This is a genomic window from Brachyspira pulli (assembly GCF_036997785.1).
GTDB lineage: Bacteria > Spirochaetota > Brachyspiria > Brachyspirales > Brachyspiraceae > Brachyspira > Brachyspira pulli.
On sequence record NZ_JAWLQI010000002.1, the window covers coordinates 1 to 115,343 of the forward strand.

At 27.8% G+C, this 115,343-nt stretch carries 91 protein-coding genes, 2 tRNA genes and 2 pseudogenes (1 of these 95 running past the window's edge); 45 read left to right on the forward strand and 50 right to left on the reverse strand.

Annotation, left to right across the window (positions count from 1 at the left end; all coding sequences use genetic code 11):
- Nucleotides 1-106 precede the first annotated feature (106 nt).
- Entirely contained in the window at nucleotides 107-1,939 is a 1,833-nt protein-coding gene (locus tag R4K56_RS00630) for a methyl-accepting chemotaxis protein (protein ID WP_335773172.1), read from the forward strand.
- Nucleotides 1,940-2,084: 145 nt separating this feature from the next.
- Here the strand turns inward: R4K56_RS00630 and R4K56_RS00635 are convergent, their stop codons facing one another.
- The 6 genes from R4K56_RS00635 to R4K56_RS00660 form a co-directional block, all read right to left on the reverse strand.
- Complete coding sequence (locus R4K56_RS00635; protein ID WP_335761096.1) at nucleotides 2,085-3,458, reverse strand: MATE family efflux transporter; 1,374 nt, start codon at nucleotides 3,456-3,458, stop codon at nucleotides 2,085-2,087.
- Between the two features lie 36 nt (nucleotides 3,459-3,494).
- A complete protein-coding gene (locus tag R4K56_RS00640; protein ID WP_335773171.1) occupies nucleotides 3,495-4,034 on the reverse strand; it encodes a flavodoxin family protein in 540 nt (179 codons plus the stop codon).
- Between the two features lie 557 nt (nucleotides 4,035-4,591).
- Nucleotides 4,592-5,050 carry a cyclic pyranopterin monophosphate synthase MoaC gene (gene moaC, locus R4K56_RS00645; RefSeq protein ID WP_335758815.1) on the reverse strand — a complete coding sequence of 153 codons (459 nt, stop codon included), beginning with the start codon at nucleotides 5,048-5,050 and terminating at the stop codon, nucleotides 4,592-4,594.
- 34 nt (nucleotides 5,051-5,084) lie between these two features.
- Nucleotides 5,085-5,882, reverse strand: coding sequence for a GTP 3',8-cyclase MoaA (locus tag R4K56_RS00650; protein ID WP_335772960.1), 798 nt, complete (start codon nucleotides 5,880-5,882; stop codon nucleotides 5,085-5,087).
- Entirely contained in the window at nucleotides 5,866-7,077 is a 1,212-nt protein-coding gene (locus tag R4K56_RS00655; protein WP_335772959.1) for a molybdopterin molybdotransferase MoeA, read from the reverse strand. The genes R4K56_RS00650 and R4K56_RS00655 overlap by 17 nt, the downstream gene beginning before the upstream one ends.
- A 1,037-nt stretch (nucleotides 7,078-8,114) precedes the next feature.
- Entirely contained in the window at nucleotides 8,115-8,975 is an 861-nt protein-coding gene (locus tag R4K56_RS00660; RefSeq protein ID WP_335772958.1) for an XdhC family protein, read from the reverse strand.
- 175 nt (nucleotides 8,976-9,150) lie between these two features.
- On the opposite strand from R4K56_RS00660, the gene R4K56_RS00665 reads away from it, so the two are divergent.
- The 5 genes from R4K56_RS00665 to R4K56_RS00685 are packed head-to-tail and all read left to right on the forward strand — an operon-like array spanning nucleotide 9,151 to nucleotide 12,594.
- Nucleotides 9,151-9,600, forward strand: a complete 450-nt coding sequence (locus tag R4K56_RS00665) for an MOSC domain-containing protein (protein WP_335758581.1) — start codon at nucleotides 9,151-9,153, stop codon at nucleotides 9,598-9,600.
- The gene (locus tag R4K56_RS00670; protein WP_335761002.1) at nucleotides 9,572-10,048 is read left to right on the forward strand and encodes a MogA/MoaB family molybdenum cofactor biosynthesis protein; all 477 of its coding nucleotides are present in this window, start codon (nucleotides 9,572-9,574) and stop codon (nucleotides 10,046-10,048) included. Before R4K56_RS00665 ends, R4K56_RS00670 begins: the two co-directional genes overlap by 29 nt.
- Nucleotides 10,049-10,092: 44 nt before the next feature.
- On the forward strand, nucleotides 10,093-10,860 hold the full coding sequence (modA, locus tag R4K56_RS00675) for a molybdate ABC transporter substrate-binding protein (protein WP_335758583.1): 768 nt from the start codon (nucleotides 10,093-10,095) through the stop codon (nucleotides 10,858-10,860).
- 4 nt (nucleotides 10,861-10,864) lie between these two features.
- On the forward strand, nucleotides 10,865-11,533 hold the full coding sequence (modB, locus tag R4K56_RS00680) for a molybdate ABC transporter permease subunit (RefSeq protein WP_335772957.1): 669 nt from the start codon (nucleotides 10,865-10,867) through the stop codon (nucleotides 11,531-11,533).
- A gap of 11 nt (nucleotides 11,534-11,544) precedes the next feature.
- A complete protein-coding gene (locus R4K56_RS00685) occupies nucleotides 11,545-12,594 on the forward strand; it encodes a sulfate/molybdate ABC transporter ATP-binding protein (RefSeq protein ID WP_335772956.1) in 1,050 nt (349 codons plus the stop codon).
- A gap of 50 nt (nucleotides 12,595-12,644) precedes the next feature.
- Here the strand turns inward: R4K56_RS00685 and hydA are convergent, their stop codons facing one another.
- The gene (gene hydA / locus R4K56_RS00690; RefSeq protein WP_335772955.1) at nucleotides 12,645-14,081 is read right to left on the reverse strand and encodes a dihydropyrimidinase; all 1,437 of its coding nucleotides are present in this window, start codon (nucleotides 14,079-14,081) and stop codon (nucleotides 12,645-12,647) included.
- A 205-nt stretch (nucleotides 14,082-14,286) separates the two neighbouring features.
- Here hydA and R4K56_RS00695 point away from each other — a divergent pair, with 205 nt between their 5' ends.
- The 4 genes and pseudogenes from R4K56_RS00695 (at nucleotide 14,287) to R4K56_RS00710 (ending at nucleotide 20,835) form a co-directional block, all read left to right on the forward strand.
- Complete coding sequence (locus R4K56_RS00695) at nucleotides 14,287-16,407, forward strand: ankyrin repeat domain-containing protein (protein ID WP_335786877.1); 2,121 nt, start codon at nucleotides 14,287-14,289, stop codon at nucleotides 16,405-16,407.
- 57 nt (nucleotides 16,408-16,464) lie between these two features.
- On the forward strand, nucleotides 16,465-17,394 hold the full coding sequence (locus R4K56_RS00700; protein WP_335785639.1) for an Rpn family recombination-promoting nuclease/putative transposase: 930 nt from the start codon (nucleotides 16,465-16,467) through the stop codon (nucleotides 17,392-17,394).
- 343 nt (nucleotides 17,395-17,737) lie between these two features.
- Nucleotides 17,738-19,893: pseudogene (locus R4K56_RS00705) on the forward strand (ankyrin repeat domain-containing protein).
- 57 nt (nucleotides 19,894-19,950) lie between these two features.
- A complete protein-coding gene (locus R4K56_RS00710) occupies nucleotides 19,951-20,835 on the forward strand; it encodes an Rpn family recombination-promoting nuclease/putative transposase (protein ID WP_335786878.1) in 885 nt (294 codons plus the stop codon).
- 471 nt (nucleotides 20,836-21,306) lie between these two features.
- On the opposite strand, the gene yqeB is transcribed toward R4K56_RS00710, so the two are convergent.
- The 4 genes from yqeB to ssnA form a co-directional block, all read right to left on the reverse strand.
- Nucleotides 21,307-22,134 carry a selenium-dependent molybdenum cofactor biosynthesis protein YqeB gene (gene yqeB / locus R4K56_RS00715; protein ID WP_335757906.1) on the reverse strand — a complete coding sequence of 276 codons (828 nt, stop codon included), beginning with the start codon at nucleotides 22,132-22,134 and terminating at the stop codon, nucleotides 21,307-21,309.
- Nucleotides 22,135-22,140: 6 nt separating this feature from the next.
- Nucleotides 22,141-24,714 (reverse strand): selenium-dependent xanthine dehydrogenase, encoded by a 2,574-nt coding sequence (xdh, locus tag R4K56_RS00720; RefSeq protein WP_335757905.1) that lies wholly within the window; start codon nucleotides 24,712-24,714, stop codon nucleotides 22,141-22,143.
- 95 nt (nucleotides 24,715-24,809) lie between these two features.
- A complete protein-coding gene (gene ygfK, locus R4K56_RS00725; RefSeq protein WP_335771580.1) occupies nucleotides 24,810-27,785 on the reverse strand; it encodes a putative selenate reductase subunit YgfK in 2,976 nt (991 codons plus the stop codon).
- 188 nt (nucleotides 27,786-27,973) lie between these two features.
- On the reverse strand, nucleotides 27,974-29,305 hold the full coding sequence (gene ssnA / locus R4K56_RS00730) for a putative aminohydrolase SsnA (protein ID WP_335771579.1): 1,332 nt from the start codon (nucleotides 29,303-29,305) through the stop codon (nucleotides 27,974-27,976).
- A 199-nt stretch (nucleotides 29,306-29,504) separates the two neighbouring features.
- On the opposite strand from ssnA, the gene R4K56_RS00735 reads away from it, so the two are divergent.
- The 12 genes from R4K56_RS00735 to R4K56_RS00790 all read left to right on the forward strand — a co-directional run bounded on the left by R4K56_RS00735 (nucleotide 29,505) and on the right by R4K56_RS00790 (nucleotide 43,707).
- A complete protein-coding gene (locus tag R4K56_RS00735; RefSeq protein ID WP_335757902.1) occupies nucleotides 29,505-30,158 on the forward strand; it encodes a helix-turn-helix transcriptional regulator in 654 nt (217 codons plus the stop codon).
- A complete protein-coding gene (gene dpaL / locus R4K56_RS00740; RefSeq protein ID WP_297299064.1) occupies nucleotides 30,151-31,344 on the forward strand; it encodes a diaminopropionate ammonia-lyase in 1,194 nt (397 codons plus the stop codon). Before R4K56_RS00735 ends, dpaL begins: the two co-directional genes overlap by 8 nt.
- 39 nt (nucleotides 31,345-31,383) lie before the next feature.
- Entirely contained in the window at nucleotides 31,384-32,715 is a 1,332-nt protein-coding gene (locus tag R4K56_RS00745) for a YgeY family selenium metabolism-linked hydrolase (protein WP_335757900.1), read from the forward strand.
- Nucleotides 32,716-32,766: 51 nt separating this feature from the next.
- Nucleotides 32,767-33,960, forward strand: a complete 1,194-nt coding sequence (ygeW, locus tag R4K56_RS00750; protein ID WP_297299068.1) for a knotted carbamoyltransferase YgeW — start codon at nucleotides 32,767-32,769, stop codon at nucleotides 33,958-33,960.
- A 130-nt stretch (nucleotides 33,961-34,090) separates the two neighbouring features.
- Nucleotides 34,091-35,032 (forward strand): carbamate kinase, encoded by a 942-nt coding sequence (gene arcC, locus R4K56_RS00755; protein ID WP_297299070.1) that lies wholly within the window; start codon nucleotides 34,091-34,093, stop codon nucleotides 35,030-35,032.
- 67 nt (nucleotides 35,033-35,099) lie between these two features.
- Nucleotides 35,100-36,446 (forward strand): uracil-xanthine permease family protein, encoded by a 1,347-nt coding sequence (locus tag R4K56_RS00760; protein ID WP_335757898.1) that lies wholly within the window; start codon nucleotides 35,100-35,102, stop codon nucleotides 36,444-36,446.
- Between the two features lie 38 nt (nucleotides 36,447-36,484).
- Nucleotides 36,485-38,620, forward strand: coding sequence for a xanthine dehydrogenase family protein molybdopterin-binding subunit (locus R4K56_RS00765; RefSeq protein ID WP_335771578.1), 2,136 nt, complete (start codon nucleotides 36,485-36,487; stop codon nucleotides 38,618-38,620).
- Nucleotides 38,620-39,105, forward strand: coding sequence for a (2Fe-2S)-binding protein (locus tag R4K56_RS00770; RefSeq protein ID WP_297299076.1), 486 nt, complete (start codon nucleotides 38,620-38,622; stop codon nucleotides 39,103-39,105). The genes R4K56_RS00765 and R4K56_RS00770 overlap by 1 nt, the downstream gene beginning before the upstream one ends.
- Nucleotides 39,099-39,944: an FAD binding domain-containing protein gene (locus R4K56_RS00775; protein ID WP_335771577.1), complete on the forward strand. Its 846-nt coding sequence runs from the start codon at nucleotides 39,099-39,101 to the stop codon at nucleotides 39,942-39,944. The genes R4K56_RS00770 and R4K56_RS00775 overlap by 7 nt, the downstream gene beginning before the upstream one ends.
- 45 nt (nucleotides 39,945-39,989) lie before the next feature.
- Nucleotides 39,990-41,375, forward strand: coding sequence for a uracil-xanthine permease family protein (locus R4K56_RS00780; RefSeq protein ID WP_335770201.1), 1,386 nt, complete (start codon nucleotides 39,990-39,992; stop codon nucleotides 41,373-41,375).
- 230 nt (nucleotides 41,376-41,605) lie between these two features.
- Entirely contained in the window at nucleotides 41,606-42,445 is an 840-nt protein-coding gene (locus R4K56_RS00785) for a glycosyltransferase family 2 protein (RefSeq protein ID WP_335771576.1), read from the forward strand.
- A complete protein-coding gene (locus tag R4K56_RS00790; protein WP_335771575.1) occupies nucleotides 42,439-43,707 on the forward strand; it encodes a hypothetical protein in 1,269 nt (422 codons plus the stop codon). Before R4K56_RS00785 ends, R4K56_RS00790 begins: the two co-directional genes overlap by 7 nt.
- On the opposite strand, the gene R4K56_RS00795 is transcribed toward R4K56_RS00790, so the two are convergent.
- Together R4K56_RS00795 and R4K56_RS00800 are read right to left on the reverse strand one after the other, a co-directional pair.
- A complete protein-coding gene (locus R4K56_RS00795; RefSeq protein ID WP_335771574.1) occupies nucleotides 43,708-44,283 on the reverse strand; it encodes a phosphoglycerate mutase family protein in 576 nt (191 codons plus the stop codon). It lies immediately after the preceding gene.
- A gap of 104 nt (nucleotides 44,284-44,387) precedes the next feature.
- Entirely contained in the window at nucleotides 44,388-45,143 is a 756-nt protein-coding gene (locus tag R4K56_RS00800; protein WP_335771573.1) for a hypothetical protein, read from the reverse strand.
- 411 nt (nucleotides 45,144-45,554) lie between these two features.
- Here R4K56_RS00800 and R4K56_RS00805 point away from each other — a divergent pair, with 411 nt between their 5' ends.
- The 4 genes and pseudogenes from R4K56_RS00805 (at nucleotide 45,555) to R4K56_RS00820 (ending at nucleotide 49,098) form a co-directional block, all read left to right on the forward strand.
- Entirely contained in the window at nucleotides 45,555-46,388 is an 834-nt protein-coding gene (locus tag R4K56_RS00805; protein WP_335771572.1) for a class I SAM-dependent methyltransferase, read from the forward strand.
- Nucleotides 46,389-46,940: 552 nt separating this feature from the next.
- Nucleotides 46,941-48,283 (forward strand): annotated as a pseudogene (locus tag R4K56_RS00810) (MATE family efflux transporter).
- 169 nt (nucleotides 48,284-48,452) lie between these two features.
- On the forward strand, nucleotides 48,453-48,800 hold the full coding sequence (locus R4K56_RS00815; RefSeq protein WP_335770431.1) for a type II toxin-antitoxin system RelE/ParE family toxin: 348 nt from the start codon (nucleotides 48,453-48,455) through the stop codon (nucleotides 48,798-48,800).
- Nucleotides 48,784-49,098 (forward strand): helix-turn-helix domain-containing protein, encoded by a 315-nt coding sequence (locus R4K56_RS00820; protein WP_300742667.1) that lies wholly within the window; start codon nucleotides 48,784-48,786, stop codon nucleotides 49,096-49,098. Before R4K56_RS00815 ends, R4K56_RS00820 begins: the two co-directional genes overlap by 17 nt.
- A 489-nt stretch (nucleotides 49,099-49,587) precedes the next feature.
- Here the strand turns inward: R4K56_RS00820 and R4K56_RS00825 are convergent, their stop codons facing one another.
- The 5 genes from R4K56_RS00825 to R4K56_RS00845 form a co-directional block, all read right to left on the reverse strand.
- On the reverse strand, nucleotides 49,588-52,242 hold the full coding sequence (locus tag R4K56_RS00825) for a valine--tRNA ligase (protein ID WP_335771571.1): 2,655 nt from the start codon (nucleotides 52,240-52,242) through the stop codon (nucleotides 49,588-49,590).
- Between the two features lie 27 nt (nucleotides 52,243-52,269).
- Complete coding sequence (locus tag R4K56_RS00830; protein WP_297277736.1) at nucleotides 52,270-53,142, reverse strand: CfrBI family restriction endonuclease; 873 nt, start codon at nucleotides 53,140-53,142, stop codon at nucleotides 52,270-52,272.
- Nucleotides 53,129-54,301 (reverse strand): DNA-methyltransferase, encoded by a 1,173-nt coding sequence (locus tag R4K56_RS00835; protein WP_297277735.1) that lies wholly within the window; start codon nucleotides 54,299-54,301, stop codon nucleotides 53,129-53,131. The genes R4K56_RS00830 and R4K56_RS00835 overlap by 14 nt, the downstream gene beginning before the upstream one ends.
- Before the next feature lie 150 nt (nucleotides 54,302-54,451).
- Nucleotides 54,452-56,398 carry a heavy metal translocating P-type ATPase gene (locus R4K56_RS00840; RefSeq protein WP_335771570.1) on the reverse strand — a complete coding sequence of 649 codons (1,947 nt, stop codon included), beginning with the start codon at nucleotides 56,396-56,398 and terminating at the stop codon, nucleotides 54,452-54,454.
- Nucleotides 56,385-56,786 (reverse strand): ArsR/SmtB family transcription factor, encoded by a 402-nt coding sequence (locus tag R4K56_RS00845; RefSeq protein WP_335757821.1) that lies wholly within the window; start codon nucleotides 56,784-56,786, stop codon nucleotides 56,385-56,387. Before R4K56_RS00845 ends, R4K56_RS00840 begins: the two co-directional genes overlap by 14 nt.
- A 605-nt stretch (nucleotides 56,787-57,391) precedes the next feature.
- Here R4K56_RS00845 and R4K56_RS00850 point away from each other — a divergent pair.
- From R4K56_RS00850 to R4K56_RS00870, 5 genes are all read left to right on the forward strand, one after another.
- Nucleotides 57,392-57,652, forward strand: coding sequence for a hypothetical protein (locus tag R4K56_RS00850; protein WP_335757820.1), 261 nt, complete (start codon nucleotides 57,392-57,394; stop codon nucleotides 57,650-57,652).
- 727 nt (nucleotides 57,653-58,379) lie between these two features.
- The gene (locus R4K56_RS00855; RefSeq protein WP_335771569.1) at nucleotides 58,380-60,362 is read left to right on the forward strand and encodes a DUF4954 family protein; all 1,983 of its coding nucleotides are present in this window, start codon (nucleotides 58,380-58,382) and stop codon (nucleotides 60,360-60,362) included.
- Between the two features lie 28 nt (nucleotides 60,363-60,390).
- The gene (locus R4K56_RS00860; RefSeq protein ID WP_335771568.1) at nucleotides 60,391-61,263 is read left to right on the forward strand and encodes a 50S ribosomal protein L11 methyltransferase; all 873 of its coding nucleotides are present in this window, start codon (nucleotides 60,391-60,393) and stop codon (nucleotides 61,261-61,263) included.
- Nucleotides 61,264-61,283: 20 nt separating this feature from the next.
- Entirely contained in the window at nucleotides 61,284-62,582 is a 1,299-nt protein-coding gene (locus R4K56_RS00865) for a glutamate-5-semialdehyde dehydrogenase (RefSeq protein ID WP_335757817.1), read from the forward strand.
- Between the two features lie 125 nt (nucleotides 62,583-62,707).
- A complete protein-coding gene (locus R4K56_RS00870) occupies nucleotides 62,708-63,616 on the forward strand; it encodes an Rpn family recombination-promoting nuclease/putative transposase (protein WP_335771567.1) in 909 nt (302 codons plus the stop codon).
- Between the two features lie 68 nt (nucleotides 63,617-63,684).
- Here R4K56_RS00870 and R4K56_RS00875 read toward each other — a convergent pair whose 3' ends face one another.
- The 3 genes from R4K56_RS00875 to R4K56_RS00885 form a co-directional block, all read right to left on the reverse strand.
- Complete coding sequence (locus R4K56_RS00875) at nucleotides 63,685-65,325, reverse strand: tetratricopeptide repeat protein (RefSeq protein ID WP_335771566.1); 1,641 nt, start codon at nucleotides 65,323-65,325, stop codon at nucleotides 63,685-63,687.
- A 366-nt stretch (nucleotides 65,326-65,691) separates the two neighbouring features.
- The gene (locus tag R4K56_RS00880) at nucleotides 65,692-66,030 is read right to left on the reverse strand and encodes a YkvA family protein (protein ID WP_335758210.1); all 339 of its coding nucleotides are present in this window, start codon (nucleotides 66,028-66,030) and stop codon (nucleotides 65,692-65,694) included.
- A gap of 264 nt (nucleotides 66,031-66,294) precedes the next feature.
- The gene (locus tag R4K56_RS00885) at nucleotides 66,295-66,696 is read right to left on the reverse strand and encodes a hypothetical protein (RefSeq protein WP_335758209.1); all 402 of its coding nucleotides are present in this window, start codon (nucleotides 66,694-66,696) and stop codon (nucleotides 66,295-66,297) included.
- Nucleotides 66,697-66,941: 245 nt separating this feature from the next.
- On the opposite strand from R4K56_RS00885, the gene R4K56_RS00890 reads away from it, so the two are divergent.
- The 3 genes from R4K56_RS00890 (at nucleotide 66,942) to R4K56_RS00900 (ending at nucleotide 70,028) form a co-directional block, all read left to right on the forward strand.
- Nucleotides 66,942-67,706 carry a ParA family protein gene (locus tag R4K56_RS00890; RefSeq protein ID WP_335758208.1) on the forward strand — a complete coding sequence of 255 codons (765 nt, stop codon included), beginning with the start codon at nucleotides 66,942-66,944 and terminating at the stop codon, nucleotides 67,704-67,706.
- Nucleotides 67,707-67,845: 139 nt separating this feature from the next.
- Nucleotides 67,846-68,799: a ParB/RepB/Spo0J family partition protein gene (locus R4K56_RS00895; protein WP_335758207.1), complete on the forward strand. Its 954-nt coding sequence runs from the start codon at nucleotides 67,846-67,848 to the stop codon at nucleotides 68,797-68,799.
- A 77-nt stretch (nucleotides 68,800-68,876) separates the two neighbouring features.
- Complete coding sequence (locus R4K56_RS00900; RefSeq protein WP_418232767.1) at nucleotides 68,877-70,028, forward strand: DUF4384 domain-containing protein; 1,152 nt, start codon at nucleotides 68,877-68,879, stop codon at nucleotides 70,026-70,028.
- Nucleotides 70,029-70,190: 162 nt separating this feature from the next.
- On the opposite strand, the gene R4K56_RS00905 is transcribed toward R4K56_RS00900, so the two are convergent.
- The 5 genes from R4K56_RS00905 to R4K56_RS00925 all read right to left on the reverse strand — a co-directional run bounded on the left by R4K56_RS00905 (nucleotide 70,191) and on the right by R4K56_RS00925 (nucleotide 75,193).
- Nucleotides 70,191-70,883: a hypothetical protein gene (locus R4K56_RS00905; protein WP_335771564.1), complete on the reverse strand. Its 693-nt coding sequence runs from the start codon at nucleotides 70,881-70,883 to the stop codon at nucleotides 70,191-70,193.
- A gap of 220 nt (nucleotides 70,884-71,103) precedes the next feature.
- Nucleotides 71,104-72,129 carry a hypothetical protein gene (locus R4K56_RS00910; RefSeq protein WP_335758204.1) on the reverse strand — a complete coding sequence of 342 codons (1,026 nt, stop codon included), beginning with the start codon at nucleotides 72,127-72,129 and terminating at the stop codon, nucleotides 71,104-71,106.
- Between the two features lie 22 nt (nucleotides 72,130-72,151).
- A complete protein-coding gene (locus R4K56_RS00915; RefSeq protein WP_335758203.1) occupies nucleotides 72,152-72,967 on the reverse strand; it encodes a TIGR00282 family metallophosphoesterase in 816 nt (271 codons plus the stop codon).
- A 24-nt stretch (nucleotides 72,968-72,991) separates the two neighbouring features.
- On the reverse strand, nucleotides 72,992-74,524 hold the full coding sequence (gene rny, locus R4K56_RS00920; RefSeq protein WP_335760272.1) for a ribonuclease Y: 1,533 nt from the start codon (nucleotides 74,522-74,524) through the stop codon (nucleotides 72,992-72,994).
- A gap of 126 nt (nucleotides 74,525-74,650) precedes the next feature.
- Entirely contained in the window at nucleotides 74,651-75,193 is a 543-nt protein-coding gene (locus R4K56_RS00925; protein WP_335758201.1) for a rubrerythrin family protein, read from the reverse strand.
- Between the two features lie 203 nt (nucleotides 75,194-75,396).
- Between R4K56_RS00925 and R4K56_RS00930 the strand changes: the two genes are divergently transcribed.
- From R4K56_RS00930 to R4K56_RS00940, 3 genes are all read left to right on the forward strand, one after another.
- Nucleotides 75,397-76,014, forward strand: a complete 618-nt coding sequence (locus R4K56_RS00930) for a cytidylate kinase-like family protein (RefSeq protein WP_335758200.1) — start codon at nucleotides 75,397-75,399, stop codon at nucleotides 76,012-76,014.
- Between the two features lie 86 nt (nucleotides 76,015-76,100).
- On the forward strand, nucleotides 76,101-76,601 hold the full coding sequence (locus R4K56_RS00935; protein ID WP_297300220.1) for a DUF2262 domain-containing protein: 501 nt from the start codon (nucleotides 76,101-76,103) through the stop codon (nucleotides 76,599-76,601).
- Nucleotides 76,602-76,845: 244 nt separating this feature from the next.
- Complete coding sequence (locus R4K56_RS00940; protein WP_335771563.1) at nucleotides 76,846-77,304, forward strand: VOC family protein; 459 nt, start codon at nucleotides 76,846-76,848, stop codon at nucleotides 77,302-77,304.
- 429 nt (nucleotides 77,305-77,733) lie between these two features.
- Here R4K56_RS00940 and R4K56_RS00945 read toward each other — a convergent pair whose 3' ends face one another.
- The 3 genes from R4K56_RS00945 to ychF are packed head-to-tail and all read right to left on the reverse strand — an operon-like array spanning nucleotide 77,734 to nucleotide 81,238.
- The gene (locus R4K56_RS00945) at nucleotides 77,734-78,810 is read right to left on the reverse strand and encodes a hypothetical protein (RefSeq protein WP_335771562.1); all 1,077 of its coding nucleotides are present in this window, start codon (nucleotides 78,808-78,810) and stop codon (nucleotides 77,734-77,736) included.
- A 20-nt stretch (nucleotides 78,811-78,830) separates the two neighbouring features.
- Complete coding sequence (locus tag R4K56_RS00950) at nucleotides 78,831-80,078, reverse strand: chloride channel protein (protein WP_335758377.1); 1,248 nt, start codon at nucleotides 80,076-80,078, stop codon at nucleotides 78,831-78,833.
- Nucleotides 80,079-80,137: 59 nt separating this feature from the next.
- On the reverse strand, nucleotides 80,138-81,238 hold the full coding sequence (gene ychF / locus R4K56_RS00955) for a redox-regulated ATPase YchF (protein WP_335771561.1): 1,101 nt from the start codon (nucleotides 81,236-81,238) through the stop codon (nucleotides 80,138-80,140).
- A 370-nt stretch (nucleotides 81,239-81,608) separates the two neighbouring features.
- On the opposite strand from ychF, the gene R4K56_RS00960 reads away from it, so the two are divergent.
- The 7 genes from R4K56_RS00960 to R4K56_RS00990 all read left to right on the forward strand — a co-directional run bounded on the left by R4K56_RS00960 (nucleotide 81,609) and on the right by R4K56_RS00990 (nucleotide 89,193).
- Entirely contained in the window at nucleotides 81,609-82,589 is a 981-nt protein-coding gene (locus R4K56_RS00960) for an aromatic ring-hydroxylating dioxygenase subunit alpha (RefSeq protein ID WP_335771560.1), read from the forward strand.
- 62 nt (nucleotides 82,590-82,651) lie between these two features.
- Nucleotides 82,652-83,029, forward strand: a complete 378-nt coding sequence (locus tag R4K56_RS00965) for an STAS domain-containing protein (RefSeq protein WP_297296424.1) — start codon at nucleotides 82,652-82,654, stop codon at nucleotides 83,027-83,029.
- Nucleotides 83,030-83,071: 42 nt separating this feature from the next.
- Nucleotides 83,072-84,076, forward strand: coding sequence for a hypothetical protein (locus tag R4K56_RS00970; RefSeq protein ID WP_335771559.1), 1,005 nt, complete (start codon nucleotides 83,072-83,074; stop codon nucleotides 84,074-84,076).
- A 28-nt stretch (nucleotides 84,077-84,104) separates the two neighbouring features.
- Nucleotides 84,105-85,040 carry a bifunctional riboflavin kinase/FAD synthetase gene (locus tag R4K56_RS00975; protein WP_335771558.1) on the forward strand — a complete coding sequence of 312 codons (936 nt, stop codon included), beginning with the start codon at nucleotides 84,105-84,107 and terminating at the stop codon, nucleotides 85,038-85,040.
- Nucleotides 85,007-85,276, forward strand: a complete 270-nt coding sequence (gene rpsO, locus R4K56_RS00980) for a 30S ribosomal protein S15 (RefSeq protein ID WP_335760278.1) — start codon at nucleotides 85,007-85,009, stop codon at nucleotides 85,274-85,276. Before R4K56_RS00975 ends, rpsO begins: the two co-directional genes overlap by 34 nt.
- Before the next feature lie 78 nt (nucleotides 85,277-85,354).
- Nucleotides 85,355-87,496, forward strand: a complete 2,142-nt coding sequence (gene pnp, locus R4K56_RS00985; protein ID WP_335758382.1) for a polyribonucleotide nucleotidyltransferase — start codon at nucleotides 85,355-85,357, stop codon at nucleotides 87,494-87,496.
- A gap of 263 nt (nucleotides 87,497-87,759) precedes the next feature.
- The gene (locus R4K56_RS00990; protein ID WP_335771557.1) at nucleotides 87,760-89,193 is read left to right on the forward strand and encodes an SMI1/KNR4 family protein; all 1,434 of its coding nucleotides are present in this window, start codon (nucleotides 87,760-87,762) and stop codon (nucleotides 89,191-89,193) included.
- Between the two features lie 321 nt (nucleotides 89,194-89,514).
- Here the strand turns inward: R4K56_RS00990 and R4K56_RS00995 are convergent, their stop codons facing one another.
- The 3 genes from R4K56_RS00995 to R4K56_RS01005 form a co-directional block, all read right to left on the reverse strand.
- Nucleotides 89,515-89,700 carry a hypothetical protein gene (locus R4K56_RS00995; protein WP_335771556.1) on the reverse strand — a complete coding sequence of 62 codons (186 nt, stop codon included), beginning with the start codon at nucleotides 89,698-89,700 and terminating at the stop codon, nucleotides 89,515-89,517.
- A gap of 14 nt (nucleotides 89,701-89,714) precedes the next feature.
- Nucleotides 89,715-91,328, reverse strand: a complete 1,614-nt coding sequence (locus R4K56_RS01000) for a peptide ABC transporter substrate-binding protein (RefSeq protein ID WP_335771555.1) — start codon at nucleotides 91,326-91,328, stop codon at nucleotides 89,715-89,717.
- A gap of 301 nt (nucleotides 91,329-91,629) precedes the next feature.
- Entirely contained in the window at nucleotides 91,630-92,190 is a 561-nt protein-coding gene (locus R4K56_RS01005; RefSeq protein WP_335771554.1) for an RNA 2'-phosphotransferase, read from the reverse strand.
- A gap of 177 nt (nucleotides 92,191-92,367) precedes the next feature.
- Between R4K56_RS01005 and R4K56_RS01010 the strand changes: the two genes are divergently transcribed.
- Entirely contained in the window at nucleotides 92,368-93,084 is a 717-nt protein-coding gene (locus R4K56_RS01010; RefSeq protein WP_335771553.1) for a gamma-glutamyl-gamma-aminobutyrate hydrolase family protein, read from the forward strand.
- A gap of 150 nt (nucleotides 93,085-93,234) precedes the next feature.
- On the opposite strand, the gene R4K56_RS01015 is transcribed toward R4K56_RS01010, so the two are convergent.
- The 18 genes from R4K56_RS01015 to R4K56_RS01100 all read right to left on the reverse strand — a co-directional run.
- Nucleotides 93,235-96,330: a DEAD/DEAH box helicase gene (locus R4K56_RS01015; protein ID WP_335771552.1), complete on the reverse strand. Its 3,096-nt coding sequence runs from the start codon at nucleotides 96,328-96,330 to the stop codon at nucleotides 93,235-93,237.
- 227 nt (nucleotides 96,331-96,557) lie between these two features.
- Nucleotides 96,558-97,277, reverse strand: coding sequence for a patatin-like phospholipase family protein (locus R4K56_RS01020; RefSeq protein WP_335771551.1), 720 nt, complete (start codon nucleotides 97,275-97,277; stop codon nucleotides 96,558-96,560).
- Nucleotides 97,278-97,304: 27 nt separating this feature from the next.
- The gene (gene fliD, locus R4K56_RS01025) at nucleotides 97,305-99,506 is read right to left on the reverse strand and encodes a flagellar filament capping protein FliD (RefSeq protein ID WP_335771550.1); all 2,202 of its coding nucleotides are present in this window, start codon (nucleotides 99,504-99,506) and stop codon (nucleotides 97,305-97,307) included.
- A 227-nt stretch (nucleotides 99,507-99,733) separates the two neighbouring features.
- Nucleotides 99,734-100,156 carry a helix-turn-helix domain-containing protein gene (locus tag R4K56_RS01030; RefSeq protein WP_335771549.1) on the reverse strand — a complete coding sequence of 141 codons (423 nt, stop codon included), beginning with the start codon at nucleotides 100,154-100,156 and terminating at the stop codon, nucleotides 99,734-99,736.
- A gap of 2 nt (nucleotides 100,157-100,158) precedes the next feature.
- Complete coding sequence (locus tag R4K56_RS01035; protein ID WP_335757097.1) at nucleotides 100,159-100,842, reverse strand: JAB domain-containing protein; 684 nt, start codon at nucleotides 100,840-100,842, stop codon at nucleotides 100,159-100,161.
- A 149-nt stretch (nucleotides 100,843-100,991) separates the two neighbouring features.
- Nucleotides 100,992-102,509: a hypothetical protein gene (locus R4K56_RS01040; RefSeq protein ID WP_335771548.1), complete on the reverse strand. Its 1,518-nt coding sequence runs from the start codon at nucleotides 102,507-102,509 to the stop codon at nucleotides 100,992-100,994.
- Nucleotides 102,510-102,643: 134 nt separating this feature from the next.
- Nucleotides 102,644-106,045: a hypothetical protein gene (locus tag R4K56_RS01045; protein ID WP_335771547.1), complete on the reverse strand. Its 3,402-nt coding sequence runs from the start codon at nucleotides 106,043-106,045 to the stop codon at nucleotides 102,644-102,646.
- A gap of 85 nt (nucleotides 106,046-106,130) precedes the next feature.
- The gene (locus R4K56_RS01050; protein ID WP_335771546.1) at nucleotides 106,131-107,708 is read right to left on the reverse strand and encodes a hypothetical protein; all 1,578 of its coding nucleotides are present in this window, start codon (nucleotides 107,706-107,708) and stop codon (nucleotides 106,131-106,133) included.
- A 76-nt stretch (nucleotides 107,709-107,784) separates the two neighbouring features.
- Nucleotides 107,785-109,329, reverse strand: coding sequence for a hypothetical protein (locus tag R4K56_RS01055; RefSeq protein WP_335771545.1), 1,545 nt, complete (start codon nucleotides 109,327-109,329; stop codon nucleotides 107,785-107,787).
- A gap of 2 nt (nucleotides 109,330-109,331) precedes the next feature.
- A complete protein-coding gene (locus R4K56_RS01060; RefSeq protein WP_335757101.1) occupies nucleotides 109,332-110,159 on the reverse strand; it encodes a hypothetical protein in 828 nt (275 codons plus the stop codon).
- 263 nt (nucleotides 110,160-110,422) lie between these two features.
- Nucleotides 110,423-111,388, reverse strand: coding sequence for a hypothetical protein (locus R4K56_RS01065; RefSeq protein ID WP_335771544.1), 966 nt, complete (start codon nucleotides 111,386-111,388; stop codon nucleotides 110,423-110,425).
- Nucleotides 111,372-112,715, reverse strand: a complete 1,344-nt coding sequence (locus R4K56_RS01070) for an LptA/OstA family protein (protein WP_335771543.1) — start codon at nucleotides 112,713-112,715, stop codon at nucleotides 111,372-111,374. Before R4K56_RS01070 ends, R4K56_RS01065 begins: the two co-directional genes overlap by 17 nt.
- Nucleotides 112,699-113,277 carry an LPS export ABC transporter periplasmic protein LptC gene (lptC, locus tag R4K56_RS01075; protein WP_335757120.1) on the reverse strand — a complete coding sequence of 193 codons (579 nt, stop codon included), beginning with the start codon at nucleotides 113,275-113,277 and terminating at the stop codon, nucleotides 112,699-112,701. Before lptC ends, R4K56_RS01070 begins: the two co-directional genes overlap by 17 nt.
- Nucleotides 113,255-113,806, reverse strand: a complete 552-nt coding sequence (locus tag R4K56_RS01080) for a KdsC family phosphatase (protein WP_335771542.1) — start codon at nucleotides 113,804-113,806, stop codon at nucleotides 113,255-113,257. Before R4K56_RS01080 ends, lptC begins: the two co-directional genes overlap by 23 nt.
- Nucleotides 113,807-113,835: 29 nt before the next feature.
- Nucleotides 113,836-113,908: transfer RNA gene (locus tag R4K56_RS01085), tRNA-Arg, on the reverse strand.
- Nucleotides 113,909-113,933: 25 nt separating this feature from the next.
- Nucleotides 113,934-114,016, reverse strand: a tRNA-Ser gene (locus R4K56_RS01090).
- A 61-nt stretch (nucleotides 114,017-114,077) separates the two neighbouring features.
- Nucleotides 114,078-114,827: a tRNA pseudouridine(38-40) synthase TruA gene (gene truA, locus R4K56_RS01095; protein WP_335757105.1), complete on the reverse strand. Its 750-nt coding sequence runs from the start codon at nucleotides 114,825-114,827 to the stop codon at nucleotides 114,078-114,080.
- 70 nt (nucleotides 114,828-114,897) lie between these two features.
- Nucleotides 114,898-115,343 carry the 3' portion of an ABC transporter substrate-binding protein gene (locus R4K56_RS01100; protein WP_335757106.1) on the reverse strand. It continues 535 nt past the right edge of the window, so only the last 446 of its 981 coding nucleotides appear in the window; its start codon lies off the right edge, out of view; it ends in the stop codon at nucleotides 114,898-114,900.

Sequence of the window (115,343 nt, forward strand, 5' to 3'; positions counted from 1 at the left end):
AATTATTTTAGATAATACTATTTACTATTTTTTATAATAGTTTATAGTATTTGCATTATTTTATTAAAAAAGAATTGATAGTAGATTAAATGAAGGGGTTGAAGTAATGTTAAAAGAAAGATTAAAAAAATCGAAAGGAAATGCTTTAATATTAAAATTCTTGATACCGTATACAATATCTCTTGGTATTATTTGTATTGCAGTATATATGGCGTATTTCCCACAATATAAAATAAGATTTTTAAATTCAAACAAATATAATGCCGCTAATATATCAAATGAATTAGAGAATAATATATCTTCATTATACGGCAGAATAAATATATTTTGTTCTTATGTAGAAAAAGAAACAGACCTAAATAAATTAGCATCAGTATTTGCTAATGTTTTAGATAAAGAAAAAGATTTAATGAATATATATTATGCTGATGATGTTCCATTTAAAAATGGAGGAACTGTATTAAATATTGTTGGGCAATTACCTAGCGACTATGACCAAACAGTTAAAGAATGGTATAAAAAAGCATTGGCAGAAAATAAAATAGTTATATCTGAACCTTATATTGATACTATTACAAAAAAGGTAGTAATAACTTTTTCAAAAGCAATATATATAGATGGACAATTATATGGTGTAGTTGGAATAGATGTTGATTTCTTCAAATTAATATCAAACACTTTAGAAGAATCTAAAAAATATAATTATGATATAAGTATTGTAAATGAAAATGGTCTATACATATTCAGCAATAATGAAAATTACATACTAAAAGAAAATATATTTAATAATAGTATAGTAGCTCCTCATAAAAATGATATGTTAAATAACAGTGGTTATGAATGGATAGGACAAAAAAATTCTTATATATCAATGAACATAAAAAACAGTACTTGGTATTTATTTGCTATTGTTGCAAATACTGATTTAAATAGTTCACTCTTTAAATTAGGTTTACTTGTTGTATTTGTATTTATATTACTATCTTCTATTGAAACAATATTGGTTATTATGATAGCAAAACCAATATCAAATACATTAGATAATACAATATCAATAATACAGTCAATGTCAAAAGGTAATTTCAACACTTCTTTCAATGAAAGAGAATTACATAAGAAGGATCAAACTGGAGATGTTATAAGAGCATTAAATGAAATGCAAAAACAGCTTGGAAATATAATTCATGGTATGAAAGATGAAATTAATGGAATAAATAATTCGGTAAATATAATTACAAATGGAAATATAAATTTATCTGACAGAGCAACATCTCAGGCAAGTTCATTGGAAGAATTGACTAGGTCTATAGAATTTGTATTTTCATCTCTTAGAGAAACAGCAGAAAATGCAGGAAATGCAAAAAGCATGAGTGAAAAAGTATCTAATGCCACAAGAAACGGAGTTAATGCTATAAATGCTACTTCTCATAATATGGAAGAAATATCTGAATACAGTAAAAAGATATCTGATATAACTAAAATAATAGAATCTATTGCTTTTCAAACAAATATACTAGCATTAAACGCATCTGTAGAAGCTGCCCGTGCCGGTGATCAGGGAAAAGGATTCGCTGTTGTAGCAAGTGAAGTAAGAAACTTAGCAATCAATGTTGGAAATGCCGCTAAAGATATAACAAATATAGCAAATGAAACTATAGATAAAATACAAGCTGGAAGCACCTCTGTTCAGGCTTCATCATATATATTGAATCAAATAGAGTCATCTGTTAATGAAGTACTTACATTATTAACAGAAATATCAAGTGCGATAATAAAAGAAGAAAACAGTGTATCTGAAATAAATACTGCTGTTATAGAAATAAACAAAATAACTCAGGATACATCTAAAATTGCTCATGAAGGTGCTGATGCCAGCAGAGATGTATTAGAAAAATCAAATAATATAGTTGATCAGGTTTCATATTTCCGTTTTAATTAAAAATGAAATTTGTATAATAAATTAATTATGTTTTGTCAAAATAAACAAAGAAATAAATTTTGACAAAACATAAAATATATATAACTTTATAAGACTTTAATAAAAACTTAATGATATAAATTATTAAATACTTATTCTATAAAAACTAATTATTTACAAACTTTATCCATTTATTACTAAAATATCTATAAGTAAATATAATAGCTTTTAATATCCAATCCACAAACATAGCTATCCAAGTTCCAATCATACCCATTTTGAAATATAGTGCAAATACATAAGCCAAAACTATTCTGCATAATACCATTGAAACGGAAGCAACTATCATAGGAAATTTTGCATCTCCGGAAGCTCTAAACACTACAGGCAGAGAATAACCCAAAGGCCATATAATCATCATAATAGCATGATACCATGATAATTTATAAGTATATGAAGTAGCTTCTGCTGATAAATGATAAATATTGAGTATCAAAGGCAAAAGAGCTAATATTATAATACTTGTTATAGTTTGAGATACATAAATAATAGCTATAATTTTTTTAGCATAATATTTAGTTTGATTATAGTCATTAGCACCTACACATTGTGATATAACAGTAGTAAGTCCCAAACCTATTGCCATTCCGGGTAAAACTTCAAAACTAGCTATTAATGTAGAAACAGAATTAGCAGCTATTGAAGCGGTTCCAAATGTAGATATTAAACTCAATATAAGAAGTCTTCCCAAATAAAACATTCCATTTTCTATACCATAAGGAACACCAACTGATAATATTCTTTTTATTGTGTTTAAATCCATCTTATACATTATTTTATTTTTTATATATATAAGATTTTTTTTATTTAGCCCTAATATTATAATTATTAATGCCGAACCTACCCTGCTTAGTAATGTAGATATTGCTGCTCCTGCTATACCCATTTTAAATACATAAATTAAAACAGCATTTCCTATAACATTAAGAATATTCATAGATATCATAATTTTCATTGATATTTTTGAATTTCCTATAGTTCTAAACATAGAAGCTCCGCCGTTATAAATAGCCAGAAATGGTATTGAAGCTGCCACTATTAGCATATAAATATTTGCATCGTTTCTAACTTCATCTGTAATGCTTCCAAATAATGTACTTAATATAGCATCTCTAAACAAATATATAAACACTGTGATAACAACAGAAAATAATATTAAAAATCTTATTAACTGATTAATAGAATCATCTGCTTTTTCTATATTTTTAGCTCCTATATATTGACCGCTTGCAACAGCTCCTCCTGTGGCAATAGCAGCAAATATGCTTATAAGAAATGCTATAACAAAATCCACCAAAAACACTGCAGATACAGCTGATTCTCCAACATTAGCAACCATTATAGAATCTATTAATCCTACTAAATATTCCAAAAAAACTTCTATAATAAGAGGAATGAATAATTTAATAAGATATTTATTAGAAAACATATAATTAGTTTTTATGTTATTATTTAAATCCGAGTAACTTATGTCGCTCACTTTCCACCCCATCAATACAATTTATTAAACATTTTATTAAACATTCAATCCCAAATTATAAGCATCCTGCATATATTTTTTATCTTTAACTTCTTCCTTATTCCAAACACTATGTGCTAATATAACATCTTTTTCTCTAACATCTTCTAAACAATCTAAGAAGCCTCTAAAACCATCAATAGTTCTAACCATTTCTTTTTCATCTTCTGTAGCAGCTGTTGCAATGAAATAAAAATCTTTATTTTTAATTTCTAAATATTTTGTAACGCATCTATCTATAAAAGTTTTCATTTGAGCATTCATAGTATAGAAGTACACAGGTGTAGCCATTACTATTACATCAGCCTCAAGCATTTTATCTAATATTTCTTTCATATCATCTTTTTGTACGCAAGGTTTATTATTTTTATAGCAAGTACCGCAGTCTTCACAATAATTTATTTTTTTATCTTTAAGGAATATTTTTTCTGCATCATGTCCTGCTTCTTTTGCTCCTTTTAAAAACTCATCACATAGTAAATCTGAATTACCGCCTCTCCTAGGACTAGATGATATTATTAATACTTTCTTACTCATTTTAAAACCTCTTTTAATTTGTATTTTTTAATTGAGGGTATTATAGCATTGGAGTGCACTCTAATGTCAAATGATTTTTAAGATTTTTTTATTAGTTTTTGATTTAATTTTTATTATATATCTAAACAACTATACTTTGTCAAAAATAAATTTATATTTTTGTTTTTATATATGGGGCTTTGCCCCATACCCCAGTTCTTTTATTGGTATAAAAGAACCAAAAGAACTGCATTTTATAGGTTATATCCTATATTTAATAGGCATGTTTTTAATATAAAGTTATAGAGATTACGTTTTCGCGAAGCGTATCCGAGCCTGTCGAGGATATAGCTACTTTTTTGTGCGGCAAAAAAGTAGATAAAATTTATATAAAGTGTCTCAGTTGACAAAATTAAAAATTTTCAGTATATATTAAAATATAGGAAGTTGATTAATTATTATAATTATGGAATTGATTTTTTATTATTTTTTATTTACTCAACAATTATAAAATACTGCTATAAAAAATATATTTCTATAGCAGTATTATTTTGTAATTTTAATAATATTCAAAAAAGTTATATAATTTCTTCTTTAGTTTTTGATAAAAGAGTTATATCAGATATTTTCATATTTTTATCAACTGCCTTACACATATCCCATATAGTAAGTGCCGCAACACTAACTGCTGTTAATGCTTCCATTTCTATACCTGTTTTATAACTGCATCTGCAATAAGATTTTATTCTTATTCCATCTTCTTCCAAAGTAAAATCCAAACTAACCTTTTCTATATTAATATTATGACATAGAGGAATTAAATCGGAAGTATGTTTAGCACCCATTATTCCTGCAATTCTAGCAACAGATATAACATCGCCTTTTTTTATATTATTTTCTTCTATTAATTTAAGTGTTTCTTTTGATAAATATATTTTTCCTGAAGCCTCTGCGGTTCTTTTTACAATATCTTTATTACCAACATCAACCATATTAGCATTTCCGCTTTCATCTATATGTGTTAATTTATCACTCATATTTTATAACTCCAATTTATTATATAAAAAATTATTATCCGCCTATCATACTAACAGACTCTACATCACTATAGGCACCATTCTCCGGTTTTCCTTCAATACATTTTATAATAGAACCTCTTATATCATTAAAATCTACTTTAAATTTTATATTACTATGCAAACAGCTTAATAAATAACCATCTGATAATAATCTTATTCTATTACAACATTTGCATTTTGCTGGTCTGTCATATTCTATTGCATCTTGTTTTTGTTTATTAATATTATAATACTGTATTGTCTGAAGTTTAGCATTCACACTATCAGCATATTTTTGAATAATAGGAAGTTCCTCTTTAGATTTTTCATCATATATAACAACATTGATTTTTAATTGAAAACCTAATTCTGATGCTTTTTTTATTCCTTCCATAGCATCATAAAGATTTCCGCCTCTTGTAATATATTTATATCTTTCACTATCTAAAGTATCAAGAGATATATTTATTGAATCAAGCCCTGCTATTTTTAATTTTTCGGCAATTTTAGAAAGTAAAATAGCATTTGTGGTCATAGCAATAGTTTCTATTTTTTTTATTGTTCTAATCATAGAAACAAGCTCATCAATATTTTTTCTAACTAAAGGCTCCCCTCCCGTTATTCTAACCTTTTTAATTCCTAATTCAGAAGCTTCTTTTACTATATTATATATATTTTCATAACTTATAATATCATTATGTTCTTTTTTAATTACTCCGTCTTTCGGCATACAATAAATACATCTTAAATTGCATCTATCCGTTACAGAAACACGCATATAATTAATTTCTCTATTAAAGGAATCTAACATCAACTATGCTCCCTTTTGCAATATCTGATACTCCAATATCTATTTTAAGTATTCCGTTAGCCTCAGAAAAAGATGATATCATAGAAGAATTATTATATTTTATAAGTTTAACTGATAATCTAGTTTCATCAAAGAATAAATTAACAGGAACAAATTCAAGTCTTTCAGTATCTTTTCTCTTAAAATCATCTGCAAGTACAGCTTTAATATAATTATTTTCAGGTTTTAAACCTAAACAATTTAATATATAAGATTTAACCATTATTTCAAAAGTCATAAAAGAAGAAACAGTATTTCCAGGTAAAGCAAACACAGCCTTTTTACCTAATTTACCAAAAAATAAAGGTTTTCCGGGCTTCATAGCAATACCATGAAATATTTGATTAACACCAAGTTCCAATAACTCTTTATGAACATAATCAAAATCTCCCATAGAAACTCCGCCGCTTATTAAAACAACATCATTTTCTTCTATTGCTTTTGATAGCATATCTTTTATTTCTTTTTCATCATCATTTACTTTACCATAAAATTTACTATTACATGATAATGCTGATGTTCTTGAAACAAGCATAGGAGCATTAGCATCGTATATTTGTCCTTCTTTTAAACTATCTCCTATATTTGCTATTTCATTTCCTGTAGATATCACAGCAACATTAATTTTCTTTTTTACTTCAACATCGTTATATCCAAAACCAGCAAGTATAGCTATATCTTTTGGAAGAAGAAATTTCTTATCTAATATTTTATCACCGGATTTCTTATTATTTCCTTTTTTTATAACATTGTTAGTCATTTCTTTTTTTGTGAAGTTAATAATAGTTTTGCCGTTTTCTTTTTTTTCTTCTGTCCATTCTACTCTTTGAACGAAATCGCAATTATCCGGAAGCATAGCACCAGTCATTATTTTTACACATTCACCGCTTTTTACTTCAATCTTATCAAAAAGACCAGCATATATAATTTTATCCTCAATCAAAACATAACTATTTTTATTTTCATCTTCTTTTTTATAAGCATAACCGTCCATAGAAGATTTACTGAAAGGAGGATCATCATTAAGAGCATAAATATCATCAACTAAAACTCTGTCGTAGCAATTTAGTACAGATATTTTTTCATTGCCGTAATCTTCAGAATTTTTTAATACTAATTCCAATGCTTCATCAGGATGTAAAAAAGTTCTAGCCATAACAACTCCTATTATTGCTAATAAAATTATTTATTTATCAAATAAAAATTGTTCGCTAATATGTTCTAGCAACTAAAGTTACTAGAAGCTCACAATTTTTATACTCAAAAGTATCTGGCAAATAAATTTGCCAGATGCTCGTAATTTTATAAATTATTGCTAATAAAATTATTTATTTATAAATAAAAATTGTTCGCTAATATGTTCTAGCAACTAAAGTTACTAGAAGCTCACAATTTTTATACTCGAAAGTATCTGGCAAATAAATTTACCAGATGCTAGTAATTTTATAAATTATTGCTAATAAAATTATTTATTTATCAAATAAAAATTGTTCGCTAATATGTTCTAGCAACTAAAGTTACTAGAAGCTCACAATTTTTATACTAAAAAGTATCTGGCAAATAAATTTACCAGATACTAGTAATTTTATAAGTTATTGCTAATAAAATTATTTATTTATCAAATAAAAATTGTACTATACTGAAAATTTTAGAGTTTGTCAAAAAATACAATTTTAAATTTTGGTTATTTGTGGGGACTAGCCCCCGCTCTGCGTACTTCGTAACACCCCCACTTCTTTTGCCGATTAGGCACCTACTCGGTGGTGCCCCAAAGAAGCAGGCACAGCCCGCCTACGGCGAAGGGCTATATTTGACGAAGTCCACCTTTAGGTGTGCTTAAATTAATAATATATCTTATATGTAAAACAATTGTAGTATGATTTAGTACTAATTTTATACTTGCACTTTTTGCAACTTTGACGCTGTCCGCCCTTGGCGTGCGGCGGGAAAAAGTTGAATAAAAAAATGACAAAGTTAAAAATTTTAAGTATATACTATAATTTCATAAAGTTATAGTCAAAATATTGTAATAAAAAAATACTAAATATAGTTTATCAAAAATTATATTTAAAGTTTATTTATTTGTATTGAAATTTACACTATAACATTTATACATTAACAAAAATATAAATTATTAAATCCTCCAATTTTATAGTTTATATTTTCCGAATAATATTGTAATTTATAATAAAATTATTTCTTTATCTTTCTTCTATTCTCAATAGTAGCTCTTGTTAATATAAGTTCTGCTGCTATGCTAACTGCTATTTCTTCTGTACTTTCTGCTCCTATAGCTAATCCTATTGGGGCATGTACTCTTGAAATAATTTCATCAGTATAATTTTCTTCTGATTTTAATTTATCATGTAATGTTTTTATTTTATTCTTGCTTCCTATCATTCCAATATAAATAGCATCTGTTTTTAAAGCATATTTCTCTACTATATAATCATGAGCATGTCCTCTAGTTACTATAATTATATAATCTTTATTTGTAATATTTAATTTCTCAAATATATCTTCATAATTTCCTACTATTATATTGCTTGCATTAGGAAATCTTTCTTTATTGGCAAATTCCTCTCTATCATCAATAACAATACAATTAAATCCCACTTTATACAAAATATCTGCTAAATCAAAAGATACATGTCCTGCCCCAAATATATAAACATTATATTCTTTATCTTCAATTTCTTTTTTTAAATCAGTTATAATATTTTTACTGCCATTTAAATATATAAAAGACACCTCAACACTTCCGCCGCATACCATACCAATTCCGCCTACATCTTGGGGTCTTAAACTATATTCTTTACTAGATGTTTCTTTTCTATTTAAATATTCATAAGCGTCTTTTAAAGCTTCAAATTCTAATACTCCGCCTCCAATGGTACCAAGATTTTTTTGATTTCCATTTTCATTATATACTATCATAAAGGCATCTAATGTTCTTGGAGCTGAACCAGATGTTTTTAGTATTTTTATTAATTCTACTTCTATATTATTATTAATTAGTTCTGATGCTTTGTCTAAAATTTGCTTATTATTCATTGAAACCTCTAATTAAAGTATAGTATTTGAATAATATTATAATAAATTTTTTGTAATTTTTAAATAAAAACCTAAAAAAAATTTATATTTATATTGAATATTTTGTTTTTTTGTATAGAATTCTATTAATAATAGGTATATAAAAAATAAAAAAATTATTCGGTTAATTAGTATTATGGAAAAGAAAGAATTCAAATTAATATCATTAAATATATCTAAAAATACAGGAACAGTAAAAACTCCGGTTGATTCTATAACTTTAGTAGAAGAAAAAGGTGTTTTGAATGACGCTCACTTTAATAAATTAAGCGACAGACAAGTATCAATTTTATCTATAGAAGATATAGAATATACAAATAATAATATGAATACAAATCTAAAGCCAGGAGATTTCGCTGAAAATATCACAACAAAAGGCGTAGAACTCTTTACTTTGCCTATAGGAACAAAATTATATATAGGAGATACTATATTAGAGGTATCAAAAATAGGAAAAGAATGCCATAAAGGATGTGATATACAAAAATTGGTTGGCAACTGTATTATGCCTAAAAAAGGTATATTTGCAAGAGTAATTAAAGGGGGAGAAATTAAACTTGAAGATACTTGTTATTACTGTATCTGACAGAGCTTATAAAGGTGTCTATGAAGATAAATCAGGTGCCATTATAATAAAAACTCTTGAAGAAAAATTACAAAATAAAATTTCAAATATAGAAAAAATCATAGTACCAGATGAATATGATATAATATTAAATACTTTAAATGAAAATAAAGAAAAATTTGATATTATAATTACTACTGGCGGAACTGGATTATCAAAGAGAGATGTAACTCCTGAAGCTACAGAAGATTTTTGTAAAAAAGAAGTTCGAGGAGTATCAGATTATTTAAGACAGGAATCAATAAAAGATACAATCTTTGCTTCTCTTTCAAGAGGATATGCTGGAATAAATGATAATGTATTCGTAGTAAATTTTCCAGGAAGTGTAAAAGGTGCTGAATATTGTACGAATTTAATAATTCCTTTATTAGAACATATTATAAGTATGATAAAAGGTGAAGGTCATTAATATTTTTATAAAAATATAAAAAATAAATAACAAAGGTATGAACTATGAAAAAAATAATATTAGTAACTCTATTGATATCATATTTATTTATTTCATGCGGTTCTTCAAAGACTGCTGAAAATAAAGAAATATTAGTATTAGCTGCAGCAAGTTTAACAGATGTTCTTACAGAATTAGCAAATAATTATAAAACAGAAACTGGAACAACTGTAACATTCTCTTTTGCTTCATCAGGTGCATTGCAGACACAAATAGAAGCAGGTTCTCCAGCTGATATATTCTTCTCAGCAGCACAAAAACAAATGGACGCATTACAAGATAAAGATTTAATTGATGTTGATACAAGAAAAGATTTATTAGAAAATAAAGTAGTATTAATATCCCCTACAAATTCTAATTTAAATATAAAATCTTTTACAGATATAACTAATTCTAATGTTACAAAATTAGGATTAGGAGAGCCAAAAAGTGTTCCTGTAGGACAGTATTCTGAAGAAATATTAAGTAATTTATCTATACTTGATATTGCTAAAGAAAAGGCAGTTTATGGTTCTGATGTAAGGAATGTACTTTCTTGGGTTGAAACAGGAGAAGTAGACTGCGGTATAGTTTATGCTACAGACGCTCAAATATCTAAGAATGTTAATATAATAGCAGAAGCTCCAGAAGGAACACATAAAAAAGTAATTTATCCTATAGCTATAGTAAAATCTTCAGTAAATAAAGAAGAAGCTCAAAAGTTTATAGACTATATTTCTACAGATAAAGCTGCAGAAGCATTTAAAAATTATGGATTTACTGTAATTAAATAGGATTATGGAATATACTCCATTAATATTATCTATAAAAACGGCATTTTATTCCACAATTATTACATTTTTTGTCGGAATATATGCCGCTATTATAATAGTCAAAATAAAAAAATTATCATCTCTATTTGATATAATATTCACTCTGCCTCTTGTACTTCCGCCAACAGTTGTGGGGTTCTTTCTATTATTATTCTTTGGTAGAAATTCTTTTATAGGTTCAATAGTTGATAAATTAGGTTTTCCTTTCGTATTTACTTTAAGAGGTGCAATACTAGCCTCTTTTATAGTATCATTTCCTTTAATGTACAGAACAAGTAAAGGAGCTTTTGAACAAATAGATAAAAATATAATAAATGCTGCAAGAACTTTAGGAAAATCAGAAAATTGGATATTTTGGAGAGTTATACTTCCAAACAGCTGGCATTCCATACTTGGAGGAACTATACTTTCTTTTACAAGAGCATTAGGAGAATTTGGTGCTACTATAATGATAGCAGGAAATATACCTAATAAAACTCAAACTATGTCTTTAGCCGTTTATACTGCCGTTCAGGCTGGTGATAGAGAACTTGCATTTAAATGGGTTATAATAATAGTAGCTATATCTTTTGTAAGTATAATGATAATGAATATAATACTGCCTGTTTCTTCTGCAATTAAAAAAAGATTATAAGGGGGTTTATATTGAGTTTAATAGTTGATATCAAAAAGAAATTATCTAATTTTGATTTAGATTTACAATTTGAAGTAAAAAGCGGAGTATTTTCTATTTTAGGAGCATCTGGAAGCGGTAAAAGTATGGCTTTAAAATGTATTGCTGGAATAGAAAAGCCTGACAGCGGACATATAGAATTTAACGGAAATGTATTTTTTGATTCTAAAAAGAAAATCAATATAAAAACTCAAAAAAGAAATGTAGGTTTTTTATTTCAAAATTATGCCCTATTTCCAAATATGACTGTTGAAGAAAATATTAAATGCGGAATAAGAGAGAAAAAAAGTAATATCAATATTGAAGATATAATGAAAAAATTTTTTATATACGATATAAGAAATAAAAAGCCAAGAGAAATATCAGGAGGCGAACAGCAAAGAACGGCATTAGCAAGAATATTTGTATCATCACCTAATATACTTATGTTAGATGAACCTTTAAGTGCTTTGGATTATCATATAAAATGGGAATTAGAAAAATTTATTTCATCAAGCATAAAAGAATTTAATGGAACTACCTTATTTGTATCTCATAACAGAGATGAAGTATACAGACTATCAGATAATATTGGTATAATTAATAAAGGTAAATTTGATATAATAGATACAAAATATAATCTTTTTGAAAATCCTAAAACTTATTTCTCAGCATTATTAACCGGATATAAAAATTTCTCAAGAATAAAAATATTAGAAAATAAAAAAATAGAATGCTTAGACTGGAATATAATTTTAAATTTAAAAGAGCCTAAAGAAGACATTCAAAATTATAATTACATAGGAATCAGAGCATATTCTTTTTTTGATTGTACACAAAATAATAGTAACGATGTATATATAAAAAGCAAAATAACAAATATAACAGAAGATATGTTTTCTTATATTATAACATCTGTTCCAATAAACAGCGACAGTCAAATAACATGGAGATTAGACAAACAAAATTATAAAGACACATACAAAATTGGAATGGAATTAAATTTAGGAATACATGATAATGATATTATATTTTTAAAATAAAAGACAGCCATTAAAAAAAACAGCTGCCTTTTATAAAAAATTATAATTTATTAATTACAATCAATATCTATATAATCTCCTAATTTGAAATGCTTATTAAAATCGGCATAATGATCTAAAGTCTTTCTCTTTATAAATTTACCGTCGCCTTTATTTCCTAAGAACTTATTATCCTTACATACAATTTTACCTCTTGATATAACTGTATCAATAGAGCATAAAAGTTTCATTCCTTCATAAGCAGTATAATCACAAGCACCATGCATATTTGATTTTGTGATTACTGATTTCTTATTAGGATCTATTATAGTAATATCAGCATCAGCATTTGGAATAATAGCACCTTTCTCTGGATAAAGTCCGTATATTAAAGCTGGATTATAGCATAAAGTTTCAACGAATTTATTTATGCTTATTCTTCCTTTCATAACACCTTCAGAGAACATCAAAGGATATCTTTCTTCAACTCCGCCTGCACCATTAGGACATTTAGTGAAATTATCTTTTCCTTTTACTTTATCAGTTTCATAATTGAAAGGACAATGATCTGTAGCTATTACTTGAATATGTCCGTCTGCAATAGCCTTCCATAATCTGTCGCAGTCTTCTTGTTTTCTTAAAGGAGGAGACATTACAAATTTAAGTCCGTCTTCTCTGTCATACTCTTTATCAGTTAATACTAAATATTGAGGACAAGTTTCAGAGAAAATATTCTTATGTCCTAAAGCTCTGGCATTAACTATTTCATCAACACTTTTTGAAGCGGAAGTATGAACTATATAAACAGGAGCATTTCCGGCTACAACAGATAAATGTATAATTCTATTAACTGCCTCAGCTTCAGCCTCTGCAGGTCTGCTTATAGGGTGATAATGTGCAGAAGTTTTACCTTCTTCAACGAATTTCTTCTTTAAATATTCCACTACATAATGGTTTTCAGCATGAAAAGCAGAAACTCCATTAATCTCTTTCATCTTTTTTAATACTCTTACAACATTATCATCTTCTATTTTATAGTTATAAGTTAAATATAATTTTGTACTTTGCAAGCCTTCTTCTTTTGCTAATACTTCAAGTCCTTTAAGCACATCTTCATCAACATGCTGTAAAACTCCGTGAAAGCTATAATCAATAACAGCTTTATTATCAGCAAGAGTATGATAATATTTTAATTGATGAAATACATCGCAGTCTTTAGGGCCGAATCCCATATGATCAACTATAGTAGTAGTACCGCCGCAAGCAGCAGCAATAGTACCAGTATAGAAATCATCAACAGCCCTTCCAATACCAACATCTATATCCATATGGGTATGTACATCAATTCCTCCCGGCATTACATATTTGCCTGAAGCATCAATTACTTCTGCATCATCGCATTTGAAATTGATTCCTATTTTAGAAATTTTTTCATCTTCTATTAATACATCAGCTTTATAAATTTCTGAAGCATTAACTATAGTACCATTTTTTATAATAATTTTCATAGCACTTTCCTATATTAATAAAATAACAATTTAATTATACTAAAAAATTTTATTAATATCAATTTATATTTATATAATTTTCATTATAACAAACTAATACATAAAATTATCATATATCTTTAATTAAGTATATTATATAAATTATTGCTAAATTGACATAAAATAACTTTAAATATATAATCCAGCATATACTTAGGGGGTATATATGAAAAAAGTATTTATTTTATTATTCTTGTTTAATATTCTTTTATATTCTAAAACTTTAGATGAATTGTTATTTTCCGCTGTAGAAAATAATAATATAAAAAAAGTTCAATCATATTTAGAGCAAGGTGCAAACTGTAATGCATTAGATTCTTATGATAGAACAGCTTTAATAAATGCTTCTGTAAGCGGATATGATGATATAGCAAAATTGCTTATAGAAGAAGGTACTGATGTCAATATTCGAGATAAAGCAGGTGCTACAGCATTAATGTATACTGCTAGAGATACAAATTATGAAATGGTTGAATTTTTATTAAAAAATGGTGCTGATGTAAACATTAGAGATACAGAAGGAGATACTGCATTATATTATAGTATTGAGCATAATAGTCGCGGACAAAAAAATGAAACAGAAAATGCTATAAAAATACTTAATTTATTAATAAAATACGGTGCTGATGTAAATACTAAAAACGATAAAGGAACATCTCTTCTTGATGTATCCTATAGAATTTCAGAATCTTTTGATAAAAATAAAGAAATGTTTAAACTATTAGTAGAAAATGGTTTTGATTTAGAGTCAAGAATAAAGGCGGATAGATCTGATTATGATTATACTCCTTTAATGATTGCTGTTTATAAAAAAGATTATGATATGGTTAAATATTTGCTTGATAAAGGTGCCAATCCTAATACAGCAAATAATGAAAACAAAACAGCTTTAATGATTGCTAATGATAATTTTGATATTTCAAAATTACTTATACAACAAGGCGCCAATATAAACACAAAAGATGAATATGGTTATACAGCATTAATGAGAGCTGCTATGATAGGAGACTATGAAATGGTTAAATTTTTATTAGAAAATGGTGCTGATGCAAATACTAAAGACAATTATGGAAACACTGTATTATATCATAATATTAGCTATTGTCATTACGAAGAAGAAGGACTAGAAGATGCTAAAAAAATATTTAATTTATTAATAAAATACGGTGCTGATGTAAATACTAAAAACAATTATGGAGCATCACTTCTTAATATGGCTTATAGTTTAGAAGGATTGACAAATAGAGAAATGTTTAAACTATTAGTAGAAAATGGTTTTGACTTAGAATCAAGAATAAAGGGTGGGGAGGATTATCCTGATGATTATGATTATACTCCTTTAATGATAGCAGCTGCAATAAATGACTATGATATGGTTAAATTTTTAGTTGAAAAAGGTGCTGATGTAAATGCCAAAACACATTTTGAATATAGCTCAGTAGAAACTCCTCTATTACTCTCATTAGATAATGAAAATTCATCTGTTGCAGAATATTTAATAAATAATGGTGCTGATATAAATGTAACAAATGAGGATGGAGAGACGCCTTTAATGTATGCTTCCAAAGTTCATAATATAAAAGTGATAGAACTTCTAATACAAAAAGGTGCTGATATAAATGTTTTCGATAATTATGGAAATACAGCCTTAATATATGGTGTAAATAATTTAGAAACAGTAAAATTATTAGTTGAAAACGGTGCTGATGTAAACTTTTATAAAGGAGGAAGTACTGCTTTAATATCAGCATGTGAGTATAGTCATGAAAGAAATATAGATGTAATAAAATATTTAGTTTCAAAAAATGCCAATATAAATGCACAAGATAATGAAGGAGACACAGCTTTAAATAAAACTCTTGATACTTCAGATGAAGGAAGTATTGATATACTAGACTTTGAAATAGCTAATTTTTTAATAGAGCAAGGTGCTGATGTAAACATAAAGAATAAACGAGAATATACTCCTTTGATATATCTTGGTATGGGTGAAGGTAATTTTAATAATAAAAGTTTTCAGGAATATCGTATAAAATTAGCTGAAGTTTTATTAGAAAAAGGTGCAGATATTAATGCTCAAGATTATGAAGGATACACTTCTTTAATGTGGGCTTGTGCATCATCAGGATCAAGGTTTGCTGAACCATTTGTTAAATTTCTAGTAGAAAAAGGAGCTGATGTAAATATAGAAGATAACCATGGAGATACTGCTTTAGATATAGCAAAAGATCTTAAACTTAGAAAAATTGCAGGTATTCTAAAAAAAGCTCAAAGAAATAGAAAGTAAATTTTGATGATTAAACTTGTAACTTTACATTTATAGTTAATTTAGTATAATAAAGTTATGAAAGATTTAGAAAAATTAAAGCAAATACTAAACGAAACAGTTACAATAGATAATTTAAATAGAATTAATGACTATTTTATACGCTATTTATTTTCACATGAAGGCAATGAAAATATAGCTTTAAATTTCATTAATGCAGTATTTAAAGATTTAGGCTTTGAAACTTTTAAGAAAATAGAAATATTAAATCCATTTAACATAGCAGAAAATTATGATGAAAAAGAATCTATAGTGGATATCAAGGCTATCACAGAAAGTGGAATAACGGTATTAATAGAGATTCAGGCTAGAGGTAATGAAGATTTTATAAAAAGAGCTTTATATTATTGGGCTTATAATTACAGCAGCAGTTTAAACAGAGGTTCTTTTTATGATGAATTAAAAGCAACTGTTAGTATAAATATTACAAACTTTATTCTTACAGATGAAGATAAAGTTCATAGCTGCTATGTTTTAAAAGAATTAAATAATAATAAGATTCTTACAGATCATTGTCAATTACATTTTCTAGAATTACCTAAATTCAATTTAAAAAATATTTCTGAAATAGAAAGTTTAGATAATATACATAAAGAATTTATTTCTTGGATAAAATTCTTTAAAGGAGAGAACATGTCTATACTTATGAAAGAAAATACTATATTTGAAGAAGTTGAAAAGAAATGCCGTACTTTTGTAAATAATACTCCTGTAATGGATAAATATAAAAAACGCGAAGTAGATACATATTTCTTTGATAAAAGTCTGGAATTAGATTTAAAGAAAGCTAAAGAAGAGGGAATAATTGAAGGTGTAGAACGAGGTATAGAACAAGGCGAAAAAAATAAAGCAATATCTATAGCTAAAAACTTAAAAAATGCAGGAATAGATATAAAAATTATAAGCGAAAACACAGGATTGAGTGTAGAAGAAATAGAAAAACTATAACAAAAAAAATTATGAGTATATGACAAATTCGCCGAAGGCGGACAGAGTCATTTGATATATACTTTCAGCGAATAATTTTTTTATGAATATAGATAAAGAAATAAAAAACTTGTGAGTGCCTGACATTCTTTAGAATGGCAGGAGCTCATTAACGAACAAGTTTTTTATGAATATAAATAAGAAATAGAAAACCTATAATAAAAATTTCTTATTATAATAAACATCATTAAAAATCATAAAACCAATTCATTAATTTCATTTTTCATAAAACCTATTTTAATTGACATAAAACAATTATAATTATATAATCCGATTATATGCAGTAAGCATTAGAGGGGTATATATGAAAAAAGTATTTATTTTATTATTCTTGTTTAATATTCTTTTATATTCTAAAACTTTAGATGAATCGTTATTTTCCGCTGTAGAAAATAATAATATAAAAAAAGTTAAATCGTATTTAGAGCAAGGTGCAAACTGTAATGCATTAGATTCTTATGATAGAACGGCTTTAATAAATGCTTCTGTAAGCGGATATGATGATATAGCAAAATTACTTATAGAAGAAGGTACTGATGTCAATATTAAAGATAATGCAGGTGCTACAGCATTAATGTATGCTGCTAGAGATACAAATTATGAAATGGTTGAATTTTTATTAAAAAATGGTGCTGATGTAAACATTAGAGATACAGCAGGAGAAACTGCATTATATTATAGTATTAAGCATGATAGTTTCGGGCAAGAAAATGCTATAAAAATACTTAATTTATTAATAAAATACGGTGCTGATGTAAATACTAAAAACGATGAAGGAACATCTCTCCTTGATGTATCCTATAGAATTTCAGAATCTTTTGATAAAAATAAAGAAATGTTTAAAATATTAGTTGAAAATGGTTTTGATTTAGAGTCAAGAATAAAGACGGGTAGATCTGATTATGATTATACTCCTTTAATGATAGCAGCTTTAAGAAATGATTATGATATGGTTAAATATTTGCTTGATAAAGGTGCCAATCCTAATACAGCAAATAATGAAAACAAAACAGCTTTAACGATTGCTAATGATTATGGAAAATTTGATATTTCAAAATTACTTATACAACAAGGTGCAAATATAAACACAAAAGATGAAGACGGTCTTACAGCATTAATGAACGCTGCTATGATAGGAGACTATGAAATGGTTAAATTTTTATTAGAAAATGGTGCCAATATAAATACTAAAGATAATGATGGAAACACTGTATTATATTATAATATTCGCTATGATCATTACGAAAAAGAAGAAAAACTAGAAAATGCTAAAAAAATATTTAATTTATTAATAAAATATGGTGCTGATGTAAATACTAAAGACAATGATGGAGCATCACTTCTTGATACAGCTTATACAACAGAATTGGCACTAAATAGAGAAATGTTTAAAGTATTAGTAGAAAATGGTTTTGACTTAGAATCAAGAATAAAGGGTGGGGAGTATTATTCTCCTGCTGATTATGATTATACTCCTTTAATGATAGCAGCTTTAAGAAATGACTATGATATGGTTAAATTTTTAGTTGAAAAAGGTGCCGATGTAAATGCAAAACACATTCTGAACATAGCTCAGTAGAAACTCCCCTATTACTCTCATTAGATAATGAACATCCTGACTATAGATATTATTATTATAAAAATGAAAATTCATCTGCTGCAGAATTTTTAATAAATAATGGTGCAGATATAAATGTAACAAATGAGGATGGAAAGACACCTTTAATGTATGCTTCCAAACTTCATAATATAAAAGTGGCAGAACTTCTAATACAAAAAGGTGCAGATATAAATGCTTTCGATGATTATGGAAATACAGCCTTAATGTATGGTGTAAATAATTTAGAAACAGTAAAATTATTAGTTGAAAACGGTGCTGATGTAAACTTTTATAAAGGAGGAAGTACTGCTTTAATATCAGCATGTGAGTATAGTCATGAAAGAAATATAGATGTAATAAAATATTTAGTTTCAAAAAATGCCAATATAAATGCACAAGATAATGAAGGAGACACAGCTTTAAATAAAACTCTTGATACTTCAGATGAAGGAAGTATTGATATACTAGACTTTGAAATAGCTAATTTTTTAATAGAGCAAGGTGCTGATGTAAACATAAAGAATAAACGAGAATATACTCCTTTGATATATCTTGGTATGGGTGAAGGTAATTTTAATAATAAAAGTTTTCAGGAATATCGTATAAAATTAGCTGAAGTTTTATTAGAAAAAGGTGCAGATATTAATGCTCAAGATTATGAAGGATACACTTCTTTAATGTGGGCTTGTGCATCATCAGGATCAAGGTTTGCTGAACCATTTGTTAAATTTCTAGTAGAAAAAGGAGCTGATGTAAATATAGAAGATAACCATGGAGATACTGCTTTAGATATAGCAAAAGATCTTAAACTTAGAAAAATTGCAGGTATTCTAAAAAAAGCTCAAAGAAATAGAAAGTAAATTTTGATGATTAAACTTGTAACTTTACATTTATAGTTAATTTAGTATAATAAAGTTATGAGAAATATTAATGTTTTAAATGATTACTTCATGCGTTATATGTTTGCCAAAGAAGGACATGAACATATTTTATTAAATTTAATTAATGCTGTAAGAGTTGATTATAATCAAGAGCCTTTTGAGGAAGTGAAAGTACTTAATACTTTTAATCTGAAGGAAACAATTAGTGATAAGCAGTCAATAGTTGATGTAAGGGCAGTTACCAAAAGCGGTGAAACTGTATTAATAGAAATACAAAGAGTTGGAAATCAATCTTTTGTTTATAGAAGTTTATATTATTGGGCTAAAGGATATATATCTAATTTAAGAAATAATGAAAAATATAATGATTTGAAACAGGTAATAGTAATTAATATTTTAGACTTTAATTTGTTAAAAGATATAAACAAAGAGCATAGCTGTTATGTAATTAAAGAACTTGAGACAAATCATATACTAACTAATCATCTTGAAATGCATTTTCTAGAACTTCCTAAATATTTATCTTCAAGTTCTAGATTAACGGATGAATTATATGCTTGGTTTTATTTTTTAACAATTAAAGAAAAAAGAGAAAAAATGGAGGAAATTATGGAAATGTTAGTTAAAAAAAATCCTATCATGAAAGAAGTTTATGATGAATATAATAAATTTGTAAATACAAAAGATTTATTTGAAAATTATGCGGAATATGAGAAGAATTATTTTGATATATTGGCATTAAATGAAGAAAGAATAAAAGGGAGAGAAGAAGGTCTTAAAGAAGGTCTTGAAAAAGGCATAGAACAAGGCGAAAAAAATAAAGCAATATCTATGGCAAAAAATATGAAAGCTAGAGATATGGATTTAAATCTTATCAGTGAATTAACAGGCTTGAGTATACAAGAAATAGAAAGCCTATAATCAAAAACTTGTGAGTTTCTAATAGGAAATAATCATTTGCTAGACAAAAAAACTAACAAGTTTTTTATATAAATATATAAACTTATAATAAAATATATAAAAAGTCTTTTACCCTATCTATAAAGGAATGAATATAATTAAATACGAAGTCTAATATAGAAATTCATAAAATTATTAAAAATAGAAAATCTTTAGTATATACCTAAACAATTATATTTTGTCAATTTTATTTTTTATATTTTTATTATTTTCGGGGACTAGCCCCCGCCCCCCACTTCTTTTGCCGATTAGGCACCTACTCGGTGGTGCCCCAAAGAAGCAAAAGGACTGCATTTTTTACACAAATCTTGGTTTTACTTCACATTTCAAACAAAACTTAATAATATTTTATACTATTAATAAATCAAAATTACATTTATAAACAACTCAAAATTAACAAAATATAATTGTTTAGGTATAATCTAAAATTAATTATCTATTATATAAATACATCATAGCAGTAAGCACAGAACCGCCTAAATTTCTAGCCTTATCAGAAATAGTAAAGCAATTATCATATTCAGATTTTCTAGGATCAATATCAGCTATTTTCAAACCCTTATGAACTTTAAAACCATCTTTTATAATGCCTCTTAAAAGCCCATCAAAAGTAGCAAGCACTTCTATTTTTTCATTGTTGTTGTTTATATATGCTATAACTTCTTTTTCTTTGACAAAATCACCTATATTTTTTACGTTTTCAATAATGCCGTCAGAACTTGCATGAATTACTCTTTCAGCTTCTTTACCGCCTATATTACCGGGAATTCCTGTATTAGGTATAGCTTCCCCTTCTAAATACATTCTTCCGAGATTATGTCCACGCATAGTTTCTATAACAATATCACAGTCTTTACCAGCAGTAAAACCGGGTCCTAATGCTATAGTATATTTAGCCATAGATTTATTAGTACCAAGATTTTTTTTAGCAATTATAGCATCAATTAAAAATGTTGGTTTTATATTTTTTAGTATATCACAATTAGGATCTATAAGAATAGGAATCTTTGTATAATTTTTATTTGCAATTATATTAAGAGCTTCTTCATAGCTTTTTACTAAAACAGCTTCAATATCCTCAACTTTGCTTTCACCATCATAAACGGCTTCAGATAATGAAACCTTTCTTCTAATAGAAGAGGGGTATTGTGTTTCCAATATAATGATCTTTAAATAAGCTTTATATAAGGAATACACAACACCTGTAGCTAAATCACCAGCTCCTCTTACAATTACAAGTTCATCGTTAAACAAACTCATAATAAATTATTTTGAATAAGGAGTATTTTTAAGTGGTAGTTCTGTTTGGAACTCACCGTTTAACTTATAATAAGCAGCAGCAACAGCAGGAGCAGTAGGTATACTTGAAATTTCTCCTATACCTGTAGCACCATAACCATAAGGTATACCAGGTTTCTCTATAATAATAGATTCAACATCTGGAGTTTTATCAGCTCTGAATAAACCTAAAGTACCGAATTTAACTTTAGGAACACAATTTTCAAGCGGGAATTTCTCTGTCAAAGCATAACCTAAAGACATAACAACACCGCCTTCAATTTGACCTTCCAAAGCTATAGGGTTGATTGCCTTACCTATATCATGTGCAGCAACAACTTTATTTATAGTACCGTCTTCATTAAGTACGCATACTTGAGTAGCATAACTATAAGCAACGTGAGAAACAGGGTGAGGTTTATCAACTCCCATTTTATCTGTTATAGTTAGCCATTCACCATGGAATTCTTTTCCTTCTAAATCGTTTAATGATTTTCCAGCATCAATTTCTTTTTTAAGTTCTTCACAAGCTCTCTTACAAGCTTCACCTGTAATAAGTGTTTGTCTTGAACCAGAAGTAGTACCAGAATCTGGAGAAGTTGCAGTATTAGGATTATGAACAATTATTTTGTCATCATCTAAATCAAGAGTTTCTCCAACTATTTGATAAAGTACAGTAGCAACACCTTGTCCTATACAAGAAGCAGCAGAATATACATGTACTTTTCCATTTTCTACAACTAAACGTACTCTGCCTGTATCAGGAAGTCCAACACCTACACCAGAGTTTTTCAAAGAACAAGCTATACCTACATATTTATTATTATAGAATACATCTTTAACAGCTTCTAATGTTTCAACAAGTCCAGTAGCTTCATCAGCTATTTGATAGTTAGGAAGTACTTGACCTGGACGTATAGCATTTCTATATCTTATTTCCCAAGGATCCAAACCGCACATTTCAGCTAATAAGTTTATATTCATTTCTGTAGCAAAACATGATTGAGGAACACCAAATCCTCTGAATGGTCCAGTAGGAGGGTTATTAGTATAAATTGATTTTCCGTCTATATCTATAACTTGATAATTATAAGGGCCAGCAGCATGAGTACAAGCTCTTTGAAGTACTGGACCAGATAATGAAGCATAAGCACCAGCATCAGTTACTAAAGTAGCTTTCATAGCTGTAAGTATACCATTTTCATCACAAGCTGTAGTCATATCTATGCTCATAGGGTGACGTTTTGGGTGCCAGTAAATACTTTCTTGTCTTGTAAGTTTGAATTTAACTGGTCTTTTTGTTCTGTATGCCATTATAGCAGCATAATGCTGAACACTCATATCCTCTTTACCGCCGAATCCGCCGCCTACATATTTATTTTCTACTACAACTTTATCAGCATCTATACCTAAAGCCATAGCAACTTCTCTTTTTGTATCATAAACGCTTTGATCGCTTGAATATACAAATATACCATCTTCATTGAAAGGCATAGCAACAGCAACTTCAGCTTCTAAGAAAGCATGCTCTGTCCAAGGAAGTTCATAATGTCTAGTAACTTTATATTTAGATTTAGCTATTACTTCATCAGCATTTCCTTTAACTAATCTTTCATGAGTAAGTAAATTGCTTTCTCTATCTTCATGAACTAAAGGAGATCCTTCTTTCATAGCTTCTTCAGGATTTCTTACCAATGGTAATTCTTCATATTCTATTTTTACTAAATCTCTAGCTTTTTTAGCAGTAGCTTCATCTTCAGCAACGATTAAAGCTAAACCGTCAGCTATAAATCTTGTAGTTTCGCCTTCTCCGATTAATACGTCCCAGTCATGGAATATATGACCGATTTTTTTAGCGCCAGGCAAATCTTTAGCAGTTATTACATCAACAACACCTTTTAAAGCTTTTGCCTCGCTTATATCTATTTTCAATATTTTAGCTCTAGGGTATTTAGTTCTTACAGCAACACCATAAAGCATACCATCTATTTCAACATCATCACAATATTCGCCAATACCAAGTGCTTTTTCTTTAGCATCAACTCTTACAATATTTCTATCGCCTAATTTTACTTTACCTTTGTATTCTTTTACATCAATATTTTCTCTAATCATTTTAGCTGCTAATTCTATAGCATCAATGATTTTTTTATAACCTGTACATCTGCAGATATTATTTCTTATAGCAGCAACAATTTCAAGTCTTGTAGGATTATTATTTTTATCAATTAAACCTTTAGCACAAACAACCATACCAGGTATACAGAATCCGCATTGAACGGCACCGCAAACAGCAAAAGCATAAGAATAAACATCTTTTTCTCTTTGAGTGAAACCTTCTATAGTTTGAACACTTTTACCTTGAAGTTTTCCTATAGTTTGTACGCATGCTTTAGTAGGTTTACCATCTATTAAAACAGTACAAGTTCCGCAAGCTCCTTCTGAACAGCCGTCTTTTACTGACTTACACTTACAGTCATTTCTAAGAACGTCCATTAGCTTTCTATCAGAATCAAAGCTCATTTCCTTGCCATTAATAACAATATTAACGCTCTCTCCCATATAAACTCCTCCTATGAATATATAAATAATAAAAACAAACATAACAATGAATTATAAAATTCATTGTTATGTCATATAATATAATAATGATGGAATTATTTTAATATTAAATATTTATAATTATTAAATACAGTATCAACTATACTATAAACACCATTAAAGTTTTTAGAAGTACCAGCTTTATAAGATTCTTCTTTACCATCGATTCTTAATTTAGCATTTCCTTCTTTATCTAAGAATAAGAAACCATCATTTTTAGAATTTTTCATATCTTCTTCAGTAGCAAATAATGTAAACTTATCTTTGTAAGGTGCTGAATCATAAGGACAGAAAGTAGCACAGTTACCGCATTCATTACACATATAATCAACGTGTATAATTTGTGATATTTTAGCTCCTCCATCAACTTTAATAGATACATTAGCTCTGTTAGGACAAACTTCTGTACAGCTTTCACAAATATAATCACAGCTTAAACATCTAGTAGCTTCTGGATCTTTTGATACTTCTTTCAAATTACCTTTTTTACCATAAACTATTTCTTCAGTTGAAACAGAAGGCAAATTAGGAGCAATAGCTTTTCCTAATATAGCTTCAGCAACAACTTTAGCATCTCTTATAGCTTCAACTATAGTAGCAGCACCATATAAACCATCACCAGCAACATAAACATTTTTGATAGATGATTCATTATTAGCATTGCATTTTGGCTTACCTTTATCATCAACATCTATACCATTAGATTTATAGAAGTCAGATTCAATTTGTTCACCTATAGAAGCTATAACAGTATTAGCAGGAACTTCTACTGTTTCATTAGTTTCAACAACGTTTCTTCTGCCTTTTTCATCGAAGTCAGATAATTCCATTTTTTTGCATAGAAGTTTACCATTTTCTACTTTAACAGGTGCAAGTAATTCCATAAACTCAACACCATCTTCTAAAGCTTCTTTTAATTCTTCTTCTAATGCAGGCATATATCTCTTAGTTCTTCTATAAACTAATCTAACATTTTTAACGCCTTTATTTTTCTTAGCAGCACGAGCAGCATCCATAGCAGTGTTACCGCCTCCGATTACTACTACATTTTCGCCTAATTCAACATTACCATTAGTTTTATTGAATTCTTCTAAGAATTTAAGAGCATTCATAGATTCGCCAGCTTCAAGTTTTAAAGGCATATTTTTATGAGCACCTATACAAACAACTGTATAGTCATAATTTTTAGCAAATTCTTTTATATCTTTAATTTCTTTGCCTAATTCAAATTTAACACCCATTTGTTTGCATAAATTAACATCATTTCCTATTTCTTCAGCAGTTATTCTGAAATTAGGTATAATATTAGCAACTACACCGCCAGCTTTTTCTCTTTTATCGAATACTGTAACTTCTACTCCAGCACGAGCCAAGAAGAAAGCAGCAGAAAGACCAGCAGGACCAGCACCTATAACACCAGCTTTTTTACCTATAGAAGCAGCAGGTTTTAAAGTATTTATAACTTTATCATAACCAGCTCTAGCAGCTTCTAATTTGCAAGCTCTTATGCTTACTGGTTCTTCATAGAATTGTCTAGTACATTTATCCATACAAGTATGAGGACATAATATACCAGTAGCAAATGGAAGTGCGTTTTTCTCTATAATAACTTTGAAAGCCTCATCATATTTGCCCTGATAATTAAGTCTTATATAAGTAGTAAGGTCTTGATGTATAGGACAAGTTTCCATACAAGGAGCTATAAAACAGTCAACTAAAGGTACTTTTTTATTAACTTTTCTGCTTGCAAGAGGCTTGATTGGTTTTACATGATGTTTGCTTTTCTTCCCCCATTCAACGATTTGTTCAGCTTTAGCTACATCTACTTTAGTAAATGCTTTAGGAGCAGGAAGATTTTTAGCTATTTGCTCTCCTCTCTGATAACCGCCGTTTTTTAAGAAAGTAGTAGCCATAGTTACAGGCCAAATTCCAGCATCTATAACATCATTAATATTGAAATAATCACATCCGCCTGAATATGATATTCTTAAACCGCCATCAAAATCTTTACTTAGTCTTGAAGCTACTGTCATAGAAAGTGGGAATAAAGATTTACCAGACATATACATCTCTTCAGATGGCAATTCTTTTTGTTTAACATCTACAGGGAATGTATTAGTGATTTTTACACCAAATGATAATGAATTGTCAGCAGCTAATTTTTGAAGTCTTTGAAGCATTGGAACAGCATCGCTATACTGCAAGTCATCATTAAAGTGGAAATCAGTAAATGATATATAATCATAACCCATTTCATTTAAAGTTTTTCTAGCATATTCATAACCTAATAAAGTTGGGTTACATTTAACAAAAGTATTTAATTTTTTTTCAGTGATTAAATAAGAAGCAATTTTTTCTATTTCTGTAGGAGGACAACCATGAAGTGTTGATAAAGTAGCAGAATTACAAATATCAGCATTAATTTTATCAATATCTTCTTTTTTGAAATTAGTAAATCTATCAATATTATCAGATAACCATTGTTTACATTCTTTGAAAATAGGAGTATTAGAAGCATCTTTCATGCCTTCGATGAAATTATCTATTTTTTCAGTTTTAATGCCTTCATAATCATAACCAACAGACATATTGAACTGAAAACCGTCCATATCTCCTAAATCCCATTCTTTAGCAATTACTTTTAAAGCAACCCAAGCCTTAACATATTCATCAAAAGCTTGTGGAACATAAAGTTCTGTAGACCATTCACAGTTATAACATTCATCATTAGCTGTAATACAAGGTTTAGCAACGCATTTGCTTAATTCTTCACCGTCCATTTTCTGAACTGTTTTAAGTTCAAAGAATCTGCTTCCTGTATAGTAAGCAGCTATTATATTTTGAGCCAACTGAGTATGAGGTCCTGCAGCTGGTCCTATAGGAGTTTCTAATTTTCTGCCGAAAATTTCATAATATTTAGATTTGTCAGCTTTAAATGCTCTAGAAACACCAAACACCTTACCAGATTTTTTTTCTTCTAAAATCCAGTTCATAATATTTCCAAAAGGAATGGGTGTCATTACATCACTCATATATAATCCTCCAAATTAATTTTACTGTATTTATTTTTATTAATCAAAAATTCTATAAATTTAATTTATTCTATAATATAGAACAAAAACTTTAATTTTCTTCTTTTAATAATTAAACAATGGGCTATACAAACCCATTGTTTAATATATATTCATAAAGAGTTTATTATCATTTGTATAATTATCTATTATTTATTAATCTGTTTCCAAAGTTTAGCAGATTCTTCTCTTATTTTAGCATAAGCAGCTTCTTCATCAATTTTAGTAAGTTTTCTGTCTCTCATTAATACTTCACCATTACAAATAGTAGTATTAACATGTCCGCCGTTCATACCAAATAATATATGTCCATTGATATTTTTATCGCTTAATTCTGTATAATTTTTGTAATCCATAATTATAACATCAGCAGCAGCTCCCTCTTTAAGTACGCCAAGAGGAGTTTCAAAATAACGGTTAGCTATTTTAGCATTGTTTTCAAATAACATTGTAGGTAATTCACCCCAAGCAGCATTAGGATCACAAAGACTATGTTTATGAAGAACATTAGCAACTTTGTATGATTCTGTCATATCATGAGTATATCCGTCAGTACCTAAGCCTGTTAATATACCTTTTTTCATTAATTCCATTGTAGGAGGACATCCGCAAGCATTACCCATATTTGATTCTGGGTTATGAGAAGTCATAGTATCTGTATCTTTAATTAAATCCATTTCATGAGGATTAATATATATACAGTGTACTAATATAGTTTGAGGTCCTAAAACTTTGAAATCATAAAGTCTGTCAACTATTCTTTTGCCATGTTCTTTCAAACAAGCATGTAAATCTTCTATACCTTCAGCAACGTGAATATGGCAGCCTATACCTTCTGGTAAATCTTTCATACAAGCTTCCATAGTTTTATCTGAAATTGTGAAAGAAGCATGCATTCCCATCATACCTTTAATCATATCAGTTTTATCAGCCATAGCATGTTTAATAAAATCAAGGTTTTCTTTAACTGAAGCTTTAGATTTAGCCTCTCCGTCTCTGTCAGAAACTTCATAACATAAACAAGAACGAACACCCATAGTTTTAGCAGCTTCTTCTATAGCAAATAAAGAACCTTCGATATGACCGAAACTAGCATGGTGGTCAAATACTGTAGTAACACCGCTTTTAATTGATTCTATATAAGTAGCCATAGCACTTTGTTTAGTTTGTTCTAAAGTAAGATTTCTATCTATAGTCCACCACATACCATCTAATATTTCTAAAAAGCCTTTAGGATTATAACCATTAATACTAAAGCCTCTAGCCATAGCAGAATAAATATGTTCATGAACATTGATGAATGCAGGCATGATAATACCGCCTTTAGCATCAATATATTCAGCGTCTTTATATTTTGCCTTCAAATCTGAAGTTGTACCTATTTCTTTAATTAATCTGCCATCACAAAGAACTGCACCGTCTTCTATAAATGGTTTACTAGCATCTCTAGTGATTAATTTTCCTCCCCCTATTAATAGCATAAGCTGCCTCCTAAAATTATATATTTTTAATAAGATTATATTTTTTATACATTTTAATAGGATATTAAAAAAAGTTCATTTGTCAACGAATTTTCAAAAAAAATTTAGATTATTTCTTGAAAATCTAAAAAAAAATTAGTATACTATAGGCATATCATTAAACGGATATAATTCATATTACAATATTTTCAGGACGGTTATGAGTTCTAATATAATACTAGAAACATTAGTTAGTGTAGCACATGGAATAGCAAGACAATTTGGTAATAATTGCGAAGTTTGTATTCATGAGTTAAAAGAAGATGATTTAGATCATACCATTATTTTTATAATTAATGGTGGTATTACAGGAAGAAAAGCAGGAGAAGGTTCTTCAAATATTGTAATAAAAACTATAGAAAAAATAAAAAAAGGAGAACCTATAGTTGATCACTTGTCTTATCTTACTAAAGCATCAAATGGTAAGATATTGAAATCTTCTACTGTTTTTATAAAAGATATTAATGGTAAGTATAAATATATACTATCTATAAATTTTGATATAACAAATTTTATACCATTTAAAAGCGATTTAGAAACTCTATTACAAACAGAGAATAAATCAAAATTTGAAGAAATACCAAATAGTGCACAAGAACTTATGGAAAAATTAATAATAAGAAGCGAAGAATTAATTGGAAAACCAGCAAGTATAATGAATAAAGATGAGAAAATAAGAGCAATTAATTTTTTAAATGATTCTGGAGTATTTTTAATAACAAAATCAGGAGATAAAGTTTCTAATCATTTTGGAATAAGTAAATTCACTCTATATAATTATATAGATTCAAAAAAGGAGGATATAAATGAGTGAGCTTAAATGGGCTGAAAATAAGATGCCTAAAACAGATGATAAAAATTTACCAATTATGTCTATTGAGGAAGTAAAAAAAGCGAAAGCTTTCCACCAAAGTTTCCCTCAATATACACAAACACCATTATCTGAATTAAAAGAAATGGCAAAATATTTAGGTTTAGGAACTATAAAAGTAAAAGATGAATCATACAGATTTGGTCTTAATGCTTTTAAAGTTTTAGGTGGTTCTTACTCTATGGCTAGATATATAGCACAGAAAATGGGTAAAGATGTAAGCGAATTCCCTTACGATGTATTAACTTCACAAAAATTAAAAGATGAATTCGGTCAAGCTACATTCTTCTCTGCTACAGATGGTAACCATGGTAGAGGTGTTGCTTGGGCTGCTAATAAATTAGGACAAAAATCAGTAATTTTTATGCCTAAAGGTTCAACAGAAACTAGATTAAAAAATATTCAAGCTGAAGGTGCTACAGCTACAATAGAAGAATACAACTATGATGAATGTGTTAGAAAAGCTGCTGCAGAAGCTGCAAAAGTACCTAACGGAGTAGTTGTACAAGATACTGCTTGGGAAGGTTACGAAGAAATACCTGCTTGGATTATGCAAGGTTATGGTACTATGGCTTTAGAAGCTGATGAACAATTCGGAGAAAGACCTACACATGTATTCGTACAAGCTGGTGTTGGTTCTTTAGCTGGTGCTATGGTTGGATATTTCTCTAACAAATATAAAGATAATCCTCCTATAATGGTTGTAGTAGAAGCTGATGCTGCTGCTTGTTTATACAAAGGTGCTGTTGCTGGAGATGGTAAAATAAGAATAGTAGAAGGTGATTTAAACACTATAATGGCAGGACTTGCTTGCGGTGAGCCAAATATCACTTCTTGGGATATACTTAAAAACCATGCTAATTGTTTTATAGCTGCTGAAGATTCAGTTGCTGCTAGAGGTATGAGAATGTTATCCGCTCCTTTAAAAGGCGATCCTCAAGTAGTATCTGGAGAATCTGGAGCTGCTCCTTTCGGTGCATTAGCTACTATTATGCTTAATGATGAATATGCTGAATTAAGAAAACAATTAAAATTAGACTCTAATTCTAAAGTATTATTATTCAGCACAGAAGGTGATACTGATCCTATAAGATGGAAAAATATCATTTGGGAAGCAAAAGAAAGATAATAAAAAATATATATATAAATTTTTTAGGGAGAATAAAAAATGAGTGCTATTTCAAAAGAACAATTTGAACAAATAAAAGCAAAAGCAGAAGGCTATAGAGCTGATATGACTAAATTCTTAAGAGATTTAATTAGAATTCCTAGTGAATCTTGTGAAGAAGAAGGCGTAATCAAAAGAATAGCTGAAGAAATGAACAAAGTAGGATTTGATAAAGTAGATATCGATCCTATGGGTAACGTTTTAGGTTATATGGGTACTGGTAAAACTTTAATAGGTATCGATGCTCATATAGACACAGTTGGTATAGGTAACAAAGACAACTGGAAATTTGACCCTTATGAAGGTTATGAAAACGACATCGAAATCGGTGGTAGAGGTACTTCTGACCAAGAAGGAGGTATAGTTTCTGGTGTTTATGGTGCTAAAATAATGAAAGATTTAGGTCTTTTAAGCGACAAATACCAAGTTGTTGTTGTTGGTACTGTACAAGAAGAAGACTGCGATGGTTTATGCTGGGAATACATTTGTAAAGAAAGCAAAATTAAACCTGAATTCGTAATTTCTACTGAACCTACTGATGGTGGTATCTATAGAGGTCAAAGAGGTAGAATGGAAATAAGAGTAGATGTTAAAGGTATTTCTTGTCACGGTTCTGCTCCAGAAAGAGGTGACAACGCTATTTACAAAATGGCTGACATACTTCAAGATATCAGAAGCCTTAACGAAAACGATGCTAAAGATTCTACAGAAATCAAAGGCTTAGTAAAAATGTTAGAAGAAAAATACAATCCTCAATACAAAGAAGCTAACTTCTTAGGCAGAGGTACTGTAACAGTTTCTCAAATTTTCTACACTTCTCCAAGCAGATGTGCTGTAGCTGACTCTTGTTCTATTTCATTAGACAGAAGAATGACAGCTGGCGAAACTTGGGAAAGCTGCTTAGAAGAAATCAGAAACCTTCCTAACGTTAAAAAATATGGTGCTGAAGTATCTATGTACAATTATGAAAGACCATCTTGGAAAGGTTTAGTTTATCCAATAGAATGTTACTTCCCTACTTGGGTAATTCCTGAAGACCATGCTGTAACTAAAGCTTTAGAAGAAGCTTACAAAGGCTTATATGGTACTGAAAGAATAGGTGCTACTCCAGAAATAGATAAAGCTAGAAAAGCTCGTCCTCTTACTGATAAATGGACATTCTCTACTAACGGTGTATCTATAATGGGAAGAAACGGAATACCTTGTATAGGTTTCGGACCTGGTGCTGAAGCTCAAGCTCATGCTCCTAACGAAATTACTTGGAAACAAGATTTAGTTGTATGTGCTGCTTTATATGCTGCTGTACCTACTATTTATTGTGCTAATAAATAATCAATACTATAAAAAAACTATAAATACTAAAAAATTTAAGGAGTTTAAAATATGGGTATACAAAAATACATTTCAAAACTTGATAGTCTTGAATTTGGCAAAATGTATAAAAATGACTTTTTCCTAACTTGGGACAAAACTTTTGATGAATTACAAGCAGTTTGGACAGTTGCAGACGCTTTAAGATTCTTAAGAGAAAGCAATATTTCTACTAAAGTTTTTGATTCTGGTTTAGGTATTTCTTTATTCAGAGATAACTCTACTAGAACTCGTTTCTCTTTCGCTTCAGCTTGTAACCTTTTAGGTTTAGAAGTACAAGACTTAGATGAAGGTAAAAGCCAAATAGCTCATGGTGAAACAGTTAGAGAAACTGCTAACATGGTATCTTTCATGGCTGATGTTATTGGTATTAGAGATGACATGTACATTGGTAAAGGTCACGAATACATGAAAGAAGTTTCTGAGTCTGTAAGACAAGGTTATAATGACGGTATATTAGAGCAAATCCCTACTCTAGTTAACTTACAGTGTGACAGAGACCATCCAACTCAAATGATGGCTGACTCTTTACACTTCATCCACGAATTAGGCGGATTAGAAAACTTAAAAGGTAAAAAAGTTGCTATGACTTGGGCTTATTCACCTTCTTACGGTAAACCTCTTTCTGTACCTCAAGGTGCTGCTGGTTTATTCACTAGATTAGGTATGGATGTTGCTTTAGCTTATCCAAAAGGTTATGAACTTATGCCTGAAGTTGAAGCTATTGCTAAGAAAAATGCTGAAGCTGCTGGCGTTAAATTAACTATCACTAATGATATGGACGAAGCTTTTGAAAATGCTGACGTTGTTTATCCTAAATCTTGGGCTCCATTTGCTGCTATGCAAGAGAGAACAGAACTTTATGGTAAAGGCGACACTAACGGCATAAAAGAACTTGAACAAAGATTATTAGCTCAAAACGCTAACCACAAAGACTGGTGCTGTACTGAAGAAAAAATGAAGAAAACTAAAGACGGTAAAGCATTATACTTACACTGCTTACCTGCTGATATTAATGATGTTAGCTGTAAAGATGGTGAAGTTGCTGCTTCTGTATTTGACAGATATAGAGTACCTCTTTACAAACAAGCTAGCTACAAACCTTATGTTATAGCTGCTATGATCTTCTTATCTAAATTCAGAGATCCTCAAGCTATATTAAGCAAATTAGCTTCAGAAGGAAAACCAAGAGTATTTGGTTGCTAATAAATTAAAATAATTTAGTGGTAAGTATCTATTTTATAAATAGTGCTTACCATTTTATATCTTTAATATTGTGAAAAAAAGAACTTATTATATATAATAATGAAATATAATTTTATCTAAGGATATAAAAATGGAAAATAAAAAAAGAATTGTAATTGCTTTAGGCGGTAATGCTTTAGGTGATACTCTTGCTGAGCAAATGAAAGCAGTAAAAATAACTGCTAAAAATATAGTAGATTTAGTAGAAAGCGGATGTGAAGTAATAGTAGCTCATGGTAATGGACCTCAAGTAGGTTTCATCAACAATGCTATGAATGAATATACTAATAATCATAATACTGGAAACCCTATACCTTTATCAGTATGTGTTGCTATGAGTCAGGCTTATATTGGTTATGACTTACAGAATGCTATTATGGAAGAATTCTCTAATAGAAATATTACTGTTCCGCCAATAGCTACATTAATTACACAAGTAGTGGTTGATGAAAATGACCCAGCTTTCAAAAATCCTACAAAACCTATAGGTCAGTTTATGACTAAAGAAGAAGGCGAAGCAAAAGCTAAAGAATTAGGCTGGAATGTAAAAGAAGATGCAGGAAGAGGATACAGAAGAGTTGTTGCTTCTCCTAAACCTGTTGCTATAGCTGAAAGTACTGCAATCAATGCTATGCTTAATGAAAAAGCATTAGTAATTTGCTGCGGCGGCGGCGGAATACCGGTAATAAGAATAGGTAATCACTTAAAAGGTATGCCTGCTGTTATAGATAAAGACTTTGCTGCTTCAGTACTTGCTAAAGAGCTTAATGCTGATATGCTTATAATTTTAACTGCTGTAGAAAAAGTTGCTATTAACTTTGGAAAACCTGATGTTAAATGGCTTGATTCTATGACTTTAGAAGAAGCTAAAAAACATTGTGATGATGGTCAATTCGCTCCTGGTTCTATGCTTCCAAAAGTACAAGCTTGTATGCAATTTGTTGAAGCTACTGGAAAAGAAGCTATGATTACTTTACTTGAAAAAGCTAAAGATGCTATAAATGGAAAAACTGGTACTAAAGTAGTGAAATAAAAAATTATATTTACTATAATATATATAATAGTAAAAAATATAATTTAAATAAAAAAGGAGGATCATAATGGAAGGGAATAAATCTAATTCACAATTAGTTTATCAACTTGAAGGCCGTCCTAGCATAGCTGTTGCACTTCCTCTAGGCATGCAGCATGTAATGGCAATGTTCACTTCAAACTTAGCTCCTATATTGATTATTGCTGGTGTATGCGGTTTGTCTGGTGCTGACACTGTTGTAATGGTACAATGTGCTATGTTTGTATCAGGACTTACAACTTTTATTCAGCTTTATCCTATAAAATTAGGTAAAAACAGACAAATCGGTGCTAACCTTCCAATAGTTATGGGTACTTCTTTTGCTTTCGTACCAACTGCTCAAACCGTTGCTTCTATGGGTGGAATAGGAATGGTTTTAGGCGGTGCTATGGTAGGAAGCTTAACAGAAGTTATAATGGGTTTTTTCTATAAATACATACGTAAATTCTTCCCGCCTTTGGTTGTAGGATGTACGCTTGTAACTATAGGAGTAAGTTTGCTTAATGTAGGAGTTGGTTACTTCGCTGGCGGGGTCGGTTCTCCTGATTATGGTTCTCCTAAAAATTTAGCAATGGGTTTTTTATCTTTATTCATTATTATTATACTTCAGAAATTCGGTAAAGGAATAATTAAAAATTCAGCTATATTGATAGGTCTTATTATAGGATATATAGTTTCTGCATGTTTAGGTATGGTTAATACTCAGCCTATATCTGAAGCATCTTGGTTTAGATTGCCTCTACCAATGCATTTCAAAATAGAATTTTCTTTCTCTGCTATATTAAGTTTCGCTGTTCTTTATATAACTTCCGGTTTGGAAACTATAGGTAATACTTCTGGTATAACTATAGCAGGTTTCGACAGAGAAGCTACAGAAAAAGAAACTTCTGGTGCTATATTGGCAGATGCTTTAGGTTCTACAACTGCAGCATTTTTTAATTGTCTTCCAAATACTGCTTTCGGTCAAAATGCAGGTATAGTATCTATGACTAAAGTTGTTAATAAATTCTGTATAGCAACTGGTGCTTTTGTTTTAATGTTATGCGGTTTCTTCCCTAAATTAGGTGCCATATTCTCAGCTATACCTAGTTCCGTGTTAGGAGGTTCTATAATAACAGTATTCGCTATGATTTTAATTAATGGTATAAAAATGATAGCTAAAGCTGGTTTTAGTGAACGCAACATAGTAGTAATGGGAATTACTTTTGCTTTGGGTCTTGGAATAGCAAATCATCAAGATGCAATTGCTAGTCTTCCAAGTTATATAAAATTCATATTTCATGACACTGTTTCTGCAACTTGTATTATATCTATTGTAGCAAATCTTATATTTCCTGCTGATAAAGAAAGTAAGCCGGAAGATTATAATGCATAAATGGTGTTTTGAGTATTTAGTTTATAAGGATTGTATACATGGAAACTTTTATTAAAGAATTAAAAAACTCAGTTCCAAGAGTAGATGCTTTAGGTAAATTAACAGGAAAAACAAAGTATTTAAACGATATAGACTTTGGAAAAGATGTTCTATATGCAAAAATAGTTTATTCTACCAAAGCCAGAGCTAAAATATTAAAGATTAATATTCCTGAATTGCCTGAAGGTTATTTTACTGTTGATCACAAAGATGTACCTGGTAAAAATATGACTACCATGGTAGTATCTGATTGGCCTCCATTTGCTGAAGATACTGTAAGGTATATTGGAGAGACAATATTATTAGTTGTAGGCCCTGATAAAAATATAGTTTATGACATTGCTGAAAAAATAACTATAGAATACGAAGATTTGCCTGTAGTGTTAAATATTGAAGATTCTAAAAAATTATTAGGCGGCCCTATAGTTAATAATGACAACATATTCGTATCATTCAAAGCTGGATATGGTGATGTAGATGAAGCATTCAAAAAAGCAAAAACTGTAATAGAAGAAACTTATCATACACCATATCAAGAACATTTATATATGGAAGTTAATGGTGCTGTAGGTGTATGGGAAAATGATAAAGTATCAATTTATTCATCTACACAATGTCCATATTATGTACGTAAAGCAACTGCTCCTGTTCTTGGTGTAGAAGATGACAATTTAAGAATAGTAGCTCCGCCTATAGGAGGAGGTTTCGGCGGTAAGGAACATTATCCTGATATTGTTTCTGCTGTAGTAGCCGTTGCAACACATAAAGCTAAAAAAACTGTAAAACTTATATTAGACAGACAATTTGACATGGCTTACAGTGTAAAAAGACAGCCTGCTCAAATAACTACTAAAGTTGCTCTTGATGAAAATAATAATATCATTGCTCTTGATGTAGTATCTGATATGGACGCTGGTGCTTATGAAGCTAGCTCAAGAGTTATAATGCAAAGATGTACATATACTGCTGCTAATGTATATAATTTCCCTAATGTAAGAGTATTAGGAAGATTATATGCTACAAACAATGTACCTAGCTGTGCTTTCAGAGGATTTGGCGGACCTCAGGCAATATTTGCTATAGAAAGAACTATGGATAATATTGCAAATAAAATAGGTGTTGATCCTATAGAATTAAAAAGAAAATATTTCATAAAACAAAATGACCCTACAGTAACAGGCGGTATATTCCATGATAATATAATACTTCCTAAAATGTTGGATTGGGCATTAAAAGAATCTGACTATGAAAGAAAATCTAAAGAATACAAGAATTCTATGTATAAAGGAATAGGAATATCTTGTTTCTTGCATGGTTGTGCTTTTACTGGAAGCGGTGAAAGAGATATAATAAAAGCTAAATTAAAATTAAAGAAAAAGGGTAAAAAAGTAACTATACTAACTTCAAATACAGAAATTGGTCAAGGTTTACATACTACTTTCAGAAAAATAGCATCATACAATTTAAATATTCCATTAGAAGATGTTGAAATAGCAGAATACGATACAGATGTAGTTCCTAATACTGGCCCTACTGTAGCTTCACGTTCTGTTATGATAGTAGGATATTTAATACAGGAAGCTTCTAAAAAATTAAAAGAAAGATGGAATGAAGCTGATGAAATAGAAATCACAGAAGATTATAAACACCCTACTCATTTAATTGATTGGGATACTACTACTTTAAGAGGAGATGCTTATCCTAGTTACGGACTTGGAATCAATGTTGTTGAAGTAGAAGTAGACAAGGTTACATTAGAAGTAAAAATTGTAGGAGTATGGGCTGTATTTGACTGCGGATATCCTATAGATGAAAAGATAGTAGAAGGTCAAATAAAAGGTGGAGTTGCTCAGGCACTTGGTTGGGGAGCTTTAGAAAAATTAGTAAATAAAGACGGAAAATTCCTTCAAGTAAAAATGTCTGATTATATGATTCCTACTTCTTTGGATTTGCCTGAAATAAAAACTTGTATAATGGGTGAACCATATCAATATGGTCCATTAGGTGCTAAAGGTATAGGTGAAATAACTTTTGATGGTGCTGCTAGTGCTTATGCTTCTGCTATGGAAAGTGCTTTAAAACACCATTTCACAAGCATACCTATTTTACCTGAAAATATAGTGGAGGTATTATAATGGCTATAAATTTTACTGTTAATGGAAAAAAAGTTACTACAGAATTAAATCCTTTAACTAGATTAATAGATTTTATAAGAGATGAATTAAAACTTACAGGCACTAAAGAAGGATGCGGAGAAGGTGAATGTGGTGCTTGTGCAGTATTTTTAGATGGAAAAGTAGTTAACTCTTGTTTAGTTCCTATAGCTTTATGCGAAGGAAAAGAAGTTATGACTATAGAAGGATATACAGAAACTGAAAGAGGAAAAGTTGTAGTTCAGTCTTTTTTAGATGAAGGTGCTGTTCAATGCGGTTTTTGTATACCTGGTATGGTAATGTCATCTGAGGTTATACTAAGAGATACTAATGGTAAACCTACAGAAGAAGAAGTTAGAAAGGGATTATCTGGAAATCTATGCAGATGTACAGGATATGACCATATAGTTAATGCTGTATTAAGAGCTTCTGATATAGCTTCTAAGGAGGGCAAAAAATTATGGTAGAAACTTTTATAGCTAAAAATATAGATGAAGCTTTGGATTTAAAATCAAAGCATGATGCAATAGTTTTTGCTGGCGGTACAGATTTAATGGTTGAATACTTAAGGGGAAGTAATTTAATAGCTAAATTTGAAAAACCTGTAGTATTCATCAATTCTATCAATGAATTAAAAGGAATTAAAGAAGATGAAAATAATATCATCATTGGAGCAGCAACAACATTTGATGAGATAATAAAATCTGATTTAACTCCTCAAGTATTAAAAGAAAGTGCATCTGGAATAGCAGGTCCTCCAATAAGAAATATAGCCACTATAGGCGGAAATATATGCAATGCCTCCCCTTCTGCTGACAGCTTACCTTCTTTATATGCTATGGATACTGTTTTAAGATTAAAAAGTAAAGATTCTCAAAGAGACATAAAAATAAAAGATTTTATTACTGGTGTAAGTAAAACTACAATAAAAAATGATGAAATACTTACTCATGTAATAATACCTAAGAAAAATTATGAATATTCTTTCTATAGAAAAATAGGTACAAGAAAAGCTAATGCTCTTTCTAAATTAGCTATGTGTGCCTTAGCTCTTAAAGAAAATGACAAATATAGATTTAAAATAAGTTTCTGTACATTAGGTGTTACAGTTACAAGAGATGAATCTATAGAAGAAAAATTTGCATCTTCAAATATTGATGATTGGAAAAATAACATTAATTCTATACAAGAAGTATACGCTGCTATTATGAAGCCTAGAAATAGTGCTAGATCAACTGCATTGTATAGAAAACAATGTGCTTTAAATTTAATAAAGTATTTTATAGAGGATATCTGTAAAAAATAATTTATTAATTTAAATAAAAAACATTTTAATTTAATGGGGAAGTATATGAGTACAAATGAAAAAAAATCAGATGATTTACTGTTTAGCTATGAAGGCGTGCCTAAAATGTCTCAGGCATTCCCTCTAGCTATTCAGCACGTAGTAGCTATGATTGTTGGTTGTGTAACTCCTGCCCTTATAGTATCATCTGCAGCAGGTTTAAAGAGCGGTAGTCCTGAACAAATATTGTTAGTTCAATCATCTTTAGTATTTTCTGCTATATCTACAATTATAATGATTTTTCCAATACCTATTACTAAAGGATATCATATAGGTGCAAGACTTCCTATGATTATTGGTGTTAGTTTTGCTTATGTATCTACTATGCAGTCTATAGCTAGAGGTCCTGAAGGTGCTGGTCTTGGAACTCAAGGTATTGCTATTATTTTGGGTGCTCAAGTAATAGGCGGTATAGTTGCTTTTATATTTGGTTTGGCTGTAGAAAAAATCAGAAAATTATTTCCGCCTTTGATTGCTGGTACTGTAGTATTTACCGTAGGTCTTTCTTTATATCCAACTGCTGTTAGATATATGGCTGGCGGAAGCACTTTATACAAAATAAATGGTGAAGTTGTTCCTTTCGGTTCTTGGCAGTATTGGGCTGTTGCATTTATAACTCTTATTGCTGTTATAATATTCAATCAGTTCACTAAAGGTTTCTTAAAATTGGCTTCTATACTTATGGGATTAATAGTTGGTTATATAGCAGCATTTTTCTTCGGTATGATTAATTTTACAAGTGTTGCTAATGCTGGTATTTTCCAAGCTCCTAAATTATTACCTTTCGGTATAATATTTGATCCTTCTGCTTGTATAGCTATTGCTCTTTTATTTGCTGTTAACTCTGTTCAAGCTATAGGAGACTTTTCTGCTACTACTTCAGGCGGTATGGGAAGAATGCCTAGCGATAAAGAATTAAAATGCGGTATTACTGCTTATGGTATAACTAATATATTAGCATCTGTATTTGGTTGTTTGCCTACTGCTACTTACAGTCAGAACGTTGGTATAGTTGCTACTACTAAAGTTATAAACAGAATAGTATTCTTAATTGCTGCTATTATAATATTAATAGCTGGTTTATTCCCTAAATTCTCTGCTTTACTTACTACTATACCTTCTTGTGTATTAGGCGGTGCTACTATAATGGTATTCGCATCTATAGCTATGACTGGTATTAAATTAGTATTCACTGAAAATATGGGCCCTAGAAATACTTTAATAGTTGGTCTTGCTGTTGCTTTAGGTATGGGTACTGTTCAAGTTGCTGGTGCTTTAGATACTTTTCCTACTTGGGTTAAAACAGTATTTGGAAGTAGCCCTGTTGTTATAGCTACTTGTACTGCTATTATATTGAATGTTATTCTTCCTAAAGAAGAACCTAAAAAATAAATAATAATTAAATAAAAACAATAGAAGCATAAGTTATATTAATTTATAGCTTATGCTTTTTATTTATTATAAATGTTATTTTTTTATATAATGAATCTACCCTATTTTAAATTATATTACTTAGATTAAAACAATCAATATATAAGTATTTAAGTTTTTTTATATCATTCTATTGTTATTTTTTTTATTATAAGTTAGTATTTAAAAATCATATAAAAAATGGTAAATAAATGGTAAGTATAATAATCACAACTAAAAACTCAGAGAATTTTATTGCTGATTGTATAAATGCAGTAAAAAACTCAAATTATAAATATACAGAAATAATATTGGTAGATAATAATTCAACTGACAAAACAGTAGAAATAGCAAAAGAATTAGGGGCTAAAACTTTTATAAAAGGTCCTGAACGTTCTGCTCAAAGAAATTATGGTGCTGAAATGTCAAGCGGAGAAATAATAGGATTCTTAGATGTTGATATGACTTTATCAGAAAATGTTATTACAGAATGTTTAGAAATTTTTGAAAACAATAAAGATGTACAAGCTATATATATACCAGAAAAAATTTACGGAAATAGTTTTTTTAATAAGGTAAGAAGTTTTGAACGTTCTTTTTATGATGCAACTGTAATAGATGCGGTACGTTTTTTTAGAAGAGAAGCATTCATAAAAATAGGCTGTTTTGACTTAAATTTAAATGGTACAGAAGATTGGGACATAGACAGACGTATTAAAGAAATAGGAAAAGTTGACATAATAAAATCTCCTCTATATCATCATGAAAATCACACATTAAAACAATATATAATAAAGAAAAGTTATTATGCCTCAAACTTTGATAACTACTTCAAAAAATGGGGATATGATGAGACCACAAAAAAGCAATTTGGAATGTTTTATCGATACATTGGTGTATATATAGAAAAAGGAAAATGGAAAAAACTATTATTACACCCTATTTATTCTTTATCAATGTATTTCTTACGATTTTTAATAGGTATTGTTTATATACTTTCAAAATTTAATATTTCAAAAAAGGAAAATGTTTACAAGGATAAAAAATGTTAAATATAAATAATAAAAAGTTATTAATAATATTTTCAATAGCTGCTATTATCATTGCAATATTTTTAAGGTTTCATATATATAATAAAACAATTATTGGCGAGCCTCCAAGATTAGATGAACAATATCAATTTTATCAAACAGAAAAACATATAAAAGAAAAAAGATTTCCTATTGAAGGTGCATTTTTAAATACTCCTGAAACTTATGATAGTGAAGAAGATTCAAGGGTACCAGGAGGATATTTTTATTTAACATATATGATTAAATATTTAATTGGAGGACAAACTTATGAAGGAGCAAGACTTGTTAATTTAATAACTTCTATATTAATAAGTATTATATTTTTTATTTGGCTTTATAAAAGATTTTCTCTTACAACATTTAGTATCATGTTAATGCTTATGTCAGTTAATGTATATTTTCTAAAAGCTGGAAATAATATATATAATCCTCATAATCCTTTTATATTATCATTTATATTTCTGCCTATACTTTATGAATATTTGTATAATGAAAAAAAATTTATATATGCTGTTTTGTTATTTCCTATATTAGCATTATCAGCACAATGTCATTTTTCTAATTTCTTTTCTATAATACCTTCTTTAATAGTTTTCTTAATAATAAGATGGAAAAAAGACACTAAAAAAAATATAATACCATTATCTATTGGTGTATTTATATCATTTCTTACATATTTACCTTATTTAATATATCAATTCCAAAATAATTTTGAAAGCTTATCAAAAATATTGGGAAGAAAATCAGAATTAGGAAGCCATTATGTAATACAGCCCCCTCAAATTTATTCTATACTTCTATTTACCACTAATGAAGCTGGAAATAAATACGCAAATGGAATAAAAGATATAATAAATGCATACTTTGGAAATAATCCTTTATATATTTTTACTTTTATATTCTATATATTATCATTTGTATTTGCATTGACTGCATTAATTTATACTTATAAACATTTCTTTACAAAAAAAATGATAACAGATGATGATAAAAAAACAAATGCATTAAAAGATTTATTATTTTTCTATATGGTATATATAGTCTCTACTATAGTGTTTTATATGATAGGCGGTATTGCAGGCGGAGGAAGACCTCATTATTTTTATTCTTCATTTACTTTAGGATTTGTACCTATAATATACTTTATAGAAAATATAAAATATATAAAATCAAAGTATATTGACTATGTTTTCTTATATGCTTTTTTAAATATGATTACAGCCTTTATTTTTAGAATATAATTAAAATTCTATTATGCCATTAAATATTTGTTTATCTCTCCATTTGATAAACTCATCGAATGTTTGAATATTATCTTTTAGAACTGCTTTATAATACTCTATTCCCATTATTTTCATGTCATCAGGAGTTTCATATTTAAGTTTTAATATTATATTACGTCTTTCCTCTGTTAGAGAGTTCATTATATTATCAGCTACTTTTTCAAAATACCCATCATAATATGAATCTTCTAATATATGTATAATATCTATTTGCCAAGTATCAGTATCTTTATAGTATAAATGCCATTCTATACAATGCTCATCTGTTTCTATTAAATTAGTATAAGTTACATTATTTATTTTTTTATTAGATGATATTTTTGATATTGCATAAAAACTTTTTTCTATATCAAGTTCAGAAGTATATACATGAAAATCTATATCTTTATTTTTCATTAAAAGTCCCATTTTTAATGAACCTACTAAATTAACTCTTGCATTAATAGACTTAAAAGCATTTTCAATATCAAGTTCTTTTATAATATCAAATGCTTTTTTCTGATTATCATTAGAAAGTTTTATAATATTATCCATAAATACCTCATTAATTAATAAAATTATTTTTTATAAAAAACAAAAAAGAAATGACCCAAAATTAAATGAGACATTTCTTTATTATTTAATTAAATTATAATATATTATTTTGTACTAGGTCCGAATTTAAATCCTAATTGTAAACCAACATCAAAACTAGAATATGCAATTTCATCAATAACTAATCTATTACCATCTACAGCACCATTAAAACCATACAAATTAGGTTCTAATCCGAAATCATAACCTAAATATAAACCTATATTAAATGCTGTTTTTTCTGTAAAGAATATAGAATAATCAAATGTAAATTTTAAATATGGTATAACAGCTTTTTCAAAAGTTCTTTTCATATAATCAGAATCAATCTTTGTATCAACACTGCCTAAACTTGTTTTGTAACGGTAATTACCAGCTAAAGGAATTTTGATACCTCCACCTATACCAATAGCAAAGTTTTTAATATTAAATTTAGGAAGAAGACCCAATTGTATACTTTCAAAAGAATAAATTTCAGAAATATTTTTATCAAGTTTACTTATATAAGAATAAGTATCATGACTATAACCTACTTCACCAAGTATACTTAAACCCATACTATCAGTAAATTTAATCATATAACCAAGCTGAGCTGTAACTCCTATATCAAAACCGATTCCGCTATTTCTTCCAAATTTATTACGTAATGCTCCTCCTTGTATTATATCTTGATTTTCAGCCCAATCTGTTAAATCATAATCATAAATACCAACACTCATTCCAACAGGAACATTCAATATAAACTCAAAACCGCCTCCGATTGCAAATGATGTTGAAGCAATAGATACTAACATCAAAATAGAAAGTATTATCTTTTTCATAAGTCATTAACTCCAATAAAATAGTATTTTAATATAATATAAAAACTTTAACATGTAAAAAATAATTTACAATATCAAAACATAATAATTCATAATATTTTTAGCTAAAATCATAAAAATTTATAAAAAAATAGCACTTTAACTGAACATTGTTCATTTTATACAAAATTTTTTAATTTTTTTAATTCAAAATTTAAGCAATTATTTAATACAATCTTTGAAAAATATACAGATAAACAACTATATTTAGTAATCAAAAAAATTATATCTACGCACAAACAAATAATAAATATAAAAATATTTTCAATATACTAAAATTTTAAATACATACAATAAAATATAATCCTTGACAATTTGCTATTTTGTTGTATAAACTTATCTTGCTTTATAAAAAATAATCAAGGAATAGAAATGAAAAAAGGTAAAAAATCTGAAATAAAAAAATTAAGAGTAAAAACACATAAAAACCTATTATTAGTAAAAAGCGACAGTCAAGAAGATCAAAAAAAATTAGAAATAATAAGAGATATACTTATAAACTCTGATAATAAAGATAAAGCAGATTTGCATAACTATTTTTTAAATAATAAAGGAGAAGCAATTTTCAAACATTTACCTTTTTTTGATATATATGAAAGACATTTCTCAAAATACAGAGGAAAAGATATTAATATGATGGAAATAGGAGTTGGAAGCGGCGGAGCTGTAAAGATGTGGAGAGAATATTTCAGAAATAATAATCCAGAAGCTAATGTTAATATATACGCTATAGATAAAAATCCTAAATGTAAGCAATTTGAACAGGAAAATATAAAAATATTTATAGGTTCTCAAGATGACAGAGAATTCTTAAAAGAAGTAAAAAGCCAAATTCCTAAATTAGATATTTTAATAGATGACGGCGGACATAGAATGAATCAGCAAATTACAACATTTGAAGAAATGTATGAACATGTAACAGAAGATGGTATTTATTTATGCGAAGATGTTTATACTTCATATTGGCCTAACTTTGGAGGCGGATATAAAAATCCTAATTCGTTTATAGAATATACAAAAAATTTAATAGATTCACTTAATGCATATTGGGCTACAGAAGAAGATGATTTATATCCAAATAATTTTACTGACTCAGCCTACTCTATTCATTACTATGACGGAATCGTTGTTATAGAAAAAAGAAAAAGAGATACAAGATACAATGATATATGTCAGCAGGCTATCATAGGAAAAACAAAAGAATAAAAAAGAGGCTTGACATAATAAAAAAATAGCCTATACTAAATAGTACAAAATCGGACTATAATTTATTAATGGGGTTAAATAAATGTTAGGCTATTTAAAAATATTCACAGTTTTAAAACTTAATATATTATTCTTTATATATAAATCACTTACAAAAGTGTTCTAATTATTTTTTAATAAATTCTATCAATTAAATCTATAAAAAACATTTTAAAAAATATATATACTGAAACGATTTCATTTTGATGACTACTGCACATTATGTAATATTATCAACTTTTTTGTCACACAAAAAAATTGCAAAAAACGCAATTGCTAAAACTTTATATTAAAAAATGCCTATTAAATATAGGACATATACTATAAAAATGCAGTTGTTCGCGAAGCGTATCCGAGCCTGTCGAGGATATAAGTTCTTTTATACCAATACCGAAAGGCCATTCCTACGGTACGCAGAGCGGTGGGCAAAGTCACAGATATAAAAAAGAAAATATAAATTTATTTTTGACAAAATATAGTTGTTTAGGTATATACCAATCTATGAGGTGTATTATGCAGCTTAATAATAAAGTTTTAAAAGAAAACTCTAGTAAAAAATATTTATAAATTATACAGTTCCAAGTATGCTTGGAATGCTTACAGAAAGTTCAGCAGTATTTATAGACGGTTTATTCGTAGCCAATTTTATATCATCAGAAGCATTTTCTGCAATAGGTATTGTTTGGCCAATAACAGCTTTATCATTTGCCTTATATGTTATGCTCACATTAGGTTCCATTGCTATAGCAGGAAAATGTATAGGTGAAAATAATATGAGGCGTGCTAGTTTAATATTTACTCAAACTTTAATAACTGTTTTAACTTTAACTACTCCAGTACTTATATTAATTTATATATTTAGAGAAACATTGCTTCCATTATTCGGAGCACATGGAAATATATATAATTTCTCATTAGAATATATTAATGGTGTTATTATAGCAGTATTCTTCTGGGGAATGGCTTATGTATTCAGTCAATTTATAAGGCTAAATGGTTCTCCAAAGTTTGCATCATTAATGTTTATAACTTCATCTTTATTTAATATAATATTAGATGCTATATTCATAGTAGTATTAAAATTAGGTATTTCAGGTGCTGCTTGGGCTACAGCCTTTTCATATATTATTTCATTTATTATAGGGGTATCATATTTTTTAAATCCTAAATGCAAAATAAAAATCATAAAAGTATATGGAGGCTGGAATTATATATTCAAAGCTATATTAAATGGTTTTTCAGAGTTTTTAAGTAATATTTCTTCTGGTATAATACCTTGGCTATTTAATATAACAGCATACAAAATATTAGGAAACAATGGAATACTTATTTATTCTGCCGCAAATTATATAATTACATTTTTCATAATGATTGCAAGCGATATAGGAGAAATTTTATCATCTTTAATCAGTGTTTCTTACGGGGCTAAAAATAAAAACAAGATGAAAGATTTTCTAAAAATGGGAATGATATTTGTTTCATCATTATCAATATCAGCTTCTATAATATTACTTATCAATCCAAGTATATTAGTTAATGCTTTATTAAAAAATATTGATTCAAAAACTGCTGAAGATGCTATGTTTTTTGTAAGGGCATCTATACCAATATTTATATGCGTTGGTATAAATATAATAATGAGTGCCTATTATACTTCTATTCAAAAGGCTGGAGCATCTGCTTTGATTGCCGCTTTAAGAACATTAATTTTACCTATTTTATTAGTATTAACATTACCAAATATATTCGGATTTTTAGGTCTTGTTTTGGTTCTTCCTATAAGCGAGATTATAACATTGATTGTATCAGTAGCTTTATACAAAAACAGAAGCATTGATGTTTTAATTAGAAATTAATTATTTTTTGAGTATGATAGTGTAATATAAAAATTTAATATTAATTTTTATATTACACTTGTAATTTGTATCAAAAATGATACAATACATACTATAATCATTAAGGAGATTTCTATGGGTATAATAAAAATTTTTAAGATAGGTATTTTATACCTAAAGGATTTTAATAATGACAGTTATATTTTACAAAAACTCCAAAAAGAAAGAACCTGTCAAGGAGTTTCTTAATAGTTTAGAAAACGATAGCAAAAAGAAAGTAGGTACTAAAATAATAGTAGTATCTGAAATGTTGAAAAATCATCAGAAAATATCTAAAGAGTTATTTAAAAAGATTGATGATGATATATGGGAAATAAGAGTTAATAATATTAGAATATTTGTTCTTTTATATGATAGTAATATGTATCTATTACATGCTATTATAAAAAAGAGAAACGATATACCAAAAAAGGATTTATCTTTGGCAAATGAAAGAGCTAAAGAAATAAAGAGTTACATAGATGAAAACAAAAAATAATAATAAAGATACCAAAGAAATAAATAATCCTATAGGAGGAGATTTCTTTGATTATCTTCAAGAAGAAAATATTTTAGATGAATGTTTATCCTTATCATCTAAAGAATTAATAGTGTATCAATTAAAAGCTATAATGGAAGAAGAACATATTTCAAAGTCTGATTTAGCAACTAAAATGAATACAAGCAGAGCAGCAGTATACAGACTTTTAGATGAAAACAACAACTCTGTAACATTAGACACTTTAGAAAAAGCTGCGAAATTTCTTAATAAAAAACTCATTATAAAATTTGTATAATTATTATTTGACTTTTTTGTCAATAGTAAATTACTTAAAATAAAAAACTTTACTTGCATTAACTTTATATTTAAATAATTATATTAGTAATATTTTTTATTGTTCTTTTTCACGCCGCATACGCTCTGCGGACTTCGTCAAAGAACCTATATCCTCGATAAACTCGAATACGTTTCGCAAAAGTGCAAGTATAAAATTAGTGCTAAATCATACTAAAATCGTCTTACATATATATAATTTATTAAATTTAATATAAAATATAGCCTTTTTGCTTCTCGCCGTAGGCGGACTTCGCCTGTGACAATACTTACAGTACTTCCTTCGGTCGCAAAAGAAGTGGGGGCTAGTGCAAAGCCCCAGATATCAAAACAAAAATATAAATTTATTTTGACAAAATATAGTTGTTTAGATTTATTTTAGTTAAAATAAAAAACTTGACTTATATCAATAAATTAAGCCAAGTTTTTAATTATTAAATATTATTAAAAATTATAGAGATGATAAAACTTCCTCTATACCTTTTAATTTATCTTCAAACTCTTTTTTCTTTCTGTTTTCTGTGTCAATAGCTTCCTGTTTAGCTTTCTTCATGAAGTTTTCATTAGAAAGTTTTTTGTTTACAGCTTCTAAATCTTTTTTGTATCCTGCTGCTTCTTTTTCTAATCTTTTCTTCTCTGCTTCTAAATCTATTATGCCGACAAGATTAACATTTATCTCACCGCCTTCAAATACTTTAACGAATGAACCTTTGTTTCTTTCACTATCTGATGAAGAAACTATATTCAATGATTCTGTAAGTGAAAGTGCTGATATAATATCCTTATAGCTCTCTACAGTATTTTTGAAATAATCTGAAGTATAGCGAATTATTACATCAAGTTTTTTGTTTGGTGGCAAATTAAATGATGAACGTGAGTTTCTTATTCCTGATACTATATCCTGAATCAAGTTGAAATCTTTTTCTATATCTTCAAATATATATTTAGTATTAGCTTTTGGATATTCTCTGATAATCAATGCTTTTGAATCAATATTATGTTTTGGTAAATTAGAATAAATTTCTTCTGTTATGAATGGCATAAATGGGTGAATCATAGCCATTGATTCTTCAAGTACATATAAAAGAACAGCAATAGTTTTTTCTTTTTTATTTTCATCTTTCAAATCGAATTTACTTATTTCTATATACCAATCACAGAATTCATTCCAATAGAATTTATAAATTGTTTGAGAAGCCTCATCGAATCTATACTCTTTTAATTTCTGAGTAGTTGATTCAATAGCTTTCTGAAGTCTTGATAATATCCATTTATCTTTATTTTCAAGAGTATAGCTGTCTAAATCTTTTATATTTAAATTATCATCAATGTTTCCAAAAATATATTTAGCACTGTTGTATATTTTATTAGCAAACTTTCCGCCCATTTTGAAAAGTTCTCTGTCAAGCCAAATATCCTGACCGCCTAATGAAGTTATGAATGATAAAGTAAATCTGAATGCATCAGCACCATGTTCATCAATTATTTCTATAGGGTCAATACCATTTCCTAAACTCTTAGACATTTTTCTTCCGATTTTATCTCTTATAAGTCCGTTAAGATAAACATCTTTGAAAGGCACATCATTCATAAAATGAGTTCCTGCCATAATCATTCTAGCAACCCAGAAGAATAATATATCATAACCTGTAACAAGTGCTGTAGTAGGATAGAAATATTCTAATTCTTCATTTTTTTCTGGCCAGCCGAAAGTAGAGAAAGGCCATAACCAAGAAGAAAACCAAGTATCAAGTACATCTTCATCTTGATGAATATTTTTAGATTTACATTTACTACACTCTGTAACATCAGTTTTTGATACCATCATCTCACCGCAGTCATCACAGTACCAAACGGGAATTCTATGTCCCCACCATAATTGTCTGCTTATACACCAATCTCTAATATCAGTCATCCAGTGATTATAAGTATTAATCCATCTTTCTGGATAAATTTTTGTATTGCCGTCATTAACTGCTTTGTATGCTTTTTCTGCTAAAGGCTTCATTTTTACAAACCATTGATCGCTGTAATATGGCTCTACAACATTATGACATCTGTAACAGTGTCCTACTTGGTGTTTAATATTATCCTTTCCAACGAATGCACCAATCTCCTCAAGTTCTTTTAAAATTAAAGCCCTAGCCTCTTTAACTGTTTTACCTTGATAATTAGCAGGTGTATTTTCATTGAAAGTACCGTCTGCATTAAGTATATTTATTATTTCTAAATTATGTCTTTGAGCTATAGCAAAGTCATTAGGGTCATGTGCAGGAGTGATTTTTAAAGCTCCTGTACCAAACTCTTTATCAACATAAGTATCTTTTACTAATCTTAATTTTCTGCCTACTATAGGAAGTATTAAAACATCTTGTTCTGTAAGATGAGCATATCTTTCATCTTCTGGGTGAACAGCTATAGCAACGTCAGCTAAAATAGTTTCAGGTCTTGTAGTAGCTATTTCAATATATTCATCTTTTCCTTCTATTTGGTATTTAACATGATATAAAGCACCTGCTACTTCTTCGTGTTCTACTTCATCATTGGCTAAAGCAGTTCCGCAGCTAGGACAATAGTTAATAAGATATTTTCCTCTATATATTAAACCTTGATTGTAAAGTTCAACAAATACTTCTCTTACAGCATTGCTTAAACCTTCATCAAGTGTAAATCTTTCTCTATCCCAATCGCATGAACAGCCTATTTTCTCTAATTGTTTTATTATAGTAGAATGGTGATCATTAGCTACTTCCCAAGTTTTTTTAACAAATTCTTCTCTTCCTAAATCGTATTTATTTTTGCCTTCTGCTTTTAATCTTCTTTCAACAACGTTTTGAGTAGCAATACCAGCATGGTCAGTACCAGGCATCCATAAAGTACATTTTCCAAGCATTCTATGGAATCTTATTAATATATCCTGAAGTGTATTATTAAGACCATGTCCCATATGAAGAACGCCTGTAACATTTGGAGGAGGTATGACTATAGAATATGGTTCTTTATTTTTATCCATAACAGCATGGAAAAAACCGCTTTCCTTCCAGAATTTATATAATTTGTCTTCAATATTTTTAGGGGTATATGACCCTTCTAAAGTATGTTTCATACTCTTTTTCCTCCAATATTTTATATATTATTTTTTTACATCTAATTTTTTTAATATTTCATTAAATTTATTTATTATATCATTTTTAGAATGATTTTTTAATTCCAAATATTCTATATCTAATTTTGATAATTGCTTTTTATTTTGCTCACTTAAAGTATCGGCAACAAAAATATCAGAGTTACGAGCTATAACTGCATCAGCTGATTCTGGATTTCCTTTACCCATCAATTTTACTTCACATCTTAACCATTTATTATCTTTTGCCAAGATTTTAAAATCAACTTCTCTATCAAAATCCAAATTACCATCTTTTTTAAAAACTTCAGAATTAATACTACTCTTTTTTACATCGCATAATTCACATAATTTTAACATCAATGGTTTTTCTACTTTTTTACCAATTGAAGACCAAGCACCACCGCGTATAGCAATTTTTTTTGTAGCCAAAGCATTTATTACTAATAAACTTTCAGTTAATGATAATTCTACGGATACATTATTATATGTGATTTTTATCTGTACATATAATTTATCGTTATTATCTATACTTAATTCATCTATTAAAGATGTAAGATAATCAAAATTTGATTTTGATACATCTAACACAATTTCTTTTGTTGCACTTCCATGTATATTATTTATAGTTTTTTTATTCATACCAGCGTAAATAGCTATATCTTCAGTTTTCAAATCATCTCTAACTATAAAATATTTTTTATACCATTCTAAATCAATTGAATTACTATTCAATTTTGCTTCAACTATATCTTTAAAGAACTTTACAGAAAAATCAAAAAATTGAGCATTTATAGCATTTATTATTTCACTACGATAATCATCTCCATTAATAAGTTTTTCTACAGTATCATTTATTATCTTATCTTCAAATTTCATCATAAAAACCTCCATCTAATATGATATCATAATATTTTTTATTTATTTCACATAGTATTGGTAATCTTTCCATTTCTAAAGCAACTTTACCAAAGGTACCTATACCAGCAAATGGATCTAATACTGTATCATATTTAAAAGAATAATATGTTAAAATTTTTCTGCATAATTCTTCTGGAAAAACTGCAGGATGTGCTCTACTTGATTTTGGAGATATATACCAACAATTTGATGTATCAATAGGAATATTTTTATCATTTGCTAATGATTTACTATATTTTTTTATATTTTTATCTAATAAAAAATTAGAATTTTTGCGATATACCATAATGCTTTCATTTATACAATTGGGCTTATAAGATAAAGGCATTCTAGTTTGTTGATATCCTCCATTTCTATTCTTTACTGTAACTTCTGGTTTTATCCATTGTATTTCATCAACAAAATAAAAATTTGATTTTAATAATAAATTATGAAAATCAAAATGTATAGGATATCTAATACTTTCAAATTCTCTACCAACCCTTTTTGTTATAACAGGAGAAATATTAATTATTATGAATCTTCCGTCTTCTAAAACTCTATTACACTCATTTAATGTTAAAAACATTTTATTTAAATATTCTTTATATGATTTATAATTTGAATATTCTCTAGCATTATAATATGGTGGAGATGTAAATATAAGCTGTACTTCAGCATCTGGAATTTTTTTTATAGTATTTATATTATCTCCACATAACAAAGTAGGCTTGGTTATTTTTTTAATTCTATTTGTATTAGATGATAAAGATTTACTTTTATATTCATAATATTCTTTCATTTTTATTAAAACTTCATTATCAAAATAATTATAAATATCATCTCCTAATTTATAGAAGTCATAATTATTTTTTTGTTTATATAAACAAGTACGATACATCTGATATACCAATTCCATAATATTACAGGAATATACATTATTTTTTATAAAATTTAAAATTTTTTCATCGTTTTTCTGTCTACCTATAGAAGATACTATTTCTCTTTTTAATTCTATATTAAAATTATTAGAATTAAACATTGATATTAATAGATCTAAATTTTCATCTGATTTTTTTAAACCTAATTCTTTAATATCTGACAGTGTATATTTATTTTTTACTATAATACTATTAACCATAATTACCTTTAATTTTTTTATGGTAGTATTTTATACTATATAGAATATTTTTCAATTATTAATTTTTATATATTTAAATTATAAAATATAAAAAAGAGATGTGTATAATTCAAATTATACACATCTCTTAAATTAATTTACAAAAATTATTTAGTGATCACATCCGCAATTACAGCTTCCTACTTTTATATCGCAATTTTTTGTATCTATATTATTAACCGCTTCTTCTTTTTCGCCTAAAGGATATAGAAGTCTTAAAGCATTCAATACCACTATCATAGTAACACCAGTATCAGCAAAAATAGCTAACCACATAGAAGCAAGTCCTAAAGCTCCTAAAATAATAGCTGCAAATTTTATTAATAATGCTAAAAGTATATTCTGTAATACTACAGTATGATTCTTTTTAGCTAGTTTTATGGCAGTAGCAACTTTTGAAGGTTTATCGTCCATAATAACAACATCAGCATTTTCTATAGCAGCATCAGAACCAAGTCCGCCCATAGCTATACCTACATCAGCACGTGCCAAAGAAGGAGCATCATTTATACCATCGCCTACAAATATTGAAGCCTTAGAATCCTTCATCATTTCTTCTAATACATTTACTTTATCCTCAGGCAAACATCCTCCTTTGAATGATTGTATACCCATTTCTTTTGCAAATGCTTCTACTCTACCAACATTATCACCGCTAATCAATGCAGTTTTTATATTCATTGAATTCAATAAATCAATAGCTTCTTTTGTATCATCTTTCACACTGTCATCAATGAAAAATCCTCCAACATATTTTGAATCTATAGCAATATGAACATTTATATTTTCTTTGATTTCTGATATTTCAATATTATTTTGTTTTAATAAATCAATTCCGCCTATCAATATATTTTTACTTTCAACTATTGATGAAGCACCTTTTCCGCTTATATCTTTATGGTTTGAAATTAAACTATCATTTATAATGCCTTTATGATGATTTTTATAATGCTCAACTATTGATACTGCAATTGGGTGAGAAGAACCAGTTTCAGCATAAGCAGCATATTTTAATAAACTTTCATCATCGTATACACCTGTATTGTATATATCTCTTATAGAAAATTCTCCTTTTGTAAGAGTACCTGTTTTATCAAAAATAACTTTATCAACTTTAGCAAGCAAATCTAAAAATACTCCGCCTTTAACCATTATTCCAAATTTAGAAGCCCTTCCTATAGAAGCAAAATATGTTAAAGGAATACCAACCATAAAGGCACAAGGACAAGATACAACTAATAGAGTCAAAGAACGCTGAAACCAGTTACCAAACACTTCTTTTCCATATATTAATGTAGGTATTACAGTAAGAAAAATTGCCCCAAATACCACTATAGGGGTATATACACCTGCAAATTTACTTATAAATTGCTCAATATTAGCTTTTCTATTTTGTGAATCCTGAACTAATTTCAATATTTTAGCTATAGATGATTCTCCATAAGCTCTTATAACTTTAGCTTTTATAGTATTATCTCCATTTATAGTACCTGCTAAAATTTCATCATTAACTTTAACACTTCTAGGCATACTTTCACCAGTTAAAGCTTTAGTATCAATCCAGCTTTCACCTTCATATATAACAGAATCAAGAGGTACTTTTTCAAATGGATTTATTATTATACTATCATTAATATGTACTTCAGATATATCAACTTTTTCAACATTTCCATTCTCTCTTATAATATTTGCTGAATCAGGTCTTATTGCCATTAGTGCAGCTATTGTGCGTTTTGATTTATCAACTGCCATATCTTCAAAGTACTCGCCTACCCTATAAAACATAAGTACTGCTAATGCCTCAGGAAGTTCATGAAGTATAATAGCTCCGACTGTGGCAATACTCATAAGAAAACTTTCACGCATGAACTTTCCTTTAATAAAGTCCATAGCAGCATTTTTAAATACATCTCTTCCTAAAATTAAATATGGTATAAAGAAAATAATATATTCTACAACACCATGTATATTATTATGTAAACTATATAGTAATACTAATACTATAAGTCCTAAAAAAATTTCTGATAAAAATAAAAGTCTTTCTTTATTCTTTAACATGTTCATACCCCCAAGTATAAATTTTTTCTATATGCTCATCATCTAATCTATAGAAAACATGAAGCCCGACTTTTCTTTTCTTTACCACCCTAGCCTGCCACAGCATCTTCAAATGCTGAGATACAGATGGCTGCTTCATATCAAGCAATGATGATAATTCATGCACACATAATTCTTTTTCACTTAATGCTGATATTATTTTTAATCTTGTTGGATCAGAAAATACAGAGAAAAAATCAGCTAAAAGTGAAAATTCCTCATCATTTGGAAGTTTTGGAATAAGTGATGATATATTTGCATCTGTAACATTAACTTCGCAATCATCATAATTGTTGGATTTATCAATTATATCTTCTTCAGAAATATTGATTTTATTATTTTTATTCATTTTAGCCGCCTTATATAAGTATATTAGAATATTATAATATACTTATATAAGAATTAAGTCAATGATAAAATATAATTTTTTTTAATTTTAGAAAAATTTTTAAAAATACTATGTAAAGTAAAAAGTAAACATTATTTAACAATAGATAATATTTTGTATTCTTTTACAAATAAATATTACATATAATAATTTTTTTAATATTTGAATTTTACAAATTAAAAATACTAATTTTTTAATTTGTTCTTCAAAAAAGATATAAAAAATTATTTACTTTTTCTTGTAACAAAAAGAAATCATTCATTTTGATAAAAAAAATAATAAAAACAAATAAAAAATAATATTTTTATACAAAAAATATTTTCCAAGTATTGACATAAAATTTAAAGACCTCTAGCATTTAAGTATAACAAAGTTAGAAACATTGATAAAAAATAAAGACAATACAGTTGTAAAGTTAGATTACATAAACTAAAAATCAATCTTTACAAAAAATCAAATAATTCTTAATGAATATCATATCAAAAAAATCAATGTTTCTAAAATAATTTTTCAAATAAGCATTAGAAATAATGTTTATTATAAATTTCAATAAAGGAGTTCGTTATATGAACAAAAAAATTTTTACACTATTTTTAGTAGCTGCACTTTCAGCTGTATTAGCAGTAAGCTGTAACAACAAAACAACAAGTCCTGTTAAAGAACCAACTACAGAAGGAACAACAGAAACTACTCCAACTAAACCTTCTAATCCATCAAGCGGCGGTACTGAAGAAGTACAAAAAACAAAAGTAGAATTATCAAAACTAGAAGAATCTATAAAAGCTCTTGCTACTGTAACTTCTGCAACTAAAGAAGATACTATATAATTCAAAGATGCCACAATTGCAGGAGGAAAAATTGCTTTAACAGCTAAAGATAAAACTTCTGGCGGTGATAATAAAGTAACATTTGCTAACTTAAAAACTGCTCTAAATGAAAAATTAACTTCTTTAAAATTAGACGGAGTAACTATTTCAAACAATTTAGATAGTCAATCAAAACCTAGTGCAAAAACTGCATTAAAAATTACTTTAACAGTAAAACCTGCAGATGCTAAACATGAATTAGATAAAACTACTTTTGAAAAAGCAGGTTTAACTATAAAAGGAGATGGTTCTTCTGATATATCTTTAGAAATAACTCCAAATCAAGACTGGGAATAATTAAAAAGTATTTCTGTTATTTTAACGGTTAATGCTTGTCATACAAAAAATTGAATTAAAAAAGGTGCAGTTATATAATTTATATATCTGCACCTAATATATAAATTATAGAAATAAAGATATTATAAAAAATATATTTATAAAAAAAGGCAGAGACAAAATATCCCTGCCATACAAAAAATTGAATTGAACATATAATACAAATCATATTAAAAAAAGTCAATATATAAAACTCATTTTTATTCAACAAACAATAGAAAATTATTCATTTTTAATATATAATCTGTAATATTTTTCATTTTTTAACGAATTTGTAAATTTTACAAAAAAATTAAATATTTTTAAAAGTTAACATAATGATTAATAAATAATAATTGAAGGATTCTTAGTTATGTATATTTTTAAAAAACAGGATAAAGATTTCAGAAATCTCACTAATGAAGAAATAAATTTTTTAAAATCTCAAGGCTGTTCTTCTCAATCTTGGGAAAAAATACTTATTAAAAATGTAGACTTAAGCAGAATAAAAGATGTTCAGTTCCATGGAAAAATAAAAATAAATGCACTTAATGGTATGGTAAGATATCATAATAAAGTTAAATTATTAGCTTCTATAAATAGAGCAACTTTAATAGATGTATATATTAATGGAAATGTTTATATCAATAATGTTGGAAGATTTATAGCCAATTATAAAATAGAAAGAGGAGTTATCATAGAAAATGCTGGTTCTATATATATGGAAGGAAAAAGCAGTTTTGGAAATGGAGTTGAAACTTCCCCTATTATGGAAGGTAATGGCAGAAGCGTAAAAATATTTAATAGACTTAATTCTCATATAGCTTATTTAGTTGCAATATACAGACATGAAAAATTAATGCGTGAAAAAATTAATTCTATGATAGATGAATACACAAAACAGAAAACTAGAAAATTTGGAAAAATAAAAGAATATGCAAAAATAATAAATGCAAGACTAATAAAAAATTCTCTAATAGACCCTTATGCTACAATAGAAAATACTGATGAAATAAATAATACAACTGTAATAAGTACAAAAGAATGTCCTTCATATATAGGAACTTCTGTTATATTAACGGATTCTATAGTACTTAAAGGAGCACATATTGTTGATGGAACAGTTATTAAAAAAGCTTTTATAGGTGAAGGTGTTAAACTTGGAAGACAATTCTCATGTGAAGATTCGCTTCTTTTTGCAAACTGTGAAGGAGAACATGGAGAAATGTTTTCTATATTTGCAGGTCCTTATACAGTTACGCATCATAAAGCTACATTATTAATAGCAAGTCATTTTTCTTTCTTCAATGCTGGAAGCGGAACAAATCAAAGCAATCACATGTATAAATTAGGGCCATACCATCATGGTTTTATGGAAAGAGGATGTAAAACTGGAAGTAATTCTTATATATTATGGCCTTCTCATATAGGGGCTTTTTCTACTGTTATAGGTGCTCATTATGATAATGTTGATACTTCTGATTTTCCTTTCTCATATATTACAGAGCATGGATACCATCAAACAAGACTTATACCTGCTTTAAATTTATTCGGTGTAGGACTTTCAAGAGATGAAAACAAATGGAAAGATAGAGACAGAAGAAAGGGAGATAAAAAAGATTTAATTATATTTGATGTATTCAGTCCATATACTGTTTCAAAAATGCTAAAATCAGAAAGTATATTAAAAGAAATAAAAAAAGAAAATAATGATAACAATGAAAAATTTTTAACATATAAAAATATGATTATAAAAAAATCTTCATTAGATAAATATTCTAAAAGATATTCCATAGCAATAGATTTATATTTACACAATAAAATACTTTCATATATTAGCAACTCCAATAACATAGAAGAAATAATATCAAATCTACAATATGAAGAAAATAATATATTTGAAAATTGGGTTGATATTGGAGGTCTTATATGTGCCAAACAAAGAATAGATAATATTATTAAAGATTTAGAAAATAATAAAATAAATGATATTAAAACATTAACAGCAGAATTTGAAAAATTATATAATTTATATACAGAAGATGAAAAATCTTGGGTTCTTAATATGGCAAAATCAAGATACAATATAAAATCAATTGATAAAAATACTATAAGCAATTTATTAGAAAAACATAAATCATTATTAGATGAAGCATATAATATATTTTATAAAGATGTTCAGAAAGAATATGATATATCAAAAATGGTTAGTTCTGGAATAGATGATAAAACTATTATGGAAAAAGATTTTGAGGCTGTAAGAGGAACTGTTAATGATAATGCTTTCGTTATAAAATATAAAAAAGATATGGAAAACAAAATAAATGATATTAATAAAATCATTTCTATATTATAATACTTAAATAATAAATTTTGGAGTTGTTATGTTAATATATTCATTATCAATAAAATTAGAAAAAGGATTTGAAGATATAATAGAAGCTGTTATAGAAAACGGTACATTAAATATATTAGGGTTTAATATAGAATTTCCTATAAATGAACCTGAATATACTATAGTTAATATATATAATGAAAATGAAAATATATTAAAAGATAATTTAAATATAATAGAAGAAAGCATAAAAAATATAGTACATTATAGTTATACTACAAAACAATTAAGATCTGAAGAATATTTAACTTCCTACATAGAATTTTTAAAACCATTCAATGTAGGAAATATAACTATTGTTCCAAACCTTAAAGACAATAATAATGATGAAAAAATAGAAAATCCTCTTTATATAGCAAAACAATATGCATTTGGTACAGGAACGCATGAAACTACATATCTAGCACTTGAAATGATTAATGAATATGCCAATAATAATGATATAGTTTCTAAAAATATAGTTGATATAGGATGCGGAAGCGGAATATTATCATTATTTGCACATAAACTTGGAGGAAAAAATATCACTTCTGTAGATATTGATAATGATGCTGTTAATTGTACTCTTGATAATGCTTCTTATAATGACATAAAATTGGATAATGTTATGCTTGGAAGTGCTAAAGATTTGATAAATATGAAATTAAAATTTGATTTAGTTATTGCCAATATAGAAACTGATATTTTAATAGAAATACTTCCGGATTTAAAAGCACTTTTAAAACCTGATTCTACATTAATATTATCTGGTATTTTATTAGAAAAAGAATCATTCATGAAAAATGCTATAAGAGAAAATAATCTTAATATAGTTTTAAGAAAATCAAAAAATGATTGGGTATCTTTGATGCTTAATGATTAATAATACAAAAGGAGATAATTATGCAGTTAATAGATTTAGTACAAAATGCCAAAGAAGCTACATACACATTACAATCACTTAGTACTGAAATAAAAAATAATGCTTTACTTGAAATAGCAAAAAAAATAGAAGAAAATAAAGATAAAATATTTGAAGCTAATAAAAAAGATTTAGAATATGCTCAAAAACTTCTTGATGAAAACAAAATTTCAAAATCTATGTTTAACAGATTAAAACTAGATGAAAATAAATTAATAGACGTTGTTTCTGGAATTAGAGATGTAGTAAAACTTGAAGACCCTATTAATAAAGTATTATTAGAAACAGAACTTGATGATAATTTAGTATTAAAAAAAATCTCCTGCCCTATTGGTTTGATTGCTGTAATATTTGAGGCGCGTCCTGATGTAATATCACAAATATCTTCTTTATGTATAAAATCATCTAATGCCGTTATACTTAAAGGCGGAAGCGAAGGAGAAAATACTAACAAAGCAATATTTAGTATAATAGAAGAAACACTAAACAATATAAAAGAATTTCCAAAGAATTCTGTTAATTTGGTATTCACTAGAGAGGATATAAAAGAATTATTATCAATGGATAAATATATTGATTTAATAATACCAAGGGGAGGAAACAGTTTAGTACAGTATATAAAATCAAATACTAATATACCAGTATTAGGACATGCTGACGGTATATGTCATTTATATATAGATGAATCTGCCGATCAGGAAAAAGCATTAAAAATATGTTTGGACTCAAAAGCTCAATATCCAAGTGCATGCAATGCTGTTGAAACTATACTCATAAACAAAAATATAGCTTCAGAATACTTGCCAAAACTTTATAACTTATTCAAAGAAAATGAAATAAAAATGAATGGTGACACTGAAGTAAAAAAAATATTAACTTCATCTGATATAGGAGAAGTGAAAGAATGGCATTTTGAATACGGCGACAAAGAAGTATCATTAAAAATAGTATCAGACACAGAAGAAGCATACAATCATATTAACAAATACGGATCTCATCATACAGATTCAATAATATCAGAAAATAAAGACAATATAGAAAAGTTTATGACATTCGTTGATTCTGCTAATGTATACTGTAATGCTTCAACAAGATTTTCAGACGGATTCAGATATGGTTTCGGTGCTGAGGTAGGAATTTCAACAAACAAAACTCATGCAAGAGGCCCTGTAGGTTTGGAAGGTTTAACAATATACAAGTACAAAATTTTTGGCAACTATCAAATAGTTAATGACTATGTTACTCATAAAGCAAGTTTTAAACATAAAAGAATAAAATAAAAAATAATATAAATAACAACAATAAAGCTGATAGCCGAAAATTCGGTTGTCAGCTTTTCTATTAATAACATATCCAATAATAATAAAAAACTTTACATTTATAATTAATTTAGTATAATAAAATTATGAGGAATATTAATGTTTTAAATGATTACTTTATGCGTTATATGTTTGCTAAAGAAGGACATGAGCATATTTTATTGAATTTAATTAATGCAGTAAGAACTGACTACAATCAAGAGCCTTTTGAAGAAGTGAAGGTACTTAATACTTTTAATCTAAAAGAAACAATTAATGATAAGCAGTCTATTGTTGATGTAAGAGCAGTTACAAAAAGCGGTGAAACTGTGTTAATAGAAATACAAAGAGTTGGAAATCAATCTTTTGTTTATAGAAGTTTATACTATTGGGCTAAAGGCTATATATCCAATTTAAGAAACAATGAAAAATATAATGATTTGAAACAGGTAATAGTCATTAATATATTAGACTTTAATTTGTTAAAAGATATAAACAAAGAGCATAGCTGTTATGTAATTAAAGAACTTGAAACAAATCACATACTAACTAATCATCTTGAAATGCATTTTCTAGAACTTCCTAAATATTTATCTTCAAGTTCTAGATTAACAGATGAATTATATGCTTGGTTTTATTTTTTAACAATTAAAGAAAAAATAGAAAAAATGGAGGAAATTATGGAAATGTTAGTTAAAAAAAATCCTATAATGAAAGAAGTTTATGATGAATATAATAAATTTGTAAATACAAAAGATTTATTTGAAAATTATGCGGAATATGAGAAGAATTATTTTGACATATTGGCATTAAATGAAGAAAGAATAAAAGGCAGAGAAGAAGGGCTTAAAGAAGGTCTTGAAAAAGGTATAGAACAAGGTATAGAGAAAGGCATAGAACAAGGCGAAAAAAATAAAGCAATATCTATGGCAAAAAACATGAAAAATAGAAATATGGATTTAAATCTTATCAGTGAATTAACAGGTTTGAGTATAAAAGAAATAGAAGATCTATAATAAAGTTATAAAAAAGGCAAGAGATTTTTATTAAAGCTCCTGCCTTTTAATTTTTTAACTATAAACAATTATTTAAAAAACTTACCTATACCCTTAACTATTCCTGAAACTATGTCAGAAGGAGAACTAATATTTCGCAATCGTTCTTTAACATAATCATTATCAGGCTCTATTTCTAAAGACTTGTTATAGGCATATTTAGCATCTTCAATTCTTCCTACATTTTCCAAAGCAATACCATAATTTTGCCATGCATAAGGATTACTATTATCTAAATCTAAAGTTTTTTCATAACTTTCTATAGCTTCCTGATAATTACCTAATTCCAAATATGAATAAGCTAAAGAAAACATTACATCATATAATGGAGCATCATCAAGATCATAATTTTCTATTAAATTTATAAACCCATCTATTGCTTTATAATAATTATCAATAAAATAATATGATTTAGAAGAAACATATAAATAAAAAATATCATTTATAAAATCAGAATAGCCTTTTATATCCAAAAGAGAAATATTTTTATTTATATAAATAATATCACTATATCTTTTCATATCATATAATTTTGAAACAAGTTTTTCAGATAAATTAAAAAAAGCCTCTGTATAGTTATAATCTTCATTCTGAAATAATTGTTTAATTTTATCAAGAGCTTCATTACATGCCAATTTTAACTCTTTACCCTCATCAGCATTTTCTAATTTTTCAATTAATTCAAAAATCTCATCATCATCATTTAACGACTCTAAAACTTTTTTAAGTTTTTCATTTTGTTCTATAGATTCTAATATTTCTTTCATTTTATCATCAGAAGGATAAAATTGTAAATATTTATTAATAGTCTCTTTTGCCTCTTTAAATTTTTCCCCACCTATATAAGCTAGAGATAATGCCTTATAAGCAGATGTATGCAATTCTGATGCCTTTAACGCATATTCTATAGCTTTATCATAATTTTTCATAAAACGGTAAACATTAGATATATTAACCAAAGGAGAATAATTTTGTTTATCCAACTGTATTGCCTTATTTAATGTTTCTAAAGCTTTTTCATATTCTTTTTTTTCTTGATATAGTAAACCTAATGAATTCCAATTATTTGACTTATTAGAATCAATTTCTATAGCTTTCAAGAATGCTTCTAAAGCTTCATCGTTATTTGAGTTTACAAGATATGCATTACCAAGCCAACGCCAAGCTTCATCATTATTAGGTTCTAATTCTACGGCTTTCTTAAAACATTTTATAGCCTCTTCATATTGTTTATCATCATAGTATGACATCCCTTGTCCAAATAAATCTTTAGCATTTTCTTTACTAGAACTATCTGAAACAGTGTCATTAATACCTTTTACACTTTTTATATAATCCTCAAATTCTCTTGCTCTTTCATCTGATATGCCGTATTTTACTTTTCTTTTATTCAATAAACTTCTTTCACTATCATCTATAATACCATCTTCAAGCATATCTTCTAAAAGCTCATAATATTCTTCTTCGCCTTCTGTGTTAAACTCAGGCTTATTTTTATTTTGTATTTCCTGCAATGCAAAATCTTCTATTTCTTTTGCTCTCTCATCTGATAAACCATATCTAGCTTTCTTATTATTTAATAAACTTCTTTCACTATCATCTATAATTCCATCATCTAACATGTCTAATATGAGTTCATAATAGTTTTGTTCCTGCTGTGTAAAATTCATGATTATACTCCTTTAATTATAATTGATTAAAAATACCAAAAGAAAGGCATTAATATATTTAAGTATTTTGAAATATTGAAACTTTAATTTTGAATTGAAATTATGATTAATGAAATTTATGAAAATTCTAATTTGATTTGATTTGATTTGATTTGATTTGATTTGATTTGATTTGATTTGATTTTTAGCATAATTAAACAAACCTTAAATTAATGTTTCATTAGATTAGTATATATTATAATAGTTGTTTGTCAATATTTTATGCTGATATTATATATATTTAATGTATATAAAATAAAAACAAGAGGTTTATTCCCCCTTGTTTTTGTTATAAAGCAAATAAAATATTTTAATAAAAAATAGTTTTTAATTTGCAGCAACCTTGAAAACTAAAATAGCCAAAAGAACTATTATTAAAATTCCTATACCGCCTAGTATAAAAAGTCCCCATTTAATATATTTTATTACTTTTCTCATAGAACCATTAGCTTCTACAACACCATTTTGTATACCATTAAGACCACCAACAACTAATAATAAAGCGTCCTCAAACCAACCAACAATAGGTAAAACATCAGGAACTAAATCTACTGGTGAAACAGTATAGACAATAGCTAATATTAAAGGTATCCATGGAAGTATTCCTGATTGTGCTGGTTTTGATGGCTGATTGGAATTATCATCGTAATTATTATATTCACTCATAAAAATCTCCTATTTTATTATGCATTAATATTATTATAAAAACTAAATCAATTGTTATAATGATTCAAAATATAATAAAACATAAAATTTTATATATTTTAAAACATAACTAAACAAAGCTAACAACATATTTTACAATAATAATATACAATATTATAATTATTTGTCAATATTAAAGCATACTATAAAGCAATAAAAAAAGTACATATTAAAACTTTATTAAAGCTAATAATATGTACTTAAATATATTTATTAAATTATTTATTAATTATATTTTTCGTAATAGTAAATTTTACTAGAATCAGCACCATAACTTATTTCACATTCTGTTTCACTTTTAAAATAAAATATTATGCTTCCTATCACTGGAAGATTAGGTATAACTAATTCATAATATCTTTTTTCATCATATTTATCATTCTCCCAATTCTGAATATAATGAGTGCTAGATGAACCATCTTTATTATAAAAAGTTAATATACCATCATAAGAAATAGTAAATTTTTCATTATAATTATCTATGTTTCTCCAAGAACCTCTTAAATTATAAGGTTTAAATTTTGATGCTGAATCAAACAAAGAAGAACAGCTCACAGAAAATAAAAATGTTAATGAAACTAATCCCATTAACAATACAATTTTGATAATCCTTTTTTTATTAATCATGTAAACCTCCTATATCATAATAATACGATATACCCCTATAATATATATTATAATTTTTTTGTCAATAGTGTAAAAAAAATATAGAATATAATCAAATTGTAATTTTAACATAAAATTAAACACATATAATGTAAATATTTTATACACAAAAACACCAAAAACTATATATAAAACTTGATAAAATGCCTAATTTTGATATAATCAATCTAATTTAATGAGATTTTTTTAGTTTTAAGGATATATTTATGTCTAAAGTTATAGCTATAGTTAATCAAAAAGGCGGAGTTGGAAAGACAACTACAGCGATAAATTTAAGTGCTGTAATAGCATCAATGGGATACAAAACACTTTTAATAGATATTGACCCACAGGCTAATGCTTGTTTAGGTGTTGGTGTGACAAAAGATACAATGAAAAAAAGCGTTTATGATATATTAATAGGTCAGGCTGCAGCGAATGAAGCAATAATACCTACTTATCAGGAAAATTTATATCTAATACCATCAAATTCTGACTTAGTAGGTGCTCAAATTGAATTGGTTAATGAAATAGCAAGAGAATATAAACTAAAAAAAGCTATAGAAACTATAAAAAGTGAATATGAATATATATTTATAGATTGCCCCCCTACTTTGGGTATATTAACTCTTAATGCCCTAACTGCTGCTGATTCTGTACTTATACCTATACAATGCGAATTCTATGCTTTAGATGGGGTTTCAGAGCTTAATAACACTATATCTCTTGTAAAAGAAAATCTTAATAAAGAATTAAAAATAGAAGGCGTACTTCTTACAATGTATGATGCCAGAACAAAATTGGCTTCTGATGTTGTAAGAGAAGTTGTAAATTTCTTCAAAGAAAAAACTTATAAAACTATGATACCTAGAAATGTACGTTTAAGTGAAGCTCCTTCTTATGGAAAAGCTATAGGCGATTATGATAAAGATTGTGTTGGAGCTAGAAGTTATAAAGAATTCGCTAAAGAATTTATAGAAAAATCTAAATAATTAAGATTGTTTCTCATATAAATATATTATTAAAGGTATAGAAGCGTTTTTTAAATTTGAAAAAGTTGTAAATAAATAATATAATTATGTTACCTAATTATAATACATTAGAATAAAGAAATAAAAAGAGGATTATATAATGATGAGAAAAGGCGGACTTGGCGGTCAAGGTTTAAATGCATTGATAAAATCGACTGATAATGAAATAAGAACATCAGCAGAAGAAGCAGAAAAAAGAGGTGTATTAGAAATAGATATATCTCTTATAGATGTAAATCCAGATCAGCCTAGAAAAGTATTCAATGAAGAAGAAATACAAGGTCTTGCCGAATCAATAAAGGAAAATGGACTCATCAATCCTATAACTTTAAGGGAAAAAGATGGTCAGTATCAAATAATATCTGGTGAAAGAAGATTCAGAGCATTTAAATTCCTAAACAGAGATAAAGTTCCAGCATTAGTATTACAAAATATAGATGATTCTAAAATGCTTGAACTTACTTTGGTAGAAAATATACAAAGAGCTGATTTAAATGCAATAGAAATAGCAAGAAGTTATAAAAAATTAATATATGATTTGAATATTAAACAAGAAGAATTAGCAAACAGGGTTGGAAAAAGCAGAAGTACTATATCAAATTCTATGCGTATATTAGATTTAAGTGAAAATATACAAAATTTAATATTAGAATCAAAAATAACAGAAGGTCATGCCAGAGCTATATTATCATTAGAAGATGAAAATCAGAGAGAAGAATTTGCTAAAGAAATAGTTGAAAATGGATATTCTGTTAGAGAATGCGAAAAGATAGTAAAAGAGAGAAAAAACAATAATTCAACTCAAGACAATCAAGAAACAGAAAATAATAATGAATCAATAAAAAAAGAAAAGAAAAAAGACCCTAATATAAGACAGTTAGAAAATGATTTGGAAAAAATATTCTCCACAAAAGTTAATGTACTAGATAAAAATGGAAAAGAAGGTAAAATAGTAATAGAGTATTATAGTTCCGATGATTTATCAAGAATTATGGATATGCTTGAAAAAATACATGAAAGAGAAACTTCTACAATGCCTACTCTTGAATATTAGGAGATACTTTGAATAATATAATTAAATACATACTTATTATAGTAGTAATATCTTTAAATCTCTATTCAAGGGAAAGAATGCCTATAGCTACTATTGATTTAGATCATAGTTTAAGAGCTAATGAGCCATTCAGAAAAGAATTAGTAAGAACAATAAATAGATTTGCTTATCTTAAACAAAAAACATCTATATCAGTAGACAGACAGAAAAAGAAATTATTTTCTACCAACGAATTAACTTTGGAACAAGGTTTAACAGTAGCATCTAATTTAAAAGTACGTGTTGCTATTATAATGGATAGTGAAAAAGTATTAAAAAATACAAATAATCAAAATAATACAAATACTCTAACAATAAATTCAAATGAAATAAATACGATATTAAGCAATTATAATATTACAAATACAATACTTAGTAACGATATAGTACTTACAAACGAAATAAAAGATTTAGGCGACTTAATAGAATACGGTATAGGCAAAAAAACAGAAAATACAGATAAAGCTGCTGAAGAAAAAAAAGATGAAGAACTTTATGATTTAAAATACAATTTTAAAGCAATAGATATAGTAACAGGCGAAACATTAAAGGAATATGAATTAAAAAACCCTTCTGAAAGCGTATCAACTATCAATGAAATATGCACATTCCTAGAATTTCATTTTTCAAAAATGATGTTAGAAGCTCTTGAACCTCCAATTAATGGAATAAATATAATACTAAGAGCTGAAAGGACAACATTAGAAAATAAAACAAATGCAATATACGACAAAGGTGAAATAATAGAAGGAGAATCATTTACTTTAAATTTTAGATGTAATACAGAAGGATATATATATATATTCGCTTTTCAAAATGATGGAAATGTAATATTAATGCATCCTAATGATTTTAATAATTATACAAATAATCAATATCAAAATAAAATAGAAGCTAAAGAAAATTATGTTATACCTCCAGATAATTCTATATTCAAAATAGTGATAAGACCGCCATTTGGTCAAGATAATTTCTATTGTTTATACACAAAAAAAGAACAAGAATGGATTACAGGAAAATATTTTACAGGTGATGGATTCAAAGTATGTAATAAAAATAAAGTGGCTGAATTTGCTGCATATTTGAAATACATATTAAAACTAATAAAAACTGATAATTGGCAAATGTCAAAAATATATTTAGAATCCATACCGGAAATAGAACAGCAATTAAATAACGAAAAAAAATAATTATTTTTGACGAAATCCTTAGAGCGTATGCGGTAAAAAAGTAGATAAAATTTATATAAAGTCTATCAGTTGAAAAACTTAAAAATTTTCAGTATATATAAAAAATAAGGCCATTATTCATAATAAATAATGGCTTTTTACGTTAATAAAACTTATAAAAGACTAATTTCTGTAAATATATTTGCTATTTAAAAGAGGTTGATATCTATTCTCTTTATCTAAGAAAGAATTCTGATAAAAAGGATATAAAACAACTGTACCATCTTCATTTACATGTCCAACAGGATCATATTTATAAAAAGGCAATACTGAACCTTTATAAACTACTGTATCTGAAGGCCCCCATTTTAATGGCACATCAACACCAAATACACTGTCTTCTTCTACAGGAATACCATATATATAAACATACTTTGAATAAATATCTACTGCTACCAATGTATTATCCAAAGATATTATTCCGCCGCCTTTTCCTGTAAATCTATAAAAATAAAAACGCTTCATAGCATTTTCATTTGCTTTATTTCTTTTTTCTGTATATAAAGGATTATAACCTCTATACTGATAATATTTCATGCTGGATATAAAAAACATTCCAGCTTTTGAATTTTTTCCTTCGTACATATATTCTTTAGTATCAGAATTATTTAGTTTCCAGGATTTATCTTCTGTACTATCAACAAATTTAAAACTAGGAACATTGTTTTTATCAAAAGTAGCAACTAAAAGCCAGTTTTTAAATTTTGAAGAACTAAAATTCGGATTATCAGAAACAGGTCTTTCTATTGTTTCCTTAGAAAAAAGAAATAAACTATTAATAAATATAATCGTTATATATAAAAATACTCTACTCATAATCCCTATACTAATTTAATAATTTTTTATTACTATATATGATACACTAAAATCGACATAAGTAAATATTGTCATTTTTGATTATAAAATAAATTTATTGAAAATGAACAAAAAATTCAAAATGTAGGAATTTTACACTACATTTAACACAAAACATACTACATTTTAGCCTTAATGTTGAAGAATTAGTGAACACTTTGAATTTTATGTCTTATTATACTTATTGTACAGAATTTTTATCATCTTCTTCGTTATTATCAGCATTAAGCTCTATCAATTTAACCTCTTCTTTTTCTTCTTCATCTTTAGATTCTGGTTCTTCTTCAGTTATAATTAAATCTGTACATTTGCTTTTTTTAGTTCTTAATTTGCCGTAAAGAATAACAAAGATAACATAATATATAATAGCCATTAATACAGCAGATAAACTATAAGGAATTAATGCCATTTGATTGTTATAAATCGTATTAAATAGATAATTATATCCATAAGGGAAACCTATATACAATAATAAAATCAAAGGTATTATCAATAATAGCCACCATTTATTTTTATATACTTTATCAGAAAATGAATATGATATTATTATTGTAACTATAGATATTGTACTAAGATAAGAAACAATTCCTCTGTCTAATTTAGTCTTTGAATAATCTATTTCCAAGAAATTCATTATAATTATTCCGCATACAGAAGTTAATAGTATACCTATCATAGTATAGAATATAGAAAATAAAAGTTTAAGTAAAAATATTCTATTTGAAAATTCTTTTTCAGTATGAGGAAGCAATTCTACAACCCAAAGTATGATAGAAAAAGCAAAAGTTTGAATCAATAATTCAGGTAAATTTATTATATGAAATTTTAATGGAAGCTGAGTATATACAACACCTTCTATAGAACTAGGTGCTGAAGAAGGAGCAGCTATAATACCTATACATGCAAATATAAGCCAAGTTATAAACCAGCCAAATTTAGTAATTATAATTCTTCTAAGCGGGAATAAAGCTATAGCTATAAATAACGCTCTTATAGGCTGTAAAAAAGGTCCGACAAAAATTATAGGAGATTCAAAACTTCTCATAAAATTTGCTATTACAGTACCATCATAAACAGAACTGTAATCAAACATATTAGAAAATAATAATCCAAAAACAATATATGTTAAAGTATGAATAACAGCAACTTTTATATAAAAAATAAAAAAGTGTCTAAGAAATACTTTTGGAGAGTTATCATTTTCCATAATCTCAACCTTCTTAAGAAAATTATTTTTCCTGCCTTTCAACTATATCATTATGATATACATAATTTATTCTTTTTATAGAAACTGCTTTACCTGTAACACTATCAACCTGAACAACAATACCATTAATCATAGGGCTAGTAGTTTCAACTTCAAATCTATGAGGCATTTTAGTAACAAATCTAGCAATTGCAGCATCTTTTTTCATTCCTATAACAGAATTATAACTTCCGCACATACCTATATCAGAAATATATGCTGTATAGGAAGATAATATTTTCTCATCTGCAGTTTGTACATGTGTATGTGTACCGAATATACAAGATACTTGTCCCTCAAGATAATATGAAAAAGCAATTTTTTCAGCAGTAGCTTCTGCATGGAAATCTATGAATATAACATTAGTTCTTTCTTTGATATGTTTAATTGCAAGATTAGCCTTTTTAAAAGGACAATCTAATGGATCTAAGAAAGTTCTTCCCATTAAATTGAGTACGCCAATCTTACAATCGAACATTTCATATATATAATAGCCAAGACCAGGAGCATCACTAGGATAATTATATGGACGGAGAAGTCTATGCTCATTACCTATTAAAGCAAAGACATCTCTATTATTCCATATATGATTGCCTGAAGTAAGAACATCTATACCGCAGTCAAATAATTCTGCTGCAGTATCCCTTGTAATGCCTATACCATTAGCAGCATTTTCTCCATTGGCTATGACAAAATCAATATCATTTTCTAATTTTATTTCTTCTAAATGCCTTCTTATAGCATAACGTCCTGTAACGCCTATAACGTCGCCAAGACATAATATATTTTTTATAGACATTTTTAATTTACCTTTAATTAATTATTATCTAGCAACCTCAACTGCTCTAGTTTCTCTAATTACAGTAACCCTAATTATTCCAGGATACTTCAATTCATCTTCAATACGTTTAGCAATATCTCTTGCTATTTGTTTTGCTTGAATATCATCTACCATATCACTTTTAGCCATAACTCTAAGCTCACGGCCCGCCTGTATAGCAAATGATTTTTCAACGCCTTCTATACTATCAGCAATTTTCTCTAAATTATCTAAACGTTTAATATAGCTTTCAAAAGATTCTCTTCTAGCACCAGGTCTTGCTGCACTAATAGCATCTGCTGCTTTTACGATAACTGCCTCAACAGTTTGAGTATCAACATCATTATGATGTGCTCTTATGGCATTAACAACTTCTTCTTTTTCTCCGCATCTTTTTGCCAAATCAGCACCGCTCATAGCATGAGAACCTTCACCTTCTGTTTCTATTGCTTTACCTATATCATGCAAAAAAGCACTTCTTTTAGCTAAATCTACATTAGCACCTATTTCTGCAGCTATCATTGCAGCAATATTAGCAACTTCTTTACTATGAAGAAGCATATTCTGTCCGTAACTTGTTCTATATTGAAGTCTACCCATATGTCTGATAAGTTCATGATGCATAGTTGTAAGATTCAAATCAACGATAGCGTTCTCACCTGCTTCCATTATAGAATCTTCAACTTCTCTTCTAGTTCTTTCAACAACTTCTTCGATTCTAGCAGGGTGTATTCTTCCATCTAAGATAAGTTTTTCTAATGAAACTTTAGCTATATGTTTTCTAACAGGGTCAAAACAAGATATAACAACTGCCTCTGGAGTATCATCAATAATTATATCTACTCCTGTAAGGGTTTCAAGCATTCTTATATTTCTACCTTCTCTACCTATGATTCTACCTTTCATTTCTTCACTAGGTAAAGAAACAGATGTAACAGAAGTTTCTTGAGCAACCTCACTAGAAAGACGCTGTATAGTTTGTACTATTATTTCTCTGGCTTTTCTCTCGCCTGTTTCTATAGCATTTTTTTCTATATTATCAACTATTTTAGTAGCAGATTTTTTGGCATCTTCTTCTATATCTTTTATCAAGCTAGCTTTAGCTTCTTCTCTTGTAAGACCAGCTATTCTTTCCAATTCTCTTTCAGCTTCTTCTATAACAAAAGATAATTTTTCTTCCTGCTCTTTTATCTTTTTCATTTTATTCTCAATACCATGCTCTTTGTTTTCCAAGTATTGAGATTTTTTATCAAGATTAGCCTCTCGTTGTAGTACCCTATTTTCTAGCTTTTGAATTTCTGCTTTTCTATCTCTGTTTTCACTTTCTAGCCTGCTACGCTCTTTTTGTATTTCTGCATTAGCTTCAGAAAGCATAGTTTTTCTTTCATTTTCTGCTTGTTCCCTTGCACTTTGAAGCAATTTATGTGTTATAATTTCCGTAGAGTTAAGCTTTATTTTAGCTATAACAAAACGGGTTGTATATCCCAAAATAAACGCAACTACAACAGAGGTGATGATTATTATAGGTATAGTCATATTTCACCTCGTTATTATTATTTTTTTTAAACATTTTCTACAATAACATTATTAACATATTTTTGCTATAAAGTCAACAACATTATTGTAGATATAATTATAAAGTAATGTTTATAGATTATTACATTAATATTTTTGGAACATTTTTCCAGAACCGCCGCAAGTTTCGCAAGTTTCTGGAGCTTTGTCTCTGTAGATATTACCACAGCTTGGGCAAAGATAGAAAGTTACTTCTGCATCAGGTTTATTTAAGAAATTATCTATAATATCTTGGAATAATTTAGCATGTTCTGTTTCTACTTTACCTAAAGAATTTACAGTTTCACTTACTAATTTATTCTTTTGTTCTACTGCAACTTGTGCTAATTGTGGGTAAAGTATAGTAGATTCATAAACTTCACCTTTTATACCTGCTTCTAAGTTTTCTTTATCGCTAGCTGGAGCAACTGGATTAAGTTCTGGTGTAAATTTTGTCATATCTAATCCGCTTCTCAAAGCTAATTTTCTCATTTTTTCAGCATGAATTTTTTCAGCAAAAGATGTTGTTGAAAAAACTTTTTGAATTGCTTTATTGCTAGATGCTTTTCCAAATGCACTATATCTATTTGAAGCATTAGATTCACCTTGAAATATTGAATATAAAACTTCTTCTAATGTTTTAGCAGCCATATTTATTTTCCTCCAAACGTATATATATATTTATGAAAATAATTCTTTTTAAATAAAATTAATTTCTATATATAATATCAATTAGTAAAAAAAAATCAAACTATTTTTTAAAAAAATACAGTAAAAATTACAATAATATATGATAGATAAAAATTTTTTTTATAATATAATAAATAAAAATAAAAGAAAACGGTTGAAACAGAATGGAAAAGATAATAATAACGATAAGCAGACAATATGGAAGCGGCGGAAGACATATTGGAGAGATGTTGGCAAAAAAACTTAATCTATCTTTCTACGATAAAGAACTTATAGAAGTAGTGGCAGAAAGAACGGGTATAAACAAACAATTTTTGGAATCCAAAGAAGAAAAATTCACTAATGATAATCTTTTTTTCAGTGCATTTCATAAAGAAATTTTTTCAAGTCCATTTGCATCTGCAGTAAGAAATTCTACTCTTGATAAAATATTTGAAATACAAAGAGAAGTTATTATAAATATAGCCAATCAAGGAAATTGTGTAATAATAGGACGATGTGCAAGCTTCATTTTAAAAGAAAATTATGAATGTTTTAATGTATTTATACATGCCCCAAACAAAGAAAGAATACATAGAATAACTAATGAATATGGCGTAAAAATGGAAAATGCTGAAACTCAGTTAAAAAATACTGATAAGTATAGAGCTAATTACTACAAATACTACACCGGCGGAGATTGGGGAAATATGACTAATTATAATCTCACTATAGACAGCGGATACTTTGATAGTGAGGCTGTATGCGATATAATTATCAATGCAATAAAAAAAAATAAATAAAAACTTGAAAATTGATAATATATTACTATATTTAATAAATAGTCATACTAAATATGAATATAAGACTTGAAAAAAAGAGGGAAGTTATGAAAGATAAAATTATAAAAGATTTCTATGAGAATGATTATTTTTCTTATGAATCAGAATGCGATTTATGGAATGATGAAAAAATTTCTTTATTAATAGATTTCGGCGAAGAAGCAAATAAATCTGAAATGTTAATGAAATATTTAGATAAAATAAATGAAATATTAAAATGGATAGATGAGCATAAAAAAAATGTTGTTGATTTTCTTATTGACAAACAATGCTTAGCTTTGGCAGAAGAATGGATTATCACTTGTGAACAGGTTGATGAAAATACTTATAAAAACCAATCCGGAGAAATCATTAATATACCTATAAAAGAAGAAGATTTCTATAATGCAATATATATAGATACTATTCTAATAGACTTTGATGAAGATGAAACAAGACCGGATACAACATTACATATATTATTTGAACCTGACTATTTCAAACATCATTCACTAATAGTTTATATTGACGGCGACAGACAAATAGAATACGGCGATATAGCCGGATAATAAATTTATAAAACATAATAATAGTTTAATATGGTAAATAATTATTATCATATTAAATTATTATGTTAATATATTTCAATCCTAAAAATCAATATTTTCTAATAATACATATTTTTTTGTTCTTTATAAAGTTATATAAATTTATCTCACTCCTACCCTATTAAATAGTTTTATTATAGTTACATAATATACTATATAAAAAATAATTAAAAATACAAAAAATATAAATTATGGAAGTATAAAAATGATATTAAAAAGCACTATGATTATAGTTACTGATATAAATAAATCCGTTGAATTTTATAAAAAAATTCTTGAATTAAATGTTATTATGGATTTCGGAGCAAATAAAACATTAACTGGAAATTTAGTTTTACAAACAATAGAAACATATAAAGAATTTATTGATAAAAATAATATATCTTTTGGAGGAAATAATTTTGAAATCTATTTTGAAGAAGATGATTTTGATAATTTCATTAATAAACTAAAAAACTACAATATAGAATATGTACATTCTGTCAAAGAACATTCTTGGGGACAAAGGGTTGTTCGATTTTATGATCCAGACAAACATATTATTGAAGTTGGGGAAAATATTAAATCAGTATGTAAACGTTTTTTAGATAGCGGCATGAATAAAGAAGAAACTGCAAATCGTATGGACGTACCTATAGAATTTATTAATGATTGCATAAAATAAATTTATAACAATAAAATTAATATATTTATATAATTAGTAACAACTATATTTTGTCAAAAATTATTTTATTATTTGTGGGGACTAGCCACCCGCTCTGCGTACTTCGTACCCCCCAGTTCTTTTGCGACCGAAGGAAGTACTGCGACTGAAAGGAGTACCTGACGAAGTCCACTGTAAGTGTAGGTATGGTATTGGCACAAAGAACCTATATCCTCGGCGGGCTCGGATACGCTTCGCGAAAGCCTGCATTTTTTACACAAATCTTGGTTTTACTTCGCATTTTAAACAAAACTTAATAATATTTCATACTATTAATAAACAAAAATTCCATTTACAAAAAAGTAAAAATTAACAAAATATAGTTGTTTAGGTATATACTGAAAATTTTTAAGTTTGCAAAAAACACAATTTTAAATTTATGTTATTTGACTATATCTTCAATTTGTTCAGTTCTTTCTGATACTCTTGTGATATTTTATTTTTTAATTTTTCATCTCTTACAATATCACAGCATAATAATACTTTTTCGTATAATTTCAAATAAAAAGAATGATGTTCTGATGTAAAAGGCTCACTAATGAAAGCCCATATTTCTTTCTCTAATTTATCATTATTTATATTAAGCATTATATCTGCTGCTCTTTCTATTATAAATCTTCCCAAATTAATATTATAAAATTTATCATCTTGAATATTTTTTATATTGTTCATATATTTTGTCATTAACTGCCAAGCATAATCATATTTATTATTATCAATTAAAGATTTAAGATAATTATTTAAAGCAGACACTATATCCCAATTACTTTCATTTTCTTGAACAGCCATTTCAAAAAGTTTTTTGGTAGTTTCCAGTAAAGATTCTTTGTCTTCTATAAGTGACTCATAATATTTTAATTTATCTAAATTCTTTTTATCCCATTCTTTTACAGTGCTTTTCCATATATCAACAAGTTTTGATAACAATTTTGATTCATCAATATCTATAAAGTAAGATATTATAGAATCTAAATTTAATTCATCTAATCTTTCATTATAATAATCATAATCATCAACATGATAACCGCAATTACAATCGAAGTTTGCATTTTTTGCTTTATAAAATAAATCTTTATATTTAGAGAGTAATTTATTTATATGACCATTATAAAGTTTAACGAATAAAAAACTCATAATTTCTAAAGAAGTACCTATACCCTGATAAGAATTAGTTTGTCTGTCTTTTATTTCTTCTTCAAACAAAAAAACAAGCAAATCTTCAAATGATTTTTTATTCATTAATTCATTTCTATTTTTATGATAAAGTATAGATAAAACTAATTTTAATCTTTCAATATAATTTTTATCTTTTGTATATTCTGCCTCATTATCTTTTTTATATACAAATATATTAACTTTCTCTTGAAATTTTTCTTTATCATCATTTTCTAAACAATTTAATAATTCTTCAAGAGTCTTATAATATTCTTTTAAATAATCATTAAATAATTCTTGATAAATCTCCATAACATCTCCAAAATAATATATTAATCTTGGTCGTATATTGAAGTTACGCCTAATACTTTAGCAACCATATATGATATTATGGCGACTATAACGAGTGCTGAGAAATTAGAAATAGAATTTGATATTTCAAGTATTAATATACATACCATTATAGGAGTTCTTGTAATACCAGACATTAACGAAGTAATTCCAAGCAGTATGAATAAATCTCCATATACAGCATAATCAGGAAAATATTTTATAAGGAATATATCATATAAAGAACCTATTGATGCTCCCAATATAAAAGTTGGAAAGAATATTCCGCCTACTGCTCCGGAAGTAGCACATACAGAAGTATAAAATAATTTCATAAATATCAATATAAAAAGCATAGAAACTGAAAATTTATCTTTTACTATACTTCCTATTAATAAATCACCGCTTCCAAGTACATAAGGAAAGAACATTATCATAAATCCGGCAAGTAAGAATGCAGGCACTGGACGAAGTATATCATTCTTAATCTTCTGATACATCTTAGAAAAGAAATTCATAAGAAAATTTAACATCGATGCAAGTATTCCGCATATTATACCAAAAGGAAGTAAAGATATATAATGTCTTACTTCAAGTATCTTAGGCAAATTAAAATTAAGTATAAATCCTTGACCTACAATATGCTCAATTACAAGTATTGAAGCTATAGAAGAAAATACAATACATACAAAAACTATATGATTCTTATGCTCTCCAAGTTCTTCAAAAGAAAATGCTATACCAGTAAAAGGAGCACTAAAAGTAGCAGTCATTCCGGCACAGGCACCGGAAACAAGTAAATATCTTCTATATTTTGCTAGTTTAGAAAAATATTTATGAAAAAATAATCCAACAAGCATACCAACATGCATTGAAGGGCCAGCTCTTCCAAGAGAAATACCGCTTGCAAATGATATCATACTTCCAAAAAGTTTGAACAAAATTTCAAAGAATATATTTTTAGGTTCATGCAGCGATATATAATATTTTATTTGAGGAACTCCGGCACCTCTTATTTGAGGATACTGAGTAAGTATATAACCTATAAGACATCCCATACTTATAAGAAATGCAAAAAGAATTATAGGATAATACCATTTTTCAAATATAAAATTCGATACATAAAAAACGTTAACACTTAATTTATAAAGTATTATTCTATATATTGAAACTATAAAACCTACAACAGCTCCAATACAGGCTGACAATGCAAAAAGCTTTACATATTTAATTTCAAAATTTATCTTCATAATTTAAAAAATATTTATAATTTATAACAATTATATATAGATTAATAATATATTGTATATCAAACATTGAATCTAAAAGTTACAACGTCACCTTCTTGCATTAAATACTGTTTTCCTTCAAGTCTTATAGCACCAGCTTCTTTAGCTTTTACAAAACTTCCAAGCTCTAAAAGTTTATCGCAATTTATAACTTCAGCACTAATAAAGCCTCTTTCAAAATCACTATGTATTACGCCTGCAGCCTCTGGAGCATAAGCACCTTCTCTAACTGTCCAAGCTCTTGTTTCATCTTCTCCTGAAGTTAGGAATGTCAAAAGTTTTAATAATCTATGTCCTGCTTTTGTAAGTCTTGCAACACCTGATTCTTTTACGCCTAAATCAGCTAAATAACTTAATCTTTCTTCTTCATCTAAATCCTGTAAATCAGCCTCTATTTTTGCACTGAAAGGTATTAATTCAACATTTTTTTCTTTAGCATAATTCTGTAATGTTACATAATTAGAATTTTTTTCCGGATTAGCAAGCTCATTTTCTGATAAATTAGCACCTATCATCATGCTTTTTGCTGTTAATAAGAATAAAGGTTTTAATATTTCTTTTTCTGTATCTGTTAAATCTAAACTAAATATTGGTTTAAAATTATTTAATTCTGGAAGTATTTTCTCAAGTAAAGCCACTTCTTCTTCAGCAGCTTTTACTTTAGCACCTTTAGCAATCTTTTTTTGTCTTTCCATTCTAGCATTAACTGTTTCAATATCAGCTAGCATAAGTTCTGTCAATATAATATCCAAATCTCTTAAAGGATCAACATCGCCTATATGAGTAATATTTCCATCTTCAAATACTCTTACAACATGCAAAACAGCATTAACTTCTCTAATATGAGAAAGGAATTTATTACCAAGTCCTTCGCCTTTTGAAGCACCTTTTACAAGTCCAGCAATATCTACGAATGTAGTTGTGTTATAAACTTTCTTTTTTGATTTGAAAAGTGCAGCTAATTTATCAACTCTTTCATCTTTTATTATAGCAGTGGCTTCGTTTTTATCTATAGTACAAAACGGGTAATTAGCCGCCTCAGCATGAGCATTAGTTAAAGCATTAAAAAGTGTTGATTTTCCTACATTAGGAAGTCCTACTATTCCTATAGATAAAGCCATATTTATTTCCTTAAATTATTTATTTTATTTCTGACAAAATTATCAGATTTTAGAATAATTTGTTTATTCATAAAAAATAAAAACAAATTATTTTTGGAAATATTATATATTAATAATTGATTATTAACAAGCATATTAAAAGTTATAATAAAAAATATTTGAATTTATTATCTATTTTCAAAAAATATTTATATAAATTAAAATAAATCATCTTATAATTTTCTATATTTCTTTTTTATTCTATATTAATAAAAGTTATAAAGTATTTTCATTTATAATATTAAAATATTTTTTGTAAATCATCTTATAAAATGTTTATTTATTAAAATAACAATATATAATTAATGTATCAAAATTTGAGGATACAACTATGATATATAATATGTGGTATGCTGTACTAGATTCAAAAGAAGTAAAGAAGAATAAACCTTTTTTTGCTAAAAGATTAAATAAAAATCTAGTATTTTGGAGAGATTCAAATAATAATATATGCTGTATAGATGACAAATGCTGTCATAGAGGAGCTTCTTTATCTCATGGTAAAATATGCGGCAATAATGTAGCATGCCCATTTCACGGATTTCAATTTGATAAAACAGGAAAAACAGTAATGATTCCTGCTAATGGAAAAAATACTGAAGTTAATAAAAATTTCTTTGTTGAAGGTTATGAAGTTAAAGAACTATACGGATTTATATGGCTATGGTATGGAGATAAAGATAAAATCAATGATAGAATAATGTTCCCTGATGATTTGAAAGATAAAAAATTCTCATACTCTACTATAAGAGATGAATGGCATAATCATTATACAAGATGCATAGAAAATCAGCTTGATGTTGTACATATTGCCTTTGTTCATTATAATACTATAGGTAAAGGAAATAAAACTGTAGTTAATGGCCCTTTAGTAGAATTAGATGAAGAAAATAATATATTAAAGTTTTATGTAAATAATGTAATTGATAACGGACAAAAAGCCTTAAGTGCATCAGAAATGAAAAAAGAAGATTTTAAATACTTTTTATATTTTTATTTTCCTAATACTTGGCAGAATTACATATTTGAAAAAATGCGTGTATTTGGAGTATTTGCTCCTGTTGATGATGAAAATACAATTATATATATGAGATTTTATCAAAAAGTAATGAATATCCCTTTTCTGAAAAATATAATAAACTTCATAGGAAAAAAATATTCAGCTGTAGTATTAAAACAAGATAAAGATGTTGTAAAAACACAAAGCAGTAAAGAATCTTATTTAGGTATGAAAGAAGAAAAATTGATAGCCGGTGATAAGCCTATAATCATTTATAGAAGCACTAGGGATAAATTAAAAAAAAATAAATAATTCAAAATAAAATTAAAAAAAAATTCATTGACTAAAAATTAAAAATTTGTTAAAGTATACCTATGATAGGGATTTCATTAGATATTAGCTATTCATTAAAAGATAATTCAGTTATTATTATATCTTTATATAATAATATATATGATGAGCATTTACCTCAAATTAAAGATATATTCTCAGAGTTCTTAGTAAAAAACATTAATAATGTCATTTTAGATCTATCAAAGTGTCTCTTTATAGAAAAAGAAGTATGGGATTACTTTATAGAACTAAAAAAAGAGCTGTCACATAAAAAAGGTGAGTTAATAATATCAGGAATGTATGGTGTTGTAAAAAATGATTATAATTTAATGGAATTGTCTAACTATATAGAATCTTTTAACGATATTAATAATGCATATTATAATTTTGGTATATTAGTAGATATTAAATCAGCTTAATTCTATTTTTATACTTATTTTTGTTGTTGTAGATATGAGATTATGAAAGTTTTTAAAAATTTAATCACCCTAGCAGCATTCTTTATGGCTTTTTTTGTTATATATTTCACAATTTACTTTTTTAAAGTAATTGATATTAATAATATATATCAAAATATCAACTTTAATTTAATTAAAAACTTAATGGAGCACTATTTCTTCGCTATTGTTATAGTGGCAGCAACTTCAGCTATGATAGTAATAGGTTCTTTAAATAAATTTACTGGCAATATCTCAATATTAATAACAATTATAGTATTAGCTGTTTTTGTAACATTATATCCTGCATACACAGTATTTTTTAATAAAAATATAGATTATTTAAGAAATGAATTAAGTGATAAAAGTTTATTATTTGTAGATGAAAATGGACAATATTTCACAAAAGTAGATAATTATTTAATAAGAGTTGGATATAAATTATTAGATAATACTTATAAAAATGTCATATTTATAGATAGTTCATCTTCTGGAAAATTATATTTTAGTGATTATATATACTTTACAGACAAAGAAATATCACTTCACGAAGTAACTGAAATTTACGGAACAAGTAAAACTAAAAAAACATCTACAGTATTCCAAAGAAGTTCTTTTGGAAACTATATAACTACATTTGCAACAGATATCATATTTGGATTTGAAGTATTCCCTATCATAACAGCATTACTAAAAATAATAACTTTAAGTAATATACCTTTTTACGCTATAATATTAATATTTATTAATTGCGTTCTTTTATTCTTTTCTTTTTATATGTTGGGATTATCATTGTATTCAAGACAGTATATATATCATAATATATTAAATGCTTTTGTACTATATGGTGTTATTAAAGTATTATTTGCTATATCAATAGAACATTATAATTTACTAGAATTCGTTGTACGCAATGTAAATTATTGGACTATGAATTTATATCTATTTTTAATATCAATAATCGTTATAACAATATCATTCATATTGAAAAAAGTACTTAATAATGATAAAAAACAGTTAATAGAATAAATTAAGGGTATGGATAAATAGTACAAAAATGAATCAAGTTATAAATGATTTCTCTAAATTAAATTTAAAAAAAGATAGCATTGTAACAATAGGAAAATTTGATAGTGTTCATAAAGGGCATCAAAAATTAATCAAATATACAGTAGACTATGCTCAAAAACACAATCTGTTATCTATAGCAGTAGTTATAAAAAAGAAGAATGTATCAATCTACACCATAGAAGAAAATACGGCTTTCATAAAGGCTCTTGGCATTAATTATATAATAGTTATTGACTTTTTACCAGAATTTTATACAATGGAAGCTAAGGAGTTCTTTAACAAGTTAATAGAATACTACCGTATGAAACATATTGCGGTAGGCACTGATTTTGCCTTCGGAAAGGATAGAATGGGAGATTCAGAATTCTTAAAGAAATATTCTAAAGAATGCGGTATCGGAGTAAGTTTTATCAAGTTCCTAAATTATAAAGGAGATAAAATATCAAGCTCTTATATACGCGATGAACTTTCAAACGGCAATATGGTCAGTGTAAATAAGATGCTAGGTAGAGAATATGCTATGAGCGGTTTAGTTGTTCATGGTAATGCTTTGGGCAGAAAGATAGGCTACCCTACTGCCAATTTAGAAGTTCAAAAAAATATTTTCATACCAAAAATGGGTGTATATAGCTCAACTGTAAAAATAGGAAATGGAGATAAAGTATACCAAGCTTTAACCTTTATAGGCATCAGTAATATTAATAAAGAACTTAGAGTGGAAAGCCATATATTAGATTTTTCCAAAATGATTTATGGCAAAAAAATTACTATTGTTCTGCTCAAATATATAAGAGATAATATAAAAGTTAATTCTATAGATGAAGTTAAAAAATTATTAGAAAATGATGAAAAAAAGATAAGAAAATATTTCAAAAGGAGAACAAAACAATGTCTATCACTGCAGACGAAAAAGCAAAAATAATTAAAGAGTTTGGTAAAAATGAAAATGACACAGGTTCTACTGAAGTACAAGTAGCACTTTTAACTAATCGTATAACTTACTTAAAAGGTCACTTTCAAACTCATACTAAAGACAATCACTCTAGAATGGGTCTATTAAAAATGGTTGCTAAAAGAAGAAAACTTCTTAACTATTTAAGAAAAACTGACATAGAAGCTTACAAAAACCTTATACAAAGATTAAAATTAAGAAAATAATTTTTTGTAGATTTTAGAGTTTAGTAATTGCAATACCCTCCCGGTGTGCGTGTGTTTTCGGCTATAAAGGAGTAGAATATGGTCACAGTTAAGAGTGTTTTTTGCGGAGAGGAATTAATTTTAGAAACAGGGCTTCTAGCTAAACAGGCTCATGGTTCTGTAACTTTAAGGTTAGGAAATACCACTATCTTAGCAACTGTTGTAGCAGCTAAAGAACCTAATTTAGAATCTGATTTCTTCCCTCTAACAGTCAATTATAATGAGAAATATTATGCAGGTGGTAAAATACCAGGCGGTTTCTTCAAAAGAGAAGCTAAACCTAGAGATAAAGAAATACTTATATCACGTATTATAGACAGACCTTTAAGACCTCTATTCCCAGAAGGTTTTAGAAATGAAGTACAAATCATTCCTACTGTTCTTTCAGTAGATACTGATATGCCTACTGATGCTTTAGCTTTAATAGCATCAAGTGCTGCCCTTACAATTTCTTGGATACCTTTTGGAGGTCCTGTAGCAGCTGTTAGAATAGGATATAAAAATGGAGAATATATTATCAATCCTAAAAATAGCGAACTTGCTGCTAGCGATTTAGATATTATTGTTGCTGGAAGTAAAGATGCTATATTAATGATTGAAGGTGAAGCTAGAGAAGTTTCTGAAGAAGTATTCATCGGTGCTATAGAGTTAGCTCATAAAGAAATGCAGAAATATATTGATATGCAAAATGAAATGGCTGCTCTTTGCGGTACTCAAAAAATCGAACAGGAATTATTTGAATATGATTCTGAATTGGTAAAAATGGTTACTGAATACGGAAGAGAAAAAATAGAAGCTGCTAATTATAATCCTGATAAAACTAAAAGAAATGAAAGTATGGATAATGCTTTCAATGAAATAGAAGAATATATCAAAACTAAAGTAGAAGATGAGAAATTAATAGCTCAAGTTAAAGGTATATGTCATGCTATAGAAGAAGAAATAGTTAGAGAAGCTATAGTAGAAAAATCTATGCGTCCTGACGGCAGAGCTTTAGATGAAATAAGACCTATAAGCACTATGATAAATTTAATACCTAGAGTACATGGTTCTGCTCTATTTACTCGCGGTCAAACTCAATGTTTATCTATAGTTACATTAGGAAGCGAAAAAGATGCTCAGTTAATGGACGATATATACGGAAAAGAAAATAAAACTTTCATGCTTCACTATAATTTCCCTCCTTTCTCTGTTGGAGAAGTTGGACGTTATGGTGCTCCTGGAAGAAGAGAAATTGGTCATGGTAATTTAGCAGAACGTTCTTTTAATGCTGTATTGCCAAGCAAAGAAAAATTCCCTTATACTATAAGAGTTGTTGCTGAGATATTAGAAAGTAATGGTTCTTCATCTATGGCTACAATATGTGCTTCTACAATGTCATTATTAGCTTCTGGCGTACCTCTTAATGCTAGTGTAGCTGGTATAGCTATGGGACTTGCTACATACAAAGACGGGTACAAAATACTTACAGATATACAAGGTGTTGAAGACCATTTAGGAGATATGGACTTTAAAGTTGCTGGTACTAGAAAAGGTATCACTGCTTTCCAGCTCGATATTAAACTTACTGGTATATCTACTCAAATATTAAAAGAAGCATTAGAACAAGCTAAAAAAGCAAGATATTTTATACTTGATATAATAGATTCTACAATATCAAATGCTGGTGAAGTTTCTGATTTTGCTCCTAAATATAAAACTATGGAAGTTAATCCAGAGAAAATTAGAATATTAATAGGCCCTGGCGGTAAAAACATCAAAGCCATAATAGAAGAAACTGGCAGTGATGTAGAAATACAAGACAGCGGTGTAGTTAATATATTTGCTCCTGACGGCCCTACCCTAGATAAAACTGTACAGCTTATCAATTCTTATGTTAAAGACCCTGAAGTTGGCGAAGTTTATGACGGTGTAGTTAAAGACATTAAAGATTTTGGAGCTTTTGTAGAAATATTACCAGGTATTGAAGGACTTTGCCACATTTCTGAATTAGCTTATAAACATGTTCTAAATGTTGAAGAAGTACTAAAAATTGGTGATGAAATAAAAGTTAAAATCATAGACATAAAAGGCGGAAAATATTCTTTAAGCAGAAAAGCTTTACTTGAAAAACCAGCTGATTATGTTGAAGAAGAACATAACAAAAAAGAAAAAAAACATGACAGAAAGAAAAGATTTTAATAATTAAATCTTTATATATAAAAGGCTATCATAAAAATAATATGATGGCCTTTTTTATTATATAAAAATAAAATATATCCGTATAATTTTTTGAGCTTATATTCATTAATAAAATGTAATATCTTAATTAATGTGCTTAGTCAAAAAATAAAAACAAAAATAATTTATAAAGTTATTGAATCTGATAAATTAAAAAATTATTATTTTATCAATAATATATTTATATATAAAACAATATTTATTTATCATAAAGTATTTACTTTATGATAAAAAAACATATAATTACTGCTATGAAAAAAGAAGAATTAAACAGCCAAAGAAAAGAAAATATTTTTAACCTTTTAAAAAAATGTCATCAGACAGATAAGCATTATGAGCAATTTGCTTCTAAAACTCATAAATACAAATTAAATCCTCCAATAGATAAAAATAAAGTTATAGAATTAGAAAAACAATATGGATTCAAACTTCCAGAGGAGTATTTTTGGTTTATAACAGAAGTTGGAAACGGCGGAGCTTGTCATGGATATGGCATGGATAAATTTGAAGATATAAATCTTGATTATATAAAGTATGACAACAAAATTAATAAAATGAAAGAGTATTGTCAAAAAGTAAGCGAAGGATATGAAATAGATCAAGATTCAAAAAACGAAGTTACAAATTACGGCATATTAAAATTTGGGACATTGGGTTATTCGTATATAATAGGATTAATAGTGACAGGAGAAAATAAAGGAAAAGTTATTTATTATGATAGGGACTTTAATGAAGAACCTTCTATTACTTGTGATGATAACTTTGTAAATTATTATGAGAATTGGCTTTTAGAAACTTCTCTTGATTATAAAATGGGTACTTTTGGTATAAGATTAAGATTTGAAATTGATGACTTAATCAAATACTACAATGATATATTAAATAATAAAGAAATAAAAGATAATAGGATAAATAAAAAAAGTATTATAACAACTATTTTTAAATATAAATCATTAGATGAAAAACATTTAAATGAAATTTATAATTTATACAATTTAGAAAAAGATGAAAATTATAAATTACAATTAGTTATAATATTGGATAATCATAAGTACAAAAATATAGAAAAAAATATAAGAGATGCCTTTAGAAATAATGATATTATTGATTTATATATAAGCAGATTATTTTTTAAAGTGTATACCGGATATGATTTATACAGCAAACACTTTAAATATGAAATAATTAATTGGATTGATGAAATTAAATTAGCATTAGATTATTATAAAGAATTAATGCTGCATAAAGATATTGATAAAGATAATAATTTTGCTTATGTTCTCAATATGGCTATTCATTTATATAAGCACAATTTAATAGACTTTGATGAATTTAAGGTATTTATAGATAAAAGAAACAAATCTACTCTATATCATTTATCATTTTTAGATTTAGAATTTGATCATATGTATGATATATACATGGAAGAATTTATGAATGCATGTAAAAATAGAGATGAAGATAAAATAAGAAATACAACAGTATATTTGGAAAATATTCTAAAAAATAAAAATAATAATAAATATAAAAAATCTATAGTGTCATGTATTACAAATAAATATAATAAATTATTAGAATATTATGAAAGTACTGATTCAAAAAATGAACATATTTTTGACTTTATAAAAAATGGCTTAGAAAGAATATTTCAATATTAATATATACTGAAAATTTTTAAGTTTGTCAATTTTTTGTTGTTCTTTTTCCCGCCGCATACGCTCTGCGGACTTCGTCAAAGAACCAAAAAGTGCAAATATAAAATTAGTATTAAATCATACTAATTATGTTTTACATGTAAGATAAATTACTAAATTTAAGTCGAAATGCAGCCTTTCGCTAAGCGTATCTGAGCCTGTTGAGGATATAGGTTCTTTGTGCCAACAAAAGAACTGGGGGTGTGGGGGGCTAGTACCAACAAATAACCTAAATTTAAAATTGTATTTTTTGACAAACTCTAAAATTTTTAGTATATACAAAAATTATTTATCTTTTAATTCATAACGGATATCATTTAATATATTTCTTATATTCCTTAATTCGTACGCTATACTATTTAAAGCACCTGAATCCTTACTTCCAAACTCTGAATAAAGTTTTGGTACAATATTATAACTAAATACTGTAATTATAATACCAATAAATAAACCAATAAAAAATTTTTTCATAAATTAAAATCCTATTATTCTTGATTACTTATATAAGCATTTCTAAAATCATATATAGAAAAAATATCATATTTCACACCATGAAGTTTTTTACTCTGCATAACAGTAGCTTTATCATAATATATAGGTATGATAGCCATATCCTCTTGTATAAGTATGCGTTCTGCATCATAAGCTGCTTTTATTCTTATATCTTCATTAGCATTGGTCATAGCAATATCAACTAAATAATCATAAATTTTATTAGTATATCCGCCGTCATTACCTAGACCATCAAGCTGAAAAAGTCTTAAATAACCAGTGGCCTGATTATAAGCAACACTTGTACCAGCTTTAATCATTTGAAAACTTCCATCTTTTATTGACTGTAAATAAGTTGTAGGTTCTTCATATCTTAATTTTAAATCTATACCCAAATTATTTTTATACATACTTTGAATAGCTTCTGCCACAAATAATGAAGAAGGATTAGTAGTTGTAATTAGTTCTATTATAGGAAATTTCTTTATATCTCTGTATCCTGCCTGAGCTAGTAATTTTTTAGCTTCTTCAACATTTTTTTGATAATCACTTTCTTTAAGAGAAAAATATTCAGGAGCATTGTCCCTAAAATTATTAGTACCGTTCTTTACATTAATGGGAACAAAACCATTAGCAGCTACTCTCCCCCCACCTAAAACATTACTTACTATATAATTTCTATCTATTCCAAGTGCTAATGCTTTTCTTACCAAAGGATTAGTAAAAGGTCTTCTTTTCAAATTAACCATATAATAAGCAATAGATGTTATGTCAACTTCTCTTCCTATACCCTGCTCTATTAAAGAAGCTCTTTCATTTTCTGGTGCCTCTGGATAAAATAATATACTATCTGCATAAATACCAGCAACTGCAGTATTAACATCTTCTAAAAATTCAAAAGTTATTTTTTCAGCCTTAACATTATCTTTATCCCAATAATAAAGATTTTTCTCCATTACTATTTTCACAGCCTCATCATATTCAGTCATTATATAAGGGCCATTTCCTATATAATGATCTTTACTCAATGCCCAATCCTCACCATAAGTTCCTATAATATCCTCTCTTACAGGTGAAGCAATATCACTAGCCATGGCTTCTTCAAAATATGGTAATGGTATATCTAGTTCTATTTTTAAAGTATGATCATCTAAAGCATAAACTCCAAGTTCTTCTAAATTCTTTTCACCTTTCATTATACTTTGTGCATTCTTTATTATATCAAATCCCAAAGAAAAAGGAGATGCTACTTCAGGATCTATCAATCTTCTTAAAGTATATACAAAATCATTAGCGGTTAAATCTCTTCCGTCTGACCATTTAGCATTCTCTCTTAAATGAAATATATAAACTGTATTATTGCTCATAGCTTCCCAGCTTTCAGCAAGTGCCGGAATTATAGTACCTTTTTCATCTCTTTGAGTAAGAGTTTCAAATGCATGTGTTATATAAACTGCTGTATTAATACCTTTAGCAAATGCCGGGTCTAAACTACTTGGCATTCCTCCAACTGATACTACTATTCCTTCATTAGATGATTTTATATTAGAACATGATAATAAAAATATATTTGCAATTAAAATTATTATAAAAATTACTTTCTTCATTATATTATTCTCTTTAATTTAATTTTCTAAATATGATAACCAAATATATAATTATGTCAACTATGTTATGTTAATTAAAAATACTACGCACGGTAAACAGATTAAAAAATATAAATACATTAATTTTCTTTTTAAATATATAAGTTAATAAAATAAATCGTGCGTAGAATAATATTTTAAACTTAATAATCACTTGGGTGGGTGCTGAAATTTCTAATTAAACTTAAAAAATAAATAAAATTTTATTATCTAAATAAAACTATAAAATATAAAGGGCGGGGTATGTTATAACACTTATTATTTAAATTATATCAATAATATATTTAGGATCAACATAATCGCACAGCCACACTTTATTTTCAGACAAATAGAATTTAATACCATCTTCATACATTTGTTTAGAATTAATTTTTATAATAGAAGGTTTGCCATGACGCTCACCTACTTTTTTGGCTATATCCTCTGTCAAAGATAAATGTACATGAAGCCTATTCATTTTATTTATGCCTTCCTGTTTTATACTATCTATATTATCAATTGAAGTTCCATGGAATAATATCTCAGGAGGCTCTTTTTCTTCAAATCCTAAATCCACATTAATACTATGTCCTTGATTTGCTCTTATTAATGTATGATTTTCATTAAAGCTGAATCTTTTTTTATCATTATATAAAACTACCCTTTCAAGTATATCTTTATCTATATTTCTTCCAGTAGCTTTTATTTTTTCAATCAATTCATAAACATTTGCCCAGCCATCTTTTGATAATGTGAGTCCTATATTTTCAGGTTTATGTCTTAATACCAAGCTAACAAATTTGCTTATTTTAACTTCTTCTTTACTTAATTTATCATCTTTCATATTTATTGCCTTTATGCATTTATATAAAAATAAAGCTATTTATAAATTATGTCAACTATATTATGTTAATTATATAAATAAAAAATTAATATAAAAACACAAATAATGTTATTAGCTATTGTAAAAAAATCACTTTAAATATAATATAACTGCAAAAAATTATGAGGAAAAAGTTTTATGAGCATTATAGGAATATCAGGAAATCTATTATATGAAAACAATTCAATACCAAAAGCATTTGTAAACCGTTCTTATGTAGATTCTGTTATAAGAGCAAGCGGAACACCTTTTATAATGCCTATAACAGATGATGAAAGAACTATAAAAAGTATGGTTGAAAAGGTAGACGGTGTTCTAATGACAGGAGGAGTTGATGTTCACCCTTTCAGATTCGGAGAAGAACCTATAACAAAAATAGGAACTATTTCAGATGAAAGAGATGAATTTGACTTTACTGTTATGAAATATGCCTGCGAAATGAATAAACCAATATTTGGAATATGCAGAGGAATACAAGTTATCAATGTACATTTCGGAGGAACACTAATACAGGACATACCAACACAAAGAAATACAAATATACTACATAGTCAAACTGCAGAATTATATGTTCCTGCACATAAAATTCAAATAGTAAAAAACAGCATCATTTATGATATGTTCGGAGATACTGCAGAAGTAAACAGTTTCCACCATCAAGCTATAGATAAAGTATCAAAAGATTTCAGAGTAACAGCAACTTCAAAAGACGGAATAGTTGAAGCTATAGAATATAAGAAAAAAGACTCTTTTATATTAGGCGTACAATGGCACCCTGAATTAATGAGTTCTAAAAATATAAAGATGCAAAATCTCTTTGATATGTTTGTAGAAGTTTGTAAATCAAGAAAATAATTATTAATCAATAAATATAAAATAAAAGACTTTTTAATATGCTTTAATATTTGAATACTAGGCAGTTAAAAAGTCTTTTTTATTATAATTTATATTTCAATATTCAAATTTATATATAATATTAGGTTATACCTAAACAACTAATTTTACTTAATTAATAAGATTCTTCACTTCATCCCAGCTTAATTTATTGATGTCGCCCATAGAATCGCCTACAACGGTATCAATTAATACACGCTTCTTATTTTGAAGTTCTAATATCTTTTCCTCTATAGTTCCTCTTGTAATGAGCTTATAATTAGTTACAACGCGTTTCTGACCTATTCTGTAGGCTCTGTCAGTAGCTTGATCTTCAACAGCAGGATTCCACCATAAATCATAATGCATTACTGTATCAGCCTGTGTTAAAGTAAGTCCTGTACCAGCGGCTTTTAAGCTAAGTAAGAATATAGGCACTTCTCCGGCATTAAATCTATGAACTAAATCCATTCTATCCTTTGTAGCACCGTCCAAATAGAAGTAATCTATACCTAACTTTTTGAAAGCTCCGCGCATAAGATTAAGCATTCTTGTAAATGAACTAAATACTAATACACTATGTCCGCCTGCAATAGCTTCTTTAATCATCTCTATAAACATGTTAAACTTACCGCTTGTATGGCTTTCTCCTCTCAAATCATCATGCATTAGTCTTGGGTGACAGCATACCTGTCTTAATCTTGTTAATGCTGAAAATATTTCTATATGTGACTGAGCAAAACCTTTACGCTTAACTGTTTCAAATATTTCTATTCTTGCAGCTTCAAGTATAGACATATAAAGTTCTTTTTGATCTTTTGTTAAATCACAATAGCTTACAACCGTATGTTTTGGAGGCAAATCTTTAAGAACATCAGTTTTTAATCTTCTTAATATAAAAGGTGCTATTCTAGTTTTTAAATTATCTAAAGCCTCGCTTGAACTATCCAAACCAGCAAGTATAGGAGCTTCATAATCTTCAACAAAATCCTTATGCTTACCTAAGAAACCAGGCATAAGAAAATCAAACATTGACCACATCTCACTTATACTATTTTCTATAGGAGTACCGCTTAATGCAAGTCTTTTTAATGATTTTAAACTTTTTACCATTTTTGCATTTTGAGTATTGGCATTCTTTATATGCTGTGCCTCATCAAGTATTAAATAATTAAATTCATTTTCGCTAAGTGCCTTAACATCTCGTCTTAATGTAGAATATGATATTACTGCTACATCATAATTGCTCACAGCTCTAATTTTTTTCATTCTAGTTTTTAAATTACCAGATAAAACTATTACTTCAAGAGAAGGAGCAAATTTCTTAATCTCACATTCCCAGTTAGCAACGCATGAAGTAGGAGCAACAACTAATGATGTAAGTTTTGAACCATTTTCTTTTTCTTTTAATATTGTAGCTATAGTCTGAAAACTCTTTCCAAGTCCCATATCATCGGCAAGTATTCCATTCAATGACATATCAGCTAACTTTCTAAGCCATTTATAACCTACTAATTGATAGCTTCTGAAATCTCCTACTATAGTTTTTGGAGGAGTTTCATCATAATCCACCTTTTTTATATTGGCTATTGTATCCATAGCATTATCATCTAAATCTAACTCTATACCGCTATGCTTCTCCAACATATCAGCAAAATAAGGAGCACTGAACATAGGAAGTAAATATCTATTATTCTCCTTCTGTTCTATAGGATTTTCTTTAAACATCTTAGCTATATAATCAATTACTTCCAAATCTATAGGTACAAAAGAACCATTCTGAAGTCTTATATATTCTTTATTCTCAACTTTTACTGCTTTTACAATATCTGATAAATCATGTATTTCTTTAACGCCTTCAAAAGAAAAATTAATCTCAAAGAAATTAATATCTTTAGTTAAAGAAACTCTCATTTTTAAAGGCTTAACATTCAATTTTAATGATTTGAAAGATTCACTATAATAACAAGTCCAGCCTCTATCCTGAAGTGCAGGAAGTATTTTATAGCATAAATAAAATATTTTCTCATCATCATCAGTTGCAAAAGTATAATCACCTACTTTCTCCAAATACTTTGATAATGTTCTGCAGAAATATTCTTCCTTTTCAGTATCTCTGTAAATCTCTGTTACTTCATTATCAAACATATTACTGCTGGTAAACTTTCCGGAATAAGGGTCTACTGTAAAAGAACCATATTTAAATTTAATAGTTGAAAATACATTCGTTCCGTCATAATCTAAAAATACCAATGCCTGAGCAGGAAATGCTAATATATCATTGTCCCTAATATCTTCAGGAAGTTCTATATTATCAAAATCTTTTTTAAGATTAGGAAGCACTCTTGAACAGAAATCTTTTATATAATCTTTTTTTACTATAATACTGTCTTTAAAAATATTCTTCTTTATCTTTGGATATGAAGGGTTTGTTTCATAAAATATATCTTTATAAAGTACAAAATCACAATTCTCACCAAATGTATAAACTCTATTTAAATCAACATCTTTAATATTCAAATTAAGTACTAAATCTTTTTGTTCATTATAATAACTTTCTAATTGTAAATTTAGTACATCATCACTGAAAGTTATAACTCTGCTTTCTAGTCTTATATTATGAATATCTTTTAATAAAATCAAACATTGATAAGCATTATAATCTTTAAACCATAATTTACCATTTTCTTGTATTTGTCTAGCCTCAGCATATAAATTATTCAAAAATCTTATTAATTTTGCTTCAGCCTTACTGAAATCTTCAAGTTCTATTTTATATTCAGTATCTTCTATATTTTGCTTATCACCAATAACGCATGAAAATAAAAAGTTCTCAAGTTCACCAACTCTTAATTCTTTTTTATTTTCTATATCTATCAATTTTAAAGAAAGACCTAGAGTTCTTTCATTATTATTGTCACCCCTTACAGACAATAATACAGATAAACCATAATATTCTCTATAAAGATTATCCCTATAACTATCCATTAATGGGGATCTTGTATAATATAGCCAATCCTTTCTTGAAGGATCTATTATTTCTACAGATTCCTCTTTTTTGTTTCTATCTATTCTTTTATTATCACTTTCTGTAATAACTACACTATTAGCTATAGTTTTGATAGATGCCTTTGCTAATTCATCATTTTCCTTAGCAGTTGCATTAAGATTTAAAAAAGGATTATCGTTTTCTTTAATTTTCTTTTTGGAGTTACCCCTAGTATTCATTCCCATAACCTTACTATATTTATACACATTATTTTAATGGCTTTTATAATAATAGAATTATCAAAAAAGTCAATATTATTAATGTATAAATAAACATGATTTTTCATAATATGTAAAAAACAATAGTTTTTATTATATTATGATAACTGAATTATGTTAATTGGATATAAAACAATATTTAAATACACTATATATTTCTATTAGACTTGAAAAATTCTTTGGCATCATTATAGCCCTGCTCTATTCTTTTTGCTGCACCTTTGGGGGGAGAAATCTAAAACACCGCTTACAAAATTGTCTAAATTCTTTGATGGATACATTTCATATAAATTGACATTATCTTTCTTTTTAACAGGCTTCTTATAATCTAAATGTACAACTATAATATCTGTACAATTCTCATAACTATAAAGAGGCTCTATAGGACAATCATCTGTATAACAGCCGTCAATATAATAATTATCATCAATTTTTTCTGTTGGAAATACACCTAATAATGCAGAGGTAGCAAGAAGTATTTTTTTTATTCTTTCATTAGAATTGCCATTTAATTTAAAATATTGAGCTTCAACAAAAAATGGTTTTCTATACTTTGAACATGAAGCATATATATTGAAATGATAATTTGATACAAGATTCAAATCGATATATTTATCTATAATTTCTATTAATCCGGATCTTGAAAATATTCCAAAAAGAGATGATTTGTCAATCTTAAAATAATCTTTAAAATCTTTAGATGTTAATATTTTATCTTTAATTTCTTCTTTCCAAACTTTTTCAGCTATACTATAATCATTCATAGCCAAAAGGCAGGCATTTAAAGCACCAACAGAATTACCGGAAATAGCTCTCACTTTACCATATATACTAGATTCTATTAAATACTTCCATACACCGATATGATAGGCACCTCTGCCACCTAATACAAGACCTAATTTTTTCATAAATAAAATTTATTTATATAATTAAAATTAGTTACCGCCATTATTTGGATTCAAAGAAGATTCAAGTCTTTTTCTCTCTCTTTCAGCCTGCTGTAATTCTGACTGCATCTGATAATATGAAGCAAGTCTCTGCTGTCTATATTCTTCAATTCTATCTTTTTCAGCGTCCATACGTTTTTTATTATCTTCTAAACGGCTTTTTGTCATTGTAATACTATTTTCAACAATACCTCTTGTTTGAGAATAAGGAGTAACAAAATCACTCATAGCATAAGCAACGCCTGTATCTGGTATATCATCTCCTGTTGTATCATTAGAGAATAATTCTTCTATACCGTCCATTTGAGTTTCAATTTTATTCATGAATTTTTCTTCATCAACCTGTAAGAAACCTTTTTTAACTTTTGACCAATCCTCTCCAGCATTACCTCTATTTATACCTATTTGGTCAAGAAGTGCTAATTCTTCACCGTATTCTGTTTCATAAGAATCAGCAACTATCATTCTTACACGCTGTGATATAGTACTTACAAGTCCATTACCGCTAAATACACCAACATAATATAATTTTTTTCTCAAAGCATCATCTGTCATATCAACATTAAACTCTATTCCTAAAGTAGTAGCCAAATCGTTTAAATCTGTTCTATTCATAGTTTCGAGTCCGTCTCTTATATCTCTTGATAAAGGTCTTTGAGTAGTATCATTTAATAAATCTATTACTTCATTGTAAGCCCTTATAAAATTAGCTATAGCATTAACTACACCTTCTTTATCTACTTCAATAGTAGTGGCAAATGCTTCCGGAGTAACTTTTTTAGCTGTTATATTAAGACCATCAACAACATCATTGAATTCATTAGTATCACTTAATACATCGATTCCGTCTATAGAAGCTCTGGCATCTGTAGCTTCTGATATCAAATAGTTAGGAGCATCTTCTTCTCTGCCCATATCTTCTATAAGCAAATCTTTATAAAATACATTATATCCGGCATTTTTATTTATTAAAACAACTTCTGTTATAACATCGCCAGGTTCAAACTGTCCGCCTATTGGTATATTAAGTCTTTGCCAAGATGCACTTATAGTAGGCAAAGCAAAGAATTTTTCTACTTCATCACCTGCTTTATTTATATATTTAACTCCTATTATTTCAGAATTAAATCCAACCTCATCTATAGGTTCTGGTGCTTCTGCTTCCATACCTTCTTTAGCTTTACGTTCTGCCTCTAAAGCATCTTTATATTTCTTTATATCTTCAAAAGTTCTTGAGCTATCAGCTGGAGATAAGCCTTCTCCGTATAACTCTACATCTTTATAAATTACACTGTCTATCTTATTAAATGTCATTCCTGTATCTGGTATAGATAAATCTACTGTAGGAGGCATAATAGGTGCTTCTTCATCATCTAAAGTGTCTGAAACTCTTGCTGTTATTGATAAAGTAATATTTTCATTAGCCTCTGCTTCTCTATGTAAAGGAAGTGATAATTTATTTTCGCCTTGAAGAACTATAAAGTCATTCTTTACCATATAATTAGTAGTTAAATTATCTGATTCATCTTTCCATTTACTTAAAAGTTCCTGATTAAATATATGACCTAAATATCTGTAAGGTCTTCTTGTGAACATATTTAATTCTTTTAATATACCTGAGTCATCACTTACAACCTCAACTATATTTTTAGAACCTGTTTTTACTAAATCCATAGTAAGAACTTGTAAATTTCTTGATTTTTGTGTTATTGTAGTTTTGACTTTTTTACCGAATGCTTTATCAATAGCTTTCTGTAAATTTACCAAACTTCCGCCTGCAAAATCTATAGTAGTTTCTTCTTCGCCTATTTTTAATACTATTTTTCCAGCCGGTAAAGTATCAGCCATATTGAATGCTTTTGAGGAGAATTTTTGACTTGCTGCTATATCTCTGATACCTATATCATAAGTTGTAGTATTGGCAACTCTATTTGCTGTAACAGTAAAATAATCTGGAATACCATCTCCTACACCTACAAAATTTCTGAAAGGAGAACGGAAACCATATAATTCTTTTGAAGCTGTAGCAAGAGTATTAAGTCTAGCTTTTAAATCCTCATAAGCAGAAATTTGCCTTTGATAATCTCTAGCATTGTCCGCTAAATTAGAAAGAGTTGTACTTCTCTTATTAACTTCAGCGTCAACTGCATTTTTATATACTTCATCAAGAAAAGCTCCTGTTGTTGCCATAAAAATCTCCTCTTAAAATATACTATATTAATAAAACTAAAATTGTAATATTTAAGTAAAAATAAATCTATTTTTAAATTTTCGGAATACTTTAAAAATCTATAAGAAATATTTATTTTTATTTCAAAAAATATTATGTTTACAACTGTATAAAATTACATAAAAAAAGAGAATGAACCTTATAATACTAAAGATTCATTCTCCCAAAACATAAGAAATAAAATTGATTAATCGATGATATTTTTCAAATCCTTTATAATTGTATCTATATTCGATAACTGAAATGTTGAATAATTCTTTAATTTGTTTGCTATGCATAGTAATTTTTTTGTTTTTTCTATATGATCATAACTAAAAAATATAGCTATAGGAACATTTAAGGTTTTTGCTATTTTATTTAAATTAGTTATTGATATATTTCTTTTTCCTACTTCAACGCTTTGTAAATATTTAGAAGATATTCCTGACACTTCTGCTATTTCTGATATAGTTTTCATTTGTGATTTTCTTATGGCACGTATATTTTTACCAACTGAAGATATTAATTCTTCATCATCTATCGGTCTTTCTTTTTTATTATTATCATCTTCTGTTTTGCTATCGCTGACTATACTATTATAAAAAGGTTTCTTCAAATTAGTAGTAAGCATATTCATACCTCCGCTTCTTTTTTGTACTTATCAAAGACTCCATCTTCTCTAAAGCTATAAAAAGAATTCCCGGCAATGATAATATGATCCAACATTCTTATATCAACCATTCTGAATGCTTTATATAGTACATCAGTAATATCAACATCTTCTTTTGAAGGCTTTGCTATGCCAGAAGGGTGATTATGTGTTATTATAACATAACTAGCACCAAGAGATAATGATTTTTCCACTAAATCTCTCGGATATATAGTAGCAGAATCTATTGTTCCTCTAAATATATTCTCCATAGATATAAACCTTTTATTTACATCTAAACAAACTATGCAAAAAGTTTCAAATTTTAATTTACCCAATTTCACTATAAGATAATTAATTAAATCCTTTTTCTTAAAATGAGGGGCATTAATTTTTAAGCTGCTTAATAAATAATATTCTAACAGAGAAGGTATATTCTTAATAAGTTTTATTTTCTTCTCATTAAGACCTTTTACCTTTAATAACTCTTTTTCTGAAGCATTTACTATATTATACAAGTTATAAAAACTATAATAAAGCTTGTCTACTATAGTATTTGCTTTCTCTAAAGATATACCATTAGATATAATAGAAGCCAGCATTTGTTTTTCGTTTACAATATCGGCATTACTATATTGCAGGCGGTTTTCATAAAAATCATTATACATAAATACTTCCTTAATAAATTATAGTATAGCCTATAGTTAAACAAATTCTTTTTTAAAAATAAGCCATTTATTAAAGAAAATAAACAGTATATATTTTACTTTTTATTAATTTTTTAAAAAAATTACAATTATTCTAAAAAAGTTGTATTTTAATATGATAATGTATATATCAATTTTATTTTTCCAGGAGTTTCATTTGCCCCTATTGTAGAATCTTCTATTGTAATTTCAAATGTTTTAGTTTCACCTTTTTTAAGCGTAAAATTCTTAGTGTAATCAATTATTTTATCAGAATTATTTCCAGAAATACTCTGATAAATGAAAGCATCTTGAGTACTGTCATAATTAAAATTGATTTTTGGTGAATCTTGATCCACTATAATAGTTTCATTTCCAATAGACAAACTATTTTTCTCATCATACATAGAAATTTTAGAATCTAAAGATATACTAATACTATTTTTATCTTTATCTTCATATTGCATTTCAAGAGTATATACCGTACTAATAAGATTTTTAGTTTCTCCAACATTTACTTTAAACAAAGAATCAAAGAAGAAACTAGGCTTTTCTTTTGAGGTTATAGTATTCAATGTTTCTGTTCCATTAATAGTGTTAGCTATTCTAATATTATAACTAAATCCCGCATAATCTAAATATTCATCACTTCCAAAAGTTTTATCATTAAATGTTTTAGCACTGATATTTTCTATTTCTAAATTCTGAACCTGCAAAGCCATTTTATTTTTTTCAACTACTTTTATAGGCATATAAGGTGAACGTCCGTTTTCAATATTTTCATCAGCAATAGGTCTGTCTAAATCTATCTTACCGCCATATACTCTAGGTGCATATCTATTATTATCAGCTATAGAATCTGAACACCATTTATAAATTTTTATCTTTCCATCTGGAAGAACTATTCCCACAGGATCATATTCATAAAAATAAGTAAATCCATCAACAGCAAATTTAACTTGACTGTTTAAATTAGCACTGTCAGCACTAGCCTCCCAGCCCAATTCAACAGATCCCCATTCCATAGGAGCAGGTATTCCTAAAATTGATTTCCATTTTGTAGGTATTGCAAATGCAAATACTAATTTTGAATAACTGTCTATTGCTATCAAGTAATTATCAGTATCAAGTCCTGCATTTCCAGTAAATCTGTAAAACCAAAATCTCTGTAATCTATCACTTTTATTGTATGCACTTGTAGATGAAAAAGTAGGATTCATATTTTTATACATATAATACTTTACTTTAGTTACAGGAAATCCGGCAGCTTTTGTATTAGTTCCGTCATAATAATATTCATTTCTTGAAGGATCTTTTAATTTCCATTTATCATCTTTAATTAGCATATATGTAGGTTCATTTTTAGCCCCAAAAGAAGCTGCAATTACATAATCATTATCAAGATCAAGAGTAAAATCTCTATAATTAGGATTATTCCAAGGTCTTTCACCATTATAATTATAAAATGGGTCTTCTTCTGGCTTCAAAATATCCTCACCGCCTATATCTGGTTCTTCTGTTTCTCCTCCGCTTGAAGTACCATTAGACATTTGCTGATAATAATATTTAGGATTGAAACCGCTGCTGCAAGTAATTGCAAACAATGCTATAAAAAGCATTGATAAAATAATAAATAAAGTATTTCTCATAAAATAAAATCTCATTAATAATTTTTATGCAATAATTATACAAATAAAATAAATTAAGTAAACAATATATAGTGCAAAAAAAGCGGAGAGAGTTTTTAATTCCCTCCCCGCTTGATTTTTTAATTATAAATTATTTACTGTCTAGTAGCTTCAAATCCCATTGTGCTACCTGGTGCTCCTATAGTAAAACCTGATGTAGAAGTTTTAATTGTGTTAGGATCTGATAACTCAACCCAACGATATTTAAATATTGTCGATTCTTCTTGATATTCATAAACTGCATTGTTACACTCTGCTATATCATTATTATATCTAGCCAATACAAATGTCATAGTTGTAGAACCATCTTTCAAAATAAATTTTGTTCCATCTGGTTCAAATGTATATGATACATTTCCTTTTTCAAATTTAGCACCTCTAACTCTATCTGTAAATATTGGTCCATAATCTACAAATGAAGTTCTTCCAACCTCTGTAGAAACAGCTCTTGCAGTATCTTGAACCTTATAAAGTATATCCGGGCTACCTTGTATAGATACTTTTATACCTCCGCTTGTAGAAGTATATGTACCCATAGATTCAGTTTCACTACTAAGTGTATACACTATCTCTTTTGTTTCTGCATTCCAAGTTTCCTCTTTATAAGTTAAAGTCTTACCTGTATCATCAAATGAATAACTATAAAGTATCAAACTCTTACCTGTAGGCTTATATCCTTCTGGCAATGGACTAGATGTACTATATTCACTATAATCTCTAAATTTATAAACTTTAGATTTTACATTATCAGTAAATTTAGAGGCAACATATACATGAGCTGTTATAGAGCCTTCTTGTATCTGTCCATCTTTAATACCTTGATAATCAGATAATGTTATTGTTACTTCAGTACCGAACCAACCTCCTGTAGTATATGTACCTACATTACCATTATAACTATCATACTTAAATGTATTCTTTTTATTTCCATTTTCATAGAAATCAAAATAATCTCCATTTGGACTGAATACATACTTTTTACTACCGTCATCTGTTATATATGTTTTTCCAGCCACTCTTGACATAAACTCGTATGGATCAGTGTAATTTTTATAACCAACGATGACATTATCCATAAGTAATTCATTATCAGAATTTTGAATTGTAAATTTCTTATTTTGTTTAGGAGTCATCTGTTCGTACTGTCCATTAAACTGCTTATCTATAGCTGTATAGTTATAATACATGTTTGAACTTGTAAGCTCAGATGTTTGAGTATTAGTAACAACATGTGTTATATAGTTACCAGCTTTAGAGAATGTATAATACTGCATTAAAACACTATTACCAGGAACTCTCATCTTATAAGTTTCACCAGCAACCACAGACATGAATCTGTCTACAGTTTGACCGTCTTTACCTGTAAGATAAGCGTCATATCCGTAAGCTGCAGAGTTAAGTATATGAGTAGCAGTAGCCAAAGCACCTGTTGACATTTGTATCATAGTACCATTAGCACTAAGTCTTAATGCCCAGTATTTGAATACCAATGCTCCGTCTTCTATATAAGCTGCTTTAGTATAATCTGCTTGTGAACTTCCATATTTATCAGTTATAGTATAAGTAGCTTTTTCACCGCTTGGATAAGTATATGTGAGGTTTCCGCTTCCGTCAAACTCATATTTATAACTACCGTCCATAGAGTAGTATGTAGTATTTACAACAACATCTAAGAAATAAGCTCCTTTATCTCTAAATCCAAGCACACCAGCAGGATCTCCATTCTTTAATAGATCTCTTGCAGAGCTTTGTAAAGTAAATGTGTATTGTGTGCCGCTATTATCTTTATATATAGCTTCTTTACCATTATCTTTTACTAAAGTATAAGTAATTGATGTACCTTCTTGTTTAGATATTTCCTCTGTATATGTAATAGTTTTACCATCTTTACTAAACTTATATTCAAATGTTTTTAAACTTCTTCCATCTCCTGGAGTACCTTCATAATCTCTGTAAGCATATACTTTATTTGCAACTTCATCAACAAAGAAGTCTATTACAGATTCATCTACATTCAAATATCCTGGAGTTGATGTTACTCCTTCAGTCTTAGTAAGTCCTGGAGTATCTCCTGCTCCTGATGACCAATATAATACTCCGTCTTTAGTGCCATTATGAACATCTAATCTCAATCCCCAATAAGCGAATGAACCAGATCTTTCCTCTTTATATATTGCTCTGTCGCTTGCATCCTGCTCAACAAATGCATAATATCTTACAAATTTTCCATTTTCATAATACTCTATAGTTTTACCATCTATATTAAATTTATATGAATAGCTCTTATCTTCAGCATCGAATACTTTTCCTCTTACTCTGTATATAAACTCAGGACCTGGATCAACATAGTCTAATTCAGCTGCCACATTATTAACATTATCTTTTACTTTAACATAGCTTTCTAATCCGGTAATTATCATATCTCCATATTGAACAGAAGTAGCACCTGTAACTTTTGAGAATTCAAATTTCTGATTAAATGTTGTTCCATCATAGAAATGTTCTTTTATTATTTGAACTGATTTTCCATCATCAGAGAATTTATATGTATAAAGAGTTAAACCAGATCTTATACTATAAGTTTTACCTTTTAATTGATCCAATATAGTTTCTGGAGCTATATCATCAACATTTACATAATAGTAAGGAGAACGTCCTGCACTTTCCTTATCTTTATAACCTGCTATATCTCTTGTAGAGTCATGAATTTTAGGGAAAAATGCATTAGCATCCATTGCCATTTCTTCCTGATATTCTCTATATAAAGTTAATGTCATTTTATCTTGAGTTTCATCATAAGACATAAAACCTATAGGGTCATATTCATAGAAAGGTCTTTTATCGCCATGAAGTTCTACTGCCTCAAATGCTGTAGGATATGCTTGTCCCATAGCACTTCCTGTTTTAGTTATTTTACCATAAGCAAATACTAATTTTGAATATTTATCTACTGCTATCAAATAGTTATTAAGAGGTACAATTACAGCTTTACCTACAATTCTATAAAATAAAAATCTCTCCATTCTGTCAGACTGATTATAAGCACTTTCAGCAGCTACTAATGGGTTTTTATAATCATATCTATAGAAAGATCCTCCTGTAATATCATAGCCTTGTGCTTTATTTGCTCCGTCTTTAGCATTGTATTTATTTTCTGCCATTGAAGCATCTGAAAGTGTCCATTGTGTACCATCTTTAAAAAACGTATACACAGGAACATTCTTTCCGTCAAAACTAGCAGCAAATAAAAAATCTAATATTTTATTTCCGTCAAATTGATAACCAATATCATTCCATTCACCTACTTTAAATGGATCCTCATTAGGATCTATATTTATATCGCCGCCGCCTATATCTATATCTGGAGGAGGTGTTTGTTCGCTTTCTTGTGAGCCATTTTTATTATAATAATATCTTGGGTTGAAAAAATGTCCGCTACAAGAAGTTAAGAACAATATTGTAAGTAAACAATTAATGATTAATAATAATTTCTTCATAACAAAATCTCCAAAAAAATATAATAAAAAATATAATATGAATAAAGAAATTAATCTTTATTCATATTATAAAATCATAAACAATTTATTTTTGTATATCCTCAACTTTTATTTTACATCTAAACTGAACTTGGTCATTATATCCTGTAGCTCCTTCTCCGCAAGGTCCTACACCATACCAAGCACCCCACCAGTTTTCTTTATCTTCTATTACAACACGATCTCCATCTTGACCATCAAGAATAATAGAAACCTCTATTTCTCCCTGTTCATTGTATTGAACTTCTTTAGATATAATTCTATTACTATCAGCAGCACCTGATAATTCTACACTTTTAGTTTCCTTATTAAACTTAACAGTCAAATATAAATCGTTATTTTCTGAATATTTATAAGGCCAATATAAATCATTAAAATCAGTAAAACCTTCATCATATTTAGTAAGATTAAATGCTAAATCAATATAAATATCTTTAGATTCTGTTTCTGCTGTTTGATCCTTATCTTCAGTAAGCTCTAATGAAACTTCAGAACCTAAATCAACTTGATATCTTCTAAGATAAGCACCTATTCCTGTTCCAGAATCTTTACTAGCAACAGATTTATATTCTGATACAACTATATCATCTGCTGAAATTTTCATTTCAACATCATAGCCAAAAAATCCATAATTCATTGCTTCTCTTGCATCGCCTTTATTCCATATACCTCCTGTAAATTCAGAGAAATTACCTAAAGTATATCTTTTAACTGTTTGGCTGCTAATATTTTTGAAATATAGCTCTGTCATAGAAACTTTAATTTCTGTTTTATCATTTACTTGATTTTTATCGAAATAAGGTGATACACCAGGTGAATTTCTGCTAGCCATTGCTCTATCAGGATCATGAACTTGAGGGAAGAAATTATTAGCATCAGCTGCCATTTCTCTTTTATATTCATCATATAATTCTAACTTTAATTCCCCATTTTCATAAACCATTATACCTATAGGGTCATATTCCCAGAAATTTCTTTTTTCACCATACAATTCAACAGCTTTGAACTCAACAGGATAAGGAGTTCCAACAATAGGAGCATTATCTGTTTTAGTTATTTTACCATAAGCAAATACAAATTTAGAATATGTATCAACTGCTATTAAATAATTATTAAGAGGTACTATAACTGCTTTTCCTTGCAATCTATAAAATAAAAACCTTTTCATAATTTCAAAATTATTATATGCTGAATTAGCAGAAACTAAAGGGTTTTTACCATCATATCTATAAAAATTAGCAGGATCTATATCATAACTTTGTGCCTTATTGCCGTCATTTATTCCATTATAATAATATTCATTCTTTGAACTATTTTGTAAACTCCATGGTGTAGAACCCTTAAAAAATTTATAACTAGGTACATTATCACCATCAAAACTAGCTCCAAATGCATAATCCTTTATTATAGAACCATCAAATATGTAATCTTCATTATTCCAGGGACCTTCTGGAATTTCTCCTTCTTCACCGCCGCCTATATCTATATCTGGAGGAGGTGTTTGTTCGCTTTCTTGTGAGCCATTTTTATTATAATAATATCTAGGATTGAAAAAATGTCCGCTACAAGAAGTTAAGAACAATATTGTAAATAAAAAATTAATAATTAGTAATAGTTTCTTCATAAATCAATCCTAAGTATAATAGACTGCCAATAAGTTTTTACACCTATTTACAGTCTATATAAAATATTATAAAATATTATATTATAGATTCAAATTGTAAAGTATAAGTAATTTCAAACTCTTCACCATTTGAATCATTACCTTTTAGATATTTATATTTTATTGTAAAATCTTTACTCTCTCCTAATTTAATAGTAAAGTTATTATCAAAAGTTACTTTAGTATTTTCTGTTTCTTCATAACTATCAACAATAAAACATTCTTTATCAGAATTATATTTTAATCTTACTTTAGGTGTATCAGAAGTAGCAACAATACCGCTTCCATTTTCTCCTAAATTATCTGTATCTATATAAGATAATAAAGTATTATATTTATAAATACTAGATGACAATATTATATAAGTTTCATTTTCTTTTATATTTTTAACAGAATACGATTTTGTACCTGTGAATGTCTTTTCAGCATTTATATTTATTTGTAAATCTTTTTTATTTAATTTTAATGTACTTATACCAACACCGCTAGGATAATAATCCTCTAAATATTCTACTTGCGAATTTACATCACTTGAAACTTTAGCTCCTATACCATAAGTAAAATAGCCATGATTTTGTACTGTATATGTAAATGGAGGAAGGAATCCCCATTTTCCTGTTCCATCAGAACTTTTCATACTAATATTTTTCAAGCTTTTTGCAGTTATTGTTATTTGATCTTCTGTCATTTCTTCTAATTCTTTTGCTGGCAAATAAGGAGATCGACCTTGACCATCTTCTCTATGTTCTGCTATAGAAGTAAAGTCCAAATGTATTTTAGGTTCATAAGTAGTAGGCGAAGCAACGAATTCATCAATATAATGTTTATATAAAACTACAGAACCATCTTCTTTTACATAACCAATAGGGTCATATTCAAAGAAAGGACGTTTATCAGCATACTTTTCTATAGCCTCAAATTGACTAGGTACTTTTTCTTTTATAATACCAGCTACAGTTACTTCATCAACTTTAGTAATTTCACCATAAGCAAATATAAATTTAGAATAAGTATCAACAGCTATTAAATATTGTTTAAGTGTTACTACAACAGCTTTTCCATTTATAGCATAAAAATTAAATCTATCTATTCTTCCTGGTAAATATCCGCTACTATCATAAAGAGGATTATATCCAGCATATTTATAAACTTTTAAATCTGTAATACTAGATTTCATAATAGAACTATCTGCATAGTTTTCACCATTTATACCATTATAATATTCAGCAGATATATCATTCCAATCCTTTCCGCCTGATATCCAATATCTTCCTTTATCATCATCAAAAAATGTATATATAGGAAGTTTATCAGCTTGGAAACTAGCTTTAAACAACCAATTTTTAAATTTGCTGGCATCATATCCACCATAAGTAGGGCTATTCCAGTCGCCGTTCAAAAATGGATCTTCATTAGGGTCTATCTCTTCAGGAGGTGATTCAGGTCCTGTATCTGGTGCACCGCCTGATGAAGAACTAGATGATTTATTAAAATAATATCTAGGATTGAAAAAATGTCCGCTACAAGACATCATTAAAAATGACACTATTATAGTAATAAATAATAAATATATTTTTCTCATAATTATCCCTTAAATGCTAAGCCTAATGTTATACCGAAATCTAGAGAATTAATATAGTATGACTTTAAAGGAGTTGTTGTATCAAATGCTGGTCTTCCATCTCCCTGTAAACCTTGATTCATCAAGTCTAATAAACTTTGAGGCATAGTTATGTATTTAGGAGTATATATATTAAATCTTGTATATCCTCCTAATATAACTTCAACTCTGTCATTTATTGGCTGATTATATTCAAGCATAAATTTCATACTAAACATTACTGGATTCATATTCTTTATCATAAAATCTGTTACTATTATCTCTCCAACTTCAGGGAACTCAGGCATCTCCTGAACAAAATAAGCTAAATATGAAGGAGATAAATCAGCTATCATTTTAGCTCCTATATGTAATCCAACAGCAAGTTTGCTTTCAAAAAAATAAGCCTTAGTTCCAACACCAAAACTTATAACCGGAGCGTAACTAATATTGATAACCATATCTGCTGACACTCCTCCGAAACTTCCTCCAGCTTTTTGAGAAACAGCTCCATTTCCTACACCTATAGAACCAAATACACTCATTCCGCTAAATATTTTATTACTATCTAATCCAAACCATTTTTCAGAACCAAATAAATAACCTAATTCAGCTTCACCATCCATAGTGTAGCCTACTCCGCCTTTCATATAAGTAGCACCAATTTTATATAAATCTTCATCACTTATTGAAGGCATAGTTGCTGTTCCATTAAAATTTGCCTTTAAAGCCCATATAAAACCTTCATCAAATCCAAAAGCCGCTGAAAAAGTCGTAAGCATTAGAATATATAAAATAAGTATTTTTTTCATAACAATTTTTTTCTCCCACCTTTTTAAAATCGACACAATATATAAAATGTTTATATGCAAATTGTAACTTCTTTTCTTTTTAAGTAAATAGTGTTTTATATAAATTTACGACAAATTTAGTATTATGTTTATTAGCATAAGTATAATTTTATACATTTTATACATTAATAATAGACATTTTTTATATTTTGTATTGTTTTTCATAGACATTTAATAGATAATGTTTAGTTTTATATAGTTAATTTATACTATTTTTAATGTAATTACATTTTTATATTATCTTTATATTCTTTGATTGTTTTATATGGAGTTTTCAATTGGAAGTTAACTATATTACTATACCAGTTAACATAATCAAATCTATTTACTTCAGCCATTATAGAATGTTTATCTTCATGAATATCATATTTTGGAAACATCATTGCAATAGTTTGAACAATATAATAAGAGAACATATTTTTTATTGTTTCATAATCAGCATTAGACTGTAAAAAATGATAAGTACTGATTATAGCTATTGATTTACTTGGTCTAATCTTATTATTCTCAAGTACCAATCTATCTACAAATCCGCCATCTGCAATAGACTTGGCACTCATACCTACATAATTTGATGTAAGCGGCATATTTACAATAATTATAGAAGAATCTTTAAACTCATTAGCTATCATTCTCCAATATAAAGCAGTATAAATCATGAATCTACTACCAATCAATAATTCATTTCTAGTTTGTAAAGGAGTACTCCATACATCAAGTATACTTTCTACATAAGATGGTGCTATACTTTGAGCTATTGTATATAAAGGAGTTCCATATTCATAGCCGAATAATCTTTTTATATTAAAGCTTGTTTCATTAGAAAGAGAATAAACTATATTTTTTTCTAATTCATTATAATCTATATTTTTTATATCTATATAATCTCTTTTGAATACATCTGCATTATTAACTATTACTTTTCTATTAGCACTATAAAATGTCTCATCTGTAATACCGTTTTTTAAATTATATTTTATATTATAGCCTAAAATATCATAAGTAAGTTTAGATAAATCATCATCAAAAATATCTAAAAAATCTCTAGGTTTAAAAGCTGATATTCCATCATCTTCTATATAAGTTATGTTTACTTCATATTTTTTTTCTTTTTTTAAAGGCTCAGTACTTTCCTGACATGATAATAAAAAGAAAGACATCAAAATTATTATATTACTGAGGTATTTCACCGCTAACACCTGTAGCTTCTATTTTTTGAGTATCTATATAATACTTTATTTCTCTGGCTCTTACAACACTATCTTTCTGTTTTAAATAAGGATTTTCACCCCAAAGTCTTAAATATTTTTGTTTATCAAAATAAGTTGCCCAAGCACTTTTAGAATTCATATCTTTTCCTTCTACAAATACATTTCCATTGGCACGAAGTTTTTCTTCATCATTAAACATCTGCATAGTAACAGAAGTAATTTTCATGCTTCTATCTTCAACATAGGCTTTAGGAGAACCGCTTACTGTAGCAACTTTAGTATCTGGGTCTAAATGCAGTAAATCACCCTCTAAAGATAAACTCTCATCATAATCAAGCATTACAACATCATTGTGAAATATTACATCTTTAAATTGCTCATCTTTTTTATATTCTATCCATTCGCCAAAAGCAATAATTCCTCTATCTGGTATTCTTACAGAAGGTTCTTGATACATATATATATGCTCATTATCTATTTCGTACTCTATATAACCACCTTTAAGTATCATATTTTCTTCATAGAAGAAAGCTGTAACATTGCCATAAGCATATAAAGTACGTGTATTATTATCTTTACCGCCATATTGATTTAAAAACAATCTATCTGCAACTATAATATTATAATTACTGACATTACTATTCTTTTTATTAGTTGCTCCGGAGTTAATATAATTATTTGTCTGAAGCACATATATTTTACCCCTGCCCATAACATTAGCTGTGGCAGTTTTTGCATTATACTCTAATATTTCACCTTCTAATCTATCAGAACCTTGATAAAGTCTAGGATTTCCTGTTAAAACTGCTGTTTCTTTATCCATATCATATATTAGATTATCAGCATATCCATCAGTTTTCCTTTTACTTTCCCTATCAACATGAGTCAAATGAACATTACTAATGGCTTTTGCAATAGGAGTATTAAAGTCTCTTTCCATAAAAGAACTTCTTATTGTCATATTATTTGTAGGAGATTTCAATACTGGTTTATTTTTAACATAAGCATATCTTGTTTTTCCATTATAACTAGCATAACCGCCTGTTATTGTAGAACCATTTGTTTTACTTAATAGTCTTACTCCGCCGCTGAATGTAGCCAATTCTGTTTCTTGATAAAAAGTCATAACATGGCTTGTAATAACTGCAGATGAATCTTCCAATTTTGCATTACCGGTATATTGAAAAACTTTTGTTTTATTATTGAATGTAAATTTATCAGCACTTCTTCTTGATTGAGCGATTAAAGTTAATGCAAATATAAATAAAATTAATATAATTAAAAAAACTTTATTGATCTTCAGCAACCGGCACTCCTATAGCATCACCTTCATCAACTTCATTATATATTGTAATATGTTCCAACCCCATATCTCCTTCCATACTGCTTCCTGTAAGCCAACTTCCATCTTCCTGTTCTACACGTATAGGAACAGGACTTTTAAATTTTTGTTTTTTATTATCCCATTGCAAATATTCTGTATAAAGAGTTGTATTATTTGAAGCTTTTGCCACTACATTAGTATATATTTGAGTAAATAATGTTTCTTGATTTATAGTAACAAATTGACCAGAAATACTAGCAGCTATTGTATGGTTAGAATCATAAGTATATGTTCTGCTGTCATAAAGTTCTACTATTTTTTTCTTATTATAGAATTTAGCATTAGTGGCATAGGAATCTAATTGTTTAAAATTAGTATCATAACTTTCCCGTCTAAAGCCATAGAATTCCATATCTGGCGGAGGTACAAAATTATCACTTGTTTCAAATTCTTTTCCAAGATTTTTAAAATCCGTACATGATATGAATAATACACATAACAAAAAAGATATTATTAATATATTAAAATTCTTTAATAACCTCATCATAAATACCTTTAGCTTTTAAAATCATATCAACAGCAAGTCTAAAAGCCCCATATCCGCCTTTTTTACTTAATATTATATTAGCAGCTTTCCTAGCTTCATCAGTTGCATCTTTAGGAGCAAAAGAAACTCCAACATATCTCATAACTTTTAAATCTATTAAATCATCGCCAATATATGCTACTTCTTCTTTATTTAAACCATATTTACCTATCAAAGTCAAAATAACTGGCATTTTATTTTCTTCACCAAGTATTAAATCTTCAAAACCATGTTTATTAAATTTATCAAATCTAGTCTTTATAACATTAGAATTACTTCCAGATATAACAGCTACTTTAATACCAGATTTTAATGCCATTACAACACCCATTCCGTCTTGAGTATGAAAGAATTTACTTTCGACACCATTATCATCGAATATTAATCTTCCATCAGTCATAACGCCGTCTATATCAGAAACAAATAATTTTATTTTTTTAAGCTTATTAAAATTGAAAAAATATGAAATAGAATCTTTGATAGTCATTTTAAGACTCTTTAATTAGGATAACACTTTGGGGCTTACAGGACTCGAACCTGCCCACCCGGTTTAGGAAACCAGTGCTCTATCCTGATGAGCTAAAGCCCCTTATAAAAAGAAGCTAATAACAAATCGGAGAGTGTGGGACTCGAACCCACATGGGTGTTAGCCCGGCGGTTTTCAAGACCGCTGCTCTACCAATTGAACGAACTCTCCAAACAGATATGTTAAATATTATAACATATAAAAAATTTATTTCAAGTTTTTTTTTAATATTTTAACTATTTTTAAAAAAAGCACGCCTGAAATAAAGTCCATGTGCTGGTGCTGTAACAAATGCTTTTGACCTATCTTCACTCTTTAATATATCTTCTATAAAATTAGTAGGCATTTTCTTTTTTTGACCTTCTACTAAAGTACCTACTATAATTCTAACCATATTATGTAAAAAAGCATTACCTCTTATTATAAAATATATTGTATCTCCTTTTCTTATAGCTTTAACTCTCTCTAAATATCTAAATTTAGAATCATTTTCATCTTCTGTAGAACAAAAAGAAGTAAAATTATGCTCACCTATCAAATATTTAGCATATTCATTTATTAATTTTTCATCTATAACATTCTTTCTATAAAACCAACTGTAACGCTCATAAAAAGGAAATGAAGTAGAACTATTTTGAACAATATATAAATATTCCCTGAATGTAGCTGAAGCTCTTGCATTAAAATCATCTTCCATTTCTTCAGCTTTTATTATTCTTACATCTCTATTCAAATAAGAATTCAAAGCTATATGAACTTTATTAATAGGAACAAGCATTTTAGGAACTCTAAAATTAGCAACTTGACCTAAAGCATGAACTCCTGCATCAGTTCTTCCGCAGCCATATATTGTGATTTTTTCACCATATACTTTTTGTACTGCTCTATATATATCGCCCTGAACTGTTCTTAAATTCGGCTGTATCTGCCAGCCATAGAAATCTGTACCATCATATTGTATTGTTATTTTTATATTATTCATAATGCACCAAAAAACAAAAAGCCCATATAAAATTATATAGGCTTTTATTTAATATTTTAAATTCTAATTATTATAGACCAGCTGGTATTAATACTCCAAGCTCCTGAGCAGCATTAGTATTTATGCTTAATACAGGATTTTTCATATACTCTATAGGCATATTAGCTGGAGAAGATTGACCGCTTAATATTTTTGATGCTTGTACTGATGTTAATCTTCCAAGCTCATAATAATCAATACCATAAGTAGCTAATCCGCCGGCATCTAACATAGCTGCTTCACCGCATATTACTGGGATTTTTGCTGGACTAGAAATAGCTATAACATTAGCCATACCAGCAGAAACCATATTATCTGTTGGTACATATATAACATCAACTTTGCCAACCAAACTTTGTACAACCTGCTGTATATCATTTGGATTTGTTATTGTAGCATCTACATATAATAATCCCATTTCATCTGCTTTTTTCTTAGCTATATCTATTTGGAATTTAGAGTTTGCTTCGCTTGAAC

Bases quoted from the DNA above. Each gene is read 5' to 3' on its own strand.
- R4K56_RS00880 (WP_335758210.1), bottom strand. From the start codon at position 66,030: ATGAGTGAATATAATAATTACGATGATAATTCCAATCAGCCATCAAAA.
- R4K56_RS00930 (WP_335758200.1), top strand. From the start codon at position 75,397: ATGGAAAAGATAATAATAACGATAAGCAGACAATATGGAAGCGGCGGA.
- R4K56_RS00765 (WP_335771578.1), top strand. From the start codon at position 36,485: ATGGAAACTTTTATTAAAGAATTAAAAAACTCAGTTCCAAGAGTAGAT.
- R4K56_RS00895 (WP_335758207.1), top strand. From the start codon at position 67,846: ATGATGAGAAAAGGCGGACTTGGCGGTCAAGGTTTAAATGCATTGATA.
- modA (WP_335758583.1), top strand. From the start codon at position 10,093: ATGAAAAAAATAATATTAGTAACTCTATTGATATCATATTTATTTATT.
- R4K56_RS00875 (WP_335771566.1), bottom strand. From the start codon at position 65,325: ATGAATTTTACACAGCAGGAACAAAACTATTATGAACTCATATTAGAC.
- R4K56_RS00995 (WP_335771556.1), bottom strand. From the start codon at position 89,700: ATGAAAAAATTTTTTATTGGTTTATTTATTGGTATTATAATTACAGTA.
- ygfK (WP_335771580.1), bottom strand. From the start codon at position 27,785: ATGAGTGATGTAATGACACCCATTCCTTTTGGAAATATTATGAACTGG.
- R4K56_RS00910 (WP_335758204.1), bottom strand. From the start codon at position 72,129: ATGGAAAATGATAACTCTCCAAAAGTATTTCTTAGACACTTTTTTATT.
- R4K56_RS01080 (WP_335771542.1), bottom strand. From the start codon at position 113,806: ATGACTATCAAAGATTCTATTTCATATTTTTTCAATTTTAATAAGCTT.
- R4K56_RS00735 (WP_335757902.1), top strand. From the start codon at position 29,505: ATGAGTTCTAATATAATACTAGAAACATTAGTTAGTGTAGCACATGGA.
- R4K56_RS00745 (WP_335757900.1), top strand. From the start codon at position 31,384: ATGAGTGCTATTTCAAAAGAACAATTTGAACAAATAAAAGCAAAAGCA.
- R4K56_RS00760 (WP_335757898.1), top strand. From the start codon at position 35,100: ATGGAAGGGAATAAATCTAATTCACAATTAGTTTATCAACTTGAAGGC.
- R4K56_RS00905 (WP_335771564.1), bottom strand. From the start codon at position 70,883: ATGAGTAGAGTATTTTTATATATAACGATTATATTTATTAATAGTTTA.
- R4K56_RS01060 (WP_335757101.1), bottom strand. From the start codon at position 110,159: ATGAAAAAAATACTTATTTTATATATTCTAATGCTTACGACTTTTTCA.
- R4K56_RS01005 (WP_335771554.1), bottom strand. From the start codon at position 92,190: ATGAAAGATGATAAATTAAGTAAAGAAGAAGTTAAAATAAGCAAATTT.
- truA (WP_335757105.1), bottom strand. From the start codon at position 114,827: ATGAATAATATAAAAATAACAATACAATATGATGGTACAGATTTCTAT.
- rny (WP_335760272.1), bottom strand. From the start codon at position 74,524: ATGACTATACCTATAATAATCATCACCTCTGTTGTAGTTGCGTTTATT.
- xdh (WP_335757905.1), bottom strand. From the start codon at position 24,714: ATGGGAGAGAGCGTTAATATTGTTATTAATGGCAAGGAAATGAGCTTT.
- R4K56_RS01000 (WP_335771555.1), bottom strand. From the start codon at position 91,328: ATGAAGAAAGTAATTTTTATAATAATTTTAATTGCAAATATATTTTTA.
- ygeW (WP_297299068.1), top strand. From the start codon at position 32,767: ATGGGTATACAAAAATACATTTCAAAACTTGATAGTCTTGAATTTGGC.
- R4K56_RS00660 (WP_335772958.1), bottom strand. From the start codon at position 8,975: ATGAATAATAAGCAAATTTTAGACAAAGCATCAGAACTAATTAATAAT.
- R4K56_RS01040 (WP_335771548.1), bottom strand. From the start codon at position 102,509: ATGAGAAATACTTTATTTATTATTTTATCAATGCTTTTTATAGCATTG.
- R4K56_RS00950 (WP_335758377.1), bottom strand. From the start codon at position 80,078: ATGAAGATAAATTTTGAAATTAAATATGTAAAGCTTTTTGCATTGTCA.
- R4K56_RS00770 (WP_297299076.1), top strand. From the start codon at position 38,620: ATGGCTATAAATTTTACTGTTAATGGAAAAAAAGTTACTACAGAATTA.
- R4K56_RS00835 (WP_297277735.1), bottom strand. From the start codon at position 54,301: ATGGTTAATAGTATTATAGTAAAAAATAAATATACACTGTCAGATATT.
- R4K56_RS01055 (WP_335771545.1), bottom strand. From the start codon at position 109,329: ATGAGAAAAATATATTTATTATTTATTACTATAATAGTGTCATTTTTA.
- R4K56_RS00695 (WP_335786877.1), top strand. From the start codon at position 14,287: ATGAAAAAAGTATTTATTTTATTATTCTTGTTTAATATTCTTTTATAT.
- R4K56_RS00785 (WP_335771576.1), top strand. From the start codon at position 41,606: ATGGTAAGTATAATAATCACAACTAAAAACTCAGAGAATTTTATTGCT.
- R4K56_RS00815 (WP_335770431.1), top strand. From the start codon at position 48,453: ATGACAGTTATATTTTACAAAAACTCCAAAAAGAAAGAACCTGTCAAG.
- R4K56_RS00665 (WP_335758581.1), top strand. From the start codon at position 9,151: ATGGAAAAGAAAGAATTCAAATTAATATCATTAAATATATCTAAAAAT.
- R4K56_RS00650 (WP_335772960.1), bottom strand. From the start codon at position 5,882: ATGTTAGATTCCTTTAATAGAGAAATTAATTATATGCGTGTTTCTGTA.
- R4K56_RS00960 (WP_335771560.1), top strand. From the start codon at position 81,609: ATGATATATAATATGTGGTATGCTGTACTAGATTCAAAAGAAGTAAAG.
- moaC (WP_335758815.1), bottom strand. From the start codon at position 5,050: ATGAGTGATAAATTAACACATATAGATGAAAGCGGAAATGCTAATATG.
- R4K56_RS00915 (WP_335758203.1), bottom strand. From the start codon at position 72,967: ATGTCTATAAAAAATATATTATGTCTTGGCGACGTTATAGGCGTTACA.
- R4K56_RS00825 (WP_335771571.1), bottom strand. From the start codon at position 52,242: ATGAAACATACTTTAGAAGGGTCATATACCCCTAAAAATATTGAAGAC.
- rpsO (WP_335760278.1), top strand. From the start codon at position 85,007: ATGTCTATCACTGCAGACGAAAAAGCAAAAATAATTAAAGAGTTTGGT.
- R4K56_RS00885 (WP_335758209.1), bottom strand. From the start codon at position 66,696: ATGATTAATAAAAAAAGGATTATCAAAATTGTATTGTTAATGGGATTA.
- R4K56_RS00800 (WP_335771573.1), bottom strand. From the start codon at position 45,143: ATGAAAAAGATAATACTTTCTATTTTGATGTTAGTATCTATTGCTTCA.
- ychF (WP_335771561.1), bottom strand. From the start codon at position 81,238: ATGGCTTTATCTATAGGAATAGTAGGACTTCCTAATGTAGGAAAATCA.
- hydA (WP_335772955.1), bottom strand. From the start codon at position 14,081: ATGAAAATTATTATAAAAAATGGTACTATAGTTAATGCTTCAGAAATT.
- R4K56_RS00700 (WP_335785639.1), top strand. From the start codon at position 16,465: ATGAAAGATTTAGAAAAATTAAAGCAAATACTAAACGAAACAGTTACA.
- R4K56_RS00940 (WP_335771563.1), top strand. From the start codon at position 76,846: ATGATATTAAAAAGCACTATGATTATAGTTACTGATATAAATAAATCC.
- R4K56_RS00890 (WP_335758208.1), top strand. From the start codon at position 66,942: ATGTCTAAAGTTATAGCTATAGTTAATCAAAAAGGCGGAGTTGGAAAG.
- R4K56_RS00935 (WP_297300220.1), top strand. From the start codon at position 76,101: ATGAAAGATAAAATTATAAAAGATTTCTATGAGAATGATTATTTTTCT.
- R4K56_RS00970 (WP_335771559.1), top strand. From the start codon at position 83,072: ATGAAAGTTTTTAAAAATTTAATCACCCTAGCAGCATTCTTTATGGCT.
- R4K56_RS00870 (WP_335771567.1), top strand. From the start codon at position 62,708: ATGAGGAATATTAATGTTTTAAATGATTACTTTATGCGTTATATGTTT.
- R4K56_RS01045 (WP_335771547.1), bottom strand. From the start codon at position 106,045: ATGAAGAAATTATTATTAATCATTAATTGTTTACTTACAATATTGTTC.
- R4K56_RS00830 (WP_297277736.1), bottom strand. From the start codon at position 53,142: ATGATGAAATTTGAAGATAAGATAATAAATGATACTGTAGAAAAACTT.
- R4K56_RS00990 (WP_335771557.1), top strand. From the start codon at position 87,760: ATGATAAAAAAACATATAATTACTGCTATGAAAAAAGAAGAATTAAAC.
- R4K56_RS00850 (WP_335757820.1), top strand. From the start codon at position 57,392: ATGAACAAAAAAATTTTTACACTATTTTTAGTAGCTGCACTTTCAGCT.
- lptC (WP_335757120.1), bottom strand. From the start codon at position 113,277: ATGAGGTTATTAAAGAATTTTAATATATTAATAATATCTTTTTTGTTA.
- dpaL (WP_297299064.1), top strand. From the start codon at position 30,151: ATGAGTGAGCTTAAATGGGCTGAAAATAAGATGCCTAAAACAGATGAT.
- R4K56_RS01030 (WP_335771549.1), bottom strand. From the start codon at position 100,156: ATGCTTACTACTAATTTGAAGAAACCTTTTTATAATAGTATAGTCAGC.
- arcC (WP_297299070.1), top strand. From the start codon at position 34,091: ATGGAAAATAAAAAAAGAATTGTAATTGCTTTAGGCGGTAATGCTTTA.
- R4K56_RS00865 (WP_335757817.1), top strand. From the start codon at position 61,284: ATGCAGTTAATAGATTTAGTACAAAATGCCAAAGAAGCTACATACACA.
- R4K56_RS00855 (WP_335771569.1), top strand. From the start codon at position 58,380: ATGTATATTTTTAAAAAACAGGATAAAGATTTCAGAAATCTCACTAAT.
- modB (WP_335772957.1), top strand. From the start codon at position 10,865: ATGGAATATACTCCATTAATATTATCTATAAAAACGGCATTTTATTCC.
- R4K56_RS00965 (WP_297296424.1), top strand. From the start codon at position 82,652: ATGATAGGGATTTCATTAGATATTAGCTATTCATTAAAAGATAATTCA.
- R4K56_RS01020 (WP_335771551.1), bottom strand. From the start codon at position 97,277: ATGAAAAAATTAGGTCTTGTATTAGGTGGCAGAGGTGCCTATCATATC.
- R4K56_RS00860 (WP_335771568.1), top strand. From the start codon at position 60,391: ATGTTAATATATTCATTATCAATAAAATTAGAAAAAGGATTTGAAGAT.
- R4K56_RS00840 (WP_335771570.1), bottom strand. From the start codon at position 56,398: ATGTTAAAGAATAAAGAAAGACTTTTATTTTTATCAGAAATTTTTTTA.
- R4K56_RS00805 (WP_335771572.1), top strand. From the start codon at position 45,555: ATGAAAAAAGGTAAAAAATCTGAAATAAAAAAATTAAGAGTAAAAACA.
- R4K56_RS00640 (WP_335773171.1), bottom strand. From the start codon at position 4,034: ATGAGTAAGAAAGTATTAATAATATCATCTAGTCCTAGGAGAGGCGGT.
- R4K56_RS00630 (WP_335773172.1), top strand. From the start codon at position 107: ATGTTAAAAGAAAGATTAAAAAAATCGAAAGGAAATGCTTTAATATTA.
- R4K56_RS00775 (WP_335771577.1), top strand. From the start codon at position 39,099: ATGGTAGAAACTTTTATAGCTAAAAATATAGATGAAGCTTTGGATTTA.
- R4K56_RS00820 (WP_300742667.1), top strand. From the start codon at position 48,784: ATGAAAACAAAAAATAATAATAAAGATACCAAAGAAATAAATAATCCT.
- R4K56_RS01010 (WP_335771553.1), top strand. From the start codon at position 92,368: ATGAGCATTATAGGAATATCAGGAAATCTATTATATGAAAACAATTCA.
- R4K56_RS00710 (WP_335786878.1), top strand. From the start codon at position 19,951: ATGAGAAATATTAATGTTTTAAATGATTACTTCATGCGTTATATGTTT.
- R4K56_RS00655 (WP_335772959.1), bottom strand. From the start codon at position 7,077: ATGGCTAGAACTTTTTTACATCCTGATGAAGCATTGGAATTAGTATTA.
- R4K56_RS00790 (WP_335771575.1), top strand. From the start codon at position 42,439: ATGTTAAATATAAATAATAAAAAGTTATTAATAATATTTTCAATAGCT.
- R4K56_RS00780 (WP_335770201.1), top strand. From the start codon at position 39,990: ATGAGTACAAATGAAAAAAAATCAGATGATTTACTGTTTAGCTATGAA.
- R4K56_RS00975 (WP_335771558.1), top strand. From the start codon at position 84,105: ATGAATCAAGTTATAAATGATTTCTCTAAATTAAATTTAAAAAAAGAT.
- R4K56_RS00795 (WP_335771574.1), bottom strand. From the start codon at position 44,283: ATGGATAATATTATAAAACTTTCTAATGATAATCAGAAAAAAGCATTT.
- R4K56_RS01015 (WP_335771552.1), bottom strand. From the start codon at position 96,330: ATGAATACTAGGGGTAACTCCAAAAAGAAAATTAAAGAAAACGATAAT.
- fliD (WP_335771550.1), bottom strand. From the start codon at position 99,506: ATGGCAACAACAGGAGCTTTTCTTGATGAAGTATATAAAAATGCAGTT.
- R4K56_RS00900 (WP_418232767.1), top strand. From the start codon at position 68,877: ATGCCTATAGCTACTATTGATTTAGATCATAGTTTAAGAGCTAATGAG.
- R4K56_RS00845 (WP_335757821.1), bottom strand. From the start codon at position 56,786: ATGAATAAAAATAATAAAATCAATATTTCTGAAGAAGATATAATTGAT.
- R4K56_RS01035 (WP_335757097.1), bottom strand. From the start codon at position 100,842: ATGTATAATGATTTTTATGAAAACCGCCTGCAATATAGTAATGCCGAT.
- pnp (WP_335758382.1), top strand. From the start codon at position 85,355: ATGGTCACAGTTAAGAGTGTTTTTTGCGGAGAGGAATTAATTTTAGAA.
- ssnA (WP_335771579.1), bottom strand. From the start codon at position 29,305: ATGCTATTAATAGGGGGAGGAAAATTAATCACTAGAGATGCTAGTAAA.
- R4K56_RS00945 (WP_335771562.1), bottom strand. From the start codon at position 78,810: ATGGAGATTTATCAAGAATTATTTAATGATTATTTAAAAGAATATTAT.
- R4K56_RS00925 (WP_335758201.1), bottom strand. From the start codon at position 75,193: ATGGCTGCTAAAACATTAGAAGAAGTTTTATATTCAATATTTCAAGGT.
- R4K56_RS01050 (WP_335771546.1), bottom strand. From the start codon at position 107,708: ATGAAGAAACTATTACTAATTATTAATTTTTTATTTACAATATTGTTC.
- yqeB (WP_335757906.1), bottom strand. From the start codon at position 22,134: ATGAGTTTGTTTAACGATGAACTTGTAATTGTAAGAGGAGCTGGTGAT.